A 115,343-nucleotide genomic window follows, 5' to 3' on the forward strand; every position below is an offset into this window, starting at 1 on the left:
GGACGGATTCGAACCATCGAAGGCAGTGCCGGCAGATTTACAGTCTGCTCCCTTTGGCCACTCGGGAACCCCTCCAGAGGATTTTTATACTTAGTAAGATGTTTTCCCAACTCATCTCCCAAGTGCGGAGCGAATCATAGCAAACTCGCTCAGGCTGTAAAGCGTTTTTCTTACGTTTTTACGTTGAATGCTGTCTTTTTGGGCAAAGATGGTAGAAAGTCAGCGTTTTGTTTGTCCTTTGAACAGAAGAGAGGCGCGCTTTTTACTTGAATTTACACTACTTGACGTTAAACACCGTATCTACTGATAAACTGTAAGCAGTTTAATGACATAAGTTTATTCGTTTAGAAGTCAATATCATGAGCATGAAAGCCACGTTATCGTTATCTGTTTTAACGCTTTCTATATTACTGAGTTCTCCATCGGTTTGCGCTGCGATGCGAGGAGGCTCAGCGGTTACTGTTGTGACTGAACAAGTAGAAACGCATGAGATCAATCAATCCTTAACTCTTATCGGCAAATTAAAGGCAGCGGAGTCTGTGGTTGTCGCATCGGAAGTCGCTGGCAAAGTGAATCAAATCGCTGTTAAAGCGAATCAAAATGTCCAGCAAGACCAGCTATTAATTAAGTTAGATGACGATAAGGCTCAAGCCGCTTTGATTGAGGCAAAGGCGTATCTAAAAGATGAACAGCGTAAGTTAAAAGAGTTCCAACGTTTGGTTAAGCGGAATGCGATTACTCAAACTGAAATCGATGCACAAAAAGCCAGTGTTGAAATAGCACAAGCGAGGCTTGATGCTGCTCAAGCCAATTTAGCTGACCTCCATATTACTGCCCCATTTTCTGGCACTGTTGGTTTTATCGATTTTAGCCGCGGCAAAATGGTCAGTGCGGGTACTGAACTTTTGACGTTGGATGATCTTTCCGTCATGGAACTGGATTTACAAGTACCGGAGCGCTATTTATCGATGCTTTCTATTGGTATGGAAGTCATCGCTAAAACCAGTGCATGGGGTAGCCAGACCTTTACTGGTCAAGTCACAGGTATTGATACGCGGATCAGTGCCGAAACACTGAATCTTCGCGTGCGTATTGAGTTTGATAACCCAGAAAATCAATTGAAGCCGGGCATGTTGATGAACGCTTCACTAGCATTTCCTGCTATTAAGGCGCCAATCATTCCTGTTCAAGCACTTGAATACTCCGGAACTAAACGTTTTGTATATGTAATTGATGAAAATAACAAAGCTACTCGTCAAGAAGTGTCGCTAGGTGCTCGTGTTGGCAACGAGGTGGTGATCGAATCTGGTGTTGAGATTGGTGACAAGATTGTGGTTCAAGGCATTGTTAACATGCGTGATGGTGTCGAAGTGAAAGAAATTGTCGCGCCACTAAAAGCGAACACCACGGATGTGACACGCAATGACAGTGAATCGGATGAGGAAGAAAACTAATGTTACTGTCCGACGTTTCAGTTAAACGCCCTGTCGCGGCGTTGGTTCTGAGCATGCTGTTGTGTGTGTTTGGCTTTGTGTCATTCACCAAATTAGCCGTTCGTGAAATGCCTGATATAGAAAGCCCAGTCGTTTCTATCAGTACGCGTTATGAGGGTGCATCGGCGACTATTATTGAAAGCCAAATTACCTCCGTTTTGGAAGACCAGCTTTCTGGGATCAGTGGAGTTGATGAAATTAGCTCCACTACTCGTAACAGCATGTCGCGTATCACGATCACGTTTGAGTTAGGTTACGATCTCAACACAGGTGTGAGCGACGTGCGTGATGCAGTGGCTCGTGCTCAGCGCTCGCTACCTGATGAAGCGGATGACCCTATTGTTTATAAGAACAATGGCTCGGGAGAGGCGTCGCTCTACATCAATCTCAGTTCTGCAGAGATGGACCGTACTCAATTAACCGATTATGCCGAACGTGTATTGATGGACCGCTTTAGCCTGATCTCTGGGGTTAGCTCCATTGATCTCTCCGGTGGTTTGTACAAGGTCATGTACGTGAAGCTTAAGCCAGAACTAATGGCTGGACGTTCAGTTACAGCTTCGGACATTACATCAGCTTTGCGAAGTGAGAACCTAGAAAGCCCAGGTGGTGAAGTTCGCAACGACTCAACAGTAATGTCCGTGCGTACGGCTCGTACTTATAACACGCCTGAAGATTTTCAATATCTTGTCATTAAACGCGCAAGCGACAATACACCTATCTATTTAAAAGATGTAGCAGATGTCTTCATTGGTGCAGAAAACGAAAATTCAACCTTCAAAAGTGATGGTGTAGTAAACATCAGTCTTGGTGTGGTATCGCAGTCAGACGCAAACCCGTTAGAGGTTGCTAAGCTGGTTCGTTCTGAAGTCGATAACATCCAGAAGTTCTTACCAGAAGGTACACGCCTTGCGATAGATTACGACGCGACAGTATTTATCGAGCGTTCAATCGAAGAGGTGTTCAGCACGCTATTTATCACAGGCGGCTTGGTGATTTTGGTGTTGTACATTTTCATCGGCCAAGCTCGTGCAACCTTAATTCCTGCGGTTACGGTTCCTGTTTCTCTGATTTCTTCGTTCATTGCCGCGTACTACTTTGGGTTTTCTATCAACTTGATCACCTTGATGGCGTTGATATTATCGATTGGTTTGGTGGTGGATGACGCAATTGTGGTTGTAGAGAATATCTTCCACCATATTGAACGCGGTGAATCGCCATTACTCGCCGCATATAAAGGCACAAGAGAGGTTGGTTTTGCTGTTATAGCAACAACATTAGTGCTGGTGATGGTGTTCTTACCGATCTCCTTTATGGATGGCATGGTAGGTCTACTATTTACAGAGTTTTCTGTATTGCTGGCTATGTCGGTCATATTCTCCTCTTTGATTGCCCTGACGCTGACTCCTGTATTAGGTAGTCAGATTTTGAAAGCGAATGTAAAACCAAATCGATTCAATGAAGCGGTTGATCGCTTGTTTAGCAAGCTTGAGAGTGGTTATCGCGCATTATTGAAAGGCGCATTGAAAGTACGTTGGGCTGCTCCGCTGGTGATTCTAGCTTGTTTGGGCGGTAGCTATTTCTTGATGAATCAGGTACCGGCCCAGCTGACCCCACAAGAAGATCGCGGTGTGATATTCGCGTTTGTGCGCGGTGCAGATGCTACGTCATACAATCGTATGTCAGCCAATATGGATATTGTCGAAGACCGATTGATGCCATTACTAGGGCAAGGTTATCTGAAGTCATTCAGTATCCAAACGCCAGCGTTTGGTGGCCAGGCAGGAGACCAGACAGGCTTTGTGATCATGATTCTAGAAGATTGGAACGAACGTGATATCACGGCTCAGCAAGCCCTTAACAAAGTACGGAAAGAATTGGCAGGTATCCCAGATGTTCGAGTGTTCCCATTTATGCCAGGTTTCCAAGGTGGTTCGAGTGAGCCAGTTCAGTTCGTATTAGGCGGCTCTGATTACGATGAGCTCGTTGTTTGGGCTGAAATGCTAAAGAACAAAGCAGAAGAATCACCAATGATGGAAGGAGCAGAGATAGATTACTCGGAAAAAACGCCTGAGTTATTGGTTACAGTTGACCGACAGCGTGCCGCAGAGCTAGGAGTCAGTGTTCAAGACATTTCTGACACCCTAGAAATCATGCTCGGTGGTAAAAGCGAAACGACTTATGTTGAGCGTGGCGAAGAGTACGATGTGTATCTTCGCGGTGATGAAAATAGCTTTAATAATGCTGCAGATTTAAGTCAGATTTATCTGCGCACGAATAGCGGTCAGCTAGTGACGTTAGATGCGGTCACAAAAATTGAAGAAGTGGCGGCCTCTATTCGTCTTTCTCACTACAACAAACAGAAGTCCATCACTATTACTGCCAACCTGTCGGAAGGTTATACATTAGGAGATGCGCTGGATTACCTAGACCAGGAAGCCATCGACAACTTACCGGGTGACATTTCGGTGAGTTATTCGGGGGAGTCGAAAGACTTTAAAGAGAACCAAGCGAGTGTTGCTGTTGTGTTTGCATTGGCACTGCTAGTGGCGTATCTCGTGTTGGCGGCTCAGTTTGAAAGCTTCGTAAACCCGTTAGTGGTCATGTTTACGGTGCCGATGGGTGTATTTGGTGGCTTCCTTGGTTTAGTTATTATGGGCCAAGGTATGAACATTTATAGCCAGATCGGCATGATCATGTTGATTGGTATGGTGACGAAAAACGGTATTTTGATCGTAGAATTTGCCAATCAGCTACGTGATCGTGGCGTTGGGTTTGAAAAAGCGATCATTGATGCAGCTGCGCGACGTCTACGTCCAATCTTGATGACTGCGTTTACCACACTTGCTGGCGCAATTCCGTTGATCGTATCGACAGGGGCGGGTTATGAGAGCCGTATTGCCGTGGGTACGGTAATCTTTTTCGGGATGGGGTTTGCGACATTGGTGACCTTGTTTGTTATCCCGGCAATGTACCGATTGATTTCGGCGAAAACACAAGCACCAGGTCATGTAGAAGCAGAGTTAAACAAAGCAATTAGCCATGATACGAAGGGCCGTATAGCGCACCCTTAAATCAAACGTTAAAACATAAAAGCCGAGGTAATAACCTCGGCTTCTCTTTATCGGTTTAAAGTTAGCTCGGAAGCGTTCGATTAGAAGCGTTTCCCTAGGCTGATTTGTACACCTTCGTAGCTGTCGTAAAAATCTTCAAAACCCATATCCGCGACATTATAAATGTACTCTGCGCGTAACCAGATATCTTTGCTCATATCCCAATGGACACCAGCACCGATGTTGAATAGCGCGCCTGAATCATCTGTGACTTTTTGTTCGTTTGGAACATACATTTCAGCTTGAGTGCCAAGCGCAGTTACGCGACCAAACAGTGACAGCGGCGTATCGCCTAAGTTATCACTTTTTACAACAGCAGACATACCTGCTTGGTAATAGTGAAGATCTAAGTCAGTTTTTAGAGCATCGTTCTTAAGTTCATTTTGTGAATAGCGCAGAACCCCTTCAAACGCGAGGTATTGGTTTATATGGTAACCCCAGCCAACTGTGATATGTGGTGTTGACCACTCATTGTCTCTATCCGAGCCGAAATACGGTGTATCAAAACCAACGTTACCAGTACCCAGATAAAAATAAGATTGATGAGCTTGTTCTTGAGCAGCTAAAGTTGGCACGCTAATGGTCAAGGCAGACAATAATAGAATGGCGTTTTTCATAACTAGACGATAACCTTGGTAAAAGACCGTTGTAATGATTTGTTTAAATGTTAATTTAATCAATAGGATGGATGGTAATTATCATATCAGCTTTTATCAAAGGTAGTGATTTTAGAATGGGAATTGTTGCGCTAAAGCATACTTCTTACTCATGACTACCGACTAACTAGATATGGTGACGAAAGCTAGCTAAATAAGAGAGAAGGAAAGGAAAGTGGCTGAATTCAAATACAAAAACTTGACTCAAGAAGAACAAGATAAGTTAGACGCGGCGACATTTCGCCGTTTATTGGCGCATTTAGATGCTAACAAAGACGTACAAAACATCGACCTGATGATCCTTGCGGGCTTCTGTCGCAACTGCTTTAGCAAATGGTATAAATCTGAGGCTGAAAATCTCGGTTTGGATTTAGATATTGATGACGCTCGCGAACGTGTTTACGGCATGACTTACGATGAATGGAAACAAAATCATCAACCAGCGGCAACGCCAGAACAATTGGCTGCGTTTGAAGCGCGCCAGAAAAAGTAAAACCCAGCGATAAAAACAGCCCACATGAAGTTGGGCTGTTTTTTAAAGTCCAGTTTGCACGTTAAGCGTTAGTTGAGCCGCAACAAGCTGGCTCAACGCAACCTTTTGCTTGAATGACTTCGAGTTGAGCTAAGTAAGGTTGAATATCGCCGATGTTCTCTTTTACCCATGTTAAGTCATAATACGTATCTAGGTAACGCTCTCCAGAATCACATAGAAGCGTCACGATAGAACCCTTCTCACCGCGTTGTTTCATCTCACAAGCCAATTGCAGCACACCGTAAAGATTGGTGCCTGTTGATGCGCCGACTTTACGCCCAATCAGCTGAGATACCCAATGGGCGGTTGCCACACTGGCTGCGTCTGGAATTTTGCGCATTTCATCAATGACACCAGCAATAAAACTTGGTTCGACACGTGGTCGCCCGATACCTTCAATTTTGCTGCCAGTATCGCCTTTCAATGAGTGATTTCCTGACTGGAAAGCATCGTAAAACACTGAGTTTTCAGGGTCTACCACGCAAAGCTTAGTGTCGTATTTTTGGTAACGAATAAAACGGCCAATGGTTGCTGATGTGCCGCCTGTTCCAGGACTCATCACTACCCAGCTAGGAATCGGGTGATCTTCTAACTCCATTTGGCTAAAGATAGAGTTCGCGATGTTGTTGTTACCGCGCCAGTCAGTAGCGCGTTCAGCATAAGTAAACTGGTCCATGTAGTGACCATTTAGTTCTTGAGCCAAGCGTCGAGACTCGTCATAAATCTGATCTGATCGTTCAACAAGGTGCGCTTTACCACCGTAAAATTCAATTTGTTCGATCTTTTTACGTGCAGTGGTTTTCGGCATGACGGCAATGAACGGTAAGCCAAGTAAACGCGCAAAATACGCTTCCGAAACGGCAGTGCTGCCTGAGGATGCCTCGATTACAGTGGTTTCAGGACCAATCCATCCATTACAAATAGCATAAAGAAACAATGAGCGCGCCAATCGATGCTTAAGAGAGCCTGTTGGATGCGTGCTCTCATCTTTTAGGTAGATATCGATACCATCAAGAGAAGGCAGTTCAAGTTTAAATAAATGAGTATCAGCAGAACGTTGAAAGTCTGCTTCAATTTTACGCACTGCATTGTTGATCCAGTTGTGGTCAGTACACATGGCGTCTCTCCTTGGAAATCGATAGATAAGCATTAGATGGGAATAATTTACCTATAATACGAGAGAAAAACTTTGCTATAGTTGCCGGTAATGACTATTTTGATAGAAAAGTTTTCTACACTTCGTGGGTTTTATAGGATGAGTTTGGATCGGGTCGATAAACAGCTGCTTGCGTTGTTACAAACCGACAGCACCTTGTCATTAAATGAGTTAGCAGAGCAGGTAAATCTGACAACGACGCCATGTTGGAAGCGTTTGAAAAGGTTGGAAGAAGAGGGCTACATCGAAAAACGCGTGGCGTTGTTAAGTGCAGAAAAGCTCGAGCTATCTTTCATTGCATTTGTTCAGTTAAAAACGATTGATCATTCCGAAGGTTGGTATCACCATTTTGTTACAACTGTGAGTGACTTTCCTGAGGTAATGGAGTTTTATCGTATGGCTGGCGAGTATGACTACATGATGAAAGTACTAGTCAAAGATATGAAGTGTTTTGACGAATTCTATAAGCGGTTAGTTAATAGTGTAAAAGGGCTATCTAATGTGACTTCAACATTTGCTATGGAGTCCATTAAATACACAACAGAGTTACCAATCCTAAAATAACTCGCCCTATAAGAATTCTATCTAATGTTAATTCTACCTTTTAGTATTTTAAATGTTAAAAGGTAGTTTGATTATGCTTTTAAAACTATTTCCTACCAGATTTTTATAAATATAAACGATATTTATTCTCTCTTCTATTTTTCATTAACCATTTGTTTTTACAGTCCATTAGTCCTATACATCATAATGAAAGAAAAAATAACGCAATTTTTTCTCTTTCTTTTTCATGTTTTATTTTATTGAATATTAATTTTTACTAAATTAATGGAAGAGTTTGATTTAAACGTTTGCTTTTTGTGTTTTCATGTAATTTGGTCGCTATTTTTGAGTATTTGTTTTTAGGATTAATACAGTAGCAATTACTTAAGTAATAAAGTACTCAAAAATGGGGATAGTGATTAATAAAACATCGTATTATTATCGCCCCATCTTGTATGTAACAAAGTATTACTAAAAATGAACAGAAATTACTATTTGCTTTTTCTCGCAGCTTTACTCGCTGGCTGTGGCGGTGGGGGAGACTCTAAGCCGAACAATACGAAGACACCAACTACGGTAACAAAGCAGAACCGTCCGCAATTAAAAGTGGAAGACACGGTGTTGAAGTTTGAAGGAGTGGGAACGGTTACTGAAGCAAAACTGAGCAATGTACATGGGTCGGTATCTTACCAAGTCATTGACTCTAATCCGCCAAATGTCGTGAAAATTAATGACTCAGGAATACTACAAATTCTGCGCCCAGGAACGGCGACTATTCTTGCTACAGATAGTAGCTCTGCTTATGAATCTTCTGAAGCAAGATTTTCTGTCACTGTAGAGCGAGGCATCAATACTGAACTTTCAGTGAGTGATCTGAATTTCAATGCGATTGAGTCAGAAGGAAAAGCGTTGATCGTCCGTGGCCAAAAAGGCGAACTGAGTTATGAGGTAGAAAGTGGTCATAACTTGATTCGTGTTGATGAGAACGGTTCGTTATATTCATTAGGTTCAGTTGGTCAGGCATCGGTGCTGATTACCGATTCAGGTAACGACTTTTACTTGCCGAAACAAGTTCGCGCTACGGTTAAACTGCATGCAGTAGCTCCGGGGCAATTACAGTTCGCTTTGCTTGAAGACGAGTATCGAGAAGGGTTGACGTTAGAACCAGTGCGTTTAGATAAAGCTCAAACGCAACGTATTTCTTACAAAATCATAAATAGCGTACCAGACAGCAAGGTGGCCGAGTTGCTAGACCCTGAAACGGGTTTGCTTCTTGTTCATAATGTTGGGCGATTAACGGTTGAAGCGACTGCAACTTACAGCGACGCGTTTCTAGATAAACAGCAAACAGCGCAATTTTTTGTGGATATAAAACAAGGCATGCGTCAAGAAATCAGCGCAGCGGATATTGTCACAACTTATGAGGAAGGTGGACGAATTTTCCCTAAGGTGACGAACGCCTACGGTGACTATGAGCTGAGAATCATTCGTGGTGAAGACGTTGTCGCTAAAACTGAAAATGGTGAAGCATTACTGATCAAAGGTGTTGGTGCTGCTGAAGTGGAAATTTACGAGCATGACATGCGTAATTATCCTGCAAGCAAAACTCGTTTTGATCTTGAAGTTAATCGCGCGCCTCATCCCGTTATAAAAGACATTGAAATGCCGCTTACCTATCAACCAAATCTTTCAATCCCTCTGGCGTTTAAAGGGCAAAAAGGTAACGTAAATCTAGTTAGCAGCTTACCTAATGGCTTACGAATGACTGACGGCAAGTTGGAGGTAGTGACTGCGGGTGAGTACGACCTTAAGTTTGAAGACGATGGTGGGGAGTTCTACCAACCTATTCAATTTAATGTCGTCATTAAAGTTGCAAAGGCTGAAGGCCAACCCATGGCAACGCACGATTATGACGTTGTATACAGCAACAAATACAGTTTTGATCTTCATCGTGATTTTGGTTTGAGTGCTGACGAGCAAATTGAGATTGTAGATAACACCGCACCAGATGTTGTCGGTGGTTTTAGTGAAGGACGTCTCCATGTGTATAAAGCGGGTAAAGCGACGCTAACTGTGCGCAGAAAAGAGAGCGCGAATTATACTGTTGGTCCTGATCAAAAAGTCTACGTGACAATTTTGAGTGCGCCGAGCCGAATTGAAGTTCAATCCGATGTGGAAGAGATTTGGAAGGTTGGCCAAACATTTGTTGCGCCGAAAATCTCTGGTACGGTTGGGGAAGTTACGTACCGATTTGCAGATAACGCAGCAACAGATGTAGTTTCCTTAAACAGCCAAACGGGTGCCATGCAAATTCTTAACGCGGGTAGCACAAAAATTATTGTTTCGGATGCGGGGGACGACAAAGTGGATCCGGGTGAAAGTAGCTTCTCGGTCACGATTAAACAAGGCACAAACCCTGTATCGGTTACTTACCCAACGGTAGAATTCTCCGCTGGTAGTGTTATCTCACCAGTGATGAGTGGTGGGACTGCGAAGGCAAGTTACCGTCTTATTAACCAAAAAGATCCTGTGGTCGAGCTAGTTTCCCCTGATACGGGGCGTTTGAAGATTTTGCACGCAGGCGAGTACCAAGTAGAGGTTACTCTTACTGGACGCAACTACAAAGCTAAAACAATCGTCGTAAATGGCACTATTAACAAAGCGAATCACCCTGGTTTAAGTGCTTCTACAATGAAGGTGGAATTTGAACCATTTAAAAAGGTTAAGCTAGACTTTGGTACACCAATAGGAAACCGCAGCTATCAAATATCCAGCTCAACAATTAAAGGAGTCGCTTCATTAGATGTTGATAAGGAAGAGCTGACGTTACTTGACCTCCCGCCAGTAAAAAGACGTTGGATTTCTCTCGACGTTTCTGAAGGAGAATCTCGAGATTACAAAGCGTTGGAAAGTAAGAAAGTCCAGCTGTATCTAAGCTTTGCAGATGAAGGTGTTGCGGATCAATATACATTGCTTGAAACTGAACAAACAGTATTGTTTAGCACGCTAAATGCACGTGAGTTTTCTAACTTAGAAGAAAGTGAGTTTGGTTTGATGAACGTTCGTTCAGTGCGTGAGCCAACGGACGAAGAATTGAAACTATACGGCAAAGGTAAGATTGCACTACTTGCATTCAAGCCGGTGGGTAACGATGACCAAACTCTAATAAAAGGAGCGTGGGTACACTTAGCTCGATTTGATGGATGTACATCAGAGCTGTTCGAAGATGATCTCAAGCCTTTTGAAGCAATTGACTATGATGACCCAGGGTACTGCACCAACGGCAGCACGATTCGTATGACTCGGTTCTTAGTAATTGATGACTCGAAGATGGAAAAGGTAGAGTATGAGTTAGTAGCACCTGTGATTACTTACCGTCGTGGGGTTCGTGAATTTTTAGCAACGAATAAAGGTGGATTCTATGCCGACCCAAATGTCATTTACGGGAAAGGCGAATATGGTTACCCGAAATCACTTTACGAATGGTCGGTTGTTAACATGAAGTATCAACCAAATTAATCATCGTTTGATACCCATTAAAAAAGGAGTGCGGAACAGCACTCCTTTTTTCGTGTAACGAACACGAGCTATTTCGTGTAGCGCATCACCCCTTCTTGCACGGCGGTCGCCACTAAGTGACCTTGCTGGTTGTATATTTCGCCTCGGACCAACCCACGAGTATTGCTCGCCGTTGGGCTCTCTATCGCATATAGAAGCCATTCATCCATCTTAAACGGACGATGGAACCAGATAGAGTGGTCAATGGTGGCCACTTGAAAGTTAGGCGTCATTAATGAGACTTCATGTGGATGCATTGCTGTCACAAGGAATCCCCAATCGGATGCGTAGGCCAGAAGGTACTGGTGAATTAGCTGATTCTCTGGCATTTCACCATTAGCACGAATCCAAAGGTACTGTTTGGGTTCTGCTTTTTTGGGCTTCAAAGGGTTGATAACCGTAACGGGGCGAGTTTCGATTGGCTTTTCCCCGCAAAATGTTTTGCGTAAGCGTTTGGGTAGAAATTCTGCAATATGGCTTGCGAGCTCACTCTCTGAGGCAAAGTTTTCTGGACCAGGGATATCTGGCATTTCTTTTTGATGATCAAACCCAGGTTGATCGCCATGGTAGGATGCGGTTAGGTAAAAAATAGGGCGTCCATTTTGAATTGCTTTTACGCGTCTAGTGCTAAAGCTACGGCCATCTCTCAGATTTTCTACATCATAAATAATAGGTTTTTCTGGATCGCCAGGGTACAAAAAATAGCTATGGAAGGAGTGTACCGTGCGTGTTTCTTCAACGGTGTAGCGCGCAGCAGAAAGCGCTTGCCCAATTACTTGACCGCCATAAACTTGAGGCAAACCTAGGTTTTCACTTTGGCCACGAAACAAGCCTTCTTCTAATTTTTCGAGTTGTAGTAGGCTGAGCAATTCTCGTAGTGGTTTACTCATTGTGTCTCCTCACCGTTGTCTTTCATTCCAAGTTACCTCAACAGCCTCACTCTTGTGAAGTGGCATAGTTAAGAACTATTGAGTAACTTAGAAATAGTATTGTTCCAATTATGAAACAAAATCAATTGTTTGATAAATTCTAACTCAGTCAAACTATTGTCAAATAAAGTGACAGGAAGCAGACAGTTTTATATTCCACACCTATAATTGCTTCGGTTTAATGCTCTTTTCGAGGAATATATGAAAAAAACACTACTACTTGTTACTTCTCTACTCTTTGGGGCTGCGTTAGTGGGTTGCCAAACTTCTCAAAATACAGAAATGGAATCTACAGAAGCGTCAATGAAGACGATTACAGGTACAGTGGCTTATCGCGAGCGGATTGCCTTGCCACCAAACGCAGTGGTTACTATTGCGTTAGAAGATGTGTCCTTGGCGGATGCGCCAGCAAAAGTGTTGGCGAAACAGACATTCGAAACAGAAGGTAAGCAAGTTCCTCTTTCTTTTGAGTTGAGTTACGACAGCAATGAAATCAAACCAAACCATCGTTACAGCGTTCGTGCTCGCATTGAGGTAGATGGAAAGCTGCGTTTTATCAGCGACACACATAACGGTGTTATTACAGATGAAGCACAAACTCACCAATTAGATATTCGTCTAGTTGGAACACGTTAATACGACGCACTGAGAACAAAAAATGGCAGCTTAAGGCTGCCATTTGTATTTTTTAAGTGAAGTTTTGCCAACTTCCGATACTTCAATCCCTTCTGCTTCTAATTTCTTTTTTTGTCGCTCTAAGTCTCTGCCTTTTAAAGATATTTTTCCTTGGCTATTTACCACTCTAAACCAGGGGAGTTTACTGCCTTCTGGTAAGTTGCCCAGTGCTTTACCAACATGTCTCGCATAGCCCGGATAACCGGCCATTTTGGCAATTTCCCCATAGGTGGAGACTTTTCCTTTTGGAATTTGGTGAATTACAGCAAAGATTTGCGCTAAAAATTGGTCCATACTCAAAAGTGTCTATTTTGGATTACTAAGGAATGGTAAACCATTGGACTTGTATATTGCTAACGGTTCTTAACCCTTGTGTTGCCAGCGACTCACTTTGAAGAATTACATTTTCTGTTCTTTAGTGTCGTTGGTTGATGAGCCTTAAACAGCATGAAGCAAACGCAAGCTAAGCTTGAATCTAGACCCTCTCAACGACTTTCAATCCCAGTTTTTGCCGTTGAGTTACCAAGTAGGTGGGGAAGCCAGGAGGCGCTATGATTTTATCGACACTTCAATTTTTCGTTACGACCTTACTCGCTGTTGTCTGCGTTCGGGCGATGAGTTTGAGCGAGGGGGACATTCCCGTTCTTGCACTTATGATCCCCGCGCTGTGGGTTTTGCCACAAGGTGGGTTCGCTGGCTTAGTATTACTGGGCGCGATGATGGCTTTTGGTGCGACACTCTCAATGCAGCCAATTGCTTTGTCGGTTGGTGTTTTGATCCTTTTCCCACTTTTAATGGTGGTATTTTCTCGTAGAAGCTCTTTAGGTGTGTTGCTCACCGCTGGTCTTATTGTACTTACACTGCAAGTTGGTCTTATGGTCACACAGCAAGGCGGTAAGCTGGATGGGTCTGCTTGGGTTACAGTGGTTCAAACCATTGCTGTTATGGCGATGTGGTGGTCGGCTGCGCATTGGACGCCATCCAATAAACACAGCTGGTGGCCGTTGTTTTTGTTGCTCCCTTTGTGGATTGCAGGCCTACCGTACGCCGTTCTTATGGCGTTAAGTTTGACGGGAATGTTAGCGTCAATGGAAGCACTTGCGAAGCTTCAACATACCATTCGTTGGAGCAAATTATTATGTTGGACATTGCCGACTGTGGGTTTTGCCGCCTTGGTCGTCAGCCCGACCACGGATGTGCCAAACCCTGTTTTCGTGGTTTGGATCTGTTTGTTAGGGACAGCTTGGATGACTGACTATATTTTACGTAGTAGCGATGAACAGGCTGAATTATGAGTTTTTAGTCAGGTAAAAAGTGACATGTGCGGCAGAGTATCGAATTGGTTGTGGAACAAAATGGAGATTAGTATATGTTCTTCATTTCATATTTACTACACTTCCAATAATAATAACCACAATATAAGTGGTTGATTTAAGATAAGTTTGTCATGACAACTTTTGCTCGAACACTGTTGCTTTTTGCATGTTGCCTCTTGAGTTTGAATGTAAAAGCCGAAGCCCCTTTAATTGCTCATTATAAAGTCGCGACTGAAGCGGATGATGTCGTCACTCGTGTTCTTTTCAATGCTGCTTCAGAGGAGTTTGGCTTTACCGTTCAATACGTGAACTACTCCAGCTTTGATGCCATTCTAAATTCAGTAGCGAATGGGGAAGCGGACTTTGCTGCGAATATCACTTACACACAAGAACGTGCTCAACGTTTTAGTTATTCCCGCCCAACAAATATCGAATATACCTACCTCTTTGGTTTAAAAGATTCGACGTTGAGTGACATTTCGCGTGTTGGCGTCCCCAAAGATACAGTTTATGCCCAATTACTTAAACAACACTACCCTGAGCTAGAACAGATCTCTTATCAAGGTCACGAACAAGCAGTAACACTGCTACGTTCAGGTGCTGTGGATGGCGTTGTCGATGCCATTAACCAGCTCAAGCCGATGCTGATGGAGGGGTTTGACGCCAAGATGCTCAATGATCAGATTTCGATAAAGCCCGTATCCATCATCAGTAAAAAAGATCATCATCTTGAAGAGTTGGACACGTTCGCTACGTTTATTCACGGGGAAGCGGTGCAAAAGCAGCTTCGCGAAGAAATTTCCCAGTATCAATTTGAATTAAGGCGAGCAGCGTTGCGTGATTCTATTCGTTTATTGCCCCTTGATTTTAATGAACCAATACGGATTAAGCTCGAATCTATCTTTCCATATGTTGTATACAACGCAGATGGTCGTGTCGAAGGGATGACGGCTGATGTAGTCGTGAGAAGCTGTGAGATCTTGGCTTTAAACTGCTTGATCATTAGTGAGCCTGGTGAAAGCTGGGGTTCTATGTATCATGAGTTTATCCAAGGTAATTTCGAAATTTTGGCGCCGTTAACGGTCAGCCGTGAGCGGCGCGCATTTAGCTACTTTCCAAAGCCCCATTACGCGCCAGCATCGGTGATGGTCAAGCGTTTAGGTTACAAACCGAGCACATACTCTCATGTTTCACAGTTGATATCTGAGCGGATTGGCGTAGTTAAGGATGACTTTTTCGATCAAATGATGACGCAACTGTTACCGCTAAAAGAACTCAAACGTTATCGTACTCAACAAGAGCTCATTCAGGGGCTATTAAATGAAGAAGTCGATTACATTCCGATGGATACGGCGATGCTCAATCATTTTTTACGTCTCAGTGAATTGGTTCCGATAGAGCAGGATACCGCTATTGGCGAGTTTTATGAGTCACAACTCTCTGTTGGATTGGTCGCGAATGAAAAAGGAGCCATGCTTGCGCCTTTCTTCAGTCGAGCGATAGCGATGTTAGAAGTTGATAAGATCATTGCTCAGTACGATGTACGCCCAGATTGGCGTACCGCACTTGAATATGAGATTCGATTAGCGACGCAAACACAAGCTGTGTTTATCTTTGTATTATTGTTTGCTATTTGTGTTTCGCTTTATCTTTACCGTCAATCGAACACTGACAACTTAACAGGGTTAAGGAACCGTCGTGCGTTGCAAGTAAAGTATCGAAAAGGAGTAAACAAAGATCTATCCATACTTTACTTAGACATTAATCATTTCAAACGAATCAATGACACTTATGGGCATCGCGCTGGGGACGAAGTTTTACAACTACTGGCACTAAAAATTCATTATGTCTGGTCGGGAAGATGTTATCGAATTGGAGGGGATGAGTTCATATTGCTGGGTTATCCTACGCAAGCCGAGTTAACTAGAGCAATGAGAGAGCTCAGTAGAATAGACGTGAAAGGCAAATTATATAGTGATTTGGAGTCTATAAGTATCTCTATTGGTTTCTCTGCAAAAAGGGAACGGCACATGAGCTTAGAGCAAGCGATGCATTTGGCTGATGAAGACATGTACATTAGTAAGCAGTCCTCACGGCACGACTCCTCTTATCGTGACTGTACGGTTTCATCATAAAGGAATGAATTGATCGAGTTTTGTCCAAACGGTAATGAAATGATGAAATTCAAGGTTTTTGCTCTTGCATTATGAGAGCTGATACTGAATAATCGCCCCATCGATTGAGGCAAGACCTCTCGAAAAGAATTATGGGGCTCTGGTCCTCTCGCAACAATAGCTCGTGAACTCGGTCAGGTCCGGAAGGAAGCAGCCGCAGCGTGTGACTTGTGTGCCGGGATGTGGCTGGGGTCCCACCCTTTTGATGTCGTTAAAACGATAACCTGTCCCAATAAAACCATAATCTGTCCTTTTAAAATCCATAAAGTGTCCTAAGCTTACTTTGGTTGTTTTTTTACAACAAAAGGGACGCATATGTATATCCGTAATCTTCGCAAACCGTCACCTAATAAGAACATCTTTAAGTTCTCGAGTCTAAAAAACCGAGACGCTGTTATGTGTGAGGGTAGTTTGGAGAAAGACTGTTGCTATCATTTCGAGTATGATCCAGATGTAGTTCGGTACGAATCTCAGCCAGAGGGTTTCTACTATGACTTCAATGGAAAGAAGCGCCCTTACACACCCGATTTTCTAGTTACCTACCACGACGGCACCTTCGAATATATCGAAGTTAAGCCACACAAGAAGACATTATCAAAAACATTTAAACAAGAATTTTCTGCTCGTAAAGAGGCCGCCAACCGAAGAGGGGTTAGTCTTGTTTTAGTGACTGACAAGCAAATTAGAGATGGGTACTTTCTCAAGAATACTGAGCTTGTGCACCGCTATAGTGGGTGTATCGCAGGCGATGAGCTTGCAATAAAAGTATATTCCTATCTGATCGCACAGAACACTATGAAAATTAGTGATCTAGCAGACTCAATCGGAGAGTCTGTTGGTCGGGTGTTCGCTTCTGTTTTAAGACTTATTGCAGTAGGAAAAGCTGATGTTGATTTAGACATCGCTCAGTTGAGTGAAAGTACAACTGTTTCGGTGAGATGAAATGGTAGGCCGATTCCATGACGAGTTTGAGCCTGAGTACGACGAAGATTCTGATCTAAAGCATGAGTTTTTGCCCGCAGCTCAGACAGAACGTCTAAAGTACTCGAGATTACAGTCAACACAAATCATTGAGCGAGACCTCTCTTCTTATCCAGAGGAACAGAAGAACAAAGCTCTAGAAAGGTACAAATTGTTGTGCTTAGTTGCGAATGAACTTAATGGAGGTTGGACCTCTAAAAACCTTACTCCTCTAATTGAAAAACACTTCGACAAAACACGCCTTACCAAAAAACCAAGCTATAAATCACTGCAACGTTGGCATAATTCGTTTGTCGACTCGGATGGAAGTTTTACTAGCTTAGTCGATAAAAACCACCTCAAAGGTAACAGAGATGCCAGAGTTGTTGGTGATGAAAAATATTATGATGAAGCCCTGAAGATGTTTTTAGACGCAAGGCGACAGTCGATTCGCGCAGCACACGCCTTCTACTGCGATAGGATAACCGTAGCTAATGAGGCCATTGTCGCCGGAAGAATCCCGAAAGTCTCATATGAAGCATTTAAGAAGCGTATTCGTAAAGAAGAGCCATACAGCGTCGCGCTAGCTCGCCATGGTAAATACTACGCAGATAAGCTCTTTAACTATTACCAATCTGTAGAAATGCCGACTCGAATTTTGGAGCGAGTCGAAATGGATCACACCCCGTTGGATTTAATTTTATTGCATGATGATCTAATGGTCCCATTAGGTAGAGCGCATTTGACACTACTCGTGGATGTTTTTAGTGGGTGCATAATAGGCTTTCATCTTGGCTTTAAGGCTCCTAGTTATGTGTCGGCATCGAGAGCCGTTATTCATGCGACAAAAAGTAAGAGCTACATTTCTGAAATGCCTATTTCATTCAACAATGAGTGGCTTTGCGAAGGGAAAATCGAGAACTTGGTAGTCGATAACGGCGCGGAGTTTTGGTCAAAAAGCTGGGAGGATGCATGTTTGGAGGTCGGGATAAATGTCGTTTATAACAAGGTTCGGAAACCATGGTTAAAGCCATTTGTTGAGCGTAAGTTTGGTGAAATTGTTCAAGGGATTGTCGGTTGGGTGCCGGGTAAAACATTCTCCAACGTGCTGGAAAAAGAAGACTATAAGCCAGAAAAAGATGCAGTTATGCGCTTTAGTACCTTTGTAGAGGAGTTTCACCGTTGGATAGTAGACGTGCACAATGCTAATGCTGATAGTCGTTATAAAAGAATACCAAACCTTTATTGGAAACAAAGCTATGACGCTTTATCACCACTAAAACTCTTACCCGAGCAAGAGCAAGCATTTAGGGTAGTTATGGGGATTCTTCAGTATAGAAAACTGACAGATAAAGGCATTAAGTTCATGCACTTAGAATATGACTGTGTGGCGCTGTCTGATTATCGAAAAACATACCCCCAAACAAACGAGTCTTCAAAAAAGAAAATAAAAGTAGATCCAGATGATTTATCCGCTATTTATGTTTACCTCGATGAACTTCAAGGGTACGTGAAGGTTCCGAGTAAGGACCCAATGGGTTACACCGTCAGATTGAGCGTTTGCGAACATGAAAAGATTTTGGCGGCTCATAGAACCTATATAAAGGGGGAAATGGATGTGCTGTCATTAGCAAAAGCTCGACTTGCACTGCATGACCGAATCGAATCAGAACAAGCAGACTTAATGCAGTTAACTCAAACTGAGCGAAAACGAAAGGCGAAATCTACCAAGAAAGTTGCAGAAATATCGAGTGTTAATAGCGACACCCCTCATTCCAAACTAAGTGACAGAACAGCTAAACCAAACAAAAAGGTCGCAGAGTCAGAAAAAAGCTCGGATAGAACACCGCTAGAGAGCTTCAGAGCTAAATGGGACGAGCGCAGAAATCTAAGGAAATAGTTGTGACAGCAGCGAGAAGGAATTTAAATAGAGACGAAGTTTTAGCAAACTATCATGACTCATTTTCAATTTACCCAGAGGTTGAAAAAGTTCTCTCTGGACTCGAATGGATAATTAAACGCAGGAAGTTTGGCACTTTTGCGCCATCGATGCTTCTGACAGCAGGCACCGGTGCAGGTAAAACCGCCACTATTAATCACTTTATCGAGAAAAACTTATCAAGGAATGAAGTCCTTATTACTCGTGTAAGACCCTCGTTACTTGAGACTTTACTATGGATGGCCAAAGAGCTTGGCGCTTACAGAAATAGCAGAGCTAAGCCTTCAGAGATTGGATTAACGGATTGTGTGATTGAGACATCGAAAAGAGTTGGGCTTAAGTTATTAGTGATTGAGGAGTGTCAAGAGTTGTTTGAACGAACCAGTCATAACCAGAGGCAGGATATTAGAGATCGCCTCAAAATGATTAGTGATGAGTGTCATTTGCCGATAGTGTTTGTAGGACTTCATAGTGCCGGACTAATTTTAGAGGACTCTCAGTGGAACAGGCGAATTATGGTTCGACGCACACTCCCTTACATTAAGATCACAGATGAGTCCGCAATTGATAACTATTTAGATGTTTTACAAGCTCTGGAAAAGACGGTGCCTTTACCATTCAAGGTGCCGTTGACCGACGTCGATTTCGCAATGAGACTGTTATCAGCAAGCAAAGGTATACTTGGTGAAATTAAAGAGTTAATTGCAGCCGCACTAGACGTCGCTTTGGCGAAAAATAAGGACTATATTGGTGAGGAAGACTTTGCTGCTGTTTACGAGAAAATTAACGATCCGAATGATATAAATCCTTTCACTGTGCAGATAGATGCTCTAACCATAGAGCAAATAGCTTCTTATGAAAATTATGTAACTGATGCCGAGACTGGTGAACTTCGTTTTGTAAAGCAGGTTTTTAGCAAACTATCGATACAGCAACTTATTGGTTAGTGAAGCACCTTACTCAGAGTTAACTAGATGGTGTCAGTTTTTCTAGCAACACCGCCTTCTCTTCATCACTCATCTTATCAATGGCACACGCCAGTTCAGCACTCAATTCGTTCCTACAGAAAAAATAGTTCAAGGGAACATCTAACTCTTCAGCCATACGTTCGAGTGTACCAATATCTGGTACGTGTCTACCTTTCTCATAATGGTTCATTCGCCCACTAGCAGAACTTGGTTCCATGCCGATTTTCACCCCTAAATCTTTTTGGGTGATCTTGGCTTTTTTACGCGCAGCTTTGAGCCTCGCTGGGATGGGGTTGTCTTTCTGCACTTACACATTTCTTTTCAACCTTTAGATAACTTAGATTGTCTAAGTTTTACTGATTTTTGTATACTTAGCAATCCTAAGTTTTTATTGCGTGCAAGAGTCAAATGAAGAAAGTAACCAGAATTAACCCTGATATGTTTAACCTATTGATTGAAAAAGGGATGGATGATTTCTCTGTTATAGAAGCTAGGGATGCTTTGTTAAATAGTACTTCAACCTTTACGAGCAGTGACGAAGCTCGAAAGTATGTTTATAAGCAACTTCTATCACTTGAGGAGAAAGGCTGGCTTTCTGTCATTGGGACTCGCAGAGGCAAGCGTTACCATCAAACTAATGAATTTAAAGCGCTTACAATTGAGCCTCGAGCAGCTAGAAATAAGAAAGCTAAAGTTGATTCAATAACTGTTCAAACTCCGGAGTTCTCTCTAAATGCACTAGAACAAGAGAAAAAACAACATGAAGGTGAGTTAGCGATTACTCTGGGCGAGATTGAGGAATACCAATCTTTGTTAACGCGTTTTCCAAACAACAAGCATGATATGGAACCGTTATTCAATGCAGCGAGAGAGCGATCAGCTAAGCTATTGGGCAAAATCAATGCACTAACCAACTGGATGCAAGTAGCCCAAAGCAAGGCTTCCCAATGTTAAGAACATGGCAAGCTGAGTGCGTAGAGCTGGCTATCAATAAGTTTTCATCAAATCGACGCCCACATTTTTTCTGTCAAGCCACTCCTGGTGCTGGTAAAACCGTTATGGCAGCAGAGGTTGCTAAGCGTCTTTTTCAAGAAGGTATGATTGACTTAGTTCTCTGTTTCTCACCATCACTTTCGGTCGCTGAAGGGATGAAAAAGACCTTTTCATGGAAACTGGAATGTTCCTTTAATGGAGGCCTGGGCTCTTTAGGTGGGTCTTATACCTATCAATCCATCCGTTTTTTAGGTGAAAACTTCTGGAACACCGTCAGTAAATATCGGGTACTAGTCGTATTTGATGAGATCCACCATTGCTCGTTTGATGATGAGGGTAGGTCAAATTCATGGGGGTTAGAAATTGTCAGTAAGATCCAAGGTTTTGCCCGTTACACATTAGCGCTGTCGGGTACTCCTTGGCGCTCTGATCGGTTACCGATAGTTATGGCCGAGTATTCCGACCCTGATGGTATGCTCATTTGTGATTATCAATATGGCTTGCAACAGGCAGTTGTTGATGGGGTATGTCGCCAACCTAAAATTGCCTTGATAGACAACGAGCATTTGAGTATCCAGACTGGTAATAGTAATCAGCATTTTGCTTCCATTTTGGAATGCCTTAAAGAATCCGATGTTTCTTATCAAAGCGTCATTCACAATGAAGACGCTATGAACTACATATTGAATAGTGGTTGCCAAAAGCTAGCCCAAATAAGGCAAGAGTCCCCAAATGCAGGTGGTTTAGTCGTCGCTGCTTCTATCAAGCACGCTAAACATATTCAAAAGCGACTGATTGAGCGCTTTCATCAATCAGCATGCATCGTGACTTATCATCATGATAATCCGTTAAATGAAATTGAGTCTTTTCGTCACTCGAATGTTCAGTGGATAGTCAGTGTTGGAATGATCAGTGAAGGCACGGATATCCCTCGGTTGCAGGTTTGCTGCCATATGAGTTCGGTCAAAACGGAACTTTACTTTAGGCAAGTCCTTGGAAGGATATTGAGAGTTAATGATTCACCCAACCAAGAAGCATGGTTGTATACCTTCGCTGAAGAAAGTTTGGTCAAGTTCGCAGAGCGTGTAGAAGAAGATATTCCAGAATCTTGTACGTTTCTTGAAATTGAAAGGTCAGAAATTCCAACTTGCGTAAACTCCTCTTTTGAAGAGAAGTGCATTACCTCTGAACCACGAACAAATGATTTTCTACAAATTGAGTGGGCTACAGATACTTTTATAGAAAAAGCGAATAGAGATTTTTTAGCGATTGAAGAATCAGAACGCATAAAGCTTGGGGCTTTTCGAGAACGGGTGATAGCAGCCTTTGATTATGTTTAACCTCCCAAGTCTGCAATTTGTGATCGAATTACTTGTTAACCACACTATTGTTGCGTTCTTATTCTTCAATCATATGAACTTTGTTATATAATCCATCGCAATTCAGTATGGAATCAAAGTCGTATGGTCGAAAAGTTCTCCAAGTCTAAGCTTTCTGAAACAGACATCATCACCAAGTTCATCTTACCTGCCATTAAAGGTTCTGGTTGGGATGATATGACCCAAATTCGCCAAGAAGTGAAATTGCGAGACGGTAAGGTGATTGTTCGTGGCCAAGCTGCTGCCCGTCAGAAAGTAAAATCAGCCGATATCGTTCTTTATCATAAACCTAGTATGCCGCTCGCAGTGATTGAGGCAAAAGCCAATAAACACGAAGTTGGTAAAGGCATGCAACAAGGTATGGTCTACGCAGGGTTGTTAGAGGTGCCATTCGTTTTTGCTTCGAATGGTGATGGCTTCATCTTCAGAGATTTAACTAATCCCGCTCAATTAGAATCTGAAATTCGTCTAGAGGATTTCCCGTCACCTGAAGAGCTTTGGCATAAATACTGTGTTTGGAAAGGTTATAAAGAAGAGCACTTACCAATTATTACACAAGACTATTACGATGATGGTAGTGGTAAGTCACCTCGTTATTACCAACTTCAAGCGATTAACAAAACGGTTGAAGCGGTAGCATCAGGTCAAGACCGAATCTTGTTAGTCATGGCGACAGGTACGGGTAAAACCTACACGGCATTCCAGATAATTTGGCGCCTCTGGAAAGCAAAGGCTAAGAAACGGATTCTGTTCTTAGCTGACCGAAATATTCTTGTCGATCAAACCAAAACGAATGATTTTCAGCCTTTTGGTACGGCAATGACCAAGATTACAGGCCGTAAAGTCGATCCTGCTTTTGAAGTTCATCTAGCCCTTTATCAAGCACTTACTGGGTCAGAAGAAGAACAGAAAGCCTACAAGCAAGTAGACCCTAACTTCTTTGACTTAATCATTATTGATGAGTGCCACCGTGGTAGTGCTTCAGAAGACAGCGCTTGGCGTGAAATTCTTGAATACTTTAGCAGCGCGACTCAAGTCGGTTTAACGGCTACACCAAAAGAGACAGATGAAGTTTCTAACATCGAGTACTTTGGCGATCCGGTTTATACCTATTCTCTTAAAGAAGGTATTGAGGATGGATTCTTAGCTCCATATAAGGTCGTTCGTGTCGATATTGATGTGGATGTTCAAGGTTGGCGACCCACCAAAGGGCAAACCGATAAAAATGGCGAAGTAATTGAGGACCGAATCTACAACCAAAAAGATTTTGATCGCACTATGGTCATTGATGAGCGAACCGAACTTGTCGCACAAACCATTACCAATTATCTAACACGCACTGACCCAATGGCCAAAACCATCGTATTCTGTAACGATATCGATCATGCAGAGCGTATGCGTCGTGCGTTAGTAAACCTGAATCCTGAACAGGTTAAGAAGAACGATAAATACGTAATGAAGATTACGGGTGATGATGAGTTCGGTAAAGCTCAGCTAGATAACTTCATTAACCCCAAAAAGAAGTACCCTGTGATAGCGACTACATCGGAGCTAATGACGACGGGTGTTGATGCAAAAACCTGTAAGCTAGTGGTGCTTGATCAAGGTATTCAATCAATGACCAAGTTTAAGCAGATCATTGGTCGCGGTACTCGTATTGATGATCGCTATGGCAAGCTTTGGTTCACTATCTTAGATTTTAAAAAAGCGACCGAATTGTTCGCTGACGAACGTTTCGACGGAACACCAGAACGTGTGAAGGTCACGACTCCTGAGCAGTTTGAAGATCAAGACGACTTAGATGACATCATCGACGGCGTTGATGATATCGATGTTGACAACCCATTCGGTGATGAAGACATTGACCCCGATTCAATTCAAGAACCAGAGACCACCTATGGTGATGGTTTTGGTAACTCCCCTGAAAGTACAGGCGGTGCAGACGATTGGGATGATGAGAATCGAGTTCGAAAATTCCATGTGAATGGCGTTCCAGTAAAAGCCCTTGCTGAACGTGTTCAATATTATGATTCAGACGGTAAGCTTGTAACCGAGTCATTTAAAGACTACACCCGTAAAACTATGGTGAAGCAGTTCTCTTCATTAGATGACTTCACCAAACGTTGGAACGAATCTGACCGCAAGCAAGCCATTATCGATGAGCTAGCAGAAGCCGGTATTCTATGGGAAGCGCTAGAAGACGAAGTGGGCAAAGACATGGACCCATTTGATATGATTTGTCACGTTGTATATGACCAACCGCCATTGACTCGAAAAGAGCGAGCGGAGAACGTGAAAAAGCGTAACTACTTCACTAAGTACGGTGAAACCGCGCAACAAGTGTTAGATAGACTTTTAGATAAATACGCTGACAGCGGTGTTAGCGAGGTTGAAAATATTACAGTGTTGAAAGTAGCACCCTTCAACGAATTAGGCAGCATGAGTGAAATCGTTAAAAAAGGTTTTGGTGGAAAACCTAAGTACCTTGCTGCTGTGAAAGAGCTAGAAGACGCAATCTACAAATCTGCTTAGCAACTAACCAAACAATAATAAAGGTCGCGAAATGCTGGCCTTTATTGCTTTTTACGGCACTAATCAGGTCCTTATACCTGATATAATACCGCCTAATTTTAGAATACGAAAAGTAAGAAAAATATGTCTATCAGTTCAGTAATTAAATCTATTCAAGACATCATGCGTAAAGATGCGGGTGTCGACGGTGATGCACAGCGCCTTGGTCAAATGTCTTGGTTACTCTTCCTTAAAGTATTTGACGCTCAAGAAGAAGAGTTAGAGCTCGAACTGGACGACTACAAATCACCAATCCCAGAACAATATCTGTGGCGTAATTGGGCTCAAGATGCCGAAGGCATTACCGGTGAAGCGCTGCTTGAGTTCGTAAACGACGACTTGTTCTACAAACTGAAAAACCTAACGGCACCGGTTGACCTCAACCCGCGTGGCTTTGTTGTTAAAGAAGCATTTAGCGATGCGTTTAACTACATGAAAAACGGTACGCTACTGCGCCAAGTGATCAACAAGCTTAACGAAATTGACTTTACTGACTCTTCAGAGCGCCACCTATTTGGTGATATCTACGAGCAGATCTTAAAAGACCTACAAAGTGCAGGTAACGCGGGTGAGTTCTATACCCCTCGTGCTGTGACTCGTTTTATCGTTGACCGCCTAGATCCAAAGCTTGGTGAATCTATCATGGATCCTGCAACGGGTACGGGCGGTTTCCTTGCTTGTTCATTCGACCACGTTAAAAACAATTACGTGAAAACGGCATCTGATCACCAAACGCTGCAAAAGCAAATCCACGGTGTAGAGAAGAAACAGCTTCCGCACCTACTTTGTATCACTAATATGATGCTGCACGGCATTGAAGTACCCGTACAAATCAAACACGGCAATACGCTAAACAAGCCGCTTTCAAGTTGGGACAGCAACATTAATGTGATTGCGACTAACCCTCCGTTTGGTGGTACAGAAGAAGACGGCATTGAAAAGAACTTCCCAGCCGAAATGCAGACGCGTGAAACTGCCGATCTGTTCTTACAACTTATTATTGAAGTGCTTGATGAAAACAACGGTCGAGCAGGCGTAGTACTGCCAGATGGCACATTGTTTGGTGAAGGCGTTAAAACCAAAATCAAAAAGATGCTAACCGAAGAGTGTAACCTGCACACCATCGTGCGTTTACCTAATGGCGTATTTAACCCATACACAGGCATCAAAACCAACATTCTGTTCTTCACTAAAGGCAAGCCGACAAAAGAGGTGTGGTTCTACGAACATCCATACCCAGAAGGCGTTAAGAACTACAGCAAAACCAAGCCAATGAAGTTTGAAGAGTTCAAGCAAGAGCAAGACTGGTGGGGCAGCGAAGAAGACGGGTTTGCTTCTCGTGTTGAGAACAAGCACGCCTGGAAAGTCTCTATTGAAGAGATTATTGAGCGCAACTTCAACCTAGATATTAAGAACCCATATCAAGGTGAAGTGGTAAGTCACGATCCAAACGAGTTGTTAGATAGCTACCAAAAGCAGCAGCAAGAGATCTCACAGCTTCGTAATCAACTTAAAGGTATTCTAGGTGAAGCCCTGAATTCGTCTGCGGGTGGTGCTGAATAATGAGTGTAGAACAGACCTCCATGAATCAGTTGATCACTGACAATATCGACATTTGGACTTCAACCGTTAAAACCAAGTCATCCTCTGGTCGTGGCAGCAGCAAAAAGCGTGAGCTTTATGGTGTGAAGAAGCTACGTGAGCTGATCTTAGAGTTGGCAGTACGAGGTAAGCTGGTGCCCCAAGATTCAACGGATGAACCTGCTTCTGTGTTGCTTGAGCGAATTGCGACTGAAAAAGCACAGTTGGTGAAAGATAAAAAGATAAAAAAACCGAAAAAATTACCAGAGATATCAGACGAAGAAAAAAGTTTCATACTACCAGTTGGCTGGGAATGGGCTCATTTACAAGATTTGACGACATATATTCAGCGAGGGAAAGGCCCCAAGTATGCTGAGACAGGAAGTGTACAAGTAGTATCCCAAAAGTGTGTGCAAAACTCAGGATTTGATTTATCTCCTGCTCGTTATGTGACTGATGAAAGTCTTGAAAAATATCAGGATGAAAGATATTTGCAGGACAATGATATTCTTTGGAATTCAACAGGCACAGGCACTGTTGGTCGTGCAAATGTGATCACTAATATTCCTGAAAAGAGTATCGTTGCTGATTCACACGTTACTGTAATTCGACCAAACAATTGTTATAGCCGATTTTTATGGTGTTTTATTATGGCACCAGGTATTCAAGCAAGAATACAGCCAGATCATGAGAACGCCCTAGTTTCTGGCTCTACGAAGCAAGTCGAATTAAACACAAGCTCAGTTTTATCTGTAGCTGTGCCTGTAGCTCCAGTTGAAGAGCAACACCGCATTGTCGCCAAAGTCGATGAACTCATGACAGTCTGCGACCAATTAGAGCAACAAACCGAAGCCAGCATTGAAGCCCATCAGGTATTGGTAACAACGCTGTTAGACACACTTACCAACTCTGATGATGCCGACGAGCTAATGCAAAACTGGGGTCGAATCAGCGAGCACTTCGATACATTGTTCACCACCGAAGAGAGCATTGATCAGCTAAAACAAACCATTTTGCAACTGGCGGTGATGGGTAAGCTATCAAAGCCTTTAGATTCTGATACACCTGTTTCAAATCATTTGGATAGTATCCTAGAGCAACAAAAGTTAACTGCTTCAGCCAAGGAGTTTAAGCTTATAGAAGCTGAACTCGAAAGCGCCAAAGCTGAAGTTGGTGCTAACAGGGTGATGTTAAAAGCCCGATGTTTTTGTGACTTCATTACAAAGGGAACAACACCAAGTAAAACAGAGTTACTAGAAATCGGAGATGTACCTTTCTTAAAAGTTTATAACATTGTAGATAATCAATTGGACTTTGATTACAGACCAATTTTTATTTCTCAAGGTGTACATGAAGGAAAACTAAAGCGATCTATGGCAAGCCCAGGGGATGTGATAATGAACATTGTTGGACCGCCTCTAGGTAAAGTGACGATTCTTACTGATCAATATACACAATGGAATATGAATCAGGCATTAGCTGTTTTTAAACCAGTAGACGTCGTTTTCAACCGTTACCTTTATTACGTATTATCTTGTGACTTGACTCTAAACTCAGTTTTAAAAGAAGTGAAAGGGACTGCTGGGCAAGACAATCTGTCTTTAGAACAATGCCGTGATTTGCTTATTCCAGTGATTGGTATTGAAGAGCAAAAAAGGTTAGTTGAGTTAGTCGACATACTACTAGAGCAATGTAAGTTTCTAAAAACTCGCTTAAAAGAGTCTCAAACAACACAACTACACCTTACTGATGCTATTGTTGAACAGGCTGTTTAGAGCCCGAAGGATATTTTTATGTTTAAGAGAATCAAACTTACCAATTTTAAAGCGTGGCGTGAGTCAGGAGATGTCAACCTTGCCCCAGTGACTCTTTTACTTGGTGAAAACTCAACAGGGAAATCTAGCCTCTTACAAAGCCTGTTATTAATGAAACAGACGGCAACATCCCCAGATAGAACGATTCATTTAAATCTGGGGGGAGACGAGGCAAATGACTATGTGGACATGGGATCATTTGACGATCTATTAACGAAAGATCCTGAAAACAGAAAAATTTCTATTGAAATGGATGTTGATGGTAAGCAGGGTAGTAGCTTTCTTAAAGTTGACTATAAGCAGGATTCGAAGCAAAGCCCAGTAATCGATCAACTCCAACTTAGTAAGGATAGTGAGAATTGGTTTAGAGCTCAACGTTCTGACAAAGGTGCTTTTAATATTTATTTGCCAAATGAGACTCGAACTAGCCTGAAAAGTAGAGAGTATTCGCCTGAGCGTGGTGTGTCATTTTCTAAAGATGCAATTTACGATTTAGGGCCAAGTGGAAGTGACGTAGAAGATATCAGTCTGTCGGTATTAAGAGATCTTGAAGCCGTCTCTTATTTAGGTCCTCTCAGAAGCAAGCCTAGAAGAACGTATATATGGAATAGAACTCGCCCAGGAATCATCGGAGTCGATGGTAGCGAGGCCGTTTTTGCATTGTTAGCTAGTAATAATACATCAGGCAAAAAGAGCGATGGCCTAGTTGAAGCGGTATCAAAGTGGCTCAAAAAAATGCGCATCGCCGATAAGCTTGAGGTCAAACATATTGGTGCAGGTAACTACAACATACTTGTTCATCGAGATGGTGTAGCGGCAAATCTAATTGATGTTGGTACAGGTGTGTCGCAAGTGCTTCCTGTGCTTGTATTAGCATATTTCGCACCAGAAAAGTCAACGATTATCTTAGAAGAACCTGAAATCCATTTGCATCCTCTGGCTCAGTCATTACTTGCTGAGTTATTCTTGGAAGTTAGCTTAGAACGTGATGTTCAATTTATCGTTGAGACACATTCCGAGCACTTATTCAGACGTATGCAAACTTTGGTTGCAACCCAAAAGGCGCAGCCAGAACAGTGTGCACTGTATTTTGTTGAACGAAAAAATTCAGATGCGGTGTTGAAAATATTGAGTATGGATAAATATGGGCGACTTGAAGAATGGCCGAAAAACTTTTTCGGTGATGCTACTGGTGAATTGAGAAAGCAAGCTCAAGAAACGATGCAACGAATGAAAGCAGAGCGAGCGAAACAATGAGCAGACATGTAGTTGATACTAACGTACTTATTGTAGCCAGTGGAGAGCACCCTGAATCCCCCTTTCGCTCAGAAAAGCATCCAGTTGAAGACCCCCTTGAAGCAGAAAAAGTATTTGAGTGGTTAGCATCATTTGAGGCTGGAGCAGATCGGATGGTTATTGATACTGATTGGGAGATTCCCAACGAATATTCAAATAAACTGACGGAGCAAGACTATGGGCAGCGTGTGTTTTTTGACAAAATATCGAGAAATGAAGTTGACTTCGTAGATATCGAGTGGGATAGCAACCCCGCTCACACTGCCAAAGTTGCCGTTTTAAACGAGCCTTTAAAAACAGTTGTTCATGACCTCGCGGATACAAAAATGGTCGCTGCTTGTATTAAAGCAAATGAAGAACAACCAGAATGTACGATTGTTAATGCTTGTGATACCGATTGGTATGATTGGGAAACCGAATTAGTGGCTGCAGGCGTCAATGTTCATCAGCTTATTGATGATTGGAACAAAAAGAGCTGGGGAAAAAAGAAAGCAAAATGATACCTGAATTTTTCCGATTTCCTCATACTCCCCATATCGCTTGGTTAGGTGGTCGAGAACCTAGGGGTGATAAACTACTGTCACCATTAGAAGTGGAATCTTTTTTATCTTCAGAGCTAGTTGTTGAGGAGAAAGTTGATGGGGCTAATGTGGGCCTCTCAGTTGATCAGCATGGGGAATTAAGAGCACAAAATCGAGGGGCTTGGATAGATAAAGGTGTAGGTGGTCAGTTTAAGCATTTGTGGAAATGGATAAAACAATATGAGTATCAACTTAAACTAGCTCTTGATAAGGATCTAATACTTTTTGGTGAATGGTGTTATGCCGAGCACTCAATTGGTTATGAAAAGCTACCAAATTGGTTTATTGGTTTTGATCTCTATAGTCGATCAGCAGGCAAATTTTATTCTGTTAAAAGAAGGAATGAGGTTCTAGTGAATGTGGGTATCCCCATTGTTTCACCGTTGAATCAAGGTAGATTTAGTCTCAAAGACTTGAAATTGATGTTAGACCAACCGTCATATTACGGTGCTAATAAAATTGAAGGTATTTATTTGAGGAAGGATAAAGGGAACTGGCTTGAGAAACGAGCCAAATTAGTCAGGGCTGATTTTACTCAAACTATTGATGAACACTGGTCTCGTAAGCCTCTAATTCCAAACAAAATTCAGTATTAATTTAAAGTAGAGAGGGAGAGGTAATGGCAAATTTATTTTTTTCGTACTGTCATGTTGATGAAGAGCTACGAAATGAATTAGAAGTCCACCTTGCTATGCTTAAAAGACAAGGACTGATTACTACGTGGCATGATCGCCGAATTGTGGTTGGTTCTGAAATTGATCAAGATATTAGTCAAAATTTAGAAGATTCAGATGTAATTCTTCTTTTGGTAAGTGCTCATTTCTTGGCTTCAAATTATTGCTATGAAAAAGAAATGGTTAGAGCACTAGAAAAGCATGAACTCGGGGAAGCGAAAGTGATCCCTGTCATTCTACATCCGTGTGATTGGCATCATGCACCCTTTGGAAAGCTGTTGGCAACACCTACAGATGGAAAGCCGGTAACCATGTTTGCGAATCAACAAGAAGCATTCACAATTATCGCAAAACAGATCAGAGTGGCAATTGAAGAACTTCCAAGTAGTCCCATCCCCAAAAGTGTTACTAGCTTCATTAGTCCTCAACCTCCTATCAAGTCAGAAAGCGTCGCTTTACCACGTTCGAGTAATATGCGACTAAAACAAGAGTTTAGTGATCATGATAGAGATTGCTTTTTGGAAACAAGTTTTGACTACATAGCTCGTTATTTTGAAGGCTCTTTAGAAGAACTAGGTAATCGGAACCAGCAGATACAAGTTCGTTTTAAGCAAATTACCTCGACACGTTTTTGTGCTTATATTTATGAAAACGGCAGTCAGAAGAGCGTGTGTAATATTTGGTATGGTAGTGGGCACTTTGAGCGCAATACTATTTGTTATTCAAGCTCTGAGAATGATAACAGTATGAATGATTGGCTAAGTGTTGAAAATGATGGTTTTTCATTGTACTTAAAAGCTAGCGGGATGAATTTTTATCGAACAAGTGACACGGAAGAACAACTTACGCAACAAGGTGCAGCAGAATACTTTTGGTCGTCTTTTATTCATTCTCTACAGTGATCTGCTTTCATACTTATTACAGTTAAAATTTGCATTAATGGGAATATCAGCGAAACTAAAACTTAGATATTCTAAGTTTTAGTGGTGGCATGTGAAAACGGACATTCAACTTTACCCTGACGAATCGCTCGAAAGCTTCTTGTTGCGCTTATCGCAAGAGCAAGGTTACGAGCGATTTTCTCATTTCGCCGAAGATATTTGGTTCGACACGATGGATCAGCATGAGGCGGTGGCTGGTGCTTTCCCCTTAGAGCTCAAGCGAGTCAATATCTACCACGCTCAAACCACAAGCCAAATGCGGGTTCGAGTGCTTATCCATCTTGAGAACCAATTAAAGCTCAACAACTTTGGTGTACTGCGTCTAGCATTATCACATTCAAAAGCTCAATTCTCTCCTCAATACAAAGCGGTACATAGATTCGGTTTTGATTACCCTCATGCTTTTCTTCGCAAACGCTTCACGCCAATTTGCCCTCTGTGTATTGACGAAGCCCCTTACATTCGCCAGCAGTGGCAATTTATCTCTCACCAAGCCTGTGAACACCATGGCTGTAGACTGGTTCATCATTGCCCCGAGTGTAAGTCGAGACTTGAATATCAAAGTCTCGAGAGTATTAGCCAATGTGAATGTGGTTTTGAACTGCGAAATTCGCCCGTAGAGGATGCCCCAGAGGCTGAGATATTGGTCGCTCGATGGTTGTCAGGAAATGATTCAAAACCCTTGGGATTGTTAACAGGAGAAATGATGTTATCTGAGCGCTATGGCTTTTTACTTTGGTATATAAATCGTTATGGTGATATCGATGATCTCAGTTTTGAGTCATTCGTTGAATACTGTAGCGCTTGGCCAACGGCGCTATGGCAAGACCTCGATACCTTGAAAGAGAAGGCAGAACTTGTTCGAGTAAAAGATTGGAAGAAGGTGTTTTTCAATGAAGCCTTTGGCGCTCTGCTTAAAGATTGTCGTCAGTTACCTAGTCGGCAGTTGAGTCACAATATCGTGCTTGCACAGGTGTTAGCTTACTTTACTCAGCTTATGGCAACAGTACCTTCAACCGCAAAAGGAAATATCGGTGATGTACTGCTCAGCCCCTTAGATGCTTCTACATTGCTCTCTTGTACAACAGATGAAGTATATCGGTTGTATGAGTTTGGTGAGATCAAAGCCGCTATTAGGCCGCGAATGCATACAAAGATAGCGAGTCATGAATCAGCGTTTACTCTGAGAAGTGTCATCGAAACAAAGCTGACTCGAATGAGCTCTGAAAGTGATGGTTTAAGTGTATATCTGCCTGAGTGGTAATTATGACGAAATTAAGTGACTTATTAGCAATTGAAGACGAAGCAGTAAAGCAGGTTACGCTAAAGAAGATGTTCATGCCTTATACAGAAGATGTCTGTGTTGAAGGGTGTGAAAAAGAGGCATTAACGATCTTGCTCAATCTCAGTTCAAGCCATCAAGCGGATAGATGCTCGGATTGGTTGGATTTAGCTCGTGCTAAAAGGCATTTAAAAGCGGCTGAGAACTTAGAAGCGTCCCTTGATGAAATTAAATGGTTCCACACTCATAATCTCAAGTTTCCAGACTGTCGAGTTAAAGATCAGCGGATAGTTGCACAGGCTCTTACGACAACCGAGGTATTCATTTCAAGCGGAGTATTAGAGCAGCGCTTGGGGTGGGCGCATAACTCTGCGGTATATCGTCACACATTGTGGTTATTGAATCCTTTTAGTTGGCAATCACAGCCCGTATGCATCCTTTCACTTATCAAGCAAGAAAGCTCCATTTGGATTGAGTTGCTCAAAGAATTCGGTCTAAGTGCTAAGTCACTTGCTCGCTTAAAACATACAATTGAAGAGCAGCTCCCTGATAATCATTTTCCCGATAACGTCAGTTCTTACAGTAAGCAGCTACGGTTTCCATGGGGGGATAATTATATTTCGTTGACCCCAGTGGTCAGCCATGCCATTCAGAGCGAGTTAGAAGTGAGATCGAGAAATCGAGAAAGTAAGCTTAGCTTTGTGTCTTCGTCACTGCCGAACTCGGCAAGTATCGGGAACTTGTGTGGCAGTTTAGGTGGGAATATGAAAGCCCTAAACTACCCGCTAGACGTCAAACCAGCGAGAGGTGGAACGTTACCTGAAAGTCGAAAAAAGAGTGGTCACTACTTTGATGACTATCAGGTAACTAATACCAAAGTTTGTCAGGTTTTAAATCATCTAATTGGTTCAGAGCCATCAAAAACACAGAAGCAAAGAGAGAGCGCTCGTAAGGTTAGAAGTAAGATATTGCGAAAGCAGATAGCGTTGTGGATGCTGCCATTAATTGAATTAAGAGATATCGTTGACGCTGACCCCAACCAGCAGCAATTGGAACATGATGACACTTTAGCTCAAGCCTTTTTGACCCAACCAGAATCGGATCTGGGCTCCTTAGCCAGTGAGTTTAACCGTCACTTGCATCTCACGTTTCAGAATAATAAGTATGCCGCCAAGTTTGCCTATCACCCTAAGCTTATGCAGCTCGTTAAAGCCCAAATTGTATGGATTCTCGAACAGCTCAGTAAACCTACTGGTAATGCAGATAAGGTAACGGGCGAGCAGTATATCTATTTGTCATCAATGAAAGTGCAAGATGCTGTCGCAATGAGCAGCCCTTATTTGTGTGGTGCTCCTTCTTTGACGGCTATTTGGGGCTTTATGCACCGTTATCAAAGGGAGTTCAATAAGCTAGTTAATTGTAATTCCCTGTTTGAATTTTCGAGTTTCTCTTTTTATGTTCGAAGCGAGAAGATTCAACCGACAGCGAAGCTTACCGAACCTAACTCGGTCGCTAAAGCGCGAACGGTTTCAAACGCGAAGCGACCAACTATTCGTAGTGAACGATTGGCGGACCTAGAAATAGACTTAGTTATCAGAGTCCACAGTGACAGCCGAATTTCAGATTTTAAGGCAGCGCTTAAAACGGCACTTCCCGTTGCTTTCGCTGGAGGGGCATTATACCAACCACAGTTATCGACACAGGTTGAGTGGCTGAAGACGTTTACCAGCAGGAGCGAGCTTTTCCATGTCATAAAAGGGTTACCAGCATACGGGCGATGGTTATACCCAAGTGAGAGCCAGCCGAGTAACTTTGATGAACTAGAGCGTTTAATAACGAAAGACGCCGATAATTTGCCAGTTTCTATTGGTTACCATTTGTTAGAATGTCCAACTAAACGGTGCAACTCAATCACCGATTGTCACGCCTATGCAGAGAATGCGATAGGGCTTGCTAAGAAAGTGAATCCGATAGAAGTACGTTTTAGTGGAAGAGATCACTTTTTCAACCATGCCTTTTGGTCGATAGAATGCAGTAGCGAAACTATTCTTATAAAAAACTATAGGGATTAATCGTTTATGGAACTTTGCACTCAGCTGAACTACGTTCGATCACTCTCTGCTGGCAAAGCATATTTCTACTATCTATCTAAAAGTGGTGAGATGTGCCCCCTTGAAATTGATAGAACTAGGTTGCGCGCACCAAAAGGTGGTTATGCAGAAGCATATAAAGGGAGTAAGTTCGTAGAAAAGAATGTTGCTCCACAAGATTTAGCTTACTCCAATCCTCAGTTCATCGAAGAGTGTTATGTAAAACCTGGTGTTGATGATATCTACTGCGCATTTCCCCTTCGAATTCGAGCCAACTCTCTAACTCCAGATACCTGTAGTGATGACGAAGTGCGCTCTAAACTTTCGTTACTGGCTAACACTTATAAAGAGCTCAATGGGTATCAGGAGCTCGCACATAGATACGCGAAGAATATACTGCTTGGTACTTGGCTTTGGAGAAACAGAGAGTGTCGACAATTGTCGATAGAAGTGACCACCAGTGATTCACAAACCTTGATTGAAGAAAACGCAACAAGGCTTTCTTGGTATGGTCATTGGGATGAAGCTTCAGCAGAATGCCTAGAAAAACTTACAGCTTATTTGATGCGAGCCCTATCTGACCCGACCGAATATTTCTACATGGATGTCAAAGCTAAAATTGGAGTTGGTTGGGGGGATGAGGTTTACCCAAGCCAAGAGTTCTTGGATGATCAAGAAAATGGTGCTCCTACTAAGCAGTTAGCTACCGTAGAATTATTGAACGGAAAAGAAACTGCTGCTTTTCATGGTCAGAAAATTGGTGCAGCGTTGCAATCGATTGACGATTGGTGGCATGAAGAAGCAGATAAGCCATTAAGAGTGAATGAGTATGGAGCTGACCGAGAGTACGTTATAGCAAGGCGACATGTTTCCTATGGAAATGACTTTTACCAGTTAGTCAGAAATACAGAGAATTGGATTGAGACAATGACAGCTTCTCAGACCATCCCAAATGACGTGCACTTTATTATGTCGGTCTTGATCAAGGGTGGTCTCTTCAATTGTTCCAAAGCGAAGTAAGGATGGTTATGACGAAGCGTTACTACTTCTGTATACGTTATACCCCTGTTCAAGCCGACTATGAGCTGTTAGCAGGGCGTTGTATCTCTCAAATGCACTTGTTTATGGTCAATAACCGACAATCCATCAATAAAATAGGCGTGAGTTTTCCCGACTGGAGTGATGTTACGGTTGGTCAAACCATCGCCTTTGTGGCTGAAGATAAAGAGATGATGATTGGACTCTCTTTTCAGCCCTATTTTTCTTTGATGGTAAATGAAGGTCTGTTTGAGATTTCTAGTGTTTGTGAAGTGCCAGATAATGCGATAGAGGTGAGGTTTACCCGCAATCAAACGATTGGGAAAAGCTTTTTAGGTTCTAAGAAACGCAGAATTAAACGTAGCATGGCGAGAGCCGAACTATCTGGTGTTGAACCATCGTTACCAGCTACTAATGAAGAGCGTGTCGTCGATAGCTTCCATCGAATACCAATCTCCAGCGCTTCATCTGGGGAAGATTATATTTTGTTTTTACAAAAGGAGCTTGTCGGTGAGCGTGGTGCTGCAAACTTTAATAGCTATGGCTTAGCCACCAATCAAGAAAGAAAAGGCACAGTACCTGAATTACGTTTTTGACCCTCTTTCTAAAGCTGTTTTTTAGAGAAATAAAAACAATCACTTACAGAAGTACGAAGAAAAAGGGTATTTTGATGAATTGTGACTTTAAGCACGCAGAATCAGATGGTTAGAGACTATATTCTACAGTGTCCTGCCGCATAGGCAGCTAAGAATATTTGAGAAAGTGCAGTGGCAAAACACCGACCGTGTCCTGCCGCATAGGCAGCTAAGAATTTGCAACAAATGCAATTGCACTCAGCAGATCAGTGTCCTGCCGCATAGGCAGCTAGGAATAGGTCAGGAAGAAAGCAACCGACCTGCTGAACAAGCAGTTAATAAAAACCATCGAGTTTAGGCTTGATGGTTTTTTGTTTATTAGTGTCATGTCAGTTAGGGGAATCAAAAGTTTGTCATACAAACAAGGTCTGACAATTAAAGCTTTTCTGAGCTGTCGTTATTCATTCAGTGTGTTTTCGCTAGACGATTTCGATGGGCAATTCCAGAATCGAAATATCATAATCTGACTTTTTCTTACTCATTCAAACTTTGTGGCTCATCAGAGAACTGGATTATTTGATAGCCTTTGTTAACGCTTTTACTCTGGTATATTGGTTGGGAAGGTAGTGATGAGTGAGGGTTTTGAGTTATTTTTGCACAGACTGAAGTGTGAGAACGAGGAAAGGCGTCAAGGTTGATAAGTTACTCTTTACGCTCAAGTTATAGTGATGACATCGCAACCTCGCTTGTGTGATTTGATTCACAACTTTGAGTGCGAGATAAATCTATAGAAAAGTGAAAAACACACGCGATTAAACCAATTTACTGGCTGGTTTAGTTATATTGTCTGGGTCTAATGTCTTTTAAGTCCGTACTTCAATCGTAGTAACTATTCATTTCCACATTACCTATTCAAACCGCTCAGGGATAAAATAGTTAGATCTAAAAAAGTACTAGGTCGACTATGAATCAAGAACTACCCCTAGACAACCTTAACATCACTTCAAAACCCTGCTCTCGAATTGGTTGGATAGTGGAAGTTCATCCAGAGAAGAATCGAGTAAAAGTAGATTTTGAGAATAACCCATTTTCTCAACCAATTTGGGCATCATTAGGCCGTGCTTTTACTCGGTCAGAAATTTTTATGGCCATCGATAATAAACTCGATTGCCGTATCTCTTTTCTATCCGAAGACCTCACCATTCCAACATTAGTTGATATCTACATGTCTTTGCTGGAAGAACAAGAGCTTGTTGTTAAAGCAAAGAAAATAACACTTCATGCAGAGGAAGAAGTGCTTATTGGTTCAGGCGAGACACAAACTAAATTTAGTGGGACGGATGGGCGTATTACTACAACGGCTAAGCATGTAAGTAGTAGTGCTGAAAAAATTCAGAAGATTCAGGGCTCTAAAGTAAAGCTCAACTAATCCACTTAATCCTGAGTAGATCATATTATGGCAGTAACAATAAGTGCAAATGGACTCAGTGTTGTCCATAAAGGTTCGGGCGGCGAAGCAAACGCAACACTGCCAGATGTCTGTCTAACAAAAGTGGGGAAGCCCATCGTGCCTATCCCTTACGGTAATAATGCTAAATCATCTGATTTAGCTGGCGGTTCAACAACGGTTACCGCTGACGGTGGGAATAGCATTGCATTAAAAGGCAGCACATTTGCAAAAAGTACTGGCGATGCAGCAGGTGATAAAAAAGGCGTCGCCTCGGGTACTATCGAGGCGGAAGCAAAATTCATTTCAGCTTCTCCCGATGTCCTGATTGAAGGAAAAGGCGTCGCTCGCCTCTCTGATCAGATGACAATGAACAAAGCTAACACAATGTGTTTGGGTGGCGTTCAAAACCCTGCTGTTAGCGTGACAGAAGATGAAGAAGGGACTTACACGGTTTACGTGAAAGCTCGCTATCCTGACGGCATTCTGCTCAAAGATGCTGACTTTGATATTACCGACCCATCAGGAAGCGTGTTAACGAGCGGGCACTTTGATGACTCTGGAAAAAGCACAGTCTCTGGTTTAAAACCGGGACAAATTAAGATTCTGGCTAAAGAAAGCACGAATACGTTCGTTCCTAAAGTTGTGCGAATTGATAACCCACATTATTTGATGACGCAAACTGACGAAGATTTTTTCGATAGAGCATCTCAAGGTCAGCAAACATTTTGGCACCCCTACCGTATAGCTCCTCCCTCTGAAGGATGGGGAGCAATGGGGACAAGTCTAACTGCCGATCGTTATTTTTTAGACATTGTCGATTTAGAGGTCAAAACACATTTTCTCCAGCGTCATCCAGACTTTTCATTCAGCATTCTTGCTGAAGCCTTAGTGGCAGGGATTGAAAGCATGTCTGAAGAGAGTATGGATCGTGTTCTTTCTCTTGGTTTACCCTTGGTTCTAGAGGAAGGTGAATTGCTTTCGGTTCTGTTCCGTTTACCAAAACATGAAACAGCAGATCGAATGCTGGCATACATGCGAGCAAGAGGGAAAGGGAACCCACAAACGTTCTTACAAGAATACGATTGGCAAAGTGCAAAGCAAGCGCTTAGTAGTCAGCTTGAAGCGGTACTTTCAAAAGTCAAAGGGCGTCTCGAATCACTTAGCTCTGAGGCTAGCCGATTAAACTACCTGTATCTCTCGTCAGATATCTATGACGCGCACGTAAGTACGATAAATACCTACTCGAAAAAACTGTCCGATAACCTTTCAAGCGCGTTTGAGCGTCTTCAAACCAAAGCGGAAAGCTTGATGAATGATACCTCTGAAGTTTCTGTCATTCAGGCACCGGATAACGTGTATTCAGCAGAGGCAGGGAATATTGAAGTTGTCATAAATGCGATTTTAAAAATCGACTTAGAAGAGCAGAAGTGGGTTAAAGTCCAGCTCTTTTATGATGACCTATGGCAGACCCCTTTCCTTGCTGACAATATACGCATACAGACGAATTCAGTCGTACATGCTGAACAGGTAGCACTCAACAAGCTGCCAAATAAGAGTACCGTCTCTGATAGCGCTATTCATGCTATAGAGAGTAGTGAGAAGCAAGGTGGAGTAGCTGCTTTTGATGATCTGAAGCCGAATACTGACCTCGTTACTGTTGAGATAATTGGTGAGCCCGGAATAGAGCGTCAGATTAAGGACACACGAGAGCTCATCGAACGCCGTCTAGACAGCGTTTATGTCCAAGTCTGCAAAGCAATGCAACCCTTCGCTTTACAGTGGCAAACGCGTGGTGTTGCAAGTTTGGCAGACGGTATTGATGATGGCATTGTTGACTGGGGCAAAGACTTCACAGACATGTTTAGTCAAGATTTCTGGAGTAGCTTTGGTAATACTGTTTGGGATGCTGGCGCATCAGTGTTAGATACAGGTGCTGTCTATGCTGCTGAAGCCCACAATTTCATAAAGCAGTCCCTTGAAGATCAAGTAAGAGCAGGGGCAGGATGGTATTTGTCGAATACAACAAAACCTGTAAATGAATTGTCATTCGACGATGTGACTGACTTGCTCGGAAAGGCACTTGAAGATGGTGTGGAATCCCTGAGTGACCTGATGTTAGATAATGGTGAGCGGTTAAAAGAAAAACTAATAGAGTTTTATGATGGCGCGGAGGATGCTGTTGAACGTGCTCGGTTGATTGCCAAATATCATGAAGAGATTATTGCGCTTCCGAAGTATATTGCCGAAAACGATGCGAGAGCACTTCAAACATTTATTGACACAGCCTTAAGAGAGATAGCTCCTGAGTGGGCGAAAGAAATTGATGATACGGGCGCTTTACCGAAAGCCATGGCAGTAATGCGAGATCCTTCATCAGCAATAACTTACAGTGCTTACGTTGTCCTGATATTGGATGCGATCCCACCAAACTTTTATACCTATTACGGCGGTAAGCTAGGTATCTACGTATTGCTAGAAGTCGTTCTGAACCTCGTGTTAGGGTTATTTACTCTAGGTGCAGGTGTCGCAGCTAGAGCTACTTCCACTGCCGCGAGGCTCGTAGTTAAGGGGAAACGTGCTAAACAAATCGCCGGAGCTCAAAAAGCACTCGATACTTTTGGTGAGACCTTGGATGAAATGAGCAAAATCATGGGAGATCTGGAAGGCTTAGCGGACAAATTGGCTAAACGTAAAGGGGACACAATCAAAGGCCGAGCAAACATGACGCTGTCAAAAGAAGTTGAGAGTAAAAAGCGAAAAGGCAAGTGTACAGTGTGTAAAAGCAGCAAACACCGTACTCCAAAGCTTTATCGTGGTGAGCTAGAAAGGAAATAAAATGAGTGAAGAAATAAGAGGAAACTTAGAAAAAAATCCTAAAGAAAAAGTTAATGGTAAGAAGGTACCTGACTACCGAGAAGAATGGATTAAAAGTGCGAATAAGTATAATAAGAAAAAAGCACATCCATTTTGTAATGGCATTCAGATGGATACTCACCACCTCATATCAGGGAAGGCACTAAGTGAAATTGACAAAGATATGCAAGAAGCTCTTATAGATAAGGGTTATAATATAAATAGCTTATCAAACCTTGTTGGTTTACCATCCAGCTACAAAGGGGCTTGCCACCTTGGTATCCAAGTTCACAGGACAGGGCATACGTTTAAAAGTAATCAATTTTCAGAGATAAAAGCATCCAATTACCATAGTGAAGTGATCGACTATTTAGTCGACATAGCTCAAGATATTTATCTTTGTTATGGCACCACCGAAGTCGTAGAGCCGAAAAGAGAGATCCATAAAAAACACATGGATCCGATCAGTGAGAAACTATTAAAAAGGATTTTGAACTTTAGCTTGCCACTGACAAAGGTTAGTGAGCATTTTAATAAGAAAAACAAAATCTATATTGGGTGCGCAAACAGTGAGAAAGTAGGCGAGCTATCAAAATCTATAACTCCTTGTGAGAATGGAAAGAATGGTCACAGGGGGGAGTGGGATGAATTCAAAGGCTATACTCCAGAAGTTCAAATATCTTTTGGAACAAGTTGGTCACCAAAGAGGGGAATATGAATAGTTACGAAGAACAATACTACAAGGTATTTGAAATCCCATTTCGAGATACTTATCTTCATTTAAAAGCATCATTGGATACAGGACGTCGCCGTTACAGCTTCACTAAACTAGATTTTGGTGATGGCCCTATATTCTTTACTAATGCAGAAAAAGGTGATATGCCTTTCATTGTAAGTGACTTTAATCTCCACAGTTTTTTTCCTGTAGTATCTAAGGAGATTGCAGATAAATTACTGCCGCTCAATATAAATGGCTTCCAATTGTTCCCTGCTGTTTTGATTGGTGATGATGAAGAGTGGCATGAAGATTTTTTCTTCTTTAATGCGTATGAAAACCTTGACTGTATTGATTTCGAGCGTAGTGAGATACTCGACTACTCCCCTGACGACAGTAGGCATGAGGTCATAAAGTATAAGTTCAAGAATGAAGTGTTAGATGCGATCCCACAAGAAAATCGTCTAATTATACGACCTCATAAAGTAGCAGGAGGCGGGTTGTTAATTCATGAAAGCATAGTTAATAAAATCAACAAGTACGTCAAAGACTCTGAGTTTAAATTCTTTAAATTGAGTGATTATAAGTTAGGTGATAAGTATAAATAACGCGCTCTTTTTATAAGATTGGCAACTACATATAATCAGATAATATGAGAAATTAAAGCATATTAGTGATAAAGGGGGATGTTTTTATTTCCCCCTAAATTCTTCTGCACTCATCACCGGTTTGATAGAGAACGCATCCAATAGTGTAACGAGATGAACACTTACTGCCACTGTTTTAGAAACCACATTTTGACTGCTTCTAGTGTTGTGTAACTTTCTTACACCTAACCTCTGTGTTTTTGTTGAAGCAGACCAAAAGGACATGTTATGGTTTTAAATCTTGACAAATTATGGTTTCAATCGATATGTAACTTGTTGAGTTTAAACTATGTGGTTGGACGCATTATGGTTTTAGCGACATTTGAAAGCCCTGCGTTATCGCAGGGCTTTTTTCGTTTTTGAGCCTTCTTTTATTTTGGCTACGCTTGGTGTTCAACGTCTTCTGATGATCAAGCTTCTTGAGGTTATTTAGGTATAATTTATAATCTCATCCGCTTGATACCGAACTGTCGTGAAGATTGTTTAGGGTACGCTCGCCGAATAACCATTTTCACCTGGGATACTTTAATGATTTCAAAAAACCAATTAAAACTGCTTCGTGCTTTAGGTCAAAAGAAACAGCGTAAAGCGCATGGCTTATTCCTAGCTCAGGGTGAAAAGAACGTACTAGAGCTAGCAAGTAGTTCATTGAAGGTGAAGCAGGTTTTTGCAACAGCGGCATTTCTCGAACAAAATGCTGGTACGCTAAATCGTTTTGATTGTGTTGAAGCATCGCTTGATGAATTGACCAAAGCGAGCACGCTTGTGAGCAATAATGCGGCCATTGCTGTGGTTGAAATTCCGAGTGTAAAAGAGCCTCAAGCGAAAGGCTTGATGATTGCGCTAGATGGTGTATCCGACCCTGGTAATCTAGGTACGATTATTCGTGTTGCAGACTGGTATGGCATCAAGCACATTATTGCGAGTACAGATTGTGCTGATCCTTATAATCCTAAAACGATCAGTGCGACCATGGGCAGCTTTGGCCGCGTACAAGTGAGTTTGGTGGATTTGCCAAGTTATTTGGAACACGCCAAATTGCCAGTATATGGCGCGTTTTTGGAGGGAGAGAGCGTTCATAAAACGGATTTCGCTGCTGAAGGTATTTTGTTGATGGGCAGCGAATCTCATGGTGTGCGCGAAGCCGCAGCAAAATTCGTGACAGATAAGATCACGATTCCGGCGTTTGGCGGTGCCGAATCACTGAATGTCGCGATGGCGACTGGCATTATTTTAGACAACATGCGCCGCCAACATAGCTAACGCAACAATTACTTAATAACAAAGCCAGTCAATTTGACTGGCTTTGTTGTATTTATTGCCTAGAAAAATCAGCCTGGCTGAATCTTGCGTTTAACGAAATACAGTGAATGTTGTTCGGTGAGTTAATTTTGTTTTAGTTCAATAGGCTGTGCCTATAAATAAAATTACTCCTTTCCATTTAGTAAAATCAGGAAATTAGGCGACACTTATCTAAAGGCCGCAATAAAATGCCCTTAAGGAGATAAGAATGCATTCATTAAAAGTAAAAGATTACATGACGTTGCAAGCGGTGACTTTCACGAAAGATATGTCACTTTCGGCAGCTTTAAACAAAGTAATGCAAAGTGTCACACTAGGTGGCCCTGTCATTGATGAAAATGAAAAAGTGGTTGGGTTTTTATCGGAGCAAGACTTATTAGATAAGTTGGTGAAAGCAAGTTATCACTGCCAAGATACACATACGGTACAAGAGTGTATGCATGATGATGTCTTATCTGTTTCTCCAGAAATGTCAGTAATTGAACTGGCTGACATGATGAAAGTTGGAAAGCCGAAAATGTATCCAGTGGTGGATGGCAAAGGTAAGTTGGTTGGTGTTATCACAAGAAGAGACGTGCTGCGTGCCATAGGAATGACATTAAATGAGTGTTTTAAGCATCCCGTTTAACCTCTCTGTTTAAACTTTACGGAATATTGCTTTTAAACTGGTTTGGAAAGACGCTTCGGCGTCTTTTTTATTTTCTATCGCCGAACTGTACAAATTTATCTTGACCTTGGAGCTTACTCTAAGGTTTATCCTTAGCAATAGGTAAATCACCGATACCAATAAGGAAAAAATTATGTGTACAAAACATCAAGGTTGCCAATCTAGCAAAATCAAAACTGCGGTGCCGCTTGGTGCAAGCGAGTCATGCTGTGCGCCAGTAAAATCTTCGCTCAATATCTCTCAGGCCAGTGTTGATGTTTCTGAAAGCTCTTGCTGTAGTGGAGGAGGCTGCAGCGTTGACACAGGCGAGGAAGACGATCCCACAAGGGAGAGTAATTCCTCCGTTCGGAACGCTTGGCTTGTGTCAGGTATGGATTGCCCATCTTGTGCGCAAAAGCTTGAGAAAGCCATTACGTCTTTACAAGGCGTCAGCCAAGCCAAGGTTTTGTTTGCAACAGAAAAACTGGTCGTCGATTTTGATGGTCTAGAGCTGATAGCTACGATAGAGCAGACAGCCCAAAAAACGGGTTTCCCGATCTCTTCACTTGATGCTCCAAAACCAAGCACTACAAAGAAAGGCTGGCTTGGCGTCATAAGAGACAACATCCAAATTCTCTCGATTGCTGGTGCAATGGCTACTGCGGCAGTCATTTCTAAGATCGACCCTCAAATAAGCGCTTGGTTATTCACTTTGACGTGTTTACTTGGTTTATACCCAATCGCGCTCAAAGCATTTAAGTTGGCGCGTAGCGGTACGCCTTTTGCGATTGAAACGTTAATGAGTGTAGCGGCGCTCGGCGCTTTATATTTAGGTGAAACCGCCGAAGCCGCAATGGTGTTATTGCTTTTCCTTATTGGTGAAAAGTTAGAAGCATATGCATCATCTCGCGCGCGAAGCGGTGTCCAGGCGTTAATGGACTTAGTCCCAGAAAATTCAATTTTAATTATTGATGGAGAGCGTAAAGAAGTACCAGCTGCTCAGCTTAAACCAGGGGATATCATAGAAGTCGCACCCGGAGGCCGTTTGCCTGCCGACGGTGTTTTGCAAGATGCGCTTGCGAGTTTTGACGAAAGTGCGTTAACGGGAGAATCTGTTCCCGTTGAACATCAAACCGGTGGCAAAGTGATGGCCGGGGCTGTGGTTGTCGATAAAGTGGTTCGCTTACAGGTGACTTCCCGTCAGGGCGAGAATGCGATAGACCGAATTCTTCATTTGATTGAAGAAGCCGAATCTCGTAAGGCACCATTAGAACGCTTTCTTGATAAATTTAGCCGTTGGTATACGCCGCTAATGATGCTGGTGTCTCTGATGGTTATCGTTACGCCGCCATTACTATTTGCCCAACCGTGGGAAACGTGGATCTATCGAGGACTCGCCCTTCTGTTGATTGCTTGTCCATGTGCATTAGTAATTTCAACGCCTGCGGCGATCACTTCTGGCTTGGCGGCAGCGGCTAAGCGGGGCGCATTGATCAAAGGTGGTGCGGCGCTTGAGTTGCTTGGCAAGGTTGAGTCTGTCGCATTTGATAAAACTGGGACACTGACGCAAGGTAAACCAGAAGTGACCGACGTCTTTGCTTTTGATATGGATGAAGACAAGTTACTTAGCCTAACTGCGTCAATCGAGATTGGTTCAAGTCATCCTCTAGCGGTTTCTTTAGTTACCAAAGTGCAAGAGCAGGGGCTTACTATTCCTGAAGCGTTGGATAAAACCGCGCAAGTAGGCTCTGGTGTCACTGGTTACGTCGATGGAAAAATGGTCCAAGTGGTCACGCCTTCAAAGGCAGACTTTCCACTTTCTCAACAAGCCAAAGAGCAAGTGGTTACGTTGGAACAACAAGGTAAAACGGTTGTCATTGTGCGTTTCGATGACGAGGTCATTGGCGTGATCGCATGGCAAGATACATTGCGCTCAGATGCCCAGCAAGCCATCGCAATGTTGAAGGAACTTGGGGTCACGTCGGTGATGCTAACGGGTGACAACCCGAGAAGTGCAGAAGCAATGGCAAATAGAATAGGCTTGGATTATAAAGCGAGTTTGTTACCTGCAGACAAGGTGCATTACGTCGAGAAGCTATCACAACAACATACCGTTGCGATGGTGGGAGACGGTATCAATGATGCTCCAGCCATGAAAGCTTCGAGTATCGGCATTGCGATGGGAGGCGGTACGGATGTTGCGCTCGAGACTGCTGATGCGGCGTTAACACACAACCGTTTGATTGAGCTACCTGCCATGATAGAACTGTCGCGTGCGACGCTAAGTAACATTCGTCAGAATGTCGCGTTAGCGCTAGGTTTGAAAGGTGTATTCTTAGTGACAAGTTTACTTGGTGTTACTGGGTTGTGGGTTGCTGTATTAGCCGACAGTGGTGCAACAGCACTGGTGACATTGAATGCGTTGAGATTACTTCGTTTTGAGTCCAAGCAGATTAAATAACTGACCTAACCATTGATCCCACTCATTAATAGCCCGAGGCATTCGTGTATCGGGCTTTTTTTAACCGTATTAACCTGATGCGATCAGACGTTTTTCTTGTCCTTGAAATCACGCATTGCTATGCAACAAAATGATCTAACGCCCCTTAAAGTGTGATCAATACCAGTTTTGTTTGAAATTTCATTTTCATTACATTTTGTCATTGTGATTGAGATCACTCTATGTTGGTGAAAGGTTCGCTACAGTGCATCTGTACCCAATAACTGATTAATGAGCTTATTGTTCATAAAATAAGCCACAATAAGGAGCGACTTATGTCTCAAGCTGTATTCCATTTAGGTGTTACTGAAGCTGATCTTAATGGTGCGACTCTAGCGATCATTCCTGGTGACCCAGCGCGTGTTCAAAAAATCGCAGAACAAATGGAAAATCCAGTATTTCTAGCAAGCCATCGTGAATACACGCTATACCGTGCAGAGCTAGACGGTAAACCTGTTGTGGTTTGTTCTACAGGTATTGGTGGTCCTTCTACCTCTATCGCAGTTGAGGAATTGGCACAGCTTGGTGTTCGCACTTTCCTACGTGTTGGTACAACGGGTGCAATTCAACCGCATGTAAACGTGGGTGACATGATCGTAACGACGGGGTCAGTTCGTCTTGACGGTGCGAGCCTACACTTTGCTCCTATGGAATTCCCAGCAGTTGCTGACTTTGAAGTAGCAACCGCAATGAAAGCAGCGGTAGAAGAGTCTGGCGCTACAGTTCACATGGGTGTGACTGCATCAAGCGACACGTTCTACCCTGGTCAAGAACGTTACGATACGTTCTCTGGTCGTGTTGTTAAGCGTTTCCAAGGCTCTATGCAAGAATGGCAAGACATGGGCGTACTTAACTTCGAGATGGAGTCTGCAACACTGCTAACAATGTGTGCGAGCTCTGGTTTAAAAGCGGGTTGTGTGGCTGGTGTTATCATCAACCGTACACAAAAAGAGATTCCAGATCATTCAACTCTGAAAGAAACGGAAGCGCGTTCAATTAAAGTGGTTGTAGAAGCAGCGCGTAAAATGCTTTAAGCCGCTATAGTTGGCATTTAAACAAACAGAAAAAACCAGAGGCTAACCTCTGGTTTTTTTCTACTTATAGAAATGCGTACAGCTAAAATTTAGGTATAAAAAAAGCAGCATTAATGCTGCTTTTTATCGTTGTGAATTTTAGCTTTTCTTAATGGCACTATATCTCGTCTGAACCGCCCGCGTCTTTAAACCAAGCCGTTAAGTGCGTTCTTAAATCTTTAAGCTCATCAGGGCCAATCAGGGCTAGCCCTAAGTCTTCAGCACGAGTAATGTCATTGTGACGAAGAGGACGGAAGCTCACCAACATTGCGCGCGCTTGTAAGCCACCTAATAAATCGCGAAGCGATTCTAACTTATATAAAGTATCGTCGCCGTCATCTCTCATGCCTTTGGTTTTGCACTCGATGATGTGCAGCTTGTTGTTTACAACTGTTGCGACATCTAACTCATTGCGTACTTCACTTTCACCAAGTTTGCGATAAACCTGAACATTTAACGATCGATCTTGGATCGTCGGCATGGTGTCTTGGATTTGCTTCACGGTGCTGTGAACCAAAGTTTCTAACCACTCACCGTTTGAAAAGCGTCGAGCATCTTCATCTGCAAACGTTAAAACGCCATTCTCATAGGTGGCGATTTCTGCTTCTACTAAATCTGAAAGCAACATGTTGAGCTCACGGTAGCCCTGCTGTTTTTCGGAGAGCTCGACATCAAGCTTTTGTTCTTTGCGGCATGTGGTTGCAAGGTAGTTAAGTGTTGCTAGACCTGGCCCAAGCTCAAGCGCATTTGAGGCCCATCGTTCACCAAGTTCATACAATTTTTTATCAAGAAGAGGTGGTAAATCAACGTGGTGAAACTCGCCGCGTGCACCAAAGATAGTGAGGTAATCTGCAATCGTAATGTGATCTTCGACTTGGGTATCTTCTTTGCCATCAGGGTATAACCAACAAAGCTTATCGCTACTAGGCTCTACCACAAAAATTGGCCAGCGATAGGTACGGAAAACTTCGTACACCGACAACAAGCGATGACGAAGACCACAGCTCGCGTTCAATTTTACATCTTCGCCGCGTTCATGGAGGTCTTTTGCCAGTTTTTGAATTGCTTGTTTGATCAGAGATGTATTAACAGCGGATGGAATTTCAAAAAATTCAGAAGTAATTTCTCGTTGATCTAAAACGGCACTCAGTCGGTCAAATATATCTAACTGGCTCTTGTCTCCGATGAAGACGATATGTGTGCTTAGCGTACGATTATCTAATAGAGGAGTGACCAATCTCACTGGGTCTTGGTCGATAATACCAACATGAACAGCCATAGATTTTCCTTTTTATGAGGCCGCTCGAAAAGAGTTGTGCAAGGGGATGAGCTGGCCTTATTAATCATATGTAGACATGGCCGACAAAAAACAAGGGCGACTTAACAAAAAGTCGCCCTTATACAGTTGATTGCACTAATTAATGCTCTTAGTTATAAAGTATTTATAACTTAAAGCGGTGGACCAATTCATTTTGCTGATGAGCCAAGTGGGTCAGTGATTCACTGGTTTGTGCGATACTCGACATGGCTTGGAAACTTTCATCGGCGATACTGTTGATATCTTCAATGCTGCGAGCAATGTCTGTTGATGTTTCACTTTGCTCTGCTGCTGCTTGTGAAATGTGCGTACTCATTTGGCTGATTTCGATGATTAGCGCCTGGATCTCTTCCATTGAGCTGTTCGCTTTTGATGCTTGCTCAACCGACATCTCCATATCGCTCATACAGCTTTGTATGACTTGGTTCGCCGATTGCGAGCTAGCTTGCAGATTACTGATCATGGATTCAATTTCAGTGGTTGATTGAGTCGTTCTTGATGCGAGTACTCGTACTTCATCTGCCACTACCGCGAAGCCGCGACCTTGTTCACCAGCGCGAGCCGCTTCAATTGCCGCGTTCAATGCCAGTAGGTTGGTTTGCTCCGCAATGTTGCGGATCACATCAAGGATAGACCCAATTTGACCACTCATCTTTTGTAGCTCAGAAACTGCGGAGACCGATTCGTTCAAACGTGTTTCTAGTTGATTAATGGTTGAGATGTTACTGCTCATAACATTTCTGCCTTCTTCAGAGGCAGATTCGACGCGTTGCACCATTTCTAGCGAGCCTTGCGCACTTTGCGCGACTTCCTGCACTGAATGAGACATTTCTGTCATCGCGGTAGCGACGTTTGCCGTTTGTTCGCGTTGAGAGCTCAATTTAATTTGTGCTTGCGAAGAGGTGCGTTCGTTGGTTGTCGCGGTTGACGATAGGTTTTCTGACGCTTCGTTGAGTTTCACCAAGATCTCGTGAAGGTTGTCGGCGAGTGAGTTAATGTGTCCACTCACACGGCTGAATTCGTTGTTATAGCGAATGTCGATACGCTGTGTCATATCACCTTCAGTCAGGCTTTCTAACACTTTTAGAATACGAGTCAACGGTTCGCGAACGCTTTGAGCGATGTGGTAGCCAATCGCTGTCGCGAGTAAAACGACAATAACGCCAATGATGATGGCTTTCGTTACACCCGCCGAATATATGTCACCTGCGTCTGCCAATGATTCATTGAGCTTATCTGTTGCGGTTGTCGTGAATTGCTCAAGAATCGCCATGGTTGAATCCACTTTATTTGCTAGGTTGGCGATATTGTTATACAAAGCGGCGCGAGCATTGAGGTAATTATTATGTTGGTCTAGCACACCGCCACGCATACCAACGTCACGAGTAAATTGCTCTACAGATTCGCCAAAAGCTTTTTCTAGCTCAGGAAGCTGAGTCACCAACCCGCGGAATGCGTAATTCAAGTGCGTTACTGCTTTGCGGTTTTTAGCTACGGCTTGCGTAACAAACTCAGGGTTGGAACTGGCGAGGGCATCAGAGGTAATTACTTCGGCATCTTTTAACTTGATAAAGTAGCTCTTTGCCATGACTTTGACAGAAATGCTGGTTTGATCTGCCACATATTCTTTAAGACCAACCGAAAGTTCGGTATTCAGTTTTTGGAAGCGGCGTGAGGATTTTTGCACTTCTTCTTGAGCCGCAAACATTGCTTCGTAGTTGTCCATGGCCTCTAGAGCTTCTGTAAAATAGCTCTGCTCTAACGTTTTTAACTGTGAAAACGGTTCGGCAAGAGAAGGGTAGATTTGGCTTGCGGTTTTCAGTTGAGCCAATGTGGATTCGAAGCGCTGTTGAGATCTAGCAAATTCCTGACGCATTTCATCCATGCGTTGTTTATTCTCTGTCGTCAGGAAGTCTTTAAATGATTTGTCGGCAGAAAGCAGCTCAACACTGGTTTGATTAGATAACGATACCAACGGTAGGGATGATTTAGAAACCGTGCCAAATTTTCCGTGAATATCACTCATTCCTCCCATCATAATGGCAATTGTGACGGCAAATAGGATGATGAACAGTGCAAAGCCGGCATACATCCTTTTAATAACTGAACCTCGCATAAGTGAGCTTCCTCTCCCAAAAATAGACAAGCTACCCAAGCATTTTTGAGTTTACTTGGGTATAAAAATAATAATTGTCTTAAAAAAGTAACAAAATTCATTGGATTGTATTCAGTTTGTGACGCGCATTTTATGACGCACACGACAAAAAAAGCTTCGTTAATTAGCATTTGATTAATAATGTTAAGTGAACACTGTTTTTATTGAGCTCCGCTTTTGGTTGGCGCATACTAATTGGGGTCTAATTACGTTTATAAAATGGAGTCCTCATGGCGGAAGAAACGATCTTTAGTAAAATTATTCGCAAGGAAATCCCTGCCGATATCCTTTATCAAGATGATTTGGTGACTGCGTTTCGCGACATTAACCCTCGCACACCAAGCCATATTCTCATTATTCCGAATAAACTGATCCCAACAACGAATGATGTAGAAGCTGAAGATGAAGCAATGATGGGGCGTTTGTTCACGGTTGCTAGAAAGTTAGCGAAAGAAGAAGGTATTGCTGAAGACGGCTATCGCCTGATCGTTAATTGTAATCCACATGGTGGCCAAGAGGTTTACCATATTCACATGCACCTACTAGGCGGCCGCCCTCTAGGTCCAATGGTATTGAGCTAAGCTTTTAAAAGTGGGTGGTGATTCACCCACTTCTTTTTCCTGTCGAATGACACATTTGTGGAGATAAATGTGAAACTAGGTGTAAAGCTGTTAGGGCTGATGAGCTGGGCTTTAATGGCCTCTGGCTGCGCGAATTTATCTGCGGGCAATCTGTTTAGTCATTACAGCAACCAGAATCAAGAAGTTTATCAAGCCGTTGTTGCAGGGGAATATGCCAAAGCAAAACAACTTCAATCAAGTGAAGTGGGTGGCGAGATACTTGGCAATTTTGAAAAAGGTCGCATCTCTTTTCTTGCTGAAGATTACCCGACAAGTTTGAATGCGCTAGAAAGCAGCGATCGTGCCGTACGTGTTCAACAAGATCGTGCGACGATATCTGTGTCAGACACGGCAACGAGCGTCGGCTCTCTCGCAGTGAACGACAATCTCCAAGACTATCATCCCGCCGATTACGAACTTGGCTTTTTGCACCTGTATCTAGGACTAAATTACTTACAGAAAAACGATTTAGAAGGGGCACTAGTTGAAGTGCGTCGAGCTAATCAAGTTCAGGAAGCAGCAAGAAAGGCGCGTGAAAAAGAGCTAAAAGCAGTAGAGAAAGACCTTAACAAGCAAGGCATGTCTGCCAATTTAGGCAGTGTGTTAGCGAACTACCCTGATGCTGGTAAAAAACTAAGCGCGGTACAAAATGGTTATCTGTTCTATCTTTCTGGCTTGTTATATGAAGCGTCGCGAGACTTAAACAGTGCTTATGTTGATTACCGACGAGCACTCGCTGTAATGCCAGACAACAAGCAAGTTGTGGAAAGCACCTTATACGCTGCTAAGAAGCTGGGCATGCGTGAAGACTTGCGCATGCTAGAGAAGCGGTATGGCAAAGCACCTTCTGGATTAACTCAGTCACAAGGGCGAGTCATCGTTATTGATGAGCAGGGTGTTGTTGAGGCGATGAAAGGGTGGCGTATTGATTTACCGATTTACGACAGTCGCGATAATGGCGCGATTTATTCGTTGGCGCTTCCTTATTATCAGAACCGAGGTGCTCAACGTTTTAGCGATGTTGTTTTAAATGGTCAGGTATTGCCTTCCAGTACGCTGACTGATGTTAATGCGATGGCGCAAAACGATCTTAATGAACGTCTTACTACAATAGTGATCCGTCAAGCTCTTCGTGTTTGGGCAAAAGATCGAATCCGAAAAGAGGCGGCGAAAAAAGGCGATGATGTGGGCAACATACTTTTCAATGTATGGAACACATTGACCGAACAGCCAGATACAAGAAGTTGGCAAACATTGCCAGCGCAAGTGAAAACGGCTTCAAAAATCGTGAAACCGGGAACACAAAGTTTAAACTTGGGTGATCAAACCTATCAGTTTGAAGTGCCTGCACAGCAGACTACATTGGTATGGGTATCTCGTCAGGGAGCACACTCAACCGTGTGGCATAAACAGCTAGGGAGACTGTAATGAAAGCATGGCTTGTTTGTTTAGCAATGGCTATTGGTTTAGTTGGATGCGCCGAAAACACGGCTGGTATTCGAATTGATGGCCAAACGCAAAAAGTATTTTTTAATGATAACGTTTTAGGTAGTCGCTTATTAGTTGACAACATCACCACCACTTACGTTGATGATCGCCCACGAGGAGTCGTGCAGCTGAGTAGCAATTACAAAGGTGATCAGCACATTCTTTACCGATTTTATTGGTATGACAACAATGGTTTAGAAGTGAATACCAAACCTGGTCCGTGGCGAAAAATGATTGTGCGAGGATTTGAGCAAGTCACGTTATCTGAAGTTACTGTGAATCCAAATGGCACAAAATTCCGTGTGCAAATTAGAGAAGCACAAGACGATTAATCTTAACGGCTCTGCCGAAGCTGCCGCGCTAACGATGCGCTGGTATTGAAAAACTAAGGAACTCTCATGAAAAAAAGTATTATTGCTCTTTTAGGTCTTGCCGTCATTTTAGGTGGCTGTTCTAACAAAGTCTCTTACGGCGATGCGCAAGCAACAGAAACCACGACTATCGATTTTGGCTCAACAGATTTACAAAAAATCGCGGCTGAAATGGTGGATAGCATGATGATGTCGGGCTCTGTAGCAGCAATTACTCGTGACCAACGTCCTATCGTTTTTGTTGAGCGAATTAAGAACAAAACCAGTGAACATATTGACACTGAATCCATTACTGACACGATCTCTACTAAGATGTTGAACTCAGGTAAGTTCCGTTTTGTTGATATGGATCGTGTTGAGTCTGTGCGTGAACAACTTAACTTCCAAAACACGGATGAGCTTGTTAACCAAAGCACAGCTATCCAATTTGGTAAAATGGTTGGTGCTCAATACATGCTTTACGGCAACCTATCTAGCATTGTGAAAAATGCGGGTAGCGATAAAGATGTATACTACAAGATGACCATGCGCCTAATGGACCTAGAAACAGGTTTGATTGAGTGGGCGGATGAAACTGAAATTCGTAAAGCGCAATCTAAGAGCCTATTCGGTCTTTAATCGAACAGGGTGGAGAAGTCATCAATGGCATGGTTTTCTTGGCAACAAGCAAAACAGTTAGATCCGAGTCTTAACGCTCTCGATGGCTTCTTTACGGAGCCTCCGGTAAAAGTACAAACTGTTACCGGGGGGCTCACCAACCGTTGTTGGCGGTTGGAATCTTCTCAAGGCCTTGCATACATCTGGCGACCGACCAGTCATGTCTGCAAGGCTTTTTCAATTTCTCGTCACAGTGAATATCAAGTGCTGAATGCAGTCTCTTCATTGGAAATTGGCCCCAAGCCAGTTTTTATTCATGAGCAAGGGTTGCTGGTGGAATGGATAGAAGGAGAGGCTCTGACGGAGTCAGGCTTAGCACTAAGCAATTTATTATCCATTGCGGCGAAGATTCATCAATATCCGATAAGCGCAATTCCTTTGGTTCCATTTTCATATATTTCTCGCATCGATCATTATTGGCTTGAGCTTGGTGGTCAGTATGTGGGGACGGAGTTTGAGGCTTTGTACATGAAGTGGCGCACGGAACCGAACGTTGCACCTGTTCCGCTGGCCCTATGTCACTTCGATCTGGGATGTTACAACCTAGTGCGAGGAGAGAGTGGGGTGAAAGTCATTGATTGGGAGTATGCCGGGATTGCTGACCCTAGGCTTGATTTGACCTTAACTATTCAGGTCGCGAATTCGCCTGTGGAAGAAGCGGTAAAGCAGTATTGCCAAATTCGAGGTGTCGAAGATGTGTCTCTTTGGCTGAGAGGTGTAAAAGCTTGGCAACCAAGAACCTTGGTGATGGCGATGCTCTGGTATCTACTTGCCTATAAATTGTGGGGAGATGAACAATACTTAAACAGTGCGTATGAGTTGAAAGGCTCATTGTGTATGGAAGATCACTGTTTTGAGAACTCGTGATATTTTCCCCTTTAACAGTAAGGAAATAGTGGTAGTTTTAATAAAAGTACCAGATACACACAGGGAGAGGTACACATGATTATTTACTTACACGGCTTTGACAGTACAAGCCCGGGTAACCACGAAAAAGTTCTTCAACTGCAATTTATCGACGACGACGTTCGTTTTATCAATTACAGCACCCTTCACCCAAAGCACGACATGCAACACTTGTTAAAAGAAGTGTCTAAAGTTATCGATCAATCTGATGACCCAAACCCGTTAATCTGCGGGGTTGGTTTAGGTGGTTACTGGTCTGAGCGAATTGGTTTTCTATGCGGTATCAAGCAAGTGATGTTCAACCCGAACTTGCACCCAGAAAAAACGATGGCTGGTCGAATCGATCGTCCAGAAGAGTACGAAGATATCGCAACAAAATGTGTTGATCAGTTCCGAGCGAAAAATCAAGCTCACTGCTTAGTGATTCTCTCTAAAGATGATGAAGTGCATGACAATTCGAAAACGGCAGCTGAGCTAGAAAAACACTATCAAATCATTTGGGATGAAACTCAGTCTCATAAGTTCAAAAAAATCTCTCATCATTTACAAGCGATAAAGGCATTTAAAAATACTTATTAATGTTGAGTGTAGACAGTAAAGCGGCGTTTTTATCGGCTGCTTTGCTGCGATTCCTTCTCTTGAGTGTGCCGAGCCACTGTCTCTTTGAAAGGCACATTTTCTTGGTTTAACGCTTTGAATATTGTGTTCTCCTTACCGTTTTCTTACTTCCCTCCTATGTAGCACGAACACCTTGTTGTAGAGTAGTCGAAAAGTAGTCAATCCGTACTCGTTACACGGATTTTGGTTGCCTTCAAAGTTGGTCTCTATATAATGAACCGGACTAAAATAATTTGATAAATATCAAAAAAAATTGAGAGCGAGTAATAAACTTGCCCAAAAACTTCTGGCGTAGTATGCGTACCAGATAAACATGCCAAACCCTGACAAGTCATTGATAGATAAAGAATCAAAGTGGGTGGTAGTTTTTTAATCCAAGTAATTGAGACACCTCTAAGAACCAAGAATTCATCGGTTGGATGGATGCCACAAATGTTTGTGAGTCATGCATCGAGCTGAACCCCATATATTCATTTTTGTAGAGGAAAATCATTGTGACACGCATTATCGTTGTAGGCGGCGGTGCAGGTGGTCTTGAGTTGGCAACTAAGCTTGGTCGAACTCTAGGTCGCAAAAACCGTGCGCGAATTACGCTAGTCGATCGAAAAGCGAGCCACTTGTGGAAGCCATTATTGCATGAGGTTGCTACAGGTTCTTTGGACGAAGGAGTAGATGCACTGAGCTATCGAGCTCATGCAAAAAACCACAGCTTCGACTTCCAAATGGGTAGTCTTCAAGACATCGACCGTGAACGTAAAGTGATCATCTTAAGTGAGCTTAAAGACGAACACGGTGAACTTCTTATGCCAAGCCGTGAGCTAGAATACGACATTCTAGTGATGGCGATTGGCTCGACATCAAACGACTTCAACACGCCTGGCGTTCGTGAAAACTGTATTTTCCTAGACAGCCCTGAGCAAGCACACCGTTTCCGTACAGAAATGAACAACGAGTTCCTAAAGCTGCACGCGAAAAACGGTAACGGTACGGTCGATATTGCGATTGTTGGTGCTGGTGCAACTGGCGTTGAACTATCAGCTGAGTTACATAATGCTGTTAAAGAGCTGCGCACTTATGGCTTCGGTGATCTTGATTCTAGCAAGTTGAACGTCAATCTGATTGAAGCAGGTGAGCGTATTTTACCAGCGTTACCTCCACGTATTTCTTCTGCTGCTCATCAAGAGTTGGTGAAGTTGGGCGTAAACGTGCGCACCGCCACTATGGTGACTAAAGCTGAAAAAGATGGCCTTACTACAAAAGATGGTGAGAAGATCCCAGCTCAAATCATGGTTTGGGCTGCGGGTATCAAAGCTCCAGACTTTATTAAAGATATCGCTGGCTTAGAAACGAACCGTATCAATCAGCTTGTAGTGAAAAACACACTACAGACAACACGAGATGATGACATCTTTGTTATTGGTGACTTAGCACAATGCACCCAGTCTGACGGTTCGTTCGTGCCGCCACGCGCTCAAGCTGCACACCAAATGGCAAGCCAGGCATTTAGTAACATCGTCGCGAAGATCAACGGGCGCGAGTTGAAAGACTATGTATATAAAGATCACGGTTCATTAGTGTCTCTAAGTCGCTTCTCAACCGTTGGTAGTCTGATGGGGAACCTAACTAAAGGGTCGATGATGGTAGAAGGCCGTATTGCTCGTGTCGTTTACATCTCATTGTATCGCATGCACCTAATGGCGTTGCACGGTGTATTCAAAACCGGTCTGATGATGCTCGTCGGCCGCATTAATCGCGTGCTGCGTCCAAACCTTAAGCTGCACTAAGGTTTTAAATCCACTCTGTGTGGATGTGTTGTATCTTAAAAAATGCAGAAGCCACCGCAAGTCGGTGGCTTTTTGTTTATGTTAGATCTGTCGGTAAAAGTGAGTACACAACGCCATCTTTAGGCTTACCATGAAAAATAAACCGGTTTCTGGCGATGGCTTCTTTTTGTGCACCGACGGACTCAATTAAGGCTTGGCTAGCTTCGTTGTCGGGGTCACAAACAATCTCTAGTCGAGTTAAACTTAGCTTTGCGAAGCAGAATTCTGCTAAGGCTTTAACGGCTTCTTGGGCATAGCCTTGCCGTTGATAGCGGTCGGCAACCCAGTAACCAATACTCGCCATATTAAACGTATGATATAACTCATTAACCGCTGCCATTCCAACCAAAGTGTTACTTTGCCGCTCATAGATACCGAAACCAAAAGCCTCAGTTTTGACCCAGTTAAGACGGGTTGCCAACAGAAAGTCCTGCGCGGTTTTCAATGTGACGTTTTTATCACACCAGTCAAGCCATTGGTGCAGCGAAGGGGATTCTGCAAGTAATCGTTGTAGTGAATGTGCTTCTTCAGCAGGGATGAGCTTGAGCGCTAAGCGGGGCGCAATGATTTCAAAGTCTGGACTCATGAACTAATACGACTTCCATGTTGAGTGTAAGTAAATTGAAAGCTGTCTATTTATACTTGAACGCAGCTATTTTCCTTGCTCTGCGTTGGTTAGGAATAACTGAGGTATAGCAGATAAAAACAAAGCGCAGCTTTGCTGCGCTTTGTCGAACCGCTCGTGCTTATCGAACCCGACGAACTTGAATGATCATACCCATCAACGGGTTATCTAGGTAATGAGTCTCGCTGCTACGCATACGACGTTTTTGATCCATTCGATAACTCTTCAGGAATTTCTCTTCGGTTACTGTCGGCGATATTTCTGCCAAGTTACCTACTTGGACGTTACCATCTACTTCACCTAAGTCATCCGCCAATTGCTCAGTTGAGGTTGGTTCAAAACGCACCTCTCTAACACTTGGTTCGCGCAGATCTAGTGTTGTTTCGGCGAAGAGGTAATGCTGTACGTATATTTGGAATCGACCATCTAGTTCATATAAAGGACCATTGACCGTCTCTTCACTGTAACCGTCGCTGGAAAATGTTTGATTGCCATTGATTGGGCGGCCATCTGCTTGATAAGAATCAGAGAAATCTCGCCCGCCAACGATGCGGAAAATTGGGGCGCTAGATTTACCTCGGTCACCTTGACGCCAGGCTACGTGTTTAAGCACTTTAAAGCCGGCATGATTATTTAGTGCCGCTTCTTGCGCGTTGAGACGGAAAGAAGAACTTGGCAAAAGTGTCACGCCTTTAGAGCGGCGGTAGGATTCACTCTCTAGGCTACCGACATTTTCCATATCGATTTTTGGCAGTTGATTCGGCCAAGATTCTGTTGTGCTTTCAGCGTCGACTGCTCGCTTGAAAATGATCACTTCAATATCAAATTGGCGCTGTGCCCAAGAGGGCATTGAGACACATAGAAGCAATAACGGGATCAGTATTCTCATTCGACTATTAGCTCGTTGGTAATAAATTCTGTTTAAAATCATTCAGTAAGTCTTGAACAAACTGAATGCGTTTACGTCGGTCCACCAATGGTACGCTAAACTTGAACTTAGTTGGACCTTCCATTGCAAATTTTTGCGGCTGTGATTGCAGCAGTTTAACTAAATACGCTGGATTTATGTCAGCATCAGGGTAAAACTCGATAAATCCACCTTTATCATGGGCTTCTATCTTTTTCGCTTTTAAACTACCAGCCGAAATTTTCAATTCTGAGACGGCAAGTAAGTTCTTTGTTGCGTCTGGAAGCAAACCAAAGCGATCAATCAGCTCCACTTTTAGCTCTGATAGTTCATCACTGCTTGTGACACTCGCAATGCGTTTGTACATCGACAGTCGTGTGTTTACATCCGGAATGTAATCATCTGGTAAGAGCGCTGGGATTCGCATTTCCACTTCAGTTTGCTCACGAAGCAGCTCATCCAAAGATGGCTCCTTGCCTTCTTTTAATGCTTGCACTGCTTGTTCCAGCATTTCCATATAAAGTGTAAAACCAACGGATTGAATTTGCCCACTTTGCTCATCACCAAGCAGCTCACCAGCACCACGGATTTCTAAATCGTGGGTTGCTAACGTAAAGCCAGCACCTAAGTCTTCCAGTGAAGCAATCGCATCAAGACGCTTGATGGCATCTTTGGTCATGGCTTTTGGATGTGGCGTTAATAAGTAAGCATAGGCCTGATGGTGTGAACGTCCAACACGGCCACGTAATTGATGCAACTGCGCCAAGCCAAGATTGTCCGCACGATCCATGATTATGGTATTTGCCGTTGGTACGTCGATACCGGTTTCGATGATGGTTGTACACACCAACACATTAAAGCGCTGATGGTAGAAGTCATTCATGATTCGCTCAAGTTCGCGCTCGCGCATTTGACCATGAGCCACGGTAATGCGTGCCTCTGGGATGAGTTTCTGTAAGTCTTCTGCCGTTTTTTCAATGGTTTCAACCTGATTGTGCAGGAAGTAAACCTGACCACCACGCATAATTTCACGCAGTACCGCTTCACGGACCACTGGCTCTTCTTTTTGTCGAACAAAGGTTTTAATGGCTAAACGGCGTGCAGGAGGTGTCGCGATGATCGACAGGTCTCGCATGCCACTCATTGCCATATTCAGTGTGCGTGGAATTGGTGTTGCGGTGAGGGTAAGAATGTCCACATCCGCACGCATTGCTTTGACTTTTTCTTTTTGACGAACCCCAAAGCGGTGTTCCTCATCAACGATCAACAAACCTAAATCTTTGAATTTAATGTCGCTCGAAAGCAGCTTATGCGTACCAACGACAATATCGACTTTACCATCGGCAACGTCTTGCAGAATGACTTTTTGTTCTTTGGCAGATTTAAAACGAGACAGTACTTCAACTCGGATTGGTAAGTTGGCAAAACGGTCACGGAAGTTTTCGAAATGCTGCTGAGCAAGCAAGGTTGTTGGTACGAGTACGGCGACCTGTTTACTGTTATCCGTTGCGACAAATGCTGCGCGCATAGCGACTTCCGTTTTACCAAAGCCCACGTCACCACACACTAAGCGATCCATCGCTTTTGCCTGGCACATGTCTGACAAGACGGCATTGATGGCCATCGCTTGGTCATCTGTTTCTTCAAACGGGAATGTTGCTTTAAATGTTGCGTATTGCCCACGATCTAGCTCAAATTTGAAGCCAGGTTTTAATTCTCGTTTAGCATACACATCCAGCAATTCTGCCGCGACATCACGCACTTTTTCTGCCGCTTTACGACGTGCTTTTGCCCACGCTTCACCACCTAATTTATGCAGTGGCGCACTCTCTTCAGCGCCGCCAGAATAACGGCTGATAAGATTCAGTGATGAAACTGGCACGTAGAGCTTGGCATCGTTTTGATACTCAAGAGTGACGTATTCCGTTTTCATACCACCGGCTTCAAGTGTTTGTAAACCGATGTAGCGGCCAATACCGTGATCAATATGAACCACAGGTTGACCGGGTTTTAGTTCCGCAAGATGGCGAATAACGGTGTCACTGTTGACGGCTTTTTTATCTTTGCGGCGTCGCTGGATAACACGGTCACCGAGTAGATCACTTTCGCAGATCAGAGCGAAGTTCAGCTCTTCGTGAATGAAACCATGCTCTGCTGCGCCTAAGATCAAGCTGAATCGATCACCCGAGTCTAGAGCTTGGTAAAGTGAGCCATGTACGACTGGCCGAACTTTGATGCCTTGCAACAGCTCCGTTAGTGCTTCACGACGACCTTCTGACTCTACCGAGAAAACGATTTTTCCGCTGAATTGCTCACTAAACTGACGAAGGCGCGAGAGCGGCTCTTTATTTTGTTGCTGAACGCCAAGCTCGGCTAACGATTGTACGGGTAGGTTTTGACGACCGGCACGCTTAACCACTTTATCTAGGCTCAATTGAGCGATAGGGAGCTGTTTTAGTTGACTGAAAAGTTCGTCTTTTTTCAACCAAAGCTGTTCAGGAGTCAAAAGAGGACGCAACGGATCAACTTTTTTCTGGTCGTATCGATATTCGACATCGGTTAAGAAAGTATCGACCGCAGATTCGATATCACCATATGTGATGACTTGAGAGTCTTCTGGCAAATATTCAAATAAAGTCTCGGTATGGTCAAAAAACAGCGGCTGCCAATACTCAATACCAGCGGGCCACGTGCCTTTGGTCACTTGCATGTAGATTGATTCAGGCTCGCGGCGTGCGTCGAACTGGGTGCGCCAACGTGTACGGAAATCTTCAATCGCTTCTTTAGTGGTTGGGAACTCATGTGCAGGCAGCAATTGGATTTGCTGAATATCGTCGATAGAGCGTTGGTTCTCTGGATCAAACGTGCGAATGGTATCTATTTCATCATCAAAGAAGTCGATGCGGTACGGGTCATTGCTGCCCATAGGAAAGAGATCCAGAATAGACCCACGACTTGCATATTCACCTGGTCCAAATACTTGATCTACATGGCGGTAGCCAGAATTTTCAAGTTGTACACGTAACTTCTCTAGCGAGAGCCGATCACCAGTTTTCACCATTAAAGTGTGTTGCAACAGAAAATCACGTGGCGATTGGCGTTGCAATACTGTACTGACCGGGACGATGGTTATGCCATCACGTTGACTTGGCAGTTGGTATAGGCGTGCGATACGTTCAGAGATGATTTCTTGATGCGGAGAAAAGTTATCGTAAGGCAGCGTTTCCCAGTCGGGGAACAGGCTTACCGTTTGGTCGGTGAATTGCTCAATCTCTGCCTGAAGCTTTAAAGCGATTTGCGGGTCAGGCACAACGAGTAGCGAGTGACTCGAATGCTGCTTGGCTAGCTCTGCAATGGCTAGAGGTAGAGCTGCGCCCGGCAAATTACCTAGCTGTTTTTTGTCGCCACGCTCTGAAGGGTTGGTGACGGAAAGAATCGTTGCTTTTGTCATAGGAATTATTTTTTATCTCGCTCCATCGAGCGCTGACGTAAAAGTTTTTGTTGTTGATACAGTGCCGCCTTTATCAGTAAATCTTGATCAGATTCTCGGAGCATCTTGTATCTAAGCGTGATAATGAAATCTTGCTCTGAAGCATCACATTCTTCTACTTGAGCGTAACAGTAAATCGCCGCAGCAGGGTGATCGAGGAACAGTTTAACACGAACGAGTTGTTGAGTAGTTAACGCTGTATCTGAGCGGAAACTGAGTTGACTAGCACCAAACTGCGTCGTTTGATATCGAATGGAGGCGTCATCTTGTTGTGAAAGCATAAAGCTCAACAAGAGGTTAAGTTTCGCGTTTTGCGTATCAAGCAAGTTGATCACATGCTTTAACTCTTTGTTTTTCAGCTCTAGACGCGCGTTGTCTGCCAACATATCTAAGTGACTAAATTCACTGGCGACAATAAATGGTGCTGGAATTTCGGAGGCAAATGTTTCTTCATCTGGCAAAGCAAAGTCCGCACTCAACGTTTCGACGTTGATGGTGAGGTTATGATGGACGGTAAAGTATTCTTGCTCTGTCATATAGTCGATCCTTTTGCCAGTGAGCGCTCCCTGTTCACTCAACAAACAAAGAGAAATAGGGCACTGATTATCGCTAACTGAATGAAGTTATCAAGTTTAGCTGATTTGTCCTTGAACTTTTTGCCCTAAATACAGACTTATTGCATGTCGTTGACAAATTTAGCGATTCTCTTGTCTTCTTAATGAGAAGAGTAAGGTAAGATAATCCGCTAAAGCTTTATATCAAAACAACCAGTTGGTTTGTCTTATATGTATCATCCTATCTCATTGTTTATTGGCTTAAGGTATCTTCGGGGACGCTCTGGAGATAGGTTCAGCCGATTTGTTTCTTATATGTCGACGGCGGGTATTACGATCGGTGTAATGGCGTTGGTGACGGTTCTTTCTGTGATGAACGGGTTTGAATCGCAGTTAAAAGAACGCATTTTAGGTGTGCTACCTCATGCCGTTGTTTCGCAACACGATGGAAAAACGCCTATGACCGAGTCTGCCCCTCCATTTGTTCAAGCGATGTCGAGTGAATCTCAGCCGGAGCCTATCGTTAGAGGAGAGGCTGTTATTCAGAGTTCTGCACAGCTGACGGCTGGTTACCTCATCGGTATTGAACCTAAGAAAGGCGATCCGATTAGCAACCATTTGATTGCCGGACGATTATCGTCACTTCAAGCAGGTGACTACAATGTATTTTTGGGTCACAGTTTGGCGCGTTCACTAAAGGTCTCAATCGGGGATAAAGTGCGCTTGATGGTGACCAACGCAACGCAGTTTACCCCACTTGGCCGTATTCCTAGCCAGCGAAACTTTACTGTCTCAGGCATTTTCAATACGGGATCGGACGTTGATGGTCAATTAATGATTGTGAACATGACGGATGCATCTAAGCTGATGCGTTTCCCTAAAGACACGGTTTCTGGTTGGCGTGTCTTTTTCTCTGACCCATTTATGGTGACGGATTTTGCTGACCAACCCATGCCTGATGGATGGGAATGGAGTGATTGGCGCGAACAGCGTGGTGAGCTTTTCCAAGCGGTGAAAATGGAAAAGAACATGATGGGACTTATGCTAGGTCTAATTGTGGGTGTCGCTGCATTCAATATTATCTCCGCTTTAATCATGGTGGTAATGGAGAAGCAATCAGAAGTCGCAATATTGAAAACTCAAGGCATGACTCAATCTCAAGTGATGACCATTTTCATGGTGCAAGGTGCAAGCAGTGGTGTAATTGGCGCGATTGTTGGTGGCGCTGCGGGCGTGATCTTGTCACTTAATCTAAATGCGATTCTTGAATCTGCTGGTGTGGCGCTATTCAGCTTTGGTGGTCATCTACCCATCTTGATTGATTCACTGCAAATTCTTTTAGTGGTGGTATTGGCGATTGCTCTTAGCCTTGCTGCTACGCTTTATCCTTCTTATCGAGCATCTTCTGTTAAACCTGCTGAGGCACTTCGCTATGAATAAGCTATTAGAATGTCGTGATATTCGTAAAGTCTACCGAGAGGGTTCGTTAGATACGGAAGTGTTGAAAGGCGTAAGTTTCGATATCGACAAAGGGGAGTTGGTTTCTATTGTTGGCTCTTCTGGTTCGGGAAAAAGTACCTTATTGCATATTTTAGGTGCGTTAGATGACGCAACTCATGGTGAAGTTGATTTTCTAGGGCAAAACCTATCAGCTTTGAGCTCGAACAAACAGGCGGCATTACGCAACAAGCACCTTGGTTTTGTATACCAGTTTCATCACTTGTTGGCTGACTTTACTGCGCTTGAAAATGTGGCGATGCCACTGATGATTGGCGGTGCTAAAGTAGCGGATGCAAAACAGGCGGCTAAAGCGCTGTTAGATAAAGTTGGTTTGAGTCATCGGATGCAACATAGACCCTCCGAGTTATCGGGCGGTGAGCGTCAGCGTGTTGCGATTGCGCGTGCATTGGTGAATAAACCTGATCTGGTCTTGGCTGATGAACCTACGGGGAACTTAGATCACAATACGGCACTGTCTATCTATGATTTGATGCGCGAGCTCAATAAAGAGTCAAACATTGCATTTTTGGTTGTCACGCATGACAAAGAGCTGGCAGCAAAAATGGATCGTCAAATGCACATGCAAGATGGTTTGCTCGTAGATCGTTTTGTGACTGATACAGCACCTGCGGAGGGCTAGTTTTGTTTACCTCTTTAGCTTTGATGATTGGTGGTCGCTTCAGTCGAGCGAAAAAGCGCAACAAGATGGTGTCTTTCATATCGCTTTCTTCGACCATTGGTATTGCGGTTGGCGTTGCTGTGATCATTATCGGTTTGTCTGCAATGAATGGCTTTGAGCGCGAGCTGCAATCGCGTGTGTTGTCTGTGATCCCACACGGCGAGTTAGAAGGTGTTAATGGACCACTTCATGACTACACCAAAACGATGAATCAAGCTCTAAAACATGAACATGTTGTTGCGGCAGCACCGTACGTTCGTTTTACGGGCTTGGCAGAAAAAGGCAGTAAGCTAAAAGCGATAGAAGTTCGTGGTGTAGAGCCTACTTTCGAGCAAGCGGTGTCGAGCTTATCGAATTTTATTGACCAAGAAGCTTGGCAAAACTTTTATGCCGGTCAGCAGCAAGTGATCTTAGGCCGAGGTGTAGCAAACGAGCTAAATGTCGCCGTGGGGGATTACGTTACGTTGATGATTCCGCAAACAGGCGGCGCAAATAAAGTGCAGGCTCCTAAGCGTGTGCGCGTGAAGGTGTCAGGGTTCTTAACGTTGAATGGCCAAATCGACCACTCTCTAGCGTTAGTACCATTAGCGGATGCTCAGCAATACGCGAGGTTAGGGGAAGGGGTCACTGGCATCTCACTAAAAACGGACGATGTTCTCAATGCGCCTTCTATTGTTCGCGAGGTTGGTAGCATGGTTGATGTTTACGTGTATTTGAAAAGCTGGCAGCAAAAGTTTGGTTTTTTGTATCGCGATATTCAGCTCGTGCGCACCATTATGTACTTGGTGATGGTACTGGTGATTGGCGTGGCATGTTTTAATATTGTGTCTACGTTGATGATGGCAGTGAAAGACCGAGCGGCGGAAATTGCAATTTTGCGAACAATGGGAGCAAAAGATAGCCTAATCAAACGGATCTTTGTTTGGCAAGGTGTATTCTCTGGTGTATTTGGTAGTCTCGTCGGCAGTGTTATCGGTGTCTTAGTAGCGTTAAACCTGACTCCGTTAATTAAAGGGCTAGAGAGCTTAATCGGTCATCAGTTTTTATCGGGTGATATTTACTTTGTTGACTTCTTACCATCACAACTACACTGGCCAGATGTCGCATTGGTGTCAGTGACGGCGATAGTGCTTAGTTTACTTGCGACGTGGTATCCTGCTTCTCGTGCCGCAAGGTTGAATCCGGCGGCTGTACTGAGTTCTAAATAGCTGATTATTTTACAATATGCGAAAAACAAAAAGGACCGAATTCGGTCCTTTTTTGTATTTATCCGACTTGAGTAACATCGCGTTTCATTCTAACTGTTAGATGCCCCTCAACTGATAGCTCAAATGCTGATTTTTACGCAGAAAGGTCTTATCTTATTTTGCGTTTTTGCCAGCTCCGTACCACCGAGTAGCGCCAAAGCCCTCGAATTCCGAAGTAGCCAATAATCGCGGATACAACCCCACAAATTGCGCAGCCCAATAGAAATGGAGGTCCAATGGTGCTCATTTGCTGCATGATGAATTCCCACGATAGTTCAAAGTGAAAAGGTTGCGGGGGAAGACGCATCACTAGAGCACCTAGCTTGTACGCAAAGTAAAATAGCACAGGCATAGTGATAGGATTGCTGATCCATACCAAAGCGACGGAGAGGGGCAGATTGACACCCAACATAATGGCCAAACCAGCGGCCATGATCATTTGGCTCGGCAGCGGAACAAAAGCCATAAATAACCCGACAGCAAAAGCCCCTGATGCCGAGCGGCGGTTTAAGCACCACAAGTTTGGGTTGTACAACACATTGCCGAAGACCTTCAATGCTTTTTGGCGTTTGATCAATTCATGATCTGGCATGAAGCGTTTTATCAGCTTTCTAGGCATAGGACAGCATGACTCTCTCAGAAAAAAGTTGGACCTTGGCGTTATTTGTAGCGAGCGTAATCTCGTCAGCTTGGTGGCCGACAATACCAGATTGGCGTTGGTTGCTGCTGGGAATAATAACCACTGGCTCAATAATCAAATTACGTCGTGGCTTAATTAGCATAGGCGCAATTGCGGGCTTTATGGTTGTCATCGTCCACGGCAATGTATTGGAGTCTCAGAGACAAGCCCTTTTTCAAGCAGGGGAGAATATTACCATAATTGGTAAAGTTGACAGCCCTTTTACGCAAATAAGTCACGGTTATGAAGGTATTGTCGCTATAGAAGCGGTAAATTCTCAAACTCTGTTACCTTTTCTTAAACCTAAAATCCGTCTTATTACGCCTTTTCCACTCGATGTTAACAGTGAGTTTACGACATCCATCTCGTTAAAGCCGATTACAGGTCTACGCAACGAAGCTGGCTTTGATGCTGAAAAGCACGCGATGGGTAAAAATATTATCGCCCGAGCGGTTGTTAACAAAGATGCTAAGTGGATTGTTCGTTCTAATGTATCTCTGCGTCAATCCATTATTGCCGATGTCGCTGATGATGTGTCTTCCCTTCATCATTTCTCGTTAATAAGTGCGTTAGTTTTTGCTGACCGTTCTTGGTTGTCTAAGGAAGATTGGCAAGCGCTCAGGGACAGTGGTTTACTGCATTTGGTCTCCATTTCTGGTTTACATATTGGTATGGCGTTTACTTTTGGGCTAGTCGTGGGCAGTACCGTTCGTTATCTATTACCCCAATACCAGTTGTTACCTAGCTTATATGGGCTGATCTTCGCTGTTGCCTACGCTTGGTTAGCGGATTTCTCTCTGCCTACTACGCGAGCAGTGTCGGTATGCGTTGTTTACGTTCTCCTGAAGTATACTCTGGTGCACTGGACTTCTTGGCGAGTTCTTTTGCTTGCAGTATCTCTACAACTGCTTGTCCAACCTTTTGCATCCTACAGTATGAGCTTTTGGTTATCGTACCTCTCCGTTTGTGCGGTATTGTTCGCAATTAATTTGATTCGACATCAAAGGGGAGGTTGGAAAGCGCGATTAAAAGCGTTATTGCTTACTCAATTGATGTTGAGCGCTTTAATCGTACCTGTTAGTGGCCATTTCTTCTCCGGTTTTAGTTTGTCCTCAATAGCCTACAACTTGGTATTTATTCCTTGGTTCGGATTTATCGTTGTACCTTTGATGTTTCTAGCCCTGTTCTCATCTTTGTTTCTTGAAATGATAGCGAAGCCTCTGTGGCATTTGGTGGACTGGTCATTACAGCCATTGAGCACGTCAATACAGTACGCAGTAGGTTCTTGGCAACCCATTAGCATGGAAATGACAATGCTGGTTATGGTGATAGTGGTTTGCTTAATATTTCAACGGTTCATGTCTCAGTACGCGTGGTATTTGTTACTCGGCATCGTTATTAGTATCAAGTTTGCAGCGGAGTATGAACCGCATTGGCGTATCGATGTATTAGATGTAGGTCATGGCCTTGCAGTGGTTGTAGAAAAAGACGACAAGGTGTTGCTGTATGACACTGGTAAAGCATGGCAAAGCGGCAGTATCGCAGAGCAGGTCGTCACTCCGGTTTTGCATCAACGAGGTTATGAAAGCATAGATACACTGATTCTAAGCCATTCCGATAATGATCACGCAGGCGGCCGCTTTTTCATTGAAGATGCCTTTTCTCCACAGCGTAAACTTAGTAGTCAATTCTTTATCGAATATGAGCCTTGCACTAGAGGCGACCAATGGAAATGGCAAGGATTAAACATGGAAGTGCTCTGGCCTCCTGCACTTGTTCAACGTGCGTATAATCCGCACTCCTGTGTATTACGACTTACTGACCCTATTTCTAACTTTAGTATGCTTTTTACTGGTGATATTGAGGCCATTAGCGAGTGGATTTTGCTTAGAGAACCCGGAAAGTTACAAAGCGATGTGATGCTAGTCCCTCACCACGGGAGTAAAAGTTCATCGAATCCTCGATTTATCGAGGCGGTGAGCCCGAGTGTGGCGGTTGCTTCTTTAGCAAAAAACAATCGATGGGGAATGCCAGCGGAAAATGTCGTTGCTTCATACCGAAAGCTTGGCGTTACTTGGCTTGATACTGGTGAGGGTGGTCAGGTAAGCTTCTTTATTCACCGTGATAATTGGCGCTCAGAAACCAAACGTAGCGATACATTTGAGCCTTGGTATAGGCAGATGCTGCGTAAGGGAGTAGAATGAGAGTCTTAATGTAAGAAAATAAAGCACTTCTATGTCGATAAATACTGATGAAACGACTTGGCAGACGTTTAAGCGTCTATGGCAATTTATTCGCCTTTATAAGTCAGGTCTTGTCGTTGCAGTCATTGCATTAGTTATTAATGCTATATCAGATACCTATATGATTTCCCTGCTAAAACCACTACTCGATGAAGGTTTTGGGAACGCTGAATCTGATTTTTTACGCACGCTTCCATTGATTATTTTTGCCATGATGTTCATCCGTGGCATAAGTGGATTTGTCTCCACCTACTGTTTGAGCTGGGTATCTGGCAACGTAGTTATGCAAGTCCGTCGCATGGTGTTCAATCACTTTATGCATATGCCAGTGTCTTACTTTGATAAGGAAAAGACGGGCAACTTATTGTCGCGTATAACCTACGACTCAGAGCAAGTATCAGCGGCAACTAGCCAAGCGTTGGTGAGCATTGTGCGTGAAGGCGCAAGTATCATTGGTCTGTTAGTCTTGATGTTTTACAACAGCTGGCAATTGTCGCTAGTGCTGTTTGCTGTTGCTCCCGTTGTGGCATGGGGTATTGGTGTTGTTTCTAAACGTTTTAGAAAAATATCCAAAAATATGCAGACCATGATGGGTAACGTAACTGCATCAGCAGAGCAGATGCTGAAAGGCCATAAAGTTGTGTTGAGCTATGGCGGCCAAGACATCGAACGTAAACGATTTGAAAAAGTCAGCAACCAAATGCGTCAACAAAGCATGAAGTTGGTGACGGCTCAAGCGGCGGCTAACCCTATCATCCAAATGATTGCATCACTTGCAATTGTTGCCGTTCTTTATTTAGCAAGTATTGATTCGATTAAAGAGCAACTGACTCCAGGTACATTTACTGTTGTGTTCTCTGCAATGTTTGGTCTGATGCGCCCACTTAAAGCGCTGACTAACGTTACTTCTCAGTTCCAACGTGGTATGGCCGCGAGCCAAACGCTCTTCGCGTTAATTGACCTCGAGCCTGAGAAAAACGAAGGTAAGTTGACAGTTGAACGCGCAAATGGCGATGTTTCAGTTAAAAACGTAAGCTTTACTTACACTGGTGCAGAAAAACCAGCATTGGAAAATGTCAGCTTCGATATTCCAAGAGGAAAAACGGTGGCGCTAGTTGGCCGTTCTGGCTCAGGTAAAAGTACCATCGCGAACTTGTTCAACCGCTTCTATGATGTTGACAGTGGATCTATCACATTAGATGGGCATGATATTCGTGATTACGAGCTAAAGAATTTACGTCAGCAATTTGCACTAGTATCGCAAAATGTTCATTTGTTTAATGACACGATAGCAAACAATATTGCGTACGCAACGGATGGCCAATACGAGCGCAGTGATATCGAGAAAGCGGCAACACTCGCGCATGCGATGGAGTTCATCGGCAAAATGGATGATGGACTTGATACCATGATTGGTGAAAATGGTGCTAGCTTGTCTGGTGGTCAACGCCAACGTGTTGCGATTGCGCGAGCTCTATTGCGTGATGCTCCAGTGCTGATTCTTGATGAGGCAACTTCGGCTTTGGATACCGAATCCGAGCGAGCTATTCAAGCTGCACTTGATGAGCTGCAAAAAGACAAAACGGTACTTGTAATAGCGCACCGCTTATCCACAATTGAGAAAGCCGATGAAATTCTTGTGGTTGATGATGGTGCCATCATTGAACGTGGCAACCACGCTGAGCTTATTGAGAAAAATGGTGCGTATGCACAATTGCACCGTATTCAGTTTGGTGAATAAGCGCGGTGATTGAAAAAATCTGGTTTGAAAGCCATCCAATAAAATATCTCTTGTGGCCGCTTTTGTGGCCACTGAGTTTATTATTTGGAGCGATAAGCAAGTCAAAGCGAAAGCAATACCAAACTGGCCGCAAGCAAGCTTATAATGCGCCTATACCTGTTGTTGTGGTTGGCAATATCACTGCTGGTGGCAATGGTAAAACACCAGTTGTTGTGTGGCTTGTTGAGCAACTACAGCAAATGGGCTTTAAGCCGGGGGTTGTTTCTCGTGGTTATGGGGCAAAGGCTCCTGCCTATCCGTTAGTGCTAAAAGAAGATACGCCAGCGAAGCATTGTGGCGATGAACCTAAGTTGATTCATCGCCGTACAGGAGCACCTGTTGCGGTAGATCCTGTGCGTTCAAATGCAGTGAAAGCACTGCTAGATTTGGATGTGGATATCATAATTACGGATGATGGATTACAACATTATGCGTTAGGCCGTGATATTGAGTTAGTGATTGTGGATGGGAATCGCCGGTTTGGGAATGAAAGCCTGATTCCATTAGGTCCTTTACGTGAAGGTATTGAGCGACTTAAAGAAGTCGACTTTATCATCACCAATGGCGGTCAAGCGCATACGGGCGAAATCGCAATGGCTTTAGCACCCTCTAAAGCTATTAATCTTAAGACTAAGCAACATGTGGATGTCTCGGAGTTGAAAGATCTCGTCGCATTTGCGGGCATTGGGCATCCTCCGCGTTTTTTTCATACACTAAACTCGATGAGCGCAGATGTTAAAGTCACAAAAGGTTTTGCTGACCATCAAGACTTTGATCAACAAGAATTAGAAGCATTGGCTCAACAAGGGACCAATGTGATTATGACCGAGAAAGATGCCGTCAAGTGCAGCCATTATGCGCAAGATAATTGGTGGTATCTGCCTGTATCTGCCCAGTTTGAGTCAAACGATGCAGAGCAAATTTTAAATAGAATAAAAGAGGTTAAAGCGGCTTATGGATCACCGTCTACTTGAGATTGTAGCTTGCCCTGTTTGCAAAGGTAAGCTGACGTACGATAAAGATAATCAAGAGTTGATCTGCAAATTGGATCGCCTTGCTTACCCGATCAAAGAGGGTATTCCAGTTCTGCTAGAGCCTGAAGCTCGCGCTATGAGCATGGATGAGGGACGCTAATGTCTTTTACGGTTGTCATCCCTTCGCGCTACGCATCGAGCCGTTTGCCTGGTAAACCGCTAGCGGATATTGGTGGTAAGCCTATGGTTCAGTGGGTTTATGAACAAGCGCTACAAGCGGGTGCGGAAGATGTCATCGTTGCAACTGATGACGAGCGTGTTGCGAAAGCGGTTTCGTCATTTGGTGGTAAAGTTTGTATGACCTCTCCCCAGCACGAATCAGGTACGGAGCGTCTTGCAGAAGTTGTTGAAAAGATGGCTATTCCGTCAGACCACATTATTGTTAATGTGCAAGGGGATGAGCCTTTGATTCCGCCGTCCATCATTCGTCAGGTTGCTGATAACTTATCAGGGTGTGAAGCCCCGATGGCGACGTTAGCTGTAGAAATAGACTCGGAAGAGGAAGTGTTCAACCCGAACGCTGTTAAAGTTGTCGCAGATGAGCAAGGCTATGCGTTGTACTTTAGTCGAGCAACCATCCCTTGGGATCGCGATAACTTTGCTAAACAAGACAAAACCATTGCCAACCCATTAATGCGTCATATTGGTATTTATGCTTATCGAGCTGGTTTCATTAATACGTATGTCAACTGGGCACCAAGTGCATTAGAGCAGATTGAGTGTCTTGAGCAACTGCGAGTGCTTTGGTACGGTGAAAAAATTCATGTGGCGGTAGCGAAAGAAGCACCAGCGGCAGGGGTTGATACGCCCGAAGACCTAGAAGCCGTGCGCGCGATTGTTGCAAAGCAAGCGTAACAAATGCTCATATAGATTTAAGAATAAACAAGGCTCCTGAATTAGGAGCCTTTTTTGTTTTACTCGTATCGCGGTATTAGTTAAATGTTAGTGTCGTATTGGTTCCGTTTAGGGCAGGTCGCTAACACCTCTCGGTGACCGGTGTCTTTCACTTCTTGGAGAATGACATCAAAGCCCCATAATCGGTACACGTGCTTTAGAACTTCTTCGTAACTATCATCAAGTGGGATGCGGTTGTGAGGAACGTACTGCAACGTAAGCGATCGATCACCACGGACATCGACATTAAACACCTGAATGTTTGGCTCAAGATTAGATAAGTTATACTGAGCGGCTAAGGTTTCTCTAATGCGTTTATAACCCATCTCATCGTGTATAGCAGCGACTTCAATAAAGTTCTTATGGTCATCATCGTTGATCGCAAACAGCTTGAAATCACGCATTAATTTCGGAGAAAGGTATTGGCTAATAAAGCTTTCATCTTTGAAATTATGCATCGCGAAATGCACTGCATCTAACCAGTCGGTTCCTGCTAAATCTGGAAACCACTCCTTGTCCTCATCAGTTGGTTCTTCGCAGATACGCTTAATATCTCGGAACATGGCAAAGCCTAACGCGTAGGGGTTAATGCCATTAAAGTAAGGACTGTTATAAGGCGGCTGAGCCACGACACTGGTGTGGCTATGTAAGAACTCTAGAATGAACTTTTCAGACACCAAGCCCTCATCATAAAGATGGTTGAGTATGGTGTAGTGCCAGAACGTTGCCCAGCCTTCATTCATGACTTGCGTTTGTTTTTGCGGATAAAAATACTGACTGATCTTACGGACGATCCGAACAACTTCACGTTGCCATGGCTCTAGCAACGGCGCATGTTTTTCGAAGAAGTAGAGCAAGTTTTCCTGAGGCTCGCTTGGGAATCGCTCTTTAATGTCTTCCTCTTTCGTCTTGGCTGTTGGTACCGTGCGCCAAAGCTCATTAACTTGAGATTGTAGGTATGCTTCGCGTTCTTCTTGTCTTGCTTTTTCCTCTGTAATTGAGATTTTCTCTGGACGCTTGTAGCGGTCTACACCAAAGTTCATTAACGCGTGACAAGAGTCGAGCAGCTTTTCCACTTCTTTTACGCCATATCGTTCTTCACATTCGGCTAAGTACTTTTTGGCGAACAGCAGATAGTCGATAATAGAACTGGCGTCAGTCCACGTTTGGAATAGGTAATTACCTTTGAAAAAAGAGTTATGGCCGTAACACGCGTGCGCTATAACGAGTGCTTGCATTGTTACCGTATTTTCTTCCATCAAATAAGCAATACAAGGGTCGGAGTTAATCACAATCTCGTAGGCTAACCCCATTTGACCATGTTTATAGTTCTGCTCTGTTTGAATGAATTTTTTACCAAATGACCAGTGGTTGTAATTGATTGGCATGCCGATACTTGAGTAGGCATCCATCATCTGTTCTGAAGTAATCACTTCTATTTGGTTAGGGTAAGTGTCTAGGCGATAATGCTCCGCGACACGCTTAATTTCTTTGTGGTATCGCTCTAACAGCTCAAATGTCCAATCTGGTCCATCTGGCAACACTTTACTGTTACGCTTCTTAGGCGCCTCTCCTGAGAGGTTTCTCGTTGCGGTATTCATCGCTAGCCTCCTTACGCCGTTTCTTTTTGGAATAGTTCACGAAAGACTGGGAAAATATCCTCCACAGAGCGAATGTTTTTCATTGCGAAATTAGGAAACTCTTCAGTGAGTTTTTCGTACTCATGCCATAGAGTTTGGTGCGAGCGCCGTGTGATCTCTATGTAAGAGTAGTACTGACAGTTTGGAAGTAATTTGTTCACTAATAGATCCCGGCACCTTGGCGAATCATCTGCCCAGTTGTCACCGTCGGATGCTTGAGCTGCATATATGTTCCACTGACCAATCGGGTATCGCTCTTTTACTATTTCATCCATTAACTTGAGTGCGCTAGATACAATGGTACCCCCGGTTTCTTGTGAGTAGAAAAATTCGTGCTCGTCCACTTCCTTCGCTTGGGTATGGTGGCGGATAAAGACGACTTCGACATTCTCGTAGGTACGAGTTAAGAACAAGTACAAAAGAACATAGAAGCGTTTTGCGATGTCTTTCGTTGCCTGATCCATCGAACCGGATACGTCCATTAGACAGAACATGACCGCTTGGCTCGATGGTACCGGGCGTTTCTCATAGTTCTTGAAGCGTAAGTCGAAGGTATCGATGAACGGCACGCTTTCGATTTTCTTGCGCAGTTCTTCAATTTCAGCCTTCAAGCGGTTCTCTTCAAACTGCTGAGCAGGTTCAATATTTTTGATGCGAGCAAGTTCGTCTTCTAACTCTTTAAGAAGTCGTTTTTTACCGGCAGTCATTGCAGTACGGCGCGCAAGAGATTGTTGCAGAGAACGTACTACGGCGATATTGGAAGGGATACCGGCAGTTTGAAAGCCTGCACGGTGTGTTTTCCATTCAGTGATTTTGGCAATTTGGTTTTTTTCTAGATTAGGCAGCTCGAGATCTTCGAACAAAATATCGAGGTACTCATCTTTTGATATTTGGAATACAAATTCGTCTTGGCCTTCTCCATCTGGACTGGCGTTCCCTTCTCCTGAGCCGCTACCCTGACCGCCACCTTTGGGACGCTCAATTTTATCACCAGTAATAAATTGATCGTTACCGGGATGAACTCGTTCGCGAACACCACCTTTGCCTTGATGAAATATAGGCTCATTGATGTCTTTGTGAGGGATAGAGACGTCTTCGCCCGTTTCCGTATTCGTAATCGAGCGTCGATTCACTGCGTCTGCTACCGACTCTTTTATTTGCTCTTTGTGGCGCTTCAAGAAGCGCTGTCGATTAACAGCGCTCTTGTTCTTGCCATTGAGCCTTCGGTCTATAAATTGCGCCATGAAATAGCCCTCTTCATGTTTCACAAGCGACCTAACTCAATACTGGGTTAGGATGACTTACGTACTCGTAGGTACCACTCAGAAAGTAGGCGAACCTGTTTCTCGGTATAGCCTTTTTCCATCATGCGAGCGACAAAGTCGTCATGCTTCTTCTGATCTTCAGAAGAGGTTTTCGCATTAAATGAGATAACCGGAAGTAGCTCTTCGGTATTGGAGAACATTTTCTTCTCGATTACTGTGCGCAGTTTTTCGTAGCTGGTCCAAACCGGGTTTTGACCATTGTTATTCGCTTTCGCACGAAGCACAAAGTTAACGATTTCGTTTCGGAAATCTTTCGGGTTAGAAATACCAGCTGTTTTTTCGATCTTCTCTAGCTCAGCATTCAGTGAAGAGCGATCAAATAGCTGACCAGTTTCTGGATCTCGGTACTCTTGGTCTTGAATCCAGAAGTCTGCATAGGTGACATATCGGTCGAAGATGTTTTGGCCGTATTCAGAGTAAGACTCAAGATAAGCGGTCTGAATCTCTTTACCGATAAATTCAACGTATCGAGGTACTAGGTAGCCTTTCAAGAACTCGAGATATTTCTCTGCTGTTTCAGCAGGGAACTGTTCGCGCTCAACCTGTTGTTCAATCACATAGAATAGATGTACAGGGTTGGCTGCCACTTCGGTTTGGTCGAAGTTAAATACGCGTGACAAAATCTTAAAGGCAAAACGTGTTGAGAGACCGTTCATGCCTTCATCGACACCAGCATAATCACGATACTCTTGATAGCTTTTTGCCTTTGGATCCGTATCTTTCAGCGTTTCACCGTCGTATACGCGCATCTTAGAGAAGATGGACGAGTTTTCAGGCTCTTTAAGTCGAGAAAGAATACTGAATTGTGCCAGAGTCTCGAGCGTGCTTGGTGAACAAGGGGCTTGAGACAACTCACTGTTTTCGAGAAGTTTTTGGTAGATTTTGACTTCTTCTGAAACACGTAGACAGTAAGGTACTTTCACAATATAAACACGGTCCAAGAACGCTTCATTGTTCTTGTTGTTACGGAAGGTCTGCCACTCAGATTCGTTTGAGTGAGCCAGAATCATACCGTCGAATGGAATCGCAGAAAGGCCTTCTGTACCGTTGAAGTTGCCTTCTTGCGTTGCTGTTAACAGCGGGTGAAGCACTTTGATTGGTGCTTTGAACATCTCAACGAATTCCATTAAACCTTGGTTTGCTTTACACAGCGCACCGGAGTAGCTGTAAGCGTCTGGATCGTCTTGCGAATAGTGTTCAAGCTTACGAATATCGACTTTACCAACCAATGATGAGATATCTTGGTTGTTTTCATCGCCTGGTTCAGTTTTGGCAATACCGATTTGGTCAAGGATAGAAGGGCGTACTTTCACTACTTTAAATTTGGTGATATCACCACCAAACTCGTGAAGACGTTTAGCGGCCCAAGGAGACATGATCGAGCGAAGATAACGGTGCTCGATGCCATATTCTTTTTTCAAAATATCGCCATCTTCTGTGGCTTTGAATAGGCAGAATGGATGGTCATTCACTGGGCTGCGTTCGCCGTTAGCAGTAAGAACATAAATAGGCATCTGTTCCATCAGAGCCTTAAGCTTTTCTGCAAGCGAAGACTTACCGCCACCTACAGGGCCGAGTAAGTAAAGAATCTGCTTACGCTCTTCTAGGCCTTGCGCCGCATGTTTTAGGTAAGACACAATTTGTTCTATGGCATCTTCCATGCCATAAAAGTCTTTAAAGGTTTCATAACGAGAGATAACACGATTCGAGAAGATTCGGCTTAGTCTCGGATCCTTTGCCGTATCGATTATCTCTGGTTCACCAATCGCCATCAGTAGGCGTTCTGCTGCATTAGCATAAGCGCTTTTGTCATCTTTACACAGGGCTAAAAACTCCTGTAACGACATCTCTTCATCTTTTGCAGCTTCATATCTTGATTGATAGTGGTCGAAAATACTCATGTCGCTTTCCCCTTTAATAGTCAGTCTACCGACGAACGTTGATTCAGGCTTTCCACCAACAGTTATGCTCGTTGTTGTTTGAATATACGTCCTGTTATCACATTTGGTTCGTACAGAATGTAAGATTGGCGACACCAAAGACTTTGCTTTATGGACGGTTTTTTCGTTACAACGGTGAGCGGTGGATATGAATTTTTCAATCACAGCCTTTCTCTACTTAAGCCTAGTCGGGGATTTGCAATTTTGCTTAACAATTATGAATTTATTGTAAAAGTGAAATTTGAATCACTCTTTTATTAAGGACGAATTTATGTCGTGAATAGGTGCAATAGAAATCAAATATTTGGCAAAGACAGAAGAGTCTCAGTGATTCGTTGTTCTACATTGAGCAAGGCAAGTGAAAGAGGTAGGAAGAGAGCAAAGTCTTAGATAAGTTTGTGACAGGGTAAATAACAAGGAGAGCGGGCGCTCTCCTCATTCTTAGATGACCATTTTATGCGCTGAAGATTTGCGCTAGTTCGTTTTCACATAAATGATACTGACGAGGGCAGTTACGCCAAGTTTGCAGCATACGGCGGTATTTATCTAGCATCGGCATTTGGCTGTTAAAGTGATGATCTGCCTTGTCAAACTGAGGGTACAAACCTTCAGAATCGATTAGAAAACGTACGTAATGTACTTGTTGCGCTTCTGAAGCGATATCAAATCCCAAGAACTTCAAGCGGCGCTGATCTACGTTGCTGCGGTCTTCATCGTCTAGCATGTTGTAAGATTCTTGCATCGCATGATACATCTCCATAACGTCGATGATCTCACGACATTCTGCTTCTGAGAGGCAGCCGAAATCTTTGTTCAACTCTCGCATTTGTAGTTCATAACCACGTTCAACGATCGTTTGTAAGCGTTTGTATTTGGCCGCATTACTTGGATCAAGTTGAGACATAAGGTTGTATTGGTTTGATAGAATCAAACGTTGAGCGTTTGACATTTCCATGGTGACCTCACTAGATATCTAATACATTTTTAATGTGCTTAGGTTAACGCTTAAGACATGAGTGAAACATGATCTCAACACATATTTAATACTAAAAAATGGCAAGAACTGTCACTTTTGACCAGTTTGAAAACACTTATTTATGGTAATGATTGTATATGTAGTCTCGGTCTGAAAATACTCTCAGCCACTCTGGCTTGAATACGGTTAAAACCGCCAGTGCCATACCATTTAATAGACCTTCTGGAAAGGCGAGCAACGGCACAAAAACAAAGTAGTTATGTTGAATGGTTTCCCAATCGTAGTGACCAACTGATAGGTGATAAAAAGAGTTAATGATGAGGTGCAGACTTCCTGTTATCGCGCCATTGAAAAATCCAGCAACGAAGATGAAAACAAAAATGTTTCGTGGCAAGTAGTGGTAACTCAGAAGAAACACTAAGTAACTAATGAAAATCGGAATTAGGGCAGATAGAACTAACGACGTGGGTAAGAGTAGCAAGGACACATCATGTAGTAGGTGGTTGACCAACATAGCGGGAATGCTGAGTAGAAATGCCATGCGCCAACCATACATCATCGTCAGCGTTGTTAGTGCAAGAAAATGAATCTGTAATCCTTCTTTTACACCTGCTTGAGCGGCCCATAGAATACTGAAAAAGAAGAGCGTTGCAAAAACGAGGTGCTGAAATCCTTTCTCTTTTTCCAGTTTTGGCCAAACGACTTTTTTCCAATCTGGTAGGCAGTAGACTACTACTATCCAAATTGAGACAACAAGAGAGCCTAAGTTAAACAAATCCATGTTACTTCCTTCCTATGCGAACATGACGCAATCATTTCTATCGTTCTTTTTATACCTAAATGACCGCAGAGAAACTCACTGATAAGGCTTAGATATAATCAAAAAAATACCAGCAATAAGCTGGTATTTTAAAGAGGTTAGTCTTGCGGTTCACTTAGTATTTTACGTTATCGTTGTATTGAGCAAGAATGGATTGAATTTCATCCATGGTTTCTTTCGGTGGCGGGTTTACGCCTTCGAGTGGGTATTCTAAGCCTAACGCTTCCCACTTATGAGCCCCTAATTTGTGGTAAGGAAGTAACTCGACCTTTTCGATGTTATCCATGTCTTTAATAAATTCACCAAGCATGTGTGCTGCTTCTGGGTCATCTGTGTAACCAGGCACGACGACATAGCGAATCCATGTTTTCTTTCCGATTTTTTGTAAGTAACGAGCAAAGTCCAATGTGCGTCGGTTGGATACACCGATGAGATCTTGGTGCACTTCGTCTTTCATGTGTTTGATGTCAAGCATGACTAAGTCTGTTGCATCCAGTACTTCATCGATAACATCAGTGTGCTTACGAACATAACCGTTAGTATCTAGACATGTATGAATGCCCTCGGCTTTAGCTGCGCGGAAAAAATCACGTACGAATTCCGGTTGAAGCATCGCTTCGCCGCCAGAACAAGTAACGCCACCACCTGATGCATTCATGAAGTGGCGGTAACTTTTCGCTTCGGAAATGATTTCTTCAACCGTGACTTCTTTGCCATCATGCGTGTCCCAAGTATCGCGGTTATGGCAATACTTACAGCGCATTAAACAACCTTGCAAGAAGACGATAAATCGAATACCAGGTCCGTCTACGGTACCACATGACTCAAATGAGTGAATACGACCAGCTGTTGACATCTTTTGCTCTCATTACTAGTAAATTCTAGCTGTTATTTTATTACAAAAAGCAGGGTTAAAACAGCTTTGTCGGTACTAAAGGCAAGGTTATTTGAAGAAAGAAAATAGATGGAGCCAATCTACATAAACGCTTGAACACGAGGTGGTTAATACCTACCCCGAGAGCTTGCCGTGTATCTAGATTGACTTCGATGCTGGGATAATCCAGTTTTTAGAAAAAGGCGAACACGGAGAACGAGCCTGTCCCATAAACATCGGTTTGGGCTTCTTCATAATCCGGTGTTTTAATTGTAAAGGTGATGCTTGCACCGTAATTTTGGTTGTACCAAGATACTCCCGCGACGGCACTTGCTTGCCAATTTTGCAGTGTGACGTCGTATGGCGCTGACGGTTCAGGAATGCCAGGACGATCTCCTTCGATAGTCATGTCATTAAAGCGGTAACGACCTTCAAACCCGGTGAACAAGAACCAACTCGACGTGTTCTGAGCGATCATACTTGCTGAGAAAGGGCTTTCGACACTGATATTGGCGGCTCCGATGCTATTCGCTAGGTTTGTACCCCAACGAAACATGACGCCTTGAGAGACATCACTACGGAAGTTACCCGCATTGATGTCGTTAATGTTGGTGATCTCCCATTGTGTTTTTTGTTCTTCGCTGCGCATCAATTTGTTAAATACGCGGTAACCAAGGCTGAACGCCACTTTATCTTCAATCTGGTAATCCCAACCTTGAGGGTCCGTCGATCCTGTTATGCCGTGAACGATTTCTTGCGCCTTTTCTGATAGCGAACTTTCACCCGTAGTTCCTATGGTGAAATTGTACCGTACAGCTTTGTCACTCGTTAGGGAAAGGTAGTTGATTTCGGTGTGTAGGTAACCGGCATATGGGCGATCATTGATTAGTGGATAATCGGCTTCAATGTCGCTTGGAGTCCACATTTTGTGGCCAAGAACCAACTCTATTTTATCGATATTGGCGTGCTCTGAGTTAGCTAGACTCAGCCATTTCCATTGGCTTTCTTGTATCAGTTGGTCTGTCGCGTACGAAAGGAAAACACCATTCGTATAGTCTTGATCGACGCCAAAAATACCATCGTTGTCGATGGTAAAAGAAACCGTAGACTTAGTGGATGCTATTGCAACTGGAGAAAGAAGGGTAAGAATAATTATTAATTTACTAAATCTCATAGACTTTATTTGCTAACTTTTTTCGCATCATACGTAAGAATGCGGGCAAAAGTCTTTCGCGATATCACAACTTTCATTCAAGAAATAAAAAAAGGCTGATGCTACTTAGCATCAGCCTTTGTTGTATTACTAGAACGTTATTTCGCTATAGTCTTATAGAGACTCAGTGAATGTACGTGCGATTACGTCAGCTTGTTGCTCTGCAGTTAGAGAGTTGAAGCGAACAGCGTAACCAGATACACGGATTGTTAGCTGAGGGTATTTCTCTGGGTGCTTAACTGCGTCTTCTAGAGTTTCACGGTTAAGAACGTTCACGTTTAGGTGTTGGCCACCTTCGATACCCGCTTCGTGGTGGAAGTAACCATCCATCAGACCAGCAAGGTTAGCGCGTTGTGAGCCCTCATCTTTACCTAGTGCGTTAGGTACGATAGAGAATGTGTAAGAGATACCATCTTGTGCGTCAGCAAACGGCAGTTTAGCAACTGAAGTTAGTGATGCTACAGCACCTTTCTCGTCACGACCGTGCATTGGGTTTGCACCTGGAGCAAATGGAGCACCAGCACGACGACCGTCAGGCGTGTTACCAGTTTTCTTACCGTAAACCACGTTTGAAGTGATAGTAAGAATTGACTGAGTAGGGATTGCATCACGGTAAGTCTTAAGCTTACGGATTTTGCCCATAAATACAGAAACAAGTTCACATGCAATGTCATCAACGCGTGGGTCGTTGTTACCGAATTTAGGGTAATCGCCTTCGATTTCGAAGTCGATTGCTAGACCGTCTTCGTCACGAATTGGCTTAACTTTTGCGTATTTAATTGCAGATAGTGAGTCAGCTGCAACAGATAGACCAGCAATACCACAAGCCATAGTACGCTTAACGTCACGGTCGTGTAGAGCCATTAGCGCCGCTTCGTAGCTGTACTTATCGTGCATGAAGTGGATAGCGTTTAGTGCAGTCACATATTGTTTCGCTAGCCAATCCATGAAGTGGTCCATTTTCTCCCACAGTTCATCGTAGTTAAGAACATCGCCTTCGATCTTAGGCATTTGCGGGCCAACTTGGATTTTTAGCTTCTCATCCACACCACCGTTGATGGTGTAAAGCATTGTTTTCGCAAGGTTCGCACGAGCACCGAAGAACTGCATTTGCTTACCAACAACCATTGGAGATACACAACATGCGATCGCGTAGTCGTCAGAGTTCATGTCTGGACGCATTAGGTCGTCATTTTCGTACTGAATAGAAGAAGTATCGATAGATACTTTCGCACAGAACTTCTTGAAGCCTTCAGGTAGTTGCTCAGACCAAAGAACAGTGATGTTTGGCTCTGGAGAAGGACCCATAGTGTATAGTGAGTTTAGGAAACGGAAGTTTGTACGAGTAACTAGCGTACGACCGTCAAGACCCATACCACCCATAGACTCAGTTGCCCAGATAGGGTCGCCAGAGAATAGATCATCGTACTCAGGAGTACGTAGGAAACGAACCATACGTAGTTTCATTACGAAGTGGTCGATCATTTCCTGAGCTTGTTCTTCAGTTAACTTACCAGCCGCGATATCACGTTCGATGAAGATGTCTAGGAATGTAGAAGTACGACCTAGAGACATAGCCGCACCGTTTTGAGATTTAACAGCAGCTAGGTAACCGAAGTAAGTCCACTGAATAGCTTCTTGCGCAGTTTCAGCAGGACGAGAAATATCACAACCGTATTTTGCAGCCATTTCTTTGATTTGACCTAGAGCACGGTGTTGCTCTGCGATCTCTTCACGAAGCTGCATTGTCATTTGTAGGTCTTCGCCGTTCTCAAAACGCTCTTGTAGAGAAGAGAACTGCGCGAATTTATCCTTCATTAGGAAGTCAATACCGTATAGAGCAACACGACGGTAGTCACCGATGATACGACCACGACCGTATGCATCTGGAAGACCAGTCAGTACGCCAGATTTACGACACGCCATGATTTGAGGAGTGTAGATATCGAAAACGCCTTGGTTGTGAGTTTTACGGTATTCTGTGTAGATTTTTTTAACTTGTGGGTCTAGCTCGCGGTCGTAGGCTTTGCATGAACCTTCAACCATGCGGATACCACCGTTAGGGATGATCGCACGTTTTAGAGGAGCGTCAGTTTGAAGACCTACGATAGTTTCTAGGTCTTTTTCGATGTAGCCTGCATCGTGAGCAGTGATGGTAGAGATAACTGAAGTATCAAAATCAACAGGAGCGTGAGTCGCGTTCTCTTGTTTGATGCCTTCCATTACCTTAGCCCAAAGCTTGTTAGTCGCTTCAGTACCTTCAGAAACTAGGAAAGATTCGTCGCCTTCGTACGGAGTGTAGTTCTTCTGAATGAAATCACGAACGTTTACTTCGTTTTGCCAGTCGCCTGCAGCAAAACCTTCCCAAGCTTTAGCAAATTGCTCTGCCATGACATACCTACCTTTTTAGTAGAAAAAAATACGTACTGCTTCGCCGTTGAGCCAGCTATCCCCAGATAAAAGAGGGGAACAGTACACTCTTATGAATAACAATATTTATAGTCTTAAATTTACGTATTTGATTTACAAAACTATAAATATTGTCACTAGTTTTAACGTTTCTCTTTTTAAGCAACAGTTAGAGGTTAAACTAAAATTTTTTTGCAAACCTTAAACTAAATCAATAAATCCTCAAAAATCTCGATAAAAATGGGGTAGCGACGAGCGCTACCCACAAATTTCTGGACTGCTAGCTTATAGCCAAGCTTGGATGCCATACTGGCCTTCAAGCATACCAACTGCAAGCATAGCAACTAAACAGATAACAAGTACGCTTACTGGGATCACAATCTTGTCTACAAATGATAGGCGAGACGCGCGCTCTTTATCTCCAATTAAACCGTTGTTATCTAAAAGCATAGTTAGTGCCCAAGCTAGAACTGGGTTAACAACGGCAGAACCAAAGATACAGATACCTGCTGCTTGTGAGTCTTTCGAGTCCTTCACCATCTGCATGCCAGCTTCAAGCAGTGGTAGAGATACACCAACGAGAAGAGCAACGCGCATAACTGGAGGCCATACTGCAACGTCCATAGGAAAACCAAGGATTGCAACAATAATACATAGAGAGCCTAGTAAGATGGCACCAGCAGGAATAGGGCGTTTCGCGATTGCAGCAGGGATCATGTAAGTCCCCCAAGATGATGTGATGTTACCACCACCCACTGCAGTACCGACCATTTGGCGAACGGAACACATTGTCATTGTGTCATCAACGTCCATCAGCACTTTCTCACTCTTACGTGGGTAGTTCATCTCTTGGAAGATACGGTGACCCAAGAAGTCAGGTGACCACATTGCTACCGCAAGAATGGCGAATGGTAGTGAAGCGATGAAGTGTTCCATATTAGGAAGACCAAGCATCCAACCTTCTTCTGTTGAACCCCACCAGTAGATTGGATTTAGGTTTGGAAGGCCTGTCTCGGTTACGAATTTAATATCGAAGCCTGCGCCAAGAGCAAGTGCGATTGCAAGCCCAGTGAAGGCACAAACAGGGATCGCTAGCCAGCGTTTGTTCACTTTAGCAAGGAACGCGTATAAGCCAATGGTAACCGCAAGAACAATTAGACCGATGTAACCCATGCTACCAGCGGCAACCGTATCGGATTGCAAACCAACAGCCCAAGCTTGAATAGAGTTAATTTGGCTCATGGTTCCGGTTAAACCTAAGAAAATAAGAAGGCCACCAGCCGTACCTTCAGAGGTGAGGTTAACCAGTTTTGACCCACCTTTTAAGAGGCTCAAAATCAAACCAAACACACCAATGAGAATTGCTAATGCAAGAGGGTGAGCACCAGCAAGAGCGATGGTACCAATAAGAGGGATCATTGGGCCGTGGTTGCCTGCTAGGTTGGCTTTAGGGTTAATAAAACCAGAGGCAAGTACACAGAAAAGAAGTGCAGGGATGAGCATTTCTACACGCGCAACTTCGATAGCAAAGTCCTTGCCTAAGTTTACGTGGTCCCATGCTGCAGTAAGACCTTCAGCCCAAGACATCATTACCGCAGAGTACATTGCGATAATACCGATAGTACCAGCAAGTGCTGGAACAAGGTCTTCAAGCTCAAAGCGGAAGTCACGACCTGGCAAGTTCAAGCCAAAACGACGTGGCTTCATGATTTGTAGTTCGTGGTCTAGGTAGTCTGAACGGCTTGCGAACTCAGATGCTGGACGATGAAGCTCACGGTAGCTCTTGGTCTCGATATCTGAATCAGAGTGCGTTTTGTTAACTGCGTCTGACATAGATTCCTCATATATTTAAAAGTTATGAATTCTTCATTCAATTGTGTTAATCCGCATCCTGCGGCACGCTTATGCTAGCTATTGTTAGATTTGTTACACGTCGACACTGTGCCTAAGCATAGCTAATAACTTATTGTGTTGAGGCGCAAAAAAAAGCCTCATCTTTTGGCAGGAGTCTAGCAAGATAGCCATTTAGGGTGATTGATTTAGATCACTTTAAGAATGGTTGTGAAAGAAAACTACAGAAAGTTTCTGGCATGCGAATGAGATGCGGAGATCTTGTGTAATTTCATTACACAAGTTGCATAAAATTAGAACTTTTTGTCCTTTTGCACGAGATGCAGATTAAATGTCAATATTCACGATGATTATATAAAGCTGGCTTTATTCTTGCTTTGGACAGAGCAAAGACAATTTTTTGGCTAATCATTGCCGCTCAGTTTAGGAAAAAGACATGAAACAGCTTAAAGTACTGCCACTAGTGGCAATCATCTCAGGGTTAATGGTCGGTTGCGGCGGCGGTGGCGGCGGTGGCGGTGGTGCAGCGCCGAAAACTGCGTTTACTTTTGATTTTGCTATACCAGCAACAATGACTGAAAGTGAAGCAACTACGAAAGGTTGTACTGTATATGACCACAAAACTGAGCTGAACGGCGATAAAACGGTTTTAACCTATAGTGCAGCGTCAAAAGAGCAAGTGACCAACTATGTTATCGGTTACTACTCTGATGCCGATGGCAAAAGATCCGGAGACATTATCAAACCTACCACTGATAACTTTAAGTTTTATCTTGAAGATATCCCTGACGGCGGCTTTGTAACGTTTCAAGCAATAGAATTTAACGGCAAAGAAGCTCGCGTAAACACGTTTTCAAAAGAGTTCTTGCAAGATAAGAAACTACGTAATGCTACTTTTGCACTAAACCGAGACTCTTTGAACAAATGTTTTACGGGCGGTAACTTAGCAAGCAATAAGTTTACTAACTTAGATTACCGAAATGCTGAATCAGGTGGCGGAGATTACAACTTTGTCTCGCAAACCGATATTTTCACGTCTCCGAACCCTGATATGTTGCCTACTGATGAACTGATGGGGCTTAAAGGTGAACCAACGGCGTTGTTTCAGTATGAATCAGGTTCAAGCGACAAAGCGCTTTACCAGTATGGTATTGGTTCGTGGGGAACTGGTGAGATAGCCTTAGTTAGAGCGGATAATACGTCAAACATTTATTCGTCTTCTGACTATACTTACGACTCGCTCAACATTGGCTTTGTTACTAACGGCTTTGCATATGACGCGTTGAAGCTGGATAAAACGGCCGTTGAATATAATCGCCCTAGTGCAACGAATAAAGAAACTTGGGTATACATGGCGTTCTCAGAGAATCAAGTTAATGGTTGGGAGTCTCTACTTAACGAAACGATCTCTGACGGATGGGATATTGACGTTGATCCGAGTGCTTACTTAAATATTGATAACCTGCCGAACACAAAACCAAGTGTATCAGCGCAAGGAAGTGCAGATTCCGTGATTGATCTGGACATGGGCTTAACATCGTCTACTGAAGGTTTTACTCGTGTCGCTTACTTTGCAACTTCAGGCGACTACAGAGTCACACATCGCATTTTCACAACAAGTGATAGTGATTCTGTTGTTGTTCCAGAATTGCATTACTACAACTTCCCAACATCGGCCGTTAACGGTTTGAAAGTTTCAGCTTCGGACGATTTTAATCGCACTGCTTTAGTAGTGAATGAAGATAGTAATATTGATTCTAAAGTTTTCATGAGCTTCTTCTCCAATGGTGAAGCGTCAGAGCCTGAACTAGATGAAGACCTAGATGGCATCATTACTTCTGAAAAAGAAGGCTTGGAAAATGAAGTGACATTACGTACTTCAAACTCGTTGGTAGTCAGTCGTTTTAATTAATTCATTGCGACCTCGAATAGGTTTCAATTAACACTTTTGTAAATTTATTAAGCCCCTTTGAAAGGGGCTTTTTTATATTTAATATTCAACTTTTGAAGAATATGTTGCTATATATTGCATATTAATTTGCCTATCGTATCTTTCTATTCGAATTATTTAGGTTAATAATTTGTTGCAAGTTTCAAGGGGCGGTGCTAATTTGTTCCGAATTAGAGAGGGCGGAGTCCCTTAATTGCAGTGACAAAAACACAGGGAGTAGGGCGCATGAATGATGTACCAGCGCTAGATATAAAAGACCTGCACAAAACATTTGGACAAAATGAAGTTTTAAAAGGCATTTCACTTGCCGCGCACAAAGGAGATGTTATCTCCATCATTGGCTCTTCCGGCTCAGGTAAGAGTACCTTTCTCAGATGTATCAACTTGCTAGAAACGCCTACCGCGGGCGAAATTTGGGTAAATGGTGAATTAATCCAAATGAAGAACAACAGAGCAGGTGAATCTGTTCCTGCTAATGAAAAGCAAGTCCAACGTATTCGCTCACGCCTGGCAATGGTTTTCCAAGGTTTCAACCTCTGGTCTCACCTAACCGTACTAGAAAACGTGATTGAGGCGCCTGTTCATGTCTTAGGCGTGCCAAAAGCTCAAGCGATTGAAAATGCAGAAGTCTTGCTTAAGAAAGTAGGCTTGTATGAGCGTAAAGATTATTACCCTGGGCACTTATCTGGCGGCCAGCAGCAACGTGCAGCTATTGCCCGTGCGCTAGCAGTTGACCCAGAGGTGATGTTGTTTGACGAGCCAACTTCTGCGCTTGACCCAGAACTTGTAGGAGAAGTTCTGGGGGTAATGAGAGATTTGGCAGATGAAGGGCGAACTATGCTGGTGGTCACGCACGAAATGGCGTTTGCGCGTGACGTATCAAACCATGTGATGTTTTTACATCAAGGCTTAGTGGAAGAACAGGGAAATCCAGCTAAGCTATTTACAAACCCGGATTCAGAACGATTACAGCAGTTTATCTCATCCATTTACTAATATTTGTTAGGCGGCAGACTATTGCCTCCTAAGCCAACACAACAAACAAAACGAAATAAAATAGCAATCACAGGAGTATGGAAATGAAAAAGTGGTTATTAGCAGCAACGATTGCTGCAACGGCAGTATCAGGTGTTGCCCAAGCGAAAGAATGGAAAACAGTTCGCTTTGGTATCGAAGGCGCTTACCCTCCGTTTAGCTGGACAGAAACTGATGGCTCAATAAAAGGCTTTGACGTAGACATGGCAAATGCACTCTGTGAAGAGATGCAAGTGAAGTGCAAAATCGTCGCTCAAGATTGGGATGGTATTATTCCTTCTCTGCTTGCACGTAAGTACGATGCCATCATCGCAGCAATGTCTATCACTGAAGAGCGCAAGAAAAAAGTCGATTTCACTGGCAAGTACGCACAAATTCCAAATAAATTTATCGCTAAGAAAGGTGCGGGTCTAGATTTTGATAATCTTAAAGATGTCAAAATTGGCGTGCAACGTGCGACGACACATGACAAGTACTTAACTGACAACTACGGCGATGATGTTGAAATTGTGCGTTATGGCTCTTTTGATGAAGCGTATCTTGATCTAGAAAATGGTCGAATTGCTGCTGTTTTAGGTGATGCTTCTGCTCTAGAAGAGGGTGTGATCAACAAAGCAGGTGGCGAAGCTTATGAGTTTGTTGGACCATCGTTAACCGATCCAAAATGGTTTGGCGAAGGTATGGGTATCGCTGTTCGTAAACAAGACAAAGATCTAACGAAGAAACTCGACGCAGCAATTATTTCACTACGTGAGAAAGGTGTTTACCAAGAAATTGCTGGTAAATACTTTAACTACGATGTGTACGGTGAATAAACCGTAATTAAGCGACCGTTGGCTTGTTCCTAGAAGTAGTCAACGGTCGATTTTTTGAGTTTAGGGATTAGGAACTCACCTATGCTAGATTTACAAGGATACGAAGCTTCGATTTTGAAAGGAGCTTTAGTAACAATAGAAGTTGCAGTGCTTTCACTCATTCTCGCCATGGTGTTAGGCATGCTTGGCGCATTAGCTAAGTTAGCACCTTACAAATGGGCAAGGGCGATTGCCACTCTTTACACCACAGTCATTCGCGGCATTCCAGATTTGGTTCTGATGATGCTAATTTTCTTTGGTGGACAAATACTTTTAAATAACAGCCTTTACTCCATCAACGAAACGCTCAACGAGTGGTTTGCCTCGAGTGATCCAAACCATGAATGGACGTCTTACTTACCTGATTATATTGATGTCAGCCCATTTATTGCTGGTGTACTCACGATTGGTTTTATCTTTGGCGCCTACATGGCGGAGACTTTTCGCGGAGCGATCATGGCGGTGGACAAGGGTGAATTAGAAGCGGCGAAAGCTTATGGGATGAGTTCTGCTTTATCGTTTAGAAGAATCTTACTTCCTCAGATGATTCGTCATGCATTACCTGGATTTGGTAATAACTGGTTAGTGTTACTTAAGACCACAGCGTTAGTTTCCATTATTGGTCTGGATGACATGGTGAGAATGAGCTCATTGGCAGCAGGTACAACGAAAATGCCGTTCACCTTTTACATGGCTGTCGCGCTCATCTTTCTATTTTTTACCAGCGTTTCGACCGGGCTACTCAAGCTTGTTGAGCGTAAGTTCAGTATTCATGCGAGGTAAGTTATGGACTTTTCTTTGATTATTGAAAGCTTTCCAACTTATCTTCAGGGACTTTGGACAACAGTTTGGTTAGTGGGATTAGCGTTGGTTATTGGCTTGTGTGTCTCTATCCCATTAGCCGTGGCACGCAATAGTACCAATTACGCTCTAAGCTTACCTTCTTGGGGATTCATTTACTTTTTCCGTGGAACGCCGCTATTGGTTCAGCTGTATTTGATTTACTACGGCATGGATCAGTTTTTCCCTGTGAAAGATACCTTGTGGGAGAACGCTTGGTTCTGTGCTTTGGTCGCTTTTATTCTGAATACATCGGCTTACACCGCAGAAATTATTCGTGGTGCGATTAATGGTTTGCCGAAAGGTGAGGTGGAAGCTGCGAAAGCCTATGGCATGAGTAAGTTTATGACATACAGACGTATTATCTTGCCGAGTGCATTGCGTCGAGCATTACCAGCTTATTCCAACGAGGTCATATTTATGCTGCACGGAAGTGCAGTCGCGGGCATCGTTACCATCATGGATTTAACTGGTGCTGCGCGTCTAGTTAACTCGCGCTACTATGCACCATTTGAGTCTTTCCTGACGGCGGGGCTGTTCTACATGGCACTGACGTTTATGATTTTGTGGTGTTTCAAAGTGGCAGAGAGGCGTTTCTTAGCTTATCTACGTCCTTTAAGCTAATTATCAATAGAGGCAATAGCACCGGAATGGGTGCTATTGCTTTTGATAATTTTGTTATCTTCATTCCTATTTTTCCAGCCGATATAAAAGACTCTTTCTTATTATTCATTAACTTACATTAACATTCGGTAAACTCATTGTTTAGTAAGTAAAAATGAAAAAAACAATTCTATCGTTGGGCATTGCCGCCTTAGCCACAGGATGTGGTGGGGGAGAGGGAGAATCACAACCTAATGCTCAAGTAAAACCAACGCAAGCTCCAGTTCAACAAGCTCTGGAAACTGGTAATGCACTGCTCGTTTCTGACCCGAGCGATTTCATTCGAGAAAGTCGTCAGGTTGTAGAAGCCCACAAGATGCAGTCGAATACGATCAAATCTGCAATTGCGAAAAGCCTTTCAGGTCTTTATTGGGATCCAACCCATGATGCCGCGATCTTGGCACCTCAGTATGGCTTCAACGACACCATCTTGATGACCAATAAGGCCATGGCAAGCGGTTACAAAGATCAAGCTCTGTCAATTGGCGTTGCCGGGGATAAGTCTAATGGTCAACGTTACGCACTATTAGGTAGTAACCCATTTAGAACGGCACAACGTTTTCCCGACTCTTCCAACGCGGCGATGACGCAATGGTTAAGTAACCTGGTCACTTGGTTGTCGGGTGGAGTTACTTCAAACGTCGTCATCGCGCAAATGGATCAGTCTTATTACTTTCCGGATGAGCAAGCGACTCGGAATTGGCTGAAAGACAATGTTTCACAAGAGCTGGCGTTTAACGAGGCCAACCTATGCGATGGTTCGAAGCTACTTAGCTGCTTGCAAACCAATACTCCAAACTTATTGATCTTGTCACAGCATCTGCAATCTGGAGATACCAACAAACCAGTACTCGAAGCTTTGGAATACGCTGAGCAAGCCCAAATTCCTGTTCTATACCTGCATTGGGATGGAGGACTAACTGATCTTGGCCAAGACATTTTGGAAAAATTCCATGTTGATTATGTGGGAGATAACTATTGGCGTAAGTTAGGCTTGGTCGACTGGGAACCTTCATCGTTGATGAACGTTGTGCCGGACTCTGTCATCACACAACAAGCGCTGTTGTCTCGTTTTGAATCTCAAAATTTCAACGTTGACTTGTCAAAGTGTGATGACAAATCCTGCCCTGACACTGCGAATATGGACAGTCAATTTTATGCAGGGGCAAACAGCATTCGCCATTGGTTGCAAAAGCTTGATGAACAAAAAGTAGATTTGTTTAATCAAAACGGCTACCAATACGAAAAACTCATGGTATTGCTGGCTGATCATTATCGTCAAACGGTTGTCTTCCCGATGGACAAACAATCAACCCAAATGACCGAATTCCTAAAGTCGTACTTTGCCGATTACGTGCAATACAACAGCCGAAGCGTAAACCCAAAACAACCAAATATGGGGAACTTCAGCCGTAGTGAGTTTAGCCCTGACATAAAGAGAATCAGTGCAACGATTAATATGGAATCAAAGCGTAACTTCCGTTCGGCTGGTGTGTATGCGCTTCCTGGGGAAACCTTTACGGTTAAACGTAATGACAGCAATGATGTGGCGACTAAGATTGTCATCAACACTTTAAGAAGTGGTGCAACTCATGAGTTCAGCAAAGATGGATACACGCGACCAAAACTGCTGACTTCATTCGGCTATGAAGTGAAGCCGGGTGAAACCATCACGCTGACTTCTCCTTATGGTGGTCCAGTACAGGTTCACTTTGACAAAAATGATGTTCCGGTTGAACTGAAATTTAATCATGTGGCACAGCATCCAGTTTGGAGAAGTGAGAAGGACAACGACGCTTTTATTCAACAGTTAGAAGCCAATTTATTCGATTGGGCTGAGCTGATCACTCCTGGGTTTGAAGTACACTCAAAGCGCGACAAAATGTTGGAGTCGGTCAACGATGAAATGTGGTCTACCCCTTCGGAAATGGCGCTTGCAACAGAAGAATATGTTCACAACTACCCGCATGTGCTGGCAGGTTTCCAAGGGCCGGGCATAGATGAAGTGCCTGAAATTATTCAATACGCCCAAAACCAAGGTTGGGAAATCGCCAATATTGATATAGTGAAGCACATGAACGCTGACCAAGCGACGTGTGGTTATGGTTGTTCGGGTAACCCTTACGATGCTTACTGGTCATTCAGCCCACTCGGTCACGGTGATTTACATGAGCTTGGTCATGGTTTAGAAAAAGGTCGATTCCGATTTTCAGGCTGGGAAGGGCATTCAACGACCAATTACTACTCGTATTACAGTAAGTCTCGTTTCTTCCAGAATACGGGAAAAGTTTCAACTTGCCAAAGCTTGGATTTCAAAGGCCAGTTTGAATTATTGCAAGCTAGCCGAACTCAAGCGGATCCAAACGCATACATGGCTGCGCAAAATCAAACCAGTTGGAGTTGGGGCGCTCGTGTTTACATTCAAATTATGATGGCGGCGCAGCATGAAGGTGTGCTTAAAAGTGGTTGGCATTTATTGGCGCGCTTGCACCTGATTGAACGTGAGTTTAACCGCTTAAAATCGGATGACGCGCTTTGGGATGAGAGACGATTGAGCATTGGTTTTGCCAACTACTCTCGGGAAGAAGCAAATAGCATCTCGAACAGCGACTGGTTGCTTATTGCTCTGAGCTACATCTCTCAGCGAGATATGACTAGCTATCTCGATATGTGGGGGTTCTCGTTCACAGAAAAAGCGAAACAGCAGGTTGTGGAGCTGAATCTACCGCCGATGCCGCTCACTTACTTTGCAAGTAGTAATACAGGCTACTGTCTGAACGAATTTGCTCAAACACCGATAACTATTGATGGTCAAACGGTTTGGCCGCTGAATCAGTGATTAAATGGTAATTTGTATGAAAAAGGGAGACTGAGTCTCCCTTTTTATTGGACTAAGCTTAGCGTTGAGTCTCGCTTATAGCTTTGCAATATATTACTTAAATGTTGACCAGATTGGTGCGTGATCTGAAGGCTTCTCGATACCACGAAGCTCATAGTCGATACCAGATTCAATACACTTTTCCGCTAGAGAAGGGGTTGCCAAAATGACATCAATTCGTAGGCCACGGTTATCATCAAAACCGCGAGAACGGTAGTCAAACCACGAAAATTGATCGTTCACCTCTGGGTATAGCTTACGGAAGGTGTCCACAAAGCCCCAGTCTAGTAAGGTTTTCAACCATTCGCGCTCTTCAGGTTGGAATGAACATTTACCTGTTTTTAGCCAACGTTTACGGTTTGGCTCGCCGATACCGATATCTGCATCAATAGGGCTGATGTTGATGTCACCCATAACAATCAATTGCTCGTCGTTATTGTGATGATCGTTTAGGTAGGTCATCAGATCTTTATAGAATTGGCGCTTGTATGGGAATTTGGTTTCGTGGCTGATGTTATCCCCTTGAGGGAAATAGCCGTTTAGCACAGTGACCTTTTCGCCGTTTTCATTTAAAAACGTTGCCATGATCATGCGCTTTTGATGTTCCTCATTATCCGTCGGGAACCCTTTTTGTACGTGTAGAGGCTCTTGCTTACAAAGCATTGCTACGCCGTAATGTGCTTTTTGACCATGGAAATACACTTTGTAGCCCATGGCTTCGACAGCTTCAATCGGGAATGCTTCATCGTGAACTTTAATTTCCTGAAGACCAATCACATCAGGTTGGTGTTTGTCGATTAGCGCTTGGAGTTGGTGCAGTCGCGCACGTAGTCCATTGATGTTAAAGCTGATTACTTTCATTATTTATCCTTTTGGGGGCGTACTTTTTTATGAATAGTATCATTGTGTAAGAGCACTGAAAATGAGTCTCGGTGAAAGGATTGAAACGCTCTGAGCTACTTTGCTTTTAATTTGTTTTCTAAGTCGTTTTGCACGATCTTTAAAGCGTTAAGCGCAACTTCTGGATCTATCTCATTGCTCTCAAGCAAATAGATTAAATCGACAGCCAGTTTGATCTCTTCAGGTGCGTCATCTAAAGGCGAGGTTGGTTGGTCAGCCATTATTGATGTTTTTCCCTATGTGTAATTTGGTTCTCTAGCTTAAGAAGTGCTGCTTCACAACGCGCTAAACGTTGCTCGGTTGCTAGTAATACTTTTTGAGCGTCGGCACGCATAAAACTCGGAGCGCTTTCGACAGCACGTTCTTTTTCTAACACCATCTCGCGCAAGCGTCTTGCCCACTCTTGGTGTTGAGCGAGTTCCTGATAAAGCACGTTGATAGGCTTGCGGAAATAGCTGCTATGTTTGATTTCATTCTTACGAATTTTAGTGGTAGAAATCTCGCGTTGAATCGCACCGATTTGCGCCACTAACCGTTCAGTGAGGTACTCAGCACGCAAAGCGGTGAGCTTACCTTCATTTTGCTCACGCACAATCGCATCCAGCGTGGCTTTTGCTTCTTTTACGCAAGGAGTAAGTAAGCGAGAGCGGCAACCAAATAAACGCTCATCAAAAAGCGGAACATGATGTTCGCCTCTTTGACGGTCAAGAACAGCGGCTTGCTTCGCCATTTGTTCTAGATTTTCCTGGAGTTGAGAAATGTTCATGACAAACCTACAAACCATGCGTCATAAGCCAATTTAATGGCTAGTATGCTGACGACAGTAACAAATACAGGACGAATGAATTTAGAACCAAATCTAATAGCGGAGTGCGCGCCAACAAAAGCACCAGCCATTAAACATACTCCCATTGTTAAGCCTAGCACCCAGTTGATGTGTCCGAGGAATGCAAAAGTGATCAAAGAGGTAAAGTTACTGGTAAAGTTCATTGCTTTTGCTAAGCCAGAGGCGAGCAAGATATTCAGCCGGTACAGCGCCATTGAACTTACTGTCCAAAAAGCCCCAGTTCCAGGCCCTGCGAGTCCGTCGTAGAATCCTATGGATAAGCCTTGCATGTACTGTTTTTTATGAAGTTTTGGGCAAGGCTCGGGTATTGGACTTTGATGAGCAGAGTGGGGTGTTTTATGAAAAACGGTATACAACGCTGCCGCCAAAATAACAAGCGGCAATCCTTTTTCCAGCCAATCCGTACTAATCGCATCTACAAATAGCGTACCTAATGTCGCTCCGAAGAGTGTCGCCACGAATGCACGCCGCCAGCATTGAGGCTTGAATAGACGTTTTTTGTAGTACGTAAATGCCGCAGTAGAAGAAGCAAAGGTAGCGGCAAGTTTATTGGTGCCTAGTGCAATATGAGGCGGCAAGCCTAGCGAAAGTAGAGCAGGTACGGTAAGCATGCCACCACCACCGGCAACTGCATCAATAAATCCTGCGACAAAAGCGACAAGCGCCAACACCAACAGCATGGTTGGCTCAATCATTTCCATAAATGGTGATTCTTCTAATATTCTATTTTACGTTTAAATGGAGGTAGTGAGTCGATTAAGGCTTGTCCGTATCGCTTAGTGACTAGGCGTCGATCAAGAATCGTTACTCTACCAGAATCTCTCTCTTTACGCAGTAAGCGACCTACGCTCTGGATCAGCTTTTTGCTTGCGTCTGGTACAGTTATTTGCATAAACGGGTTTCCTCCTTTTTTCTCAATGTATTCGGAATGAGCCTGCTCAACAGGGGAGGTTGGAACGCCAAATGGAATTTTTGTAATCACCAAGTTTTCAAGTAATTCGCCAGGTAAGTCTAGCCCCTCAGAGAAACTGCCAGTACCAAATAAGATGCTGGTTTTATTTGATTCTATTAACTTTTTATGTTTTTTTAGAATTTCCTGACGTGAGCTTTCACCTTGAACTTGCAACGCCCAGCCTTTTTTTATGAACTCCGAAGAGAGTGCCTTCGCGACTTGGTTCATCTGCCAATAGGATGAGAATAATACTAAGTTGGCTTTCTTGTCTTCCAAGTACTTAGGCAAGATCTCAATAAGATATTCAGTAAATTGAGGCGCTGGTGGTTCATATTTCATCGCAGGGATGAGTAATTCTGCCTGGTTTTGGTAATCGAATGGTGACGCAAGCGCTAAAAACTGAGTGCCTGATTCTGGTTTTCCATCAATACCAACCTGATGGCAAAAGTAATGGAAAGAGTTTAATGCACGCATCGTTGCGGAAACCAAAATGGCGCCAATACATCTGCTCCAAATCTGTTGATCGAGTTGCCATCCAATTTCAAGTGGCGAAACACTCACAATGAAATCACCCTCGCGATCGGGGTGAGTTTCTAACCAGCGAGCTAAAGGCGCACCTTTTTCACGAGTTGGTTCAGCCATTAAATGCCATACTTGCGCTAGGTTTTCTAACCTTTGAATGTAGAAACCGAGCTCTGCAAGCGCTGGTTCAGCCAACCTTGTCGCAAGCTCCCCGTCTTTTACTCTTTCCGCAATAAGGTCGGCAATTTTTGCCACGCTCTGATTTGCTTTTTTACTGAACTGTTTTAGTTCTTTGGATTGGTTCTCTAGCCACTCAGGTAGTTCACCGTGTTCGAAGCGGTAGATACCCTCTTCAAATTGAGCTGGGTCGAACTGTTTGGGCAATTGAGTCAGTGCCGGTATCAAGTTCTGAACCGCGTCTTGAAGGTCGTTGCGAAATCGAGCTACGCGTTTCTCGTCTGCGAGTGATGAAAACTTACTAATCGACTGATTTAACTTCTCAAGCCATGCTGCCGCACCTTTTAAACTCGCAGATGCTGAAGCATGGTCACGAGCGACGTGAGGTAAGTGATGTGCCTCGTCGAAGACGTATATCGTATTTTCTGGCTCAGGTAAAATCACGCCGCCACCTAAATCTGCGTCTGCCATGACGAGAGAGTGGTTAGCAATGATGACATCGTTTTTATCCAACTCTGAGCGCGCTTTTTGGAATGGGCAGCCGCGGTGGCCTGGTAAACTGTTATTGCAACTGTGTTTATCACTGACAATCAGTTGCCAAAGCTTATCGTCGATGGGTTTAGGCCAAGAATCACGGTCACCGTCCCATTTACCTTGCGCAAGAGAGCGATGCATTGTTTCTAACAGCTCTATATCTTTTTGCTTAGGTTTGGTTTCAAACATGGCTAACTGGCCACCATCAGCACCGCTAGCAGTAGCGAGCTTTTCTGCACAACAATAGCGTTGACGGCCTTTTGCCAAAATAAAAGAAAACTCTCGGTCGGTAATCCGACGAAAAAGAGGGAGGTCTTTATTTATGAGCTGCTCTTGCAGAGCGACGGTCGCCGTTGAGATAACCACTTTTCTATTGTTATGTACAGCCACGGGAATGGTCGCCATTAGATAGGAGAGCGATTTACCAATTCCAGTCCCTGCTTCTGCAACGAGTATTCGGTTAGATTTGTGATACTGACCGCACAGCGTTTTTGCAATCTCTGCAACAAGGTAGTTTTGTGCTCTTCTAGGCACAAAGTTATCAAGTTGATCTTGAAGGTTTTGATAGCTATTACGAATCGATTTTTGAATGTTACTGGTCAGCATACGGGCCTCAAATGCGTTGGAGGCGAATAGTAGCACACATCACTAGTTGTACAGTAGTTCACAAAACGGAATGCTTTTATAAGGAATGTAGATCTCCTTCACAAAAAAATATTGAACCTTATCTTAATGAAATTAATTTCATTATATGAAAAATATAAAACTCCAACTTGGTCTGATTTGTGGGTTTTTATTCTTTTTTTTGTTTTTTTAAATTTACTTATTGGATTAAAAAACCATTTGTTAATAATTTTGTAAATTACAAATAATAATGGAGATTGGTTAGATGTTCGTCGAATAAATAAAGGTAAACTTATCAAGTTGTTGTTTTATAATGGTATTTTGTTTTTTTTACATTGGTATTTAGAAAATTTGACAGCCAGAATAATCTTTTGCACTCTTAGCTCCAGATTTTGAGGAGGTGCTGTATAACGTTTTGTTAACGCTCTACCTCAAACATATAAAAAAAGGGAACCGGACAAGGATATCCCGAACTAAGAAAAGGCAGTGGATTAATTATGAAAAAAACTCTATTAGCACTAGCTGTAGTTGCGTCTGCAACTTCAGTGAACGCAGCTGAAGTATTCAAATCTGAAGAAGGTTCTGTAGATTTCTACGGTCAGCTACGTCCAACTCTTCTATTCACAGAAAAAACTGATCACACAGCAGAGCTAAACACTAGCTCTTCTCGTACTGGTGTGAACGCGGTTTACGTTGTTGACGAAAGCCTAAAAGTTCTGGGTGAAGTTGAAATCGGTGTTGCTCTAGGTGACAACTACGACGCAGGTGCTGATTCAAGCGAGCGTACAGATGACTCTGTATACGTACGTCGCCACATCATCGGTTTTGATATGGGTGATATGGGTACTCTTCGCTTCGGTAAAGAAGGTACTTGGGCTGATGACGTATACTTCGCAGATTACTCTTACTTCTTCGGTGGTAACGCAGCGGAAACTGCATACGGTCACGCTTGGAACAACGATTCTCAAATCAAATACGCTTACGAAAATGACGCGTTCTGGCTAAAAGCTGGTTACGCGCTAGGCGAAAAAGATTCTAACGAAGAAGTACTAGAAGTATTCGTTGGTAAATCTTTCAACGACCTATCTCTACACGCTGGTGTACTTACTGCGAACAACGACATCAACGTAACTAAAGAGAAAAAACTAGTTCTTAATGGTGTAGAGCAAACAGTTTCTCACACAGAGCGTACTGATAACGAAAACCTATCTTTTGAAGTAACTGCTGAGTACGCACTAAACGAGCACACTCTAGGTGCTACGTACTACTACAACGAAAACGAAGATAAGCTAGGTAAATCAACAGTTGATTCACACTACATCGTTGTAGCTGGTATGTTCGCTGTTGCTCCTAAAACAACTCTATACTCTGGTTACGAGTACCTAGCTCAGTCTACTGACGAAGCAGGTAAAGTAGACGCAGACTCTTCTTGGTTCTACGCTGGTGTTGAATACAAGTTCTCTAAATGGGCACGTGTATTCGCAGAAGCGGGTTACACTTTCGAAGGTACTGACTTCGACAACAAAGACACAGACGACGCAACTAACTTCGGTGTTGGTGCTCGTTTCTACTGGTAATCAATACCCAGTTTGATATTGTAAGACCCAGCTATATGCTGGGTCTTTTACTATGAAGATAAGGATGAAAAATTCTATGCAGTTATCATTAAAAGTGGCAATGGCACTGTCTATTTTTGCCAGTACAAACCTCTACGCTGCAACGACTTTAGTGGTTCCAGAAGACGTGAAGTTATTGGCCGTCAACATGGAGAAGCCAGATCTAGAAGGTGGTCTTTTTTCTAGTGAGAAGACAATCGAACTACCTGACGGAACGAATCAAATTGTCTTCAAATATCAACCTACATTCGAAATTAACGAAAACCTTAAGACGGTTTACAGTGATGTAATCGTTGCTAAATTTGATGCTGAAAACGAAAAGCTAACGTTTGAACTGCCAGAGTTTAAAACTCTTCGCCAAGCGCAAAACAACATCTCGCCTCTAGATTGGCAATTACTGGATACCAAAGGCCAACCTATTGCTTTGGTCGAAGATGTATTAGAGTCAGATGGTGTTCAAATTGGTCGTAATTACCCTCAAGAATCTCGCAACTACAATATTGCTGGCGGTATCGCGAGTGTTGCCGTTAGTTATGTAACTGTGAATCAGCATCAACAATCAGTAAGTGATATCGAGCCTCGAGTTGAGACTAGTGATACCCGTTCAACAGCCGCATCGAACGACAGCCCAATGGTTGATGTATTAAAGACGATGTACCAGAAAGCGTCTCCGGCGGAAAAAGAGGCCTTTAAAAACTGGCTTGCTGAGCAGTAATCCCTTAGTTCATTAGATAGGGCTTAACTGAAAAAGTACGAATCTAAAAAGCAGGCTTTAAGCCTGCTTTTATCTTTTCTGCTTATTAGAGAGAGATTTCTCTCCATTCACCAGGCATTAGGTCGTTAAGGACGATATCACCCATCGAATGACGAATGAGGCGCAAAGTAGGGAAGCCAATGTGCGCAGTCATGCGACGCACCTGACGATTTCTTCCTTCAATAATGGTAATGGCTAACCAAGTGGTAGGGATATTTGCGCGAAAACGAACCGGAGGCGTTCTGTCCCAGACTTGTGGTTTTGGAATAACTTCAACTTCGGCTGGTAGAGTCATACCATCTTTTAGCTCTACTCCCTTTCTCAATTTTTCAAGATCTTGCTCCTGAGGAGCGCCATCAACTTGAACCCAATAAGTCTTCGGCGATTTTGACTTTGGCTGCGTTAGCTTCGCCTGCAAGATGCCATCGTTAGTGAGTACCATCAAACCTTCGCTGTCTCGGTCCAATCGGCCAGCCGCATAGACATTTTTGATTGGGATATAGTCCGCTAACGTTTTGCGACCATCGCCATCGGTAAATTGACTGAGCGTATCGTAAGGCTTATTGAAAATAATGACTTTACGATCTTTAGGGGCCACTTTTGGCTTTTGGCTTTTTGTTGGGCGATTAGGGCGGCGGTCTTGCTGAGTACGAGTCTTCGAGCCATTGCGAGCTCCTGAGTGTTTAAAATGGCCCGTTTTAGACTGGTTACGACTGCGACCTTTTTCCTGACCTGTACGAGATGACATGTTAACTACCCTGCAAAAATGTAAATGAACTGTGTTTGAAAGTTTTAAGTTTTCTCATGATCGGATATGATTTGCGCGCCTAAAACTAACAAACGCGCACAGAATGATAGACTAATTCGTGTTATTTGTTTAATTATATCAGTGCACTCATGGATTCAGAGCTTAGAGCTTCAAACTACAACAAAGAGTGCGAACCGCATGTGGCGTTAGTGAGGAGACATGTACTGCTAACGCGCAGCAATGCGTCAATTAAACCAACTCAGACGCTGAGTTGATCAGCCAACAAGTTGATTAAAAAATAGGGAAATTTCATGCCTACAGAAAAACCTACAATTATCTACACCATCACTGATGAAGCGCCGGCGCTAGCAACTTATTCATTACTACCAATCATTCAATCATTCACAGCATCGTCTGGCATCAATGTAGATACTCGTGATATTTCACTAGCAGGTCGAATTATCGCTAACTTCCCAGAGCATCTAAAAGAAGAACAGCGCATTGGCGATGCGTTGACTGAGCTTGGTGAACTAGCTCAAACTCCAGAAGCAAATATCATCAAGCTACCTAACATTTCAGCTTCAGTTCCTCAGCTTAAAGCGGCGATTAAAGAGCTTCAGGCGAAAGGTTACGATTTACCAAACTACCCAGAAGAGCCGAGCACGTACGAAGAGAAAGCGATTAAAGCGGCTTACGACAAAATCAAAGGTAGTGCGGTTAACCCAGTACTTCGTGAAGGTAACTCAGACCGTCGTGCTCCGACTTCGGTTAAGAACTACGCGAAGAAAAACCCACACTCAATGGGTGCATGGTCAGCAGAATCTAAGTCTCATGTTGCGAGCATGTCAGACAATGACTTCTTTGGTAGCGAAAAGTCTACAACTATCTCTGGTGCAACAGAGGTCAAAATCGAGTTTGTCGGTAATGATGGTACAGTTAAAGAGCTTAAGTCTGCGTTCCCATTACTAGATAAAGAAGTCATTGATACTTCAGTAATGAAGAAGAAGGCGTTGGTTGAATTTTTCGAGAAAGAGATTGCTGAAGCGAAAGCGCAAGACGTGCTGCTGTCTCTTCATATGAAAGCGACGATGATGAAAGTTTCTGACCCTGTCATTTTCGGTCATGCAGTAAAAGTTTACTACAAAGACGTTTTCGATAAGTACGGTAAGCTGTTTGAAGAGCTAGGCGTTGATGTAAACAATGGCATCGGTGATGTTTACTCAAAAATTGAGTCTCTACCTGAAGCGCAAAAAGCAGAAATTGAAGCGGCCATTCAAGCGGTTTACCAAACTCAACCAGAACTTGCGATGGTTGACTCTGATCGTGGTATCACAAACTTACATGTACCAAGTGACATTATTGTAGATGCTTCTATGCCAGCAATGCTTCGCTCTTCGGGTCAAATGTGGGGACCAGATGGTAAACAAAAAGACACCAAAGCGATGATTCCAGATCGTAGCTACGCAGGTATTTACCAAGCGGTTATTGATTTCTGTAAAGAGCACGGCGCATTTGATCCAACCACTATGGGTAGCGTACCTAACGTTGGTCTAATGGCTCAGAAAGCTGAAGAGTATGGTTCTCACGACAAGACATTCATTCTAGACGCTGCGGGTACTGTTCGCGTTGTTGATGCTTCAGGTAACGTACTGTTAGAGCAAGCGGTTGAAGAAGGTGATATCTTCCGTATGTGTCAGGTTAAAGACGCACCAATCCAAGATTGGGTTAAACTAGCAGTGACTCGCGCACGTGCAACAGGTGTTCCAGCTGTATTCTGGCTAGATGAAAACCGCGCGCACGATGCTGAGCTCATCAAGAAAGTAAACGCCTACCTACCAGATCACGATACTGACGGTCTAGAGATTAAGATCCTATCTCCTGTTGAAGCTTGTAAGTACTCACTAGAGCGTATGAAAGCGGGCCTAGATACTATCTCTGTTACAGGTAATGTTCTTCGTGACTACCTAACAGACTTGTTCCCAATTCTAGAGTTAGGTACGTCTGCTAAGATGCTATCTATTGTTCCATTGATGAACGGTGGTGGTCTATTTGAAACAGGCGCTGGTGGTTCTGCTCCTAAGCACGTTCAACAAGTAGAAAAAGAGAATCACCTTCGTTGGGATTCTTTGGGCGAGTTCCTAGCGCTTGCAGCTTCGTTAGAGCATTTAAGTGTAGCGACAAACAATCCTAAGGCTCAGGTTCTAGCAGATACACTAGATAAAGCGACCGGTGATTTTTTAGACACCAACAAATCTCCGTCACGCAAAGTGGGTGAGCTAGATAACCGTGGAAGCCACTTCTATCTTGCACTTTACTGGGCGAAAGCGCTTTCAGAGCAAACGGATGATGCGGATCTTGCTGCTGAATTTGCACCAATTGCAAAAGCGCTGTCAGAGCAGGAAGAAACGATCGTTGCTGAGCTAAATAATGCGCAAGGCGTGAAAGGTGAGCTAGGAGGTTACTACTTACTAGACGATGCATTGGTTTCTAAATTGATGCGTCCAAGCGAAACCTTTAACGCAATCATTAACAAGTAAGTTAGTGTTAAAAAACACGTCGTTTTCGGCGTGTTTCCTATCCTGTAAGTGCGTTGTAAGTGTTCCTTTTGTAACACGTGCTCTAAATAGTAAGAAACCCGCTATCTTGGCGGGTTTATTTTTCTCTTCAAAACATCAACTTGGCGTTTCGAGAGCAATATTTTTATATTTCGACAGCGCTCTAATTATTTGGCTTGGCCTTCAAGAGGCACGACGCTACTCGCGTGACAGCCTTTGGGACCTTTTTCAATCTCGTAAGAGACTTGTTGGCCTGCTTTCAGTGTACGATAACCGTCCATCTGGATAGTTGAGTAGTGGGCAAAGATATCTCCCTCTTCTTCATCTGAACAAATAAACCCAAATCCTTTGGCATTGTTAAACCACTTTACTGTACCTGTAGCCATGCTTTACATCCCTCATGCATTTTTTACTGATGTTGTTACTGCAACCAAGTTATACCTTTAACTTGGTACTACCATTGTCAGCGAATGCCAACAAACGTCAAATCAATGATAAGTCACATTCATCAAACCACTTAAAGAAGAGAGGTTTCAAAATGATGATTTATGCATCGACACTTTCCACTGTAGTCAATGAATTTCGACAGTCAATAGCAGTGAGCAACAAACAGAAACATAATTGAAAACAAATCACTTTTGAGATTAACAAATTTGCAAACAGTTTTTCGTATATACGCAGAAGTTTAGTCAATTTGCCTATGAAGTGGCTCATACTTAAAAAGCCATACTGTCCGTGTTGCTTATGGGAGAAGAATCCTCTAACTGAATAAAAAATGAAGTTTTCGTGATAATTACCGTATTCTCAATGAGGAAGTGTGATCCAGATAGAAGATGATGGGGTGGTTTGCAATAGTCCGAAAGCAATAAATAGAAAGTTCTTTTATAAGAAAAAATGTGTAACTTATCGACAAGCATCTTTTATTTGCGCCGTATCAAGACGTGCATTAGTCTCTATATTAGGTAGCAACTTTTATCGATCAAAGATCGAATTCGGTGCCATAACTCACTACACCGCGCTGCACGCTTGTGGTAGATTGTTTTTATAGGTCGAAAACATCAACCCTTTGATACGATATCTTTAGATTGCCATGAGTAAAAATTTTGAATGGGTCACTCCGGACTCTGATCTTCTGGAGCGAGAAAGTACGAAAGTCCAGCCACCTAAGCTGTACAATGTCGTACTCAATAATGATGACTATACACCTATGGATTTCGTCATAGAGGTGCTTGAGCGATTTTTCTCACATGATATTGATAAAGCAACTCAAATCATGCTTCAGGTCCACTATGAAGGAAAGGCAATCTGCGGCACATACAGCGCAGAAATTGCCGAAACAAAAGTAGCGCAAGTTACGATGTACGCAAGGGAAAATGAACATCCGCTACTTTGCACTATGGAGCAAGCGTAAACAAAGAAGACTTGCTCGAACAACCCCAGTTGTTTTTTCGGGAGGTACTTATGCTAAATAAAGAACTAGAGTCAAGCCTTAACGGTGCATTTGCTCGGGCGCGCGATAAACGCCACGAGTTTATGACTGTCGAACACCTCCTACTTGCATTGTTGGAAAATGATGCAGCTAAGGAAGCCCTTCTAGCTTGTAAGGCGGATCTTGACGCTTTACGCAACGAACTCGATATTTTCATCGATCAAACTACGCCTCTTATCCCAGATAGTGATGAGACGCGTGAAACGCAGCCGACTTTGAGTTTTCAACGTGTACTACAACGCGCCGTCTTTCATGTACAGTCGTCTGGTCGTAATGAAGTAACAGGCGCCAACGTGCTTGTTGCTATCTTCAGTGAGCAAGAGTCGCATGCCGCTTACCTACTGAAGAAAAATGACATCTCCCGATTAGATATTGTTAATTTCATCTCCCACGGTATTACTAAAGCATCAGGTGCAGGTGAGGATTCATCATCAGACTCGTTTAGCTCAGAAAGTGTTGAAGAGCCTAATTCTGAAGAACGCCTAGAAAGCTTTGCGACGAATCTTAATCAAGTCGCTAAAGATGGAAACATCGACCCACTCATTGGACGTGATAAAGAGTTAGAGCGCACTATTCAGGTACTTTGTCGACGCCGCAAGAATAATCCCCTACTAGTGGGTGAGGCAGGGGTTGGTAAAACAGCCATTGCGGAAGGTCTTGCATGGAGAATTGTTGAAGGGCAGGTCCCTGAGGTCATTCAAAACAGCGTGATTTATTCACTAGATATTGGCTCTTTGCTCGCTGGTACCAAATATCGCGGTGATTTTGAAAAGCGCTTCAAGGCGATTTTGAAACAACTTGAAAAAGAAGAAGATGCCATTTTGTTCATCGATGAAATACATACCATCATCGGTGCAGGCGCGGCATCTGGTGGTCAAGTCGATGCAGCAAATCTTATTAAGCCTCTTTTAAGTAGTGGTAAGTTGCGTTGTATTGGTTCGACGACATACCAAGAATACAGCAACATTTTCGAGAAAGAGCGTGCGCTGTCTCGCCGTTTCCAAAAGATAGACGTTGTAGAGCCTTCATTGGATGATACAACTAAAATCTTGATGGGCTTGAAGCCGAAGTACGAAGCTCACCATGAAGTACGTTATACCAATAAAGCACTGCGTGCCGCGGTAGAACTGTCGGCTAAATACATTAATGAACGCCATCTACCAGATAAGGCCATTGATGTCATTGATGAAGCTGGTGCTCGTAGTCGTCTTGCTCCTGCAAGCCGTCGTAAAAAAACGGTCGGAGTGGCTGATATCGAATCAATGGTTGCCAAAATGGCGCGAATTCCAGAGAAGTCGGTTTCTTCTTCAGATAAAGACATTTTGAAAAACTTAGATAGCAAAATGAAGATGTTGGTATTCGGTCAAGATAATGCGATTGATGCATTATCCGAGGCGATCAAGCTGACACGTGCAGGTTTAGGTGTAGACAACAAACCTGTTGGTTCATTCTTGTTTGCAGGCCCAACAGGGGTTGGTAAAACAGAGGTGACGGTGCAGTTATCTAAGCTTCTAGGTATCGAGCTACTTCGTTTTGATATGTCTGAGTATGGTGAGCGTCACTCCGTAAGTCGCTTAATTGGTGCGCCTCCTGGTTATGTCGGTTATGACCAAGGTGGTTTGCTAACTGATGCTGTTATTAAGCACCCACATTCAGTCGTATTACTTGATGAGATTGAAAAAGCGCACCCTGATATCTTTAACCTGCTGTTGCAAGTCATGGATAACGGTACGCTAACGGACAACAATGGTCGCAAAGCAGACTTCCGTAATGTCATTCTTGTTATGACAACTAACGCAGGAGTGGCGGAAACCGAGAAGAAATCAATTGGTTTGATTCAACAAGACAACAGTCATGATGCAATGGCGGAAATTAAGAAGGTGTTTACTCCTGAGTTCCGTAACCGTCTTGATAACATCATCTGGTTTAACAGCCTTGATGAAAGCGTTATCCATCAAGTGGTTGATAAGTTCATTGTTGAACTGCAAGTGCAACTTGATGCGAGAGGCGTTTCAATGGAAGTATCGCAAGACGCTCGCCATTGGTTAGCACATAAAGGTTATGACAAAGCTATGGGGGCTCGCCCAATGGGGCGTGTTATCCAAGAACAGCTTAAGAAGCCTTTGGCTAACGAACTGTTGTTTGGATCTTTAGTTGACGGCGGTACAGTGAAAGTAACGCTGGTCAACGATACGCTTGAGTTTGAATACTTAAGTGAGAAAGAGACAGCGATGCATTAATCGTTAGTCGGTAACAAACGCAAAAGCGCACGAGAAGATCGTGCGCTTTTTTATCTGAACTAAATCGGAAAAAATTGTGCAATAAAAAACGGAGCAGCTTGCTCCGTTTTTTATTGCATCCGAAAATCAGAGATTAACGAGCGCGGAAGACGATGCGGCCTTTTGACAGGTCGTATGGAGTCATCTCTACAGTTACTTTGTCACCCGTTAGGATACGGATGTAGTTCTTACGCATCTTGCCAGAGATGTGAGCAGTCACAACGTGACCGTTTTCAAGTTCAACACGGAACATAGTGTTTGGTAGAGTGTCAAGGACTGTGCCTTGCATCTCGATTACGTCTTCTTTAGCCATTTAATCCTCTTTAGAAATTAGGCAATATTAGCGGGCTATATTCTGCCGCTAAATAGTAATTATGTAAAGTTGAGGCGTATTCTACCCTCGCCAACGCTGATTTACTAGCCTTTGGTGGCGTTGAAAGCGTGTTTTGTAGCTCATTGCTGGGCACTCATCAATCTGATATCCCAAATATAGCCACTGTTGTTTGTTTTCTTGGCAGTATTTAATTTGATAAAGCACTGCTAACGTGCCAAGAGATAACTCGTAGTCAGGGTCAAAGAAAGTATAAAAAGCACTCGAGCATTGTGGCATCAAATCTGTCACCGCAATGGCGAGCAATTGATCTGATTCATCGTAAATGTGTAAAAACGACGTTGTCAGCCAGCTAGTTTGAGCAAATCGAGCAAACTCATCACGCTTTGGTGGGTACATAGTGCCGTTTTTATGCCGTTTGCAGATGTACCGACTGTAAAGCTCAAACCATTCCTCATCCATTTCAGGTTTCATTTCCCAGCGTAAAGACTGTGCTTTATTAAGCAGCCTCTTCTGACTTTTTGATAATCTAACGTCTGGAATCGAGACTCGAATTGGCTGGCAAGCGGTGCAATGCTCGCAATGCGGTTTATATATGGTATCTCCGCTACGACGAAAACCGTTAGCCATGAGCAACTGGTAATTTTCTTCAGTATGCAGCCTTTCATCAAGCGCCACCGCAACCCGCTCTTGCCGTTCAGGCAAATAACTACAAGGGTGATTATTCGTCAACCCTATTCGAATATGTTGTATATCCGTACTCATACTGAATCCTGCAAAACTTGGGGCTGATAGGCATCAAATAGTGTTTGCTTTTCTCTTAAAGATAGTAGTTTTTGCATAAATTCGTCACGCTCAAGTTCAAATGCGCCAAGTGATGCCAAGTGAGAATTCATAACTTGGCAATCGATTAATTGACCTTGCTTTGACGCCAAATGGTTGCATAAGTACCACAATGCAATTTTGGATGCGTTATCTTTTAGGCTAAACATCGACTCCCCGCAAAAAAGTTGGCCCACGCAGATGCCATATAGTCCGCCAATCAGGTTGTTGTCATGCCATACTTCTACAGAGTGACAGTGACCAAGTTTGGCTAACTCAATGTAGGAAGTTTGCATTTCCTCGTTGAGCCATGTTTCCTCTGCAGGGCGTGTTGAAGAACATAGTCTAATCACTTCTTCTGTCGCGAAATTGAGTGTTACTTTATAGTTATGTTTACGCTGAAATTTTTTGAGACTTTTAGATGGCTTAAACTGCAATGGGTCAAACACAGCGCGCGGAGAAGGGCTCCACCATAAAATAGGTTCACCAGGACCATACCAAGGGAAAATGCCTTGATAGTAACCATTGAGGATTCTCATGGGGTTTAAGTCACCACCAAAAGCCAGCAAACCATTGGGGTCGCTGAGTGCTTTATAGGGTGAGGGAAAGTTGAACGTTTCATCGAGTTCAGTTAAATAAATAGCCATAAGAAGTCGTTACCAACATTGGAGTCAGAGGAGTTTATGATGACCTGGTTAAGAAATATCGTAAAAGTATGGCTTAGGATCATACTGTTTTTACCACTTGTCGCCAACGCAGCCTATGAAAGAAATGTTGCCAAGCCAGTTAATGAAGTAGTTTACGGGAAGATTGACTCTGTCCGTTATATTACTCAACAAGAGGTTGTTCAATCGAAAAGTAACGGTTGGAAGACACTACTTGGTGCCACTATCGGTGGTTTAGTCGGTAATCAATTTGGTGGCGGTACGGGAAGAGAAGTCGCGACGGCAGTGGGTGCGCTTGCAGGTGCCGCAGTTGCTCAAAACCAAAGTAATTACCAATACACGGTTGAATATAAGTTAGTTGAGCTACTCATCAAAGTGAAGGGTGATAAGCTAATTAATGTCATCCAAGATGTTGATAAAAATATGTTATTTAGTCGAGGGGATGAAGTTCGTATTTTATATTTTGATGATGGAGTCAGGGTTGATATCACTTATTAACCCTAGGTTGTTTTAGCCTAACGAAGCCTAATCAGGCATGTACAGTCGGGCTGGCTTATTGTCAAATCAAGTCGAAATAGTTTGCTGTTTCGCCGTGCTTCTTTCGCTCTTATTTACATCGCTGGCAATGCCTTTAATTCTGTATCTTTAGGCTGCTTGAGGATATTCATAAATTAGCGCCGATTTACTCTGGTTTTGTCGTGTTTTTTTGGGTAGTCTGAATTCACGAAGAATTGTTTAGCCCTCATAAAAAATCGTATGTTGAGGGCACAAAGGATTATCAACTTTTAATGGAAAGCCTAACGTTACAACCTATCAATAAAATTCAAGGGGAAGTGAACCTTCCTGGCTCTAAAAGCGTTTCTAATCGAGCTCTTTTACTTGCTGCTCTTGCTAAAGGCAGAACTCGCCTTACTAATCTCCTCGACAGTGATGATATTCGTCATATGCTGAATGCGCTGACTAAACTAGGCGTTCAATACCAACTTTCCGAAGATAAAACAGAATGTCTCGTTGACGGCCTTGGGCGTCCGTTTTCTGTCTCAGAGCCGGTAGAGTTATTTCTCGGCAATGCTGGCACTGCGATGCGACCATTAGCTGCGGCTCTTTGTCTTGGAGAAGGGGAGTATGTACTGACGGGCGAACCTCGTATGAAAGAGCGTCCAATTGGTCACCTTGTCACGGCACTGAAAGATGCTGGTGCGAACGTTGAGTACATGGAAAACGAGAACTTTCCGCCTCTCAAAATAATTGGTACTGGCCTAAAAGCAGGTACAGTTTCTATCGATGGGTCCATTTCAAGTCAGTTTTTGACCGCTTTCTTAATGTCTGCGCCATTGGCTGAAGGTGAAATTCGCATCAACATCGAAGGCGATTTGGTTTCTAAGCCTTATATCGATATCACCCTGCATATCATGAAGCAGTTTGGAGTCGATGTGATCAACAACGACTATCAAGAGTTTGTGATCCCAGCCGGTCAGCAATACATCGCTCCAGGTGATTTCTTGGTTGAAGGTGACGCGTCTTCTGCTTCTTACTTCTTGGCGGCGGCAGCCATTAAAGGTGGAGAAGTTAAAGTCACGGGTATCGGTAAAAACAGCATTCAAGGTGATATTCAATTTGCTGATGCGCTTGAAAAAATGGGTGCAGAAATTGAATGGGGTGATGACTACGTAATTTCACGTGTTGGTCAATTAAAAGGCATTGATATGGATTACAACCATATCCCTGATGCTGCAATGACCATCGCGACAACAGCGCTATTTGCCGAAGGCACTACCGCTATTCGTAACGTTTATAACTGGCGTGTAAAAGAAACAGACCGTTTGTCAGCTATGGCGACTGAGTTACGTAAAGTTGGTGCGGAAGTGGAAGAAGGGGAAGACTACATCATCGTCAAACCTGTCTCTCAGTTAAAGCATGCTGCGATTGATACTTACGATGATCATCGAATGGCGATGTGTTTTTCGCTGGTGGCACTTAGTGATACGCCTGTGACGATTAACGATCCAAAGTGTACGTCGAAAACGTTCCCTGACTACTTCGACAAACTTAAGGCTTTAAGCTGCTAAATATTCTGACCTGAAACCGGAAAGCCAGAGTGAATAACACTCTGGCTTTTTTGTTTCCCAATACTATTTAACCAGCGTAAATTCCTTAGAAAGGTGATGCGCTAAGTATTTGAACATATTGAATACTGCAGTCGTATTTGAAGTTGGTAAACCTTTGTCATCAAGGAAGTATTCACCTTTAAAAACTAAAACACCTTCTTTTTCTTCTACGCTTGTTGCTCGCATTCCCTCGATGTAATCATCGTGCTCTTGGATGATTTGGTTAGCGATCAAAAGAAGGTCGAACTCTTCGATAAACGTTCTATCAGACATATTCTTTCTACCATTCTATTCAGTTAAGAGCGCTGAGTATACCTACAACTAAAATGGGTTTGCATGATTAATTCAGTCAATCGTTCAGTAAGACTAAACAGATCAATTTTTAGAGTATAAGTATGATGTGGAGGAAGATGGCAGAGCATTGAACCAAACTATTTTGTGATGGGTAACAAAATTTATTGCATTGGATTAGCGGATGCTAAGTTTGCCTGTTTAGATATGCCGCTCAATACCTTTCAGAACCCTGTCTCTTTGAAGTATAAAGACGATGAATTGTCAACCAATCGGATCTGAATTTCAAAAAAGCAGTTGATCTTCTTTTCATCTCGCACAATAGTAAAAAAAGAAGCAATGAAATAGAACATTATGCGGGTGGCCTTTAAATAAGGTTTCTACCCGCATTATTATGAAGGACGTTAGAGTCAGTTATGGGTAAATCACTCGTTATAGTGGAGTCACCAGCCAAGGCAAAGACGATAAATAAGTACCTTGGTAAAGACTTTATTGTTAAGTCTAGTGTTGGTCATGTGCGTGATCTGCCTACGGCCGGTCAAAGCACTGGTGAGAAAAAAGCCGCAGCCATCTCAACTAAAGGGATGAGTCCGGAAGAGAAAGCGCGCGTTAAAAAAGAGAAAGACCGCAAAGCGTTGATCAAAAAAATGGGGATTAACCCATATCATGACTGGGAAGCGAATTACCAAATCCTTCCAGGCAAAGAAAAAGTTGTCAACGAACTACAAAAACTCGCCAAAGACGCAGATTGCGTTTATCTCGCAACCGATTTGGACCGCGAAGGGGAAGCAATCGCATGGCACCTTCGTGAGATCATCGGTGGCGATGAAGAGCGATACAAACGTGTAGTTTTTAACGAAATTACGAAAAACGCGATCCAACAAGCTTTCCAGACACCTGGTGAGCTGAACATGGATGGTGTAAATGCCCAACAAGCACGTCGCTTCATGGACCGTGTCGTTGGTTTTATGGTTTCACCTCTACTTTGGAAAAAAGTGGCTCGTGGCTTATCTGCTGGTCGAGTGCAGTCTGTTGCGGTGAAACTGTTAGTTGAGCGTGAGCGTGAGATTAACGCGTTTGTACCAGAAGAGTTCTGGGACATTCATGCGAATACGAAAACGAAAGACAAAGCGGACTTTAAACTGCTTGTTGCTCAGAAAGACGGTTCTGCGTTTAAGCCAGTTAATGAGGCAGAAACCAAAGCAGCGATGTCTGTACTTGAGAATGCAAGTTACGAAGTATGTAAGCGTGAAGACCGCCCTACAAAGAGCAAGCCCTCAGCACCTTACATCACCTCTACGCTTCAACAGGCAGCAAGTACACGTCTGGGCTACGGCGTGAAAAAGACCATGATGCTAGCTCAGCGCCTCTATGAGGCCGGTTACATCACTTATATGCGTACTGACTCGACTAACCTAAGTGCCGAGGCTGTGGACGCTGTACGTGACTTTATTGGTTCTGAGTTTGGTGATAAGTACCTACCAGCGAAACCATTGACGTACGGTAGCAAAGAAGGAGCACAGGAAGCGCACGAAGCGATCCGTCCTTCAAATGTGGGTGTTAAGGCGGAAGACCTGCAAGGTGTCGATGCTGATGCGCACAAACTTTACGCTTTGATTTGGAATCAGTTTGTAGCGTGTCAAATGACGCCAGCAGAATACGATTCAACAACCATCAGCGTAAAAGCGGCAGAATACACGCTTAAAGCGAAAGGTCGTATCCTTAAATTTGACGGCTGGACTCGTGTACAGCGTCCAATGGGCAAAAACGAGGATACAATCCTTCCAGCGGTACAACTTGGCGATAAGCTAAGCTTAGAGTCACTTGACCCTAAACAGCACTTTACAAAGCCACCTGCGCGCTACACTGAAGCAGCACTGGTTAAAGAGCTGGAGAAACGAGGCATTGGTCGTCCGTCGACTTACGCATCGATCATTTCTACGATTCAAGATCGTGGCTACGTGAAAGTTGATCAGCGCCGTTTCTACGCTGAAAAAATGGGTGAAATTGTTACTGACCGCCTTGATGACAGCTTTAACGATTTGATGAACTACGACTTTACTGCGCGTATGGAACAGAAATTGGACCAAATCGCTGAAGGTGAAGTGAACTGGAAAGCTGTGTTAGACAACTTCTTTGCTGATTTTACTGGCGATCTTGAAAAAGCGGAGCTAGATGAGTCAGAAGGCGGTATGAAGTTAAATCACATCGTCATGACGGATATCGAGTGTCCGACGTGTAGCCGTCCAATGGGCATCC

93 protein-coding genes, 1 tRNA gene and 1 other RNA gene (1 of these 95 running past the window's edge) are annotated in these 115,343 nt (G+C 43.4%); 62 read left to right on the top strand and 33 right to left on the bottom strand.

All coding sequences use genetic code 11. From position 1 onward, the window contains the following. Positions 1–67 (bottom strand) — tRNA-Tyr (locus R7Z78_RS03425). Between the two features lie 292 nt (positions 68–359). Between R7Z78_RS03425 and R7Z78_RS03430 the strand changes: the two genes are divergently transcribed. Next, the gene (locus R7Z78_RS03430) at positions 360–1,454 is read left to right on the top strand and encodes an efflux RND transporter periplasmic adaptor subunit (protein ID WP_005378593.1); all 1,095 of its coding nucleotides are present in this window, start codon (positions 360–362) and stop codon (positions 1,452–1,454) included. Then, on the top strand, positions 1,454–4,567 hold the full coding sequence (vmeF, locus tag R7Z78_RS03435; RefSeq protein ID WP_104975978.1) for a multidrug efflux RND transporter permease subunit VmeF: 3,114 nt from the start codon (positions 1,454–1,456) through the stop codon (positions 4,565–4,567). Before R7Z78_RS03430 ends, vmeF begins: the two co-directional genes overlap by 1 nt. Before the next feature lie 80 nt (positions 4,568–4,647). Here vmeF and R7Z78_RS03440 read toward each other — a convergent pair whose 3' ends face one another. Continuing rightward, positions 4,648–5,223 carry a porin family protein gene (locus tag R7Z78_RS03440; RefSeq protein WP_169644449.1) on the bottom strand — a complete coding sequence of 192 codons (576 nt, stop codon included), beginning with the start codon at positions 5,221–5,223 and terminating at the stop codon, positions 4,648–4,650. 214 nt (positions 5,224–5,437) lie between these two features. Here R7Z78_RS03440 and R7Z78_RS03445 point away from each other — a divergent pair, with 214 nt between their 5' ends. Beyond that, positions 5,438–5,755: a DUF1244 domain-containing protein gene (locus R7Z78_RS03445; protein ID WP_005378586.1), complete on the top strand. Its 318-nt coding sequence runs from the start codon at positions 5,438–5,440 to the stop codon at positions 5,753–5,755. Between the two features lie 61 nt (positions 5,756–5,816). Here the strand turns inward: R7Z78_RS03445 and R7Z78_RS03450 are convergent, their stop codons facing one another. Then, on the bottom strand, positions 5,817–6,911 hold the full coding sequence (locus R7Z78_RS03450) for a PLP-dependent cysteine synthase family protein (RefSeq protein ID WP_005389952.1): 1,095 nt from the start codon (positions 6,909–6,911) through the stop codon (positions 5,817–5,819). Positions 6,912–7,049: 138 nt separating this feature from the next. Here R7Z78_RS03450 and R7Z78_RS03455 point away from each other — a divergent pair, with 138 nt between their 5' ends. Both R7Z78_RS03455 and R7Z78_RS03460 read left to right on the top strand, forming a co-directional pair. After that, positions 7,050–7,514 (top strand): Lrp/AsnC family transcriptional regulator, encoded by a 465-nt coding sequence (locus R7Z78_RS03455; RefSeq protein ID WP_053307491.1) that lies wholly within the window; start codon positions 7,050–7,052, stop codon positions 7,512–7,514. 456 nt (positions 7,515–7,970) lie between these two features. Next, the gene (locus R7Z78_RS03460; RefSeq protein WP_104975979.1) at positions 7,971–11,012 is read left to right on the top strand and encodes a D-Tyr-tRNAtyr deacylase; all 3,042 of its coding nucleotides are present in this window, start codon (positions 7,971–7,973) and stop codon (positions 11,010–11,012) included. Positions 11,013–11,080: 68 nt separating this feature from the next. On the opposite strand, the gene tesB is transcribed toward R7Z78_RS03460, so the two are convergent. Then, complete coding sequence (gene tesB, locus R7Z78_RS03465) at positions 11,081–11,941, bottom strand: acyl-CoA thioesterase II (RefSeq protein ID WP_005378575.1); 861 nt, start codon at positions 11,939–11,941, stop codon at positions 11,081–11,083. Between the two features lie 240 nt (positions 11,942–12,181). Here tesB and R7Z78_RS03470 point away from each other — a divergent pair, with 240 nt between their 5' ends. Beyond that, complete coding sequence (locus R7Z78_RS03470) at positions 12,182–12,616, top strand: YbaY family lipoprotein (RefSeq protein WP_005378572.1); 435 nt, start codon at positions 12,182–12,184, stop codon at positions 12,614–12,616. A 30-nt stretch (positions 12,617–12,646) separates the two neighbouring features. Here R7Z78_RS03470 and R7Z78_RS03475 read toward each other — a convergent pair whose 3' ends face one another. Then, positions 12,647–12,949 carry a DNA base-flipping protein gene (locus tag R7Z78_RS03475; protein WP_005378570.1) on the bottom strand — a complete coding sequence of 101 codons (303 nt, stop codon included), beginning with the start codon at positions 12,947–12,949 and terminating at the stop codon, positions 12,647–12,649. Between the two features lie 257 nt (positions 12,950–13,206). Between R7Z78_RS03475 and R7Z78_RS03480 the strand changes: the two genes are divergently transcribed. The 6 genes from R7Z78_RS03480 to R7Z78_RS03505 all read left to right on the top strand — a co-directional run bounded on the left by R7Z78_RS03480 (position 13,207) and on the right by R7Z78_RS03505 (position 19,991). After that, positions 13,207–13,950, top strand: coding sequence for a hypothetical protein (locus R7Z78_RS03480; protein ID WP_005389942.1), 744 nt, complete (start codon positions 13,207–13,209; stop codon positions 13,948–13,950). A gap of 152 nt (positions 13,951–14,102) precedes the next feature. Beyond that, a complete protein-coding gene (locus R7Z78_RS03485; protein ID WP_104975980.1) occupies positions 14,103–16,106 on the top strand; it encodes a GGDEF domain-containing protein in 2,004 nt (667 codons plus the stop codon). 137 nt (positions 16,107–16,243) lie between these two features. Further along, positions 16,244–16,340: signal recognition particle sRNA small type (gene ffs, locus R7Z78_RS03490), an RNA gene on the top strand. A gap of 120 nt (positions 16,341–16,460) precedes the next feature. Further along, positions 16,461–17,087 (top strand): TnsA endonuclease N-terminal domain-containing protein, encoded by a 627-nt coding sequence (locus R7Z78_RS03495; RefSeq protein WP_169644450.1) that lies wholly within the window; start codon positions 16,461–16,463, stop codon positions 17,085–17,087. Between the two features lies 1 nt (position 17,088). Further along, complete coding sequence (locus tag R7Z78_RS03500) at positions 17,089–19,005, top strand: integrase catalytic domain-containing protein (RefSeq protein WP_169644452.1); 1,917 nt, start codon at positions 17,089–17,091, stop codon at positions 19,003–19,005. A gap of 2 nt (positions 19,006–19,007) precedes the next feature. Further along, the gene (locus tag R7Z78_RS03505) at positions 19,008–19,991 is read left to right on the top strand and encodes a TniB family NTP-binding protein (RefSeq protein WP_038875871.1); all 984 of its coding nucleotides are present in this window, start codon (positions 19,008–19,010) and stop codon (positions 19,989–19,991) included. 19 nt (positions 19,992–20,010) lie between these two features. Here the strand turns inward: R7Z78_RS03505 and R7Z78_RS03510 are convergent, their stop codons facing one another. Further along, positions 20,011–20,319 carry a helix-turn-helix domain-containing protein gene (locus R7Z78_RS03510; RefSeq protein WP_045419487.1) on the bottom strand — a complete coding sequence of 103 codons (309 nt, stop codon included), beginning with the start codon at positions 20,317–20,319 and terminating at the stop codon, positions 20,011–20,013. A gap of 101 nt (positions 20,320–20,420) precedes the next feature. Here R7Z78_RS03510 and R7Z78_RS03515 point away from each other — a divergent pair, with 101 nt between their 5' ends. From R7Z78_RS03515 to udp, 21 genes are all read left to right on the top strand, one after another. Then, positions 20,421–20,966 carry a hypothetical protein gene (locus tag R7Z78_RS03515; RefSeq protein ID WP_049535808.1) on the top strand — a complete coding sequence of 182 codons (546 nt, stop codon included), beginning with the start codon at positions 20,421–20,423 and terminating at the stop codon, positions 20,964–20,966. Then, the gene (locus tag R7Z78_RS03520; protein WP_169644453.1) at positions 20,960–22,345 is read left to right on the top strand and encodes a DEAD/DEAH box helicase; all 1,386 of its coding nucleotides are present in this window, start codon (positions 20,960–20,962) and stop codon (positions 22,343–22,345) included. Before R7Z78_RS03515 ends, R7Z78_RS03520 begins: the two co-directional genes overlap by 7 nt. 123 nt (positions 22,346–22,468) lie before the next feature. Next, positions 22,469–24,916, top strand: coding sequence for an EcoAI/FtnUII family type I restriction enzme subunit R (gene hsdR / locus R7Z78_RS03525; RefSeq protein ID WP_169644454.1), 2,448 nt, complete (start codon positions 22,469–22,471; stop codon positions 24,914–24,916). 123 nt (positions 24,917–25,039) lie between these two features. Continuing rightward, positions 25,040–26,518 carry an N-6 DNA methylase gene (locus R7Z78_RS03530; RefSeq protein WP_169644455.1) on the top strand — a complete coding sequence of 493 codons (1,479 nt, stop codon included), beginning with the start codon at positions 25,040–25,042 and terminating at the stop codon, positions 26,516–26,518. Beyond that, complete coding sequence (locus tag R7Z78_RS03535) at positions 26,518–28,311, top strand: restriction endonuclease subunit S (RefSeq protein ID WP_169644457.1); 1,794 nt, start codon at positions 26,518–26,520, stop codon at positions 28,309–28,311. The genes R7Z78_RS03530 and R7Z78_RS03535 overlap by 1 nt, the downstream gene beginning before the upstream one ends. Before the next feature lie 18 nt (positions 28,312–28,329). Next, positions 28,330–29,607, top strand: a complete 1,278-nt coding sequence (locus tag R7Z78_RS03540) for a DUF3696 domain-containing protein (RefSeq protein WP_169644458.1) — start codon at positions 28,330–28,332, stop codon at positions 29,605–29,607. Beyond that, the gene (locus R7Z78_RS03545; RefSeq protein ID WP_169644459.1) at positions 29,604–30,146 is read left to right on the top strand and encodes a hypothetical protein; all 543 of its coding nucleotides are present in this window, start codon (positions 29,604–29,606) and stop codon (positions 30,144–30,146) included. Before R7Z78_RS03540 ends, R7Z78_RS03545 begins: the two co-directional genes overlap by 4 nt. After that, positions 30,107–30,823, top strand: coding sequence for an RNA ligase family protein (locus R7Z78_RS03550; protein ID WP_252044901.1), 717 nt, complete (start codon positions 30,107–30,109; stop codon positions 30,821–30,823). The genes R7Z78_RS03545 and R7Z78_RS03550 overlap by 40 nt, the downstream gene beginning before the upstream one ends. A gap of 23 nt (positions 30,824–30,846) precedes the next feature. Beyond that, positions 30,847–31,803: a toll/interleukin-1 receptor domain-containing protein gene (locus R7Z78_RS03555; protein WP_169644460.1), complete on the top strand. Its 957-nt coding sequence runs from the start codon at positions 30,847–30,849 to the stop codon at positions 31,801–31,803. Positions 31,804–31,894: 91 nt separating this feature from the next. After that, a complete protein-coding gene (locus R7Z78_RS03560; protein ID WP_169644461.1) occupies positions 31,895–33,106 on the top strand; it encodes a TniQ family protein in 1,212 nt (403 codons plus the stop codon). 2 nt (positions 33,107–33,108) lie between these two features. After that, a complete protein-coding gene (locus R7Z78_RS03565) occupies positions 33,109–35,196 on the top strand; it encodes a type I-F CRISPR-associated protein Csy2 (protein WP_169644462.1) in 2,088 nt (695 codons plus the stop codon). Positions 35,197–35,202: 6 nt separating this feature from the next. Continuing rightward, positions 35,203–36,234 (top strand): type I-F CRISPR-associated protein Csy3, encoded by a 1,032-nt coding sequence (gene csy3 / locus R7Z78_RS03570; protein ID WP_169644464.1) that lies wholly within the window; start codon positions 35,203–35,205, stop codon positions 36,232–36,234. 8 nt (positions 36,235–36,242) lie between these two features. Continuing rightward, on the top strand, positions 36,243–36,848 hold the full coding sequence (gene cas6f, locus R7Z78_RS03575; protein WP_169644465.1) for a type I-F CRISPR-associated endoribonuclease Cas6/Csy4: 606 nt from the start codon (positions 36,243–36,245) through the stop codon (positions 36,846–36,848). Positions 36,849–37,791: 943 nt separating this feature from the next. Beyond that, positions 37,792–38,256 (top strand): hypothetical protein, encoded by a 465-nt coding sequence (locus tag R7Z78_RS03580; RefSeq protein WP_169644466.1) that lies wholly within the window; start codon positions 37,792–37,794, stop codon positions 38,254–38,256. A gap of 27 nt (positions 38,257–38,283) precedes the next feature. Beyond that, the gene (locus R7Z78_RS03585; RefSeq protein WP_169644468.1) at positions 38,284–41,112 is read left to right on the top strand and encodes a DUF4150 domain-containing protein; all 2,829 of its coding nucleotides are present in this window, start codon (positions 38,284–38,286) and stop codon (positions 41,110–41,112) included. A 1-nt stretch (position 41,113) separates the two neighbouring features. Further along, positions 41,114–41,848 (top strand): AHH domain-containing protein, encoded by a 735-nt coding sequence (locus R7Z78_RS03590; protein ID WP_169644469.1) that lies wholly within the window; start codon positions 41,114–41,116, stop codon positions 41,846–41,848. Continuing rightward, positions 41,845–42,453, top strand: a complete 609-nt coding sequence (locus R7Z78_RS03595; RefSeq protein WP_104040164.1) for an imm11 family protein — start codon at positions 41,845–41,847, stop codon at positions 42,451–42,453. Before R7Z78_RS03590 ends, R7Z78_RS03595 begins: the two co-directional genes overlap by 4 nt. Positions 42,454–43,020: 567 nt before the next feature. Next, the gene (locus R7Z78_RS03600; protein ID WP_104975981.1) at positions 43,021–43,755 is read left to right on the top strand and encodes an RNA methyltransferase; all 735 of its coding nucleotides are present in this window, start codon (positions 43,021–43,023) and stop codon (positions 43,753–43,755) included. A 247-nt stretch (positions 43,756–44,002) separates the two neighbouring features. Beyond that, positions 44,003–44,422, top strand: coding sequence for a CBS domain-containing protein (locus tag R7Z78_RS03605; protein WP_005378483.1), 420 nt, complete (start codon positions 44,003–44,005; stop codon positions 44,420–44,422). A 172-nt stretch (positions 44,423–44,594) separates the two neighbouring features. Further along, positions 44,595–46,901, top strand: coding sequence for a zinc/cadmium/mercury/lead-transporting ATPase (locus R7Z78_RS03610; RefSeq protein WP_104975982.1), 2,307 nt, complete (start codon positions 44,595–44,597; stop codon positions 46,899–46,901). Positions 46,902–47,215: 314 nt separating this feature from the next. Beyond that, entirely contained in the window at positions 47,216–47,974 is a 759-nt protein-coding gene (gene udp / locus R7Z78_RS03615) for a uridine phosphorylase (RefSeq protein WP_005378479.1), read from the top strand. Between the two features lie 157 nt (positions 47,975–48,131). Here the strand turns inward: udp and R7Z78_RS03620 are convergent, their stop codons facing one another. Further along, positions 48,132–49,292, bottom strand: a complete 1,161-nt coding sequence (locus R7Z78_RS03620; RefSeq protein ID WP_005378476.1) for a DUF1887 family protein — start codon at positions 49,290–49,292, stop codon at positions 48,132–48,134. A 163-nt stretch (positions 49,293–49,455) separates the two neighbouring features. Next, complete coding sequence (locus R7Z78_RS03625) at positions 49,456–51,447, bottom strand: methyl-accepting chemotaxis protein (protein WP_104975983.1); 1,992 nt, start codon at positions 51,445–51,447, stop codon at positions 49,456–49,458. Between the two features lie 269 nt (positions 51,448–51,716). Between R7Z78_RS03625 and hinT the strand changes: the two genes are divergently transcribed. From hinT to R7Z78_RS03660, 7 genes are all read left to right on the top strand, one after another. Then, positions 51,717–52,067, top strand: a complete 351-nt coding sequence (gene hinT, locus R7Z78_RS03630) for a purine nucleoside phosphoramidase (protein ID WP_005378473.1) — start codon at positions 51,717–51,719, stop codon at positions 52,065–52,067. A 69-nt stretch (positions 52,068–52,136) separates the two neighbouring features. Continuing rightward, positions 52,137–53,534, top strand: coding sequence for a COG3014 family protein (locus R7Z78_RS03635; RefSeq protein WP_085569623.1), 1,398 nt, complete (start codon positions 52,137–52,139; stop codon positions 53,532–53,534). Continuing rightward, the gene (locus R7Z78_RS03640) at positions 53,534–53,926 is read left to right on the top strand and encodes a YcfL family protein (protein ID WP_005378469.1); all 393 of its coding nucleotides are present in this window, start codon (positions 53,534–53,536) and stop codon (positions 53,924–53,926) included. Before R7Z78_RS03635 ends, R7Z78_RS03640 begins: the two co-directional genes overlap by 1 nt. A 66-nt stretch (positions 53,927–53,992) precedes the next feature. Next, positions 53,993–54,583 (top strand): penicillin-binding protein activator LpoB, encoded by a 591-nt coding sequence (lpoB, locus tag R7Z78_RS03645; protein ID WP_005378467.1) that lies wholly within the window; start codon positions 53,993–53,995, stop codon positions 54,581–54,583. 24 nt (positions 54,584–54,607) lie between these two features. Then, positions 54,608–55,489: a thiamine kinase gene (gene thiK, locus R7Z78_RS03650; protein WP_104975984.1), complete on the top strand. Its 882-nt coding sequence runs from the start codon at positions 54,608–54,610 to the stop codon at positions 55,487–55,489. A 75-nt stretch (positions 55,490–55,564) separates the two neighbouring features. Then, positions 55,565–56,107: an alpha/beta hydrolase YcfP gene (gene ycfP / locus R7Z78_RS03655; protein WP_005378464.1), complete on the top strand. Its 543-nt coding sequence runs from the start codon at positions 55,565–55,567 to the stop codon at positions 56,105–56,107. 533 nt (positions 56,108–56,640) lie between these two features. Beyond that, positions 56,641–57,930: an NAD(P)/FAD-dependent oxidoreductase gene (locus R7Z78_RS03660; RefSeq protein ID WP_025766937.1), complete on the top strand. Its 1,290-nt coding sequence runs from the start codon at positions 56,641–56,643 to the stop codon at positions 57,928–57,930. Between the two features lie 76 nt (positions 57,931–58,006). Here R7Z78_RS03660 and R7Z78_RS03665 read toward each other — a convergent pair whose 3' ends face one another. The 4 genes from R7Z78_RS03665 to R7Z78_RS03680 all read right to left on the bottom strand — a co-directional run bounded on the left by R7Z78_RS03665 (position 58,007) and on the right by R7Z78_RS03680 (position 63,527). Beyond that, positions 58,007–58,555 carry a GNAT family N-acetyltransferase gene (locus tag R7Z78_RS03665; protein WP_025766936.1) on the bottom strand — a complete coding sequence of 183 codons (549 nt, stop codon included), beginning with the start codon at positions 58,553–58,555 and terminating at the stop codon, positions 58,007–58,009. Positions 58,556–58,715: 160 nt separating this feature from the next. Then, positions 58,716–59,483 carry a peptidoglycan binding protein CsiV gene (locus R7Z78_RS03670; RefSeq protein ID WP_021707672.1) on the bottom strand — a complete coding sequence of 256 codons (768 nt, stop codon included), beginning with the start codon at positions 59,481–59,483 and terminating at the stop codon, positions 58,716–58,718. Between the two features lie 7 nt (positions 59,484–59,490). Continuing rightward, positions 59,491–62,952, bottom strand: coding sequence for a transcription-repair coupling factor (gene mfd / locus R7Z78_RS03675; protein ID WP_033905041.1), 3,462 nt, complete (start codon positions 62,950–62,952; stop codon positions 59,491–59,493). A gap of 5 nt (positions 62,953–62,957) precedes the next feature. Beyond that, positions 62,958–63,527, bottom strand: a complete 570-nt coding sequence (locus R7Z78_RS03680; RefSeq protein WP_017634743.1) for a hypothetical protein — start codon at positions 63,525–63,527, stop codon at positions 62,958–62,960. Between the two features lie 249 nt (positions 63,528–63,776). Between R7Z78_RS03680 and lolC the strand changes: the two genes are divergently transcribed. From lolC to lolE, 3 genes are read left to right on the top strand one after another with little or no spacing between them, the layout of a single operon-like run. Then, positions 63,777–64,985 (top strand): lipoprotein-releasing ABC transporter permease subunit LolC, encoded by a 1,209-nt coding sequence (gene lolC / locus R7Z78_RS03685; RefSeq protein WP_031778997.1) that lies wholly within the window; start codon positions 63,777–63,779, stop codon positions 64,983–64,985. After that, the gene (lolD, locus tag R7Z78_RS03690; protein WP_104975985.1) at positions 64,978–65,685 is read left to right on the top strand and encodes a lipoprotein-releasing ABC transporter ATP-binding protein LolD; all 708 of its coding nucleotides are present in this window, start codon (positions 64,978–64,980) and stop codon (positions 65,683–65,685) included. The genes lolC and lolD overlap by 8 nt, the downstream gene beginning before the upstream one ends. Positions 65,686–65,687: 2 nt before the next feature. Continuing rightward, positions 65,688–66,932, top strand: a complete 1,245-nt coding sequence (lolE, locus tag R7Z78_RS03695; RefSeq protein WP_025766930.1) for a lipoprotein-releasing ABC transporter permease subunit LolE — start codon at positions 65,688–65,690, stop codon at positions 66,930–66,932. A 148-nt stretch (positions 66,933–67,080) separates the two neighbouring features. Here the strand turns inward: lolE and R7Z78_RS03700 are convergent, their stop codons facing one another. Continuing rightward, positions 67,081–67,590: a DUF2062 domain-containing protein gene (locus R7Z78_RS03700; RefSeq protein ID WP_005387834.1), complete on the bottom strand. Its 510-nt coding sequence runs from the start codon at positions 67,588–67,590 to the stop codon at positions 67,081–67,083. Positions 67,591–67,598: 8 nt separating this feature from the next. On the opposite strand from R7Z78_RS03700, the gene R7Z78_RS03705 reads away from it, so the two are divergent. From R7Z78_RS03705 to kdsB, 5 genes are read left to right on the top strand one after another with little or no spacing between them, the layout of a single operon-like run. Further along, complete coding sequence (locus tag R7Z78_RS03705; RefSeq protein ID WP_169644470.1) at positions 67,599–69,854, top strand: DNA internalization-related competence protein ComEC/Rec2; 2,256 nt, start codon at positions 67,599–67,601, stop codon at positions 69,852–69,854. A gap of 31 nt (positions 69,855–69,885) precedes the next feature. Then, positions 69,886–71,634 (top strand): lipid A ABC transporter ATP-binding protein/permease MsbA, encoded by a 1,749-nt coding sequence (gene msbA / locus R7Z78_RS03710; protein ID WP_042522131.1) that lies wholly within the window; start codon positions 69,886–69,888, stop codon positions 71,632–71,634. Between the two features lie 5 nt (positions 71,635–71,639). Next, a complete protein-coding gene (gene lpxK / locus R7Z78_RS03715) occupies positions 71,640–72,647 on the top strand; it encodes a tetraacyldisaccharide 4'-kinase (RefSeq protein WP_104975987.1) in 1,008 nt (335 codons plus the stop codon). Next, complete coding sequence (locus tag R7Z78_RS03720; protein WP_009707122.1) at positions 72,628–72,807, top strand: Trm112 family protein; 180 nt, start codon at positions 72,628–72,630, stop codon at positions 72,805–72,807. Before lpxK ends, R7Z78_RS03720 begins: the two co-directional genes overlap by 20 nt. Then, entirely contained in the window at positions 72,807–73,562 is a 756-nt protein-coding gene (gene kdsB, locus R7Z78_RS03725; RefSeq protein WP_017634738.1) for a 3-deoxy-manno-octulosonate cytidylyltransferase, read from the top strand. Before R7Z78_RS03720 ends, kdsB begins: the two co-directional genes overlap by 1 nt. 80 nt (positions 73,563–73,642) lie before the next feature. Here the strand turns inward: kdsB and R7Z78_RS03730 are convergent, their stop codons facing one another. The 9 genes from R7Z78_RS03730 to R7Z78_RS03770 form a co-directional block, all read right to left on the bottom strand. Beyond that, positions 73,643–75,202, bottom strand: a complete 1,560-nt coding sequence (locus R7Z78_RS03730) for a SpoVR family protein (protein WP_005378449.1) — start codon at positions 75,200–75,202, stop codon at positions 73,643–73,645. Positions 75,203–75,213: 11 nt separating this feature from the next. Next, complete coding sequence (locus tag R7Z78_RS03735) at positions 75,214–76,485, bottom strand: YeaH/YhbH family protein (RefSeq protein WP_005378448.1); 1,272 nt, start codon at positions 76,483–76,485, stop codon at positions 75,214–75,216. Between the two features lie 47 nt (positions 76,486–76,532). Beyond that, the gene (locus tag R7Z78_RS03740) at positions 76,533–78,467 is read right to left on the bottom strand and encodes a PrkA family serine protein kinase (protein ID WP_005378447.1); all 1,935 of its coding nucleotides are present in this window, start codon (positions 78,465–78,467) and stop codon (positions 76,533–76,535) included. Between the two features lie 493 nt (positions 78,468–78,960). Beyond that, positions 78,961–79,461, bottom strand: a complete 501-nt coding sequence (locus tag R7Z78_RS03745; protein WP_005378446.1) for a YfbU family protein — start codon at positions 79,459–79,461, stop codon at positions 78,961–78,963. Between the two features lie 136 nt (positions 79,462–79,597). Next, entirely contained in the window at positions 79,598–80,263 is a 666-nt protein-coding gene (locus tag R7Z78_RS03750) for an energy-coupling factor ABC transporter permease (protein WP_053303246.1), read from the bottom strand. 154 nt (positions 80,264–80,417) lie between these two features. Further along, a complete protein-coding gene (pflA, locus tag R7Z78_RS03755) occupies positions 80,418–81,158 on the bottom strand; it encodes a pyruvate formate lyase 1-activating protein (protein WP_005378444.1) in 741 nt (246 codons plus the stop codon). Between the two features lie 211 nt (positions 81,159–81,369). Then, entirely contained in the window at positions 81,370–82,350 is a 981-nt protein-coding gene (locus R7Z78_RS03760; protein ID WP_169644471.1) for a lipid A deacylase LpxR family protein, read from the bottom strand. Between the two features lie 153 nt (positions 82,351–82,503). Beyond that, on the bottom strand, positions 82,504–84,780 hold the full coding sequence (pflB, locus tag R7Z78_RS03765) for a formate C-acetyltransferase (protein ID WP_005378442.1): 2,277 nt from the start codon (positions 84,778–84,780) through the stop codon (positions 82,504–82,506). Between the two features lie 303 nt (positions 84,781–85,083). Then, the gene (locus tag R7Z78_RS03770; protein ID WP_005378441.1) at positions 85,084–86,631 is read right to left on the bottom strand and encodes a DUF3360 family protein; all 1,548 of its coding nucleotides are present in this window, start codon (positions 86,629–86,631) and stop codon (positions 85,084–85,086) included. Positions 86,632–87,085: 454 nt separating this feature from the next. Here R7Z78_RS03770 and R7Z78_RS03775 point away from each other — a divergent pair, with 454 nt between their 5' ends. From R7Z78_RS03775 to R7Z78_RS03800, 6 genes are all read left to right on the top strand, one after another. Continuing rightward, positions 87,086–88,561 carry a 54K polar flagellar sheath protein A gene (locus R7Z78_RS03775; RefSeq protein WP_104975990.1) on the top strand — a complete coding sequence of 492 codons (1,476 nt, stop codon included), beginning with the start codon at positions 87,086–87,088 and terminating at the stop codon, positions 88,559–88,561. A gap of 264 nt (positions 88,562–88,825) precedes the next feature. Then, positions 88,826–89,596 (top strand): ABC transporter ATP-binding protein, encoded by a 771-nt coding sequence (locus R7Z78_RS03780; protein WP_005378438.1) that lies wholly within the window; start codon positions 88,826–88,828, stop codon positions 89,594–89,596. 83 nt (positions 89,597–89,679) lie between these two features. Continuing rightward, positions 89,680–90,450 (top strand): ABC transporter substrate-binding protein, encoded by a 771-nt coding sequence (locus tag R7Z78_RS03785; protein ID WP_005378437.1) that lies wholly within the window; start codon positions 89,680–89,682, stop codon positions 90,448–90,450. An 81-nt stretch (positions 90,451–90,531) separates the two neighbouring features. Continuing rightward, on the top strand, positions 90,532–91,272 hold the full coding sequence (locus R7Z78_RS03790; protein ID WP_005378436.1) for an ABC transporter permease: 741 nt from the start codon (positions 90,532–90,534) through the stop codon (positions 91,270–91,272). A gap of 3 nt (positions 91,273–91,275) precedes the next feature. Next, entirely contained in the window at positions 91,276–91,953 is a 678-nt protein-coding gene (locus R7Z78_RS03795) for an ABC transporter permease (protein ID WP_053303243.1), read from the top strand. 154 nt (positions 91,954–92,107) lie between these two features. Beyond that, positions 92,108–94,831 (top strand): ImpA family metalloprotease, encoded by a 2,724-nt coding sequence (locus R7Z78_RS03800; RefSeq protein WP_104975991.1) that lies wholly within the window; start codon positions 92,108–92,110, stop codon positions 94,829–94,831. Positions 94,832–94,924: 93 nt separating this feature from the next. On the opposite strand, the gene xthA is transcribed toward R7Z78_RS03800, so the two are convergent. From xthA to dinG, 5 genes are all read right to left on the bottom strand, one after another. Further along, a complete protein-coding gene (gene xthA, locus R7Z78_RS03805) occupies positions 94,925–95,731 on the bottom strand; it encodes an exodeoxyribonuclease III (protein ID WP_005378433.1) in 807 nt (268 codons plus the stop codon). Positions 95,732–95,826: 95 nt separating this feature from the next. Next, complete coding sequence (rsmS, locus tag R7Z78_RS03810; RefSeq protein ID WP_005378432.1) at positions 95,827–95,991, bottom strand: pleiotropic regulatory protein RsmS; 165 nt, start codon at positions 95,989–95,991, stop codon at positions 95,827–95,829. Beyond that, on the bottom strand, positions 95,991–96,536 hold the full coding sequence (locus tag R7Z78_RS03815) for a primosomal replication protein (RefSeq protein WP_033905048.1): 546 nt from the start codon (positions 96,534–96,536) through the stop codon (positions 95,991–95,993). Before R7Z78_RS03815 ends, rsmS begins: the two co-directional genes overlap by 1 nt. Next, positions 96,533–97,318 carry a sulfite exporter TauE/SafE family protein gene (locus R7Z78_RS03820; protein ID WP_005378430.1) on the bottom strand — a complete coding sequence of 262 codons (786 nt, stop codon included), beginning with the start codon at positions 97,316–97,318 and terminating at the stop codon, positions 96,533–96,535. The genes R7Z78_RS03815 and R7Z78_RS03820 overlap by 4 nt, the downstream gene beginning before the upstream one ends. A 14-nt stretch (positions 97,319–97,332) precedes the next feature. Beyond that, entirely contained in the window at positions 97,333–99,408 is a 2,076-nt protein-coding gene (dinG, locus tag R7Z78_RS03825; protein ID WP_053303240.1) for an ATP-dependent DNA helicase DinG, read from the bottom strand. 515 nt (positions 99,409–99,923) lie between these two features. On the opposite strand from dinG, the gene R7Z78_RS03830 reads away from it, so the two are divergent. Beyond that, positions 99,924–101,003, top strand: a complete 1,080-nt coding sequence (locus tag R7Z78_RS03830) for a porin (RefSeq protein WP_005378424.1) — start codon at positions 99,924–99,926, stop codon at positions 101,001–101,003. Between the two features lie 76 nt (positions 101,004–101,079). Further along, positions 101,080–101,757 carry a DUF2057 family protein gene (locus R7Z78_RS03835; protein ID WP_017634732.1) on the top strand — a complete coding sequence of 226 codons (678 nt, stop codon included), beginning with the start codon at positions 101,080–101,082 and terminating at the stop codon, positions 101,755–101,757. A gap of 85 nt (positions 101,758–101,842) precedes the next feature. Here the strand turns inward: R7Z78_RS03835 and R7Z78_RS03840 are convergent, their stop codons facing one another. Further along, positions 101,843–102,544: a pseudouridine synthase gene (locus R7Z78_RS03840; protein ID WP_017634731.1), complete on the bottom strand. Its 702-nt coding sequence runs from the start codon at positions 102,542–102,544 to the stop codon at positions 101,843–101,845. A gap of 311 nt (positions 102,545–102,855) precedes the next feature. Between R7Z78_RS03840 and R7Z78_RS03845 the strand changes: the two genes are divergently transcribed. Further along, complete coding sequence (locus tag R7Z78_RS03845) at positions 102,856–105,081, top strand: NADP-dependent isocitrate dehydrogenase (protein WP_169644472.1); 2,226 nt, start codon at positions 102,856–102,858, stop codon at positions 105,079–105,081. Between the two features lie 185 nt (positions 105,082–105,266). Here R7Z78_RS03845 and cspD read toward each other — a convergent pair whose 3' ends face one another. Then, positions 105,267–105,485 (bottom strand): cold shock domain-containing protein CspD, encoded by a 219-nt coding sequence (cspD, locus tag R7Z78_RS03850; protein ID WP_005378407.1) that lies wholly within the window; start codon positions 105,483–105,485, stop codon positions 105,267–105,269. Between the two features lie 704 nt (positions 105,486–106,189). Here cspD and clpS point away from each other — a divergent pair. After that, positions 106,190–106,510: an ATP-dependent Clp protease adapter ClpS gene (gene clpS / locus R7Z78_RS03855; protein ID WP_005378419.1), complete on the top strand. Its 321-nt coding sequence runs from the start codon at positions 106,190–106,192 to the stop codon at positions 106,508–106,510. Between the two features lie 50 nt (positions 106,511–106,560). Next, positions 106,561–108,828, top strand: a complete 2,268-nt coding sequence (gene clpA, locus R7Z78_RS03860) for an ATP-dependent Clp protease ATP-binding subunit ClpA (RefSeq protein ID WP_005387879.1) — start codon at positions 106,561–106,563, stop codon at positions 108,826–108,828. 133 nt (positions 108,829–108,961) lie between these two features. Here the strand turns inward: clpA and infA are convergent, their stop codons facing one another. The 3 genes from infA to aat all read right to left on the bottom strand — a co-directional run bounded on the left by infA (position 108,962) and on the right by aat (position 110,667). Further along, positions 108,962–109,180, bottom strand: coding sequence for a translation initiation factor IF-1 (gene infA, locus R7Z78_RS03865; protein ID WP_001040192.1), 219 nt, complete (start codon positions 109,178–109,180; stop codon positions 108,962–108,964). 81 nt (positions 109,181–109,261) lie between these two features. Beyond that, positions 109,262–109,963, bottom strand: a complete 702-nt coding sequence (locus tag R7Z78_RS03870) for an arginyltransferase (protein ID WP_005378346.1) — start codon at positions 109,961–109,963, stop codon at positions 109,262–109,264. After that, positions 109,960–110,667, bottom strand: a complete 708-nt coding sequence (gene aat / locus R7Z78_RS03875; RefSeq protein ID WP_005378347.1) for a leucyl/phenylalanyl-tRNA--protein transferase — start codon at positions 110,665–110,667, stop codon at positions 109,960–109,962. The genes R7Z78_RS03870 and aat overlap by 4 nt, the downstream gene beginning before the upstream one ends. Positions 110,668–110,706: 39 nt before the next feature. Here aat and R7Z78_RS03880 point away from each other — a divergent pair, with 39 nt between their 5' ends. Next, complete coding sequence (locus R7Z78_RS03880) at positions 110,707–111,183, top strand: glycine zipper 2TM domain-containing protein (protein WP_085569613.1); 477 nt, start codon at positions 110,707–110,709, stop codon at positions 111,181–111,183. A gap of 290 nt (positions 111,184–111,473) precedes the next feature. Then, on the top strand, positions 111,474–112,754 hold the full coding sequence (gene aroA / locus R7Z78_RS03885) for a 3-phosphoshikimate 1-carboxyvinyltransferase (RefSeq protein WP_017634728.1): 1,281 nt from the start codon (positions 111,474–111,476) through the stop codon (positions 112,752–112,754). Positions 112,755–112,817: 63 nt separating this feature from the next. Here aroA and R7Z78_RS03890 read toward each other — a convergent pair whose 3' ends face one another. Further along, positions 112,818–113,066, bottom strand: coding sequence for a YciN family protein (locus R7Z78_RS03890; protein WP_005387884.1), 249 nt, complete (start codon positions 113,064–113,066; stop codon positions 112,818–112,820). A gap of 434 nt (positions 113,067–113,500) precedes the next feature. Here R7Z78_RS03890 and topA point away from each other — a divergent pair, with 434 nt between their 5' ends. Continuing rightward, on the top strand, positions 113,501–115,343 hold the 5' portion of the coding sequence (gene topA, locus R7Z78_RS03895; protein WP_005378351.1) for a type I DNA topoisomerase. It continues 788 nt past the right edge of the window; the window shows 1,843 of its 2,631 coding nt (coding positions 1–1,843); it begins with the start codon at positions 113,501–113,503; its stop codon lies beyond the right edge, outside the window.

This window comes from Vibrio sp. 1167 (genome assembly GCF_033340375.1).
GTDB lineage: Bacteria > Pseudomonadota > Gammaproteobacteria > Enterobacterales > Vibrionaceae > Vibrio > Vibrio alginolyticus.

Excerpts from the sequence above, each read along its gene's own strand:
- R7Z78_RS03430 (WP_005378593.1), top strand. The coding sequence starts at position 360 with ATGAGCATGAAAGCCACGTTATCGTTATCTGTTTTAACGCTTTCTATA.
- vmeF (WP_104975978.1), top strand. The coding sequence starts at position 1,454 with ATGTTACTGTCCGACGTTTCAGTTAAACGCCCTGTCGCGGCGTTGGTT.
- R7Z78_RS03440 (WP_169644449.1), bottom strand. The coding sequence starts at position 5,223 with ATGAAAAACGCCATTCTATTATTGTCTGCCTTGACCATTAGCGTGCCA.
- R7Z78_RS03450 (WP_005389952.1), bottom strand. The coding sequence starts at position 6,911 with ATGTGTACTGACCACAACTGGATCAACAATGCAGTGCGTAAAATTGAA.
- R7Z78_RS03455 (WP_053307491.1), top strand. The coding sequence starts at position 7,050 with ATGAGTTTGGATCGGGTCGATAAACAGCTGCTTGCGTTGTTACAAACC.
- R7Z78_RS03460 (WP_104975979.1), top strand. The coding sequence starts at position 7,971 with ATGAACAGAAATTACTATTTGCTTTTTCTCGCAGCTTTACTCGCTGGC.
- tesB (WP_005378575.1), bottom strand. The coding sequence starts at position 11,941 with ATGAGTAAACCACTACGAGAATTGCTCAGCCTACTACAACTCGAAAAA.
- R7Z78_RS03470 (WP_005378572.1), top strand. The coding sequence starts at position 12,182 with ATGAAAAAAACACTACTACTTGTTACTTCTCTACTCTTTGGGGCTGCG.
- R7Z78_RS03475 (WP_005378570.1), bottom strand. The coding sequence starts at position 12,949 with ATGGACCAATTTTTAGCGCAAATCTTTGCTGTAATTCACCAAATTCCA.
- R7Z78_RS03480 (WP_005389942.1), top strand. The coding sequence starts at position 13,207 with ATGATTTTATCGACACTTCAATTTTTCGTTACGACCTTACTCGCTGTT.
- R7Z78_RS03485 (WP_104975980.1), top strand. The coding sequence starts at position 14,103 with ATGACAACTTTTGCTCGAACACTGTTGCTTTTTGCATGTTGCCTCTTG.
- R7Z78_RS03495 (WP_169644450.1), top strand. The coding sequence starts at position 16,461 with ATGTATATCCGTAATCTTCGCAAACCGTCACCTAATAAGAACATCTTT.
- R7Z78_RS03500 (WP_169644452.1), top strand. The coding sequence starts at position 17,089 with ATGGTAGGCCGATTCCATGACGAGTTTGAGCCTGAGTACGACGAAGAT.
- R7Z78_RS03515 (WP_049535808.1), top strand. The coding sequence starts at position 20,421 with ATGAAGAAAGTAACCAGAATTAACCCTGATATGTTTAACCTATTGATT.
- R7Z78_RS03520 (WP_169644453.1), top strand. The coding sequence starts at position 20,960 with ATGTTAAGAACATGGCAAGCTGAGTGCGTAGAGCTGGCTATCAATAAG.
- hsdR (WP_169644454.1), top strand. The coding sequence starts at position 22,469 with ATGGTCGAAAAGTTCTCCAAGTCTAAGCTTTCTGAAACAGACATCATC.
- R7Z78_RS03530 (WP_169644455.1), top strand. The coding sequence starts at position 25,040 with ATGTCTATCAGTTCAGTAATTAAATCTATTCAAGACATCATGCGTAAA.
- R7Z78_RS03535 (WP_169644457.1), top strand. The coding sequence starts at position 26,518 with ATGAGTGTAGAACAGACCTCCATGAATCAGTTGATCACTGACAATATC.
- R7Z78_RS03540 (WP_169644458.1), top strand. The coding sequence starts at position 28,330 with ATGTTTAAGAGAATCAAACTTACCAATTTTAAAGCGTGGCGTGAGTCA.
- R7Z78_RS03545 (WP_169644459.1), top strand. The coding sequence starts at position 29,604 with ATGAGCAGACATGTAGTTGATACTAACGTACTTATTGTAGCCAGTGGA.
- R7Z78_RS03555 (WP_169644460.1), top strand. The coding sequence starts at position 30,847 with ATGGCAAATTTATTTTTTTCGTACTGTCATGTTGATGAAGAGCTACGA.
- R7Z78_RS03565 (WP_169644462.1), top strand. The coding sequence starts at position 33,109 with ATGACGAAATTAAGTGACTTATTAGCAATTGAAGACGAAGCAGTAAAG.
- csy3 (WP_169644464.1), top strand. The coding sequence starts at position 35,203 with ATGGAACTTTGCACTCAGCTGAACTACGTTCGATCACTCTCTGCTGGC.
- cas6f (WP_169644465.1), top strand. The coding sequence starts at position 36,243 with ATGACGAAGCGTTACTACTTCTGTATACGTTATACCCCTGTTCAAGCC.
- R7Z78_RS03580 (WP_169644466.1), top strand. The coding sequence starts at position 37,792 with ATGAATCAAGAACTACCCCTAGACAACCTTAACATCACTTCAAAACCC.
- R7Z78_RS03585 (WP_169644468.1), top strand. The coding sequence starts at position 38,284 with ATGGCAGTAACAATAAGTGCAAATGGACTCAGTGTTGTCCATAAAGGT.
- R7Z78_RS03590 (WP_169644469.1), top strand. The coding sequence starts at position 41,114 with ATGAGTGAAGAAATAAGAGGAAACTTAGAAAAAAATCCTAAAGAAAAA.
- R7Z78_RS03595 (WP_104040164.1), top strand. The coding sequence starts at position 41,845 with ATGAATAGTTACGAAGAACAATACTACAAGGTATTTGAAATCCCATTT.
- R7Z78_RS03600 (WP_104975981.1), top strand. The coding sequence starts at position 43,021 with ATGATTTCAAAAAACCAATTAAAACTGCTTCGTGCTTTAGGTCAAAAG.
- R7Z78_RS03605 (WP_005378483.1), top strand. The coding sequence starts at position 44,003 with ATGCATTCATTAAAAGTAAAAGATTACATGACGTTGCAAGCGGTGACT.
- R7Z78_RS03610 (WP_104975982.1), top strand. The coding sequence starts at position 44,595 with ATGTGTACAAAACATCAAGGTTGCCAATCTAGCAAAATCAAAACTGCG.
- udp (WP_005378479.1), top strand. The coding sequence starts at position 47,216 with ATGTCTCAAGCTGTATTCCATTTAGGTGTTACTGAAGCTGATCTTAAT.
- R7Z78_RS03620 (WP_005378476.1), bottom strand. The coding sequence starts at position 49,292 with ATGGCTGTTCATGTTGGTATTATCGACCAAGACCCAGTGAGATTGGTC.
- R7Z78_RS03625 (WP_104975983.1), bottom strand. The coding sequence starts at position 51,447 with ATGCGAGGTTCAGTTATTAAAAGGATGTATGCCGGCTTTGCACTGTTC.
- hinT (WP_005378473.1), top strand. The coding sequence starts at position 51,717 with ATGGCGGAAGAAACGATCTTTAGTAAAATTATTCGCAAGGAAATCCCT.
- R7Z78_RS03640 (WP_005378469.1), top strand. The coding sequence starts at position 53,534 with ATGAAAGCATGGCTTGTTTGTTTAGCAATGGCTATTGGTTTAGTTGGA.
- lpoB (WP_005378467.1), top strand. The coding sequence starts at position 53,993 with ATGAAAAAAAGTATTATTGCTCTTTTAGGTCTTGCCGTCATTTTAGGT.
- thiK (WP_104975984.1), top strand. The coding sequence starts at position 54,608 with ATGGCATGGTTTTCTTGGCAACAAGCAAAACAGTTAGATCCGAGTCTT.
- ycfP (WP_005378464.1), top strand. The coding sequence starts at position 55,565 with ATGATTATTTACTTACACGGCTTTGACAGTACAAGCCCGGGTAACCAC.
- R7Z78_RS03665 (WP_025766936.1), bottom strand. The coding sequence starts at position 58,555 with ATGAGTCCAGACTTTGAAATCATTGCGCCCCGCTTAGCGCTCAAGCTC.
- R7Z78_RS03670 (WP_021707672.1), bottom strand. The coding sequence starts at position 59,483 with ATGAGAATACTGATCCCGTTATTGCTTCTATGTGTCTCAATGCCCTCT.
- mfd (WP_033905041.1), bottom strand. The coding sequence starts at position 62,952 with ATGACAAAAGCAACGATTCTTTCCGTCACCAACCCTTCAGAGCGTGGC.
- R7Z78_RS03680 (WP_017634743.1), bottom strand. The coding sequence starts at position 63,527 with ATGACAGAGCAAGAATACTTTACCGTCCATCATAACCTCACCATCAAC.
- lolC (WP_031778997.1), top strand. The coding sequence starts at position 63,777 with ATGTATCATCCTATCTCATTGTTTATTGGCTTAAGGTATCTTCGGGGA.
- lolD (WP_104975985.1), top strand. The coding sequence starts at position 64,978 with ATGAATAAGCTATTAGAATGTCGTGATATTCGTAAAGTCTACCGAGAG.
- R7Z78_RS03700 (WP_005387834.1), bottom strand. The coding sequence starts at position 67,590 with ATGCCTAGAAAGCTGATAAAACGCTTCATGCCAGATCATGAATTGATC.
- R7Z78_RS03705 (WP_169644470.1), top strand. The coding sequence starts at position 67,599 with ATGACTCTCTCAGAAAAAAGTTGGACCTTGGCGTTATTTGTAGCGAGC.
- msbA (WP_042522131.1), top strand. The coding sequence starts at position 69,886 with ATGTCGATAAATACTGATGAAACGACTTGGCAGACGTTTAAGCGTCTA.
- R7Z78_RS03720 (WP_009707122.1), top strand. The coding sequence starts at position 72,628 with ATGGATCACCGTCTACTTGAGATTGTAGCTTGCCCTGTTTGCAAAGGT.
- kdsB (WP_017634738.1), top strand. The coding sequence starts at position 72,807 with ATGTCTTTTACGGTTGTCATCCCTTCGCGCTACGCATCGAGCCGTTTG.
- R7Z78_RS03730 (WP_005378449.1), bottom strand. The coding sequence starts at position 75,202 with ATGAATACCGCAACGAGAAACCTCTCAGGAGAGGCGCCTAAGAAGCGT.
- R7Z78_RS03735 (WP_005378448.1), bottom strand. The coding sequence starts at position 76,485 with ATGGCGCAATTTATAGACCGAAGGCTCAATGGCAAGAACAAGAGCGCT.
- R7Z78_RS03740 (WP_005378447.1), bottom strand. The coding sequence starts at position 78,467 with ATGAGTATTTTCGACCACTATCAATCAAGATATGAAGCTGCAAAAGAT.
- R7Z78_RS03745 (WP_005378446.1), bottom strand. The coding sequence starts at position 79,461 with ATGGAAATGTCAAACGCTCAACGTTTGATTCTATCAAACCAATACAAC.
- R7Z78_RS03750 (WP_053303246.1), bottom strand. The coding sequence starts at position 80,263 with ATGGATTTGTTTAACTTAGGCTCTCTTGTTGTCTCAATTTGGATAGTA.
- pflA (WP_005378444.1), bottom strand. The coding sequence starts at position 81,158 with ATGTCAACAGCTGGTCGTATTCACTCATTTGAGTCATGTGGTACCGTA.
- R7Z78_RS03760 (WP_169644471.1), bottom strand. The coding sequence starts at position 82,350 with ATGAGATTTAGTAAATTAATAATTATTCTTACCCTTCTTTCTCCAGTT.
- pflB (WP_005378442.1), bottom strand. The coding sequence starts at position 84,780 with ATGGCAGAGCAATTTGCTAAAGCTTGGGAAGGTTTTGCTGCAGGCGAC.
- R7Z78_RS03770 (WP_005378441.1), bottom strand. The coding sequence starts at position 86,631 with ATGTCAGACGCAGTTAACAAAACGCACTCTGATTCAGATATCGAGACC.
- R7Z78_RS03775 (WP_104975990.1), top strand. The coding sequence starts at position 87,086 with ATGAAACAGCTTAAAGTACTGCCACTAGTGGCAATCATCTCAGGGTTA.
- R7Z78_RS03780 (WP_005378438.1), top strand. The coding sequence starts at position 88,826 with ATGAATGATGTACCAGCGCTAGATATAAAAGACCTGCACAAAACATTT.
- R7Z78_RS03785 (WP_005378437.1), top strand. The coding sequence starts at position 89,680 with ATGAAAAAGTGGTTATTAGCAGCAACGATTGCTGCAACGGCAGTATCA.
- R7Z78_RS03790 (WP_005378436.1), top strand. The coding sequence starts at position 90,532 with ATGCTAGATTTACAAGGATACGAAGCTTCGATTTTGAAAGGAGCTTTA.
- R7Z78_RS03795 (WP_053303243.1), top strand. The coding sequence starts at position 91,276 with ATGGACTTTTCTTTGATTATTGAAAGCTTTCCAACTTATCTTCAGGGA.
- R7Z78_RS03800 (WP_104975991.1), top strand. The coding sequence starts at position 92,108 with ATGAAAAAAACAATTCTATCGTTGGGCATTGCCGCCTTAGCCACAGGA.
- xthA (WP_005378433.1), bottom strand. The coding sequence starts at position 95,731 with ATGAAAGTAATCAGCTTTAACATCAATGGACTACGTGCGCGACTGCAC.
- rsmS (WP_005378432.1), bottom strand. The coding sequence starts at position 95,991 with ATGGCTGACCAACCAACCTCGCCTTTAGATGACGCACCTGAAGAGATC.
- R7Z78_RS03815 (WP_033905048.1), bottom strand. The coding sequence starts at position 96,536 with ATGAACATTTCTCAACTCCAGGAAAATCTAGAACAAATGGCGAAGCAA.
- R7Z78_RS03820 (WP_005378430.1), bottom strand. The coding sequence starts at position 97,318 with ATGGAAATGATTGAGCCAACCATGCTGTTGGTGTTGGCGCTTGTCGCT.
- dinG (WP_053303240.1), bottom strand. The coding sequence starts at position 99,408 with ATGCTGACCAGTAACATTCAAAAATCGATTCGTAATAGCTATCAAAAC.
- R7Z78_RS03830 (WP_005378424.1), top strand. The coding sequence starts at position 99,924 with ATGAAAAAAACTCTATTAGCACTAGCTGTAGTTGCGTCTGCAACTTCA.
- R7Z78_RS03835 (WP_017634732.1), top strand. The coding sequence starts at position 101,080 with ATGCAGTTATCATTAAAAGTGGCAATGGCACTGTCTATTTTTGCCAGT.
- R7Z78_RS03840 (WP_017634731.1), bottom strand. The coding sequence starts at position 102,544 with ATGTCATCTCGTACAGGTCAGGAAAAAGGTCGCAGTCGTAACCAGTCT.
- R7Z78_RS03845 (WP_169644472.1), top strand. The coding sequence starts at position 102,856 with ATGCCTACAGAAAAACCTACAATTATCTACACCATCACTGATGAAGCG.
- cspD (WP_005378407.1), bottom strand. The coding sequence starts at position 105,485 with ATGGCTACAGGTACAGTAAAGTGGTTTAACAATGCCAAAGGATTTGGG.
- clpS (WP_005378419.1), top strand. The coding sequence starts at position 106,190 with ATGAGTAAAAATTTTGAATGGGTCACTCCGGACTCTGATCTTCTGGAG.
- clpA (WP_005387879.1), top strand. The coding sequence starts at position 106,561 with ATGCTAAATAAAGAACTAGAGTCAAGCCTTAACGGTGCATTTGCTCGG.
- infA (WP_001040192.1), bottom strand. The coding sequence starts at position 109,180 with ATGGCTAAAGAAGACGTAATCGAGATGCAAGGCACAGTCCTTGACACT.
- R7Z78_RS03870 (WP_005378346.1), bottom strand. The coding sequence starts at position 109,963 with ATGAGTACGGATATACAACATATTCGAATAGGGTTGACGAATAATCAC.
- aat (WP_005378347.1), bottom strand. The coding sequence starts at position 110,667 with ATGGCTATTTATTTAACTGAACTCGATGAAACGTTCAACTTTCCCTCA.
- R7Z78_RS03880 (WP_085569613.1), top strand. The coding sequence starts at position 110,707 with ATGACCTGGTTAAGAAATATCGTAAAAGTATGGCTTAGGATCATACTG.
- aroA (WP_017634728.1), top strand. The coding sequence starts at position 111,474 with ATGGAAAGCCTAACGTTACAACCTATCAATAAAATTCAAGGGGAAGTG.
- R7Z78_RS03890 (WP_005387884.1), bottom strand. The coding sequence starts at position 113,066 with ATGTCTGATAGAACGTTTATCGAAGAGTTCGACCTTCTTTTGATCGCT.